The sequence below is a fragment of the Marinobacter sp. EVN1 genome (genome assembly GCF_000475375.1).
Classification (GTDB): Bacteria; Pseudomonadota; Gammaproteobacteria; order Pseudomonadales; family Oleiphilaceae; genus Marinobacter; species Marinobacter nauticus.
Map to the genome: position 1 here is coordinate 115344 of NZ_AXCB01000012.1, position 115343 is coordinate 230686.

Annotated in this window: 103 protein-coding genes, 5 tRNA genes and 1 riboswitch (2 of these 109 cut by a window edge); of the genes, 72 read left to right on the top strand and 36 right to left on the bottom strand. The window is 56.3% G+C overall.

Features of this window, described 5'->3' with window-relative positions:
- The 4 genes from tgt to secF form a co-directional block, all read left to right on the top strand.
- Positions 1-764: the 3' portion of a tRNA guanosine(34) transglycosylase Tgt gene (gene tgt, locus Q674_RS25615; RefSeq protein WP_031209823.1), read on the top strand. 358 nt of this gene lie to the left of the window's left edge; the window shows 764 of its 1122 coding nt (coding positions 359-1122); its start codon lies off the left edge, out of view; the stop codon is at positions 762-764.
- Between the two features lie 41 nt (positions 765-805).
- Complete coding sequence (gene yajC, locus Q674_RS25620; protein ID WP_011784624.1) at positions 806-1168, top strand: preprotein translocase subunit YajC; 363 nt, start codon at positions 806-808, stop codon at positions 1166-1168.
- 92 nt (positions 1169-1260) lie between these two features.
- A complete protein-coding gene (gene secD, locus Q674_RS25625; protein ID WP_023008199.1) occupies positions 1261-3135 on the top strand; it encodes a protein translocase subunit SecD in 1875 nt (624 codons plus the stop codon).
- The gene (gene secF, locus Q674_RS25630; protein WP_023008200.1) at positions 3128-4078 is read left to right on the top strand and encodes a protein translocase subunit SecF; all 951 of its coding nucleotides are present in this window, start codon (positions 3128-3130) and stop codon (positions 4076-4078) included. The genes secD and secF overlap by 8 nt, the downstream gene beginning before the upstream one ends.
- Before the next feature lie 75 nt (positions 4079-4153).
- On the opposite strand, the gene Q674_RS25635 is transcribed toward secF, so the two are convergent.
- The gene (locus tag Q674_RS25635; RefSeq protein WP_023008201.1) at positions 4154-4954 is read right to left on the bottom strand and encodes an inositol monophosphatase family protein; all 801 of its coding nucleotides are present in this window, start codon (positions 4952-4954) and stop codon (positions 4154-4156) included.
- A gap of 191 nt (positions 4955-5145) precedes the next feature.
- On the opposite strand from Q674_RS25635, the gene trmJ reads away from it, so the two are divergent.
- The 13 genes from trmJ (at position 5146) to der (ending at position 17897) form a co-directional block, all read left to right on the top strand.
- Complete coding sequence (trmJ, locus tag Q674_RS25640; RefSeq protein WP_023008202.1) at positions 5146-6003, top strand: tRNA (cytosine(32)/uridine(32)-2'-O)-methyltransferase TrmJ; 858 nt, start codon at positions 5146-5148, stop codon at positions 6001-6003.
- A 4-nt stretch (positions 6004-6007) separates the two neighbouring features.
- Entirely contained in the window at positions 6008-6787 is a 780-nt protein-coding gene (gene cysE / locus Q674_RS25645) for a serine O-acetyltransferase (protein WP_014421741.1), read from the top strand.
- A gap of 78 nt (positions 6788-6865) precedes the next feature.
- Complete coding sequence (gene iscR, locus Q674_RS25650) at positions 6866-7363, top strand: Fe-S cluster assembly transcriptional regulator IscR (protein WP_023008203.1); 498 nt, start codon at positions 6866-6868, stop codon at positions 7361-7363.
- Between the two features lie 20 nt (positions 7364-7383).
- Positions 7384-8532 (top strand): IscS subfamily cysteine desulfurase, encoded by a 1149-nt coding sequence (locus Q674_RS25655; RefSeq protein ID WP_023008204.1) that lies wholly within the window; start codon positions 7384-7386, stop codon positions 8530-8532.
- A gap of 69 nt (positions 8533-8601) precedes the next feature.
- On the top strand, positions 8602-9030 hold the full coding sequence (gene ndk / locus Q674_RS25660) for a nucleoside-diphosphate kinase (protein WP_011784632.1): 429 nt from the start codon (positions 8602-8604) through the stop codon (positions 9028-9030).
- Positions 9031-9094: 64 nt separating this feature from the next.
- Positions 9095-10204 carry a 23S rRNA (adenine(2503)-C(2))-methyltransferase RlmN gene (gene rlmN / locus Q674_RS25665; protein WP_023008205.1) on the top strand — a complete coding sequence of 370 codons (1110 nt, stop codon included), beginning with the start codon at positions 9095-9097 and terminating at the stop codon, positions 10202-10204.
- A 38-nt stretch (positions 10205-10242) separates the two neighbouring features.
- Positions 10243-11046: a type IV pilus biogenesis/stability protein PilW gene (gene pilW, locus Q674_RS25670; RefSeq protein WP_023008206.1), complete on the top strand. Its 804-nt coding sequence runs from the start codon at positions 10243-10245 to the stop codon at positions 11044-11046.
- Positions 11036-12058: a RodZ domain-containing protein gene (locus tag Q674_RS25675; protein WP_023008207.1), complete on the top strand. Its 1023-nt coding sequence runs from the start codon at positions 11036-11038 to the stop codon at positions 12056-12058. Before pilW ends, Q674_RS25675 begins: the two co-directional genes overlap by 11 nt.
- 37 nt (positions 12059-12095) lie before the next feature.
- Positions 12096-13214, top strand: coding sequence for a flavodoxin-dependent (E)-4-hydroxy-3-methylbut-2-enyl-diphosphate synthase (gene ispG / locus Q674_RS25680; protein WP_011784636.1), 1119 nt, complete (start codon positions 12096-12098; stop codon positions 13212-13214).
- Between the two features lie 33 nt (positions 13215-13247).
- Complete coding sequence (hisS, locus tag Q674_RS25685; protein WP_200865912.1) at positions 13248-14525, top strand: histidine--tRNA ligase; 1278 nt, start codon at positions 13248-13250, stop codon at positions 14523-14525.
- A 47-nt stretch (positions 14526-14572) separates the two neighbouring features.
- On the top strand, positions 14573-15226 hold the full coding sequence (locus tag Q674_RS25690) for a YfgM family protein (RefSeq protein WP_023008209.1): 654 nt from the start codon (positions 14573-14575) through the stop codon (positions 15224-15226).
- On the top strand, positions 15226-16395 hold the full coding sequence (bamB, locus tag Q674_RS25695) for an outer membrane protein assembly factor BamB (RefSeq protein WP_023008210.1): 1170 nt from the start codon (positions 15226-15228) through the stop codon (positions 16393-16395). The genes Q674_RS25690 and bamB overlap by 1 nt, the downstream gene beginning before the upstream one ends.
- Before the next feature lie 80 nt (positions 16396-16475).
- Positions 16476-17897, top strand: coding sequence for a ribosome biogenesis GTPase Der (der, locus tag Q674_RS25700; RefSeq protein ID WP_023008211.1), 1422 nt, complete (start codon positions 16476-16478; stop codon positions 17895-17897).
- A gap of 32 nt (positions 17898-17929) precedes the next feature.
- Here the strand turns inward: der and pta are convergent, their stop codons facing one another.
- The 3 genes from pta to Q674_RS25715 are packed head-to-tail and all read right to left on the bottom strand — an operon-like array spanning position 17930 to position 23779.
- Positions 17930-20083, bottom strand: a complete 2154-nt coding sequence (gene pta, locus Q674_RS25705; protein ID WP_023008212.1) for a phosphate acetyltransferase — start codon at positions 20081-20083, stop codon at positions 17930-17932.
- Positions 20084-20097: 14 nt separating this feature from the next.
- The gene (locus Q674_RS25710) at positions 20098-21303 is read right to left on the bottom strand and encodes an acetate/propionate family kinase (RefSeq protein ID WP_023008213.1); all 1206 of its coding nucleotides are present in this window, start codon (positions 21301-21303) and stop codon (positions 20098-20100) included.
- A gap of 16 nt (positions 21304-21319) precedes the next feature.
- A complete protein-coding gene (locus Q674_RS25715) occupies positions 21320-23779 on the bottom strand; it encodes an EAL domain-containing protein (protein ID WP_023008214.1) in 2460 nt (819 codons plus the stop codon).
- Positions 23780-24015: 236 nt separating this feature from the next.
- Between Q674_RS25715 and ccoM the strand changes: the two genes are divergently transcribed.
- Positions 24016-24165 (top strand): cytochrome c oxidase subunit CcoM, encoded by a 150-nt coding sequence (ccoM, locus tag Q674_RS41655; RefSeq protein ID WP_022992482.1) that lies wholly within the window; start codon positions 24016-24018, stop codon positions 24163-24165.
- Between the two features lie 20 nt (positions 24166-24185).
- Here the strand turns inward: ccoM and Q674_RS25720 are convergent.
- The 3 genes from Q674_RS25720 to Q674_RS25730 all read right to left on the bottom strand — a co-directional run bounded on the left by Q674_RS25720 (position 24186) and on the right by Q674_RS25730 (position 25671).
- A tRNA-Glu gene (locus Q674_RS25720) sits at positions 24186-24261 on the bottom strand.
- 86 nt (positions 24262-24347) lie between these two features.
- Positions 24348-25253 (bottom strand): TIGR01777 family oxidoreductase, encoded by a 906-nt coding sequence (locus tag Q674_RS25725; RefSeq protein WP_023008215.1) that lies wholly within the window; start codon positions 25251-25253, stop codon positions 24348-24350.
- 40 nt (positions 25254-25293) lie between these two features.
- Positions 25294-25671 (bottom strand): sirohydrochlorin chelatase, encoded by a 378-nt coding sequence (locus Q674_RS25730; protein ID WP_022992480.1) that lies wholly within the window; start codon positions 25669-25671, stop codon positions 25294-25296.
- A 101-nt stretch (positions 25672-25772) separates the two neighbouring features.
- On the opposite strand from Q674_RS25730, the gene Q674_RS25735 reads away from it, so the two are divergent.
- The 6 genes from Q674_RS25735 (at position 25773) to Q674_RS25760 (ending at position 30932) form a co-directional block, all read left to right on the top strand.
- A complete protein-coding gene (locus Q674_RS25735; RefSeq protein ID WP_022992479.1) occupies positions 25773-26375 on the top strand; it encodes a DUF924 family protein in 603 nt (200 codons plus the stop codon).
- Positions 26376-26473: 98 nt separating this feature from the next.
- Positions 26474-27220: a TetR/AcrR family transcriptional regulator gene (locus Q674_RS25740; RefSeq protein ID WP_031209830.1), complete on the top strand. Its 747-nt coding sequence runs from the start codon at positions 26474-26476 to the stop codon at positions 27218-27220.
- 97 nt (positions 27221-27317) lie between these two features.
- Positions 27318-27393 (top strand) — tRNA-Gly (locus Q674_RS25745).
- A 131-nt stretch (positions 27394-27524) separates the two neighbouring features.
- Positions 27525-28322 (top strand): MOSC domain-containing protein, encoded by a 798-nt coding sequence (locus tag Q674_RS25750; RefSeq protein ID WP_023008217.1) that lies wholly within the window; start codon positions 27525-27527, stop codon positions 28320-28322.
- A gap of 4 nt (positions 28323-28326) precedes the next feature.
- Entirely contained in the window at positions 28327-30264 is a 1938-nt protein-coding gene (locus Q674_RS25755; protein ID WP_031209832.1) for an ATP-binding cassette domain-containing protein, read from the top strand.
- Positions 30261-30932 carry a DUF6901 family protein gene (locus Q674_RS25760; protein WP_022992475.1) on the top strand — a complete coding sequence of 224 codons (672 nt, stop codon included), beginning with the start codon at positions 30261-30263 and terminating at the stop codon, positions 30930-30932. The genes Q674_RS25755 and Q674_RS25760 overlap by 4 nt, the downstream gene beginning before the upstream one ends.
- 25 nt (positions 30933-30957) lie before the next feature.
- On the opposite strand, the gene Q674_RS25765 is transcribed toward Q674_RS25760, so the two are convergent.
- Together Q674_RS25765 and Q674_RS25770 are read right to left on the bottom strand one after the other, a co-directional pair.
- Positions 30958-31389, bottom strand: coding sequence for a universal stress protein (locus tag Q674_RS25765; RefSeq protein WP_011784651.1), 432 nt, complete (start codon positions 31387-31389; stop codon positions 30958-30960).
- Between the two features lie 142 nt (positions 31390-31531).
- Positions 31532-32350: a hypothetical protein gene (locus tag Q674_RS25770; RefSeq protein ID WP_023008218.1), complete on the bottom strand. Its 819-nt coding sequence runs from the start codon at positions 32348-32350 to the stop codon at positions 31532-31534.
- Positions 32351-32665: 315 nt separating this feature from the next.
- Between Q674_RS25770 and fadB the strand changes: the two genes are divergently transcribed.
- From fadB to topA, 3 genes are all read left to right on the top strand, one after another.
- Entirely contained in the window at positions 32666-34813 is a 2148-nt protein-coding gene (gene fadB / locus Q674_RS25775) for a fatty acid oxidation complex subunit alpha FadB (RefSeq protein WP_014421724.1), read from the top strand.
- Between the two features lie 32 nt (positions 34814-34845).
- A complete protein-coding gene (fadA, locus tag Q674_RS25780; protein WP_011784654.1) occupies positions 34846-36021 on the top strand; it encodes an acetyl-CoA C-acyltransferase FadA in 1176 nt (391 codons plus the stop codon).
- A gap of 265 nt (positions 36022-36286) precedes the next feature.
- On the top strand, positions 36287-38926 hold the full coding sequence (gene topA, locus Q674_RS25785) for a type I DNA topoisomerase (protein WP_011784655.1): 2640 nt from the start codon (positions 36287-36289) through the stop codon (positions 38924-38926).
- Positions 38927-38993: 67 nt separating this feature from the next.
- Here topA and Q674_RS25790 read toward each other — a convergent pair whose 3' ends face one another.
- Positions 38994-39869, bottom strand: coding sequence for an NAD(P)-dependent oxidoreductase (locus Q674_RS25790; RefSeq protein WP_011784656.1), 876 nt, complete (start codon positions 39867-39869; stop codon positions 38994-38996).
- A 341-nt stretch (positions 39870-40210) separates the two neighbouring features.
- On the opposite strand from Q674_RS25790, the gene Q674_RS25795 reads away from it, so the two are divergent.
- Entirely contained in the window at positions 40211-41416 is a 1206-nt protein-coding gene (locus tag Q674_RS25795) for a M48 family metalloprotease (RefSeq protein ID WP_023008219.1), read from the top strand.
- 80 nt (positions 41417-41496) lie between these two features.
- Here Q674_RS25795 and gltA read toward each other — a convergent pair whose 3' ends face one another.
- Complete coding sequence (gene gltA / locus Q674_RS25800) at positions 41497-42771, bottom strand: citrate synthase (RefSeq protein ID WP_011784657.1); 1275 nt, start codon at positions 42769-42771, stop codon at positions 41497-41499.
- A gap of 47 nt (positions 42772-42818) precedes the next feature.
- Between gltA and Q674_RS41045 the strand changes: the two genes are divergently transcribed.
- The 14 genes from Q674_RS41045 to rluB all read left to right on the top strand — a co-directional run bounded on the left by Q674_RS41045 (position 42819) and on the right by rluB (position 58565).
- Entirely contained in the window at positions 42819-43043 is a 225-nt protein-coding gene (locus tag Q674_RS41045) for a hypothetical protein (protein WP_014421719.1), read from the top strand.
- Between the two features lie 204 nt (positions 43044-43247).
- Positions 43248-43625 (top strand): succinate dehydrogenase, cytochrome b556 subunit, encoded by a 378-nt coding sequence (gene sdhC / locus Q674_RS25805; protein WP_011784658.1) that lies wholly within the window; start codon positions 43248-43250, stop codon positions 43623-43625.
- A complete protein-coding gene (sdhD, locus tag Q674_RS25810) occupies positions 43622-43963 on the top strand; it encodes a succinate dehydrogenase, hydrophobic membrane anchor protein (protein ID WP_011784659.1) in 342 nt (113 codons plus the stop codon). The genes sdhC and sdhD overlap by 4 nt, the downstream gene beginning before the upstream one ends.
- Positions 43964-43966: 3 nt before the next feature.
- On the top strand, positions 43967-45739 hold the full coding sequence (gene sdhA / locus Q674_RS25815) for a succinate dehydrogenase flavoprotein subunit (RefSeq protein ID WP_011784660.1): 1773 nt from the start codon (positions 43967-43969) through the stop codon (positions 45737-45739).
- Positions 45740-45754: 15 nt separating this feature from the next.
- A complete protein-coding gene (locus tag Q674_RS25820) occupies positions 45755-46459 on the top strand; it encodes a succinate dehydrogenase iron-sulfur subunit (protein WP_011784661.1) in 705 nt (234 codons plus the stop codon).
- Positions 46460-46775: 316 nt separating this feature from the next.
- The gene (locus Q674_RS25825; RefSeq protein ID WP_011784662.1) at positions 46776-49613 is read left to right on the top strand and encodes a 2-oxoglutarate dehydrogenase E1 component; all 2838 of its coding nucleotides are present in this window, start codon (positions 46776-46778) and stop codon (positions 49611-49613) included.
- Positions 49614-49638: 25 nt separating this feature from the next.
- On the top strand, positions 49639-50862 hold the full coding sequence (gene odhB / locus Q674_RS25830; RefSeq protein ID WP_014421717.1) for a 2-oxoglutarate dehydrogenase complex dihydrolipoyllysine-residue succinyltransferase: 1224 nt from the start codon (positions 49639-49641) through the stop codon (positions 50860-50862).
- Positions 50863-50897: 35 nt separating this feature from the next.
- Entirely contained in the window at positions 50898-52340 is a 1443-nt protein-coding gene (gene lpdA, locus Q674_RS25835; RefSeq protein WP_011784664.1) for a dihydrolipoyl dehydrogenase, read from the top strand.
- 196 nt (positions 52341-52536) lie between these two features.
- Complete coding sequence (gene sucC / locus Q674_RS25840) at positions 52537-53703, top strand: ADP-forming succinate--CoA ligase subunit beta (RefSeq protein ID WP_023008220.1); 1167 nt, start codon at positions 52537-52539, stop codon at positions 53701-53703.
- Entirely contained in the window at positions 53703-54575 is an 873-nt protein-coding gene (gene sucD, locus Q674_RS25845) for a succinate--CoA ligase subunit alpha (RefSeq protein WP_023008221.1), read from the top strand. The genes sucC and sucD overlap by 1 nt, the downstream gene beginning before the upstream one ends.
- Positions 54576-54775: 200 nt before the next feature.
- Positions 54776-55990, top strand: coding sequence for a tryptophan--tRNA ligase (locus tag Q674_RS25850; protein ID WP_011784667.1), 1215 nt, complete (start codon positions 54776-54778; stop codon positions 55988-55990).
- Between the two features lie 37 nt (positions 55991-56027).
- The gene (locus tag Q674_RS25855; RefSeq protein WP_011784668.1) at positions 56028-56855 is read left to right on the top strand and encodes a segregation and condensation protein A; all 828 of its coding nucleotides are present in this window, start codon (positions 56028-56030) and stop codon (positions 56853-56855) included.
- A 16-nt stretch (positions 56856-56871) separates the two neighbouring features.
- Positions 56872-57537 carry an SMC-Scp complex subunit ScpB gene (gene scpB, locus Q674_RS25860; protein ID WP_014421715.1) on the top strand — a complete coding sequence of 222 codons (666 nt, stop codon included), beginning with the start codon at positions 56872-56874 and terminating at the stop codon, positions 57535-57537.
- A gap of 41 nt (positions 57538-57578) precedes the next feature.
- Complete coding sequence (gene rluB / locus Q674_RS25865) at positions 57579-58565, top strand: 23S rRNA pseudouridine(2605) synthase RluB (RefSeq protein WP_023008222.1); 987 nt, start codon at positions 57579-57581, stop codon at positions 58563-58565.
- A 9-nt stretch (positions 58566-58574) separates the two neighbouring features.
- Here the strand turns inward: rluB and Q674_RS25870 are convergent, their stop codons facing one another.
- A complete protein-coding gene (locus tag Q674_RS25870) occupies positions 58575-59501 on the bottom strand; it encodes a GGDEF domain-containing protein (RefSeq protein ID WP_023008223.1) in 927 nt (308 codons plus the stop codon).
- A gap of 272 nt (positions 59502-59773) precedes the next feature.
- Here Q674_RS25870 and Q674_RS25875 point away from each other — a divergent pair, with 272 nt between their 5' ends.
- The 5 genes from Q674_RS25875 (at position 59774) to Q674_RS25895 (ending at position 70035) form a co-directional block, all read left to right on the top strand.
- Positions 59774-60454 (top strand): GntR family transcriptional regulator, encoded by a 681-nt coding sequence (locus Q674_RS25875; protein WP_023008224.1) that lies wholly within the window; start codon positions 59774-59776, stop codon positions 60452-60454.
- Between the two features lies 1 nt (position 60455).
- On the top strand, positions 60456-63947 hold the full coding sequence (gene smc, locus Q674_RS25880) for a chromosome segregation protein SMC (protein WP_023008225.1): 3492 nt from the start codon (positions 60456-60458) through the stop codon (positions 63945-63947).
- A gap of 130 nt (positions 63948-64077) precedes the next feature.
- The gene (gene zipA / locus Q674_RS25885) at positions 64078-65088 is read left to right on the top strand and encodes a cell division protein ZipA (RefSeq protein WP_023008226.1); all 1011 of its coding nucleotides are present in this window, start codon (positions 64078-64080) and stop codon (positions 65086-65088) included.
- A 24-nt stretch (positions 65089-65112) separates the two neighbouring features.
- A complete protein-coding gene (ligA, locus tag Q674_RS25890) occupies positions 65113-67149 on the top strand; it encodes an NAD-dependent DNA ligase LigA (protein WP_023008227.1) in 2037 nt (678 codons plus the stop codon).
- Between the two features lie 147 nt (positions 67150-67296).
- Positions 67297-70035, top strand: a complete 2739-nt coding sequence (locus Q674_RS25895; RefSeq protein ID WP_023008228.1) for a hypothetical protein — start codon at positions 67297-67299, stop codon at positions 70033-70035.
- A gap of 27 nt (positions 70036-70062) precedes the next feature.
- Here Q674_RS25895 and Q674_RS25900 read toward each other — a convergent pair whose 3' ends face one another.
- The 3 genes from Q674_RS25900 to Q674_RS25910 all read right to left on the bottom strand — a co-directional run bounded on the left by Q674_RS25900 (position 70063) and on the right by Q674_RS25910 (position 73306).
- Positions 70063-70707: a CBS domain-containing protein gene (locus tag Q674_RS25900; protein ID WP_011784677.1), complete on the bottom strand. Its 645-nt coding sequence runs from the start codon at positions 70705-70707 to the stop codon at positions 70063-70065.
- 89 nt (positions 70708-70796) lie between these two features.
- On the bottom strand, positions 70797-72692 hold the full coding sequence (gene mnmC, locus Q674_RS25905) for a bifunctional tRNA (5-methylaminomethyl-2-thiouridine)(34)-methyltransferase MnmD/FAD-dependent 5-carboxymethylaminomethyl-2-thiouridine(34) oxidoreductase MnmC (protein WP_023008229.1): 1896 nt from the start codon (positions 72690-72692) through the stop codon (positions 70797-70799).
- A gap of 5 nt (positions 72693-72697) precedes the next feature.
- Complete coding sequence (locus tag Q674_RS25910; RefSeq protein WP_023008230.1) at positions 72698-73306, bottom strand: peptidylprolyl isomerase; 609 nt, start codon at positions 73304-73306, stop codon at positions 72698-72700.
- A 204-nt stretch (positions 73307-73510) separates the two neighbouring features.
- On the opposite strand from Q674_RS25910, the gene Q674_RS25915 reads away from it, so the two are divergent.
- The gene (locus tag Q674_RS25915; protein ID WP_014421704.1) at positions 73511-74254 is read left to right on the top strand and encodes a hypothetical protein; all 744 of its coding nucleotides are present in this window, start codon (positions 73511-73513) and stop codon (positions 74252-74254) included.
- A 71-nt stretch (positions 74255-74325) separates the two neighbouring features.
- On the opposite strand, the gene Q674_RS25920 is transcribed toward Q674_RS25915, so the two are convergent.
- The 3 genes from Q674_RS25920 to flgA all read right to left on the bottom strand — a co-directional run bounded on the left by Q674_RS25920 (position 74326) and on the right by flgA (position 75965).
- Positions 74326-74796 carry a flagella synthesis protein FlgN gene (locus Q674_RS25920; RefSeq protein WP_011784681.1) on the bottom strand — a complete coding sequence of 157 codons (471 nt, stop codon included), beginning with the start codon at positions 74794-74796 and terminating at the stop codon, positions 74326-74328.
- A 7-nt stretch (positions 74797-74803) separates the two neighbouring features.
- Positions 74804-75130 carry a flagellar biosynthesis anti-sigma factor FlgM gene (gene flgM, locus Q674_RS25925; protein ID WP_011784682.1) on the bottom strand — a complete coding sequence of 109 codons (327 nt, stop codon included), beginning with the start codon at positions 75128-75130 and terminating at the stop codon, positions 74804-74806.
- Between the two features lie 127 nt (positions 75131-75257).
- Positions 75258-75965 (bottom strand): flagellar basal body P-ring formation chaperone FlgA, encoded by a 708-nt coding sequence (flgA, locus tag Q674_RS25930; RefSeq protein ID WP_011784683.1) that lies wholly within the window; start codon positions 75963-75965, stop codon positions 75258-75260.
- A gap of 185 nt (positions 75966-76150) precedes the next feature.
- Between flgA and Q674_RS25935 the strand changes: the two genes are divergently transcribed.
- The 4 genes from Q674_RS25935 (at position 76151) to Q674_RS25950 (ending at position 79363) form a co-directional block, all read left to right on the top strand.
- Positions 76151-77080: a chemotaxis protein CheV gene (locus Q674_RS25935; protein WP_023008232.1), complete on the top strand. Its 930-nt coding sequence runs from the start codon at positions 76151-76153 to the stop codon at positions 77078-77080.
- A gap of 35 nt (positions 77081-77115) precedes the next feature.
- On the top strand, positions 77116-77943 hold the full coding sequence (locus Q674_RS25940; RefSeq protein WP_023008233.1) for a CheR family methyltransferase: 828 nt from the start codon (positions 77116-77118) through the stop codon (positions 77941-77943).
- A 34-nt stretch (positions 77944-77977) separates the two neighbouring features.
- Positions 77978-78877, top strand: coding sequence for a LysR family transcriptional regulator (locus Q674_RS25945; RefSeq protein ID WP_014421700.1), 900 nt, complete (start codon positions 77978-77980; stop codon positions 78875-78877).
- 120 nt (positions 78878-78997) lie between these two features.
- Positions 78998-79363 (top strand): hypothetical protein, encoded by a 366-nt coding sequence (locus Q674_RS25950; protein ID WP_014421698.1) that lies wholly within the window; start codon positions 78998-79000, stop codon positions 79361-79363.
- Between the two features lie 57 nt (positions 79364-79420).
- Here Q674_RS25950 and Q674_RS25955 read toward each other — a convergent pair whose 3' ends face one another.
- Positions 79421-80089, bottom strand: a complete 669-nt coding sequence (locus Q674_RS25955) for a cupin domain-containing protein (RefSeq protein WP_023008234.1) — start codon at positions 80087-80089, stop codon at positions 79421-79423.
- Positions 80090-80110: 21 nt separating this feature from the next.
- Positions 80111-80641, bottom strand: coding sequence for an isochorismatase family protein (locus Q674_RS25960; protein ID WP_023008235.1), 531 nt, complete (start codon positions 80639-80641; stop codon positions 80111-80113).
- Positions 80642-80843: 202 nt separating this feature from the next.
- Here Q674_RS25960 and Q674_RS25965 point away from each other — a divergent pair.
- Positions 80844-80934 (top strand) — tRNA-Ser (locus tag Q674_RS25965).
- A gap of 111 nt (positions 80935-81045) precedes the next feature.
- Here Q674_RS25965 and Q674_RS25970 read toward each other — a convergent pair.
- Together Q674_RS25970 and Q674_RS25975 are read right to left on the bottom strand one after the other, a co-directional pair.
- On the bottom strand, positions 81046-82185 hold the full coding sequence (locus Q674_RS25970) for a DcaP family trimeric outer membrane transporter (protein ID WP_031209836.1): 1140 nt from the start codon (positions 82183-82185) through the stop codon (positions 81046-81048).
- 167 nt (positions 82186-82352) lie between these two features.
- Positions 82353-83354 (bottom strand): LysR family transcriptional regulator, encoded by a 1002-nt coding sequence (locus Q674_RS25975; RefSeq protein WP_023008238.1) that lies wholly within the window; start codon positions 83352-83354, stop codon positions 82353-82355.
- A gap of 144 nt (positions 83355-83498) precedes the next feature.
- Here Q674_RS25975 and Q674_RS25980 point away from each other — a divergent pair, with 144 nt between their 5' ends.
- The 9 genes from Q674_RS25980 (at position 83499) to Q674_RS26020 (ending at position 94319) form a co-directional block, all read left to right on the top strand.
- Complete coding sequence (locus Q674_RS25980) at positions 83499-83936, top strand: PaaI family thioesterase (RefSeq protein ID WP_023008239.1); 438 nt, start codon at positions 83499-83501, stop codon at positions 83934-83936.
- A 27-nt stretch (positions 83937-83963) separates the two neighbouring features.
- Positions 83964-85100: a hypothetical protein gene (locus tag Q674_RS25985; RefSeq protein WP_023008240.1), complete on the top strand. Its 1137-nt coding sequence runs from the start codon at positions 83964-83966 to the stop codon at positions 85098-85100.
- 250 nt (positions 85101-85350) lie between these two features.
- On the top strand, positions 85351-86511 hold the full coding sequence (locus tag Q674_RS25990) for an acyl-CoA dehydrogenase family protein (protein WP_014421690.1): 1161 nt from the start codon (positions 85351-85353) through the stop codon (positions 86509-86511).
- 14 nt (positions 86512-86525) lie between these two features.
- On the top strand, positions 86526-87749 hold the full coding sequence (locus tag Q674_RS25995) for a CaiB/BaiF CoA transferase family protein (RefSeq protein WP_031209839.1): 1224 nt from the start codon (positions 86526-86528) through the stop codon (positions 87747-87749).
- 82 nt (positions 87750-87831) lie between these two features.
- Positions 87832-89931 carry a 3-hydroxyacyl-CoA dehydrogenase NAD-binding domain-containing protein gene (locus Q674_RS26000; protein WP_023008242.1) on the top strand — a complete coding sequence of 700 codons (2100 nt, stop codon included), beginning with the start codon at positions 87832-87834 and terminating at the stop codon, positions 89929-89931.
- A 187-nt stretch (positions 89932-90118) separates the two neighbouring features.
- Positions 90119-90874 (top strand): IclR family transcriptional regulator C-terminal domain-containing protein, encoded by a 756-nt coding sequence (locus tag Q674_RS26005; protein ID WP_023008243.1) that lies wholly within the window; start codon positions 90119-90121, stop codon positions 90872-90874.
- A 271-nt stretch (positions 90875-91145) separates the two neighbouring features.
- Positions 91146-92138, top strand: a complete 993-nt coding sequence (locus tag Q674_RS26010) for a Bug family tripartite tricarboxylate transporter substrate binding protein (protein WP_023008244.1) — start codon at positions 91146-91148, stop codon at positions 92136-92138.
- 79 nt (positions 92139-92217) lie between these two features.
- Positions 92218-92754 (top strand): tripartite tricarboxylate transporter TctB family protein, encoded by a 537-nt coding sequence (locus Q674_RS26015; RefSeq protein ID WP_023008245.1) that lies wholly within the window; start codon positions 92218-92220, stop codon positions 92752-92754.
- Between the two features lie 86 nt (positions 92755-92840).
- Positions 92841-94319, top strand: coding sequence for a tripartite tricarboxylate transporter permease (locus Q674_RS26020; protein WP_023008246.1), 1479 nt, complete (start codon positions 92841-92843; stop codon positions 94317-94319).
- A 71-nt stretch (positions 94320-94390) separates the two neighbouring features.
- On the opposite strand, the gene Q674_RS26025 is transcribed toward Q674_RS26020, so the two are convergent.
- The 4 genes from Q674_RS26025 to Q674_RS26040 form a co-directional block, all read right to left on the bottom strand.
- A complete protein-coding gene (locus Q674_RS26025; RefSeq protein WP_023008247.1) occupies positions 94391-95341 on the bottom strand; it encodes an AEC family transporter in 951 nt (316 codons plus the stop codon).
- Entirely contained in the window at positions 95338-95616 is a 279-nt protein-coding gene (locus tag Q674_RS26030; RefSeq protein ID WP_023008248.1) for an acylphosphatase, read from the bottom strand. The genes Q674_RS26025 and Q674_RS26030 overlap by 4 nt, the downstream gene beginning before the upstream one ends.
- Before the next feature lie 76 nt (positions 95617-95692).
- On the bottom strand, positions 95693-96706 hold the full coding sequence (locus tag Q674_RS26035) for a c-type cytochrome (RefSeq protein ID WP_023008249.1): 1014 nt from the start codon (positions 96704-96706) through the stop codon (positions 95693-95695).
- 12 nt (positions 96707-96718) lie between these two features.
- A complete protein-coding gene (locus tag Q674_RS26040; protein WP_031209843.1) occupies positions 96719-97366 on the bottom strand; it encodes a c-type cytochrome in 648 nt (215 codons plus the stop codon).
- A 225-nt stretch (positions 97367-97591) separates the two neighbouring features.
- Between Q674_RS26040 and Q674_RS26045 the strand changes: the two genes are divergently transcribed.
- On the top strand, positions 97592-97996 hold the full coding sequence (locus tag Q674_RS26045; RefSeq protein ID WP_011784694.1) for a DUF1330 domain-containing protein: 405 nt from the start codon (positions 97592-97594) through the stop codon (positions 97994-97996).
- A gap of 12 nt (positions 97997-98008) precedes the next feature.
- Here the strand turns inward: Q674_RS26045 and Q674_RS26050 are convergent, their stop codons facing one another.
- Positions 98009-98341: a branched-chain amino acid transporter permease gene (locus Q674_RS26050; protein WP_023008251.1), complete on the bottom strand. Its 333-nt coding sequence runs from the start codon at positions 98339-98341 to the stop codon at positions 98009-98011.
- Positions 98334-99038, bottom strand: coding sequence for an AzlC family ABC transporter permease (locus tag Q674_RS26055; RefSeq protein WP_023008252.1), 705 nt, complete (start codon positions 99036-99038; stop codon positions 98334-98336). Before Q674_RS26055 ends, Q674_RS26050 begins: the two co-directional genes overlap by 8 nt.
- 156 nt (positions 99039-99194) lie before the next feature.
- On the opposite strand from Q674_RS26055, the gene Q674_RS26060 reads away from it, so the two are divergent.
- The 5 genes from Q674_RS26060 (at position 99195) to pgsA (ending at position 104319) form a co-directional block, all read left to right on the top strand.
- Entirely contained in the window at positions 99195-100814 is a 1620-nt protein-coding gene (locus Q674_RS26060; RefSeq protein ID WP_023008253.1) for a methyl-accepting chemotaxis protein, read from the top strand.
- Between the two features lie 74 nt (positions 100815-100888).
- Positions 100889-101152, top strand: a complete 264-nt coding sequence (locus Q674_RS26065) for a hypothetical protein (RefSeq protein ID WP_014421676.1) — start codon at positions 100889-100891, stop codon at positions 101150-101152.
- Between the two features lie 102 nt (positions 101153-101254).
- On the top strand, positions 101255-101914 hold the full coding sequence (gene uvrY, locus Q674_RS26070; RefSeq protein ID WP_011784699.1) for a UvrY/SirA/GacA family response regulator transcription factor: 660 nt from the start codon (positions 101255-101257) through the stop codon (positions 101912-101914).
- Positions 101898-103757, top strand: coding sequence for an excinuclease ABC subunit UvrC (gene uvrC / locus Q674_RS26075; RefSeq protein ID WP_031209848.1), 1860 nt, complete (start codon positions 101898-101900; stop codon positions 103755-103757). Before uvrY ends, uvrC begins: the two co-directional genes overlap by 17 nt.
- Before the next feature lie 7 nt (positions 103758-103764).
- On the top strand, positions 103765-104319 hold the full coding sequence (gene pgsA, locus Q674_RS26080) for a CDP-diacylglycerol--glycerol-3-phosphate 3-phosphatidyltransferase (RefSeq protein WP_011784701.1): 555 nt from the start codon (positions 103765-103767) through the stop codon (positions 104317-104319).
- Here the strand turns inward: pgsA and Q674_RS26085 are convergent.
- The 7 genes from Q674_RS26085 to thiB are packed head-to-tail and all read right to left on the bottom strand — an operon-like array spanning position 104316 to position 111125.
- Positions 104316-104924: an ABC-type transport auxiliary lipoprotein family protein gene (locus Q674_RS26085; protein WP_023008255.1), complete on the bottom strand. Its 609-nt coding sequence runs from the start codon at positions 104922-104924 to the stop codon at positions 104316-104318. The genes pgsA and Q674_RS26085 overlap by 4 nt on opposite strands.
- A complete protein-coding gene (locus Q674_RS26090) occupies positions 104921-105859 on the bottom strand; it encodes an MlaD family protein (protein WP_023008256.1) in 939 nt (312 codons plus the stop codon). The genes Q674_RS26085 and Q674_RS26090 overlap by 4 nt, the downstream gene beginning before the upstream one ends.
- On the bottom strand, positions 105859-106653 hold the full coding sequence (locus Q674_RS26095; protein WP_023008257.1) for an ABC transporter ATP-binding protein: 795 nt from the start codon (positions 106651-106653) through the stop codon (positions 105859-105861). The genes Q674_RS26090 and Q674_RS26095 overlap by 1 nt, the downstream gene beginning before the upstream one ends.
- 3 nt (positions 106654-106656) lie before the next feature.
- A complete protein-coding gene (locus Q674_RS26100; RefSeq protein ID WP_023008258.1) occupies positions 106657-107805 on the bottom strand; it encodes an MlaE family ABC transporter permease in 1149 nt (382 codons plus the stop codon).
- 36 nt (positions 107806-107841) lie between these two features.
- On the bottom strand, positions 107842-108456 hold the full coding sequence (locus Q674_RS26105; RefSeq protein ID WP_023008259.1) for an ATP-binding cassette domain-containing protein: 615 nt from the start codon (positions 108454-108456) through the stop codon (positions 107842-107844).
- Entirely contained in the window at positions 108449-110116 is a 1668-nt protein-coding gene (gene thiP, locus Q674_RS26110; RefSeq protein ID WP_023008260.1) for a thiamine/thiamine pyrophosphate ABC transporter permease, read from the bottom strand. The genes Q674_RS26105 and thiP overlap by 8 nt, the downstream gene beginning before the upstream one ends.
- Before the next feature lie 4 nt (positions 110117-110120).
- The gene (gene thiB, locus Q674_RS26115) at positions 110121-111125 is read right to left on the bottom strand and encodes a thiamine ABC transporter substrate binding subunit (RefSeq protein WP_023008261.1); all 1005 of its coding nucleotides are present in this window, start codon (positions 111123-111125) and stop codon (positions 110121-110123) included.
- 48 nt (positions 111126-111173) lie between these two features.
- Positions 111174-111265: riboswitch (TPP riboswitch) on the bottom strand.
- Between the two features lie 160 nt (positions 111266-111425).
- Between thiB and Q674_RS26120 the strand changes: the two genes are divergently transcribed.
- From Q674_RS26120 to Q674_RS26130, 3 genes are all read left to right on the top strand, one after another.
- Positions 111426-112169, top strand: a complete 744-nt coding sequence (locus Q674_RS26120; RefSeq protein ID WP_023008263.1) for a murein L,D-transpeptidase catalytic domain family protein — start codon at positions 111426-111428, stop codon at positions 112167-112169.
- 128 nt (positions 112170-112297) lie between these two features.
- Positions 112298-112373, top strand: a tRNA-Gly gene (locus tag Q674_RS26125).
- 57 nt (positions 112374-112430) lie between these two features.
- Positions 112431-112504, top strand: a tRNA-Cys gene (locus Q674_RS26130).
- Between the two features lie 238 nt (positions 112505-112742).
- Here Q674_RS26130 and Q674_RS26135 read toward each other — a convergent pair.
- On the bottom strand, positions 112743-114470 hold the full coding sequence (locus Q674_RS26135) for a putative bifunctional diguanylate cyclase/phosphodiesterase (RefSeq protein ID WP_023008264.1): 1728 nt from the start codon (positions 114468-114470) through the stop codon (positions 112743-112745).
- Between the two features lie 150 nt (positions 114471-114620).
- On the opposite strand from Q674_RS26135, the gene Q674_RS26140 reads away from it, so the two are divergent.
- Positions 114621-115343, top strand: partial view of a putative RNA methyltransferase gene (locus tag Q674_RS26140; RefSeq protein ID WP_023008265.1) — the 5' portion only. The gene runs 129 nt beyond the window's last position; the window shows 723 of its 852 coding nt (coding positions 1-723); its start codon is at positions 114621-114623; its stop codon lies beyond the right edge, outside the window.

Sequence of the window (115343 nt, forward strand, 5' to 3'; positions counted from 1 at the left end):
TCGAGCTGTCACCGGAAATCGCGATTCAGGTTCAGCGTGATCTGGGCTCTGACATCGTGATGATTTTCGACGAATGCACGCCGTATCCGGCAACGGAAAAGCAGGCGAAAGAGTCCATGGAACTCTCGCTGCGCTGGGCCGAGCGCAGTAAGAGAGCCCACGAGGGCAATCCGGCGGCGCTGTTTGGCATCGTACAGGGCGGTATGTATGAGTCGCTCCGGGATCAGTCCCTGGAGGGCCTGGAAAAGATTGGTTTCGATGGCTATGCCATTGGCGGCCTGTCGGTGGGCGAGCCGAAAGAAGACATGATCCGGATCCTGGATCACCTGCCGCCGAAGATGCCGGACGACAAACCACGCTACCTGATGGGCGTTGGTCGCCCTGAGGATATCGTTGAAGCGGTGCGCCGAGGTGTCGATATGTTCGACTGTGTGATGCCAACCCGCAATGCACGCAATGGCTATCTGTTTACCTCCACCGGTATTGTCAAAATCCGCAATGCCAAGAACCGCCACGACACCGGCCCGCTGGACGAGCGTTGCGATTGCTATACCTGTAAGCATTTTTCCAGGAGCTACCTGCATCACCTTGATAAGTGCGGAGAAATGCTCGGGTCACAGCTCAATACCATTCATAACCTGAGGTTCTATCAGAACCTGATGAGTGGATTGCGTGGGGCCATTGAAGCAGGTACATTGTCGGACTTTGTAAGCGAATTCTATGCCTTACGGGGCGAAACCGTTCCGCCTCTGGGCGATTCCTGAACAAATTTTGCTTTAAATCAGTCAATAAACGGAGAACCTGAATGAAATCAGTCAAATTGCTCATCGCTGGTCTGCTGTCTCTGATGCCTGCTTTGGCCTCGGCTCAGGAAGCGGGTGCCCAGGGAATGAGCGTGATGGGTCAGATCATCTTCTTCGCCGGCTTCATCCTGATTTTCTATTTCCTGATCTGGCGTCCGCAGTCCAAGCGTGCAAAAGAGCATAAGGCCCTGATGTCCGGCCTGAACAAGGGTGATGAAGTGGTTACCTCTGGCGGCGTTGCTGGCAAGATTACCAAAGTGACCGACGACTTCATTGTTCTGGAAGTTGCAGATAACGTTGAAATGAAGGTTCAGAAAGTTGCCGTTGCTGCGGCTCTGCCGAAAGGCACTCTCAAGGACATCTGAGCTGGTTTCCAGGCGCATCCATGATGCGCCTGTTCATTTTCTGACTGGCTGAAACACCAAGACCGGCACGTCTGCCGGCTCGAAGGATTCTCATGCTGAACAAGTATCCTCTCTGGAAAAACCTGGTCATCGTGTTCGCACTGGTGATTGGTTTTATCTACGCCTTACCGAACTTTTTCCCTGACGATTACGCTATCCAGATCACCGGCGCCCGTGGCAGCACCGAAGTTGAGCAGCGAGTGCTTGATCGCGCCCTTGCCAAGCTTGAGCAGGAAGGCATCGAAGTCAAATCAAGCCTGTTGGAAGAGCGGGACGCGCTGATCCGCCTCACCAGCTCTGATGACCAGCTGCGGGCACGCCCCGCTGTTCAGGCGGCCCTTGGCAACGAATACCTGGTGGCCCTGAATATGGCGCCGTCAACGCCAGGCTGGCTGCGCAGCCTTGGAGCAGGCCCAATGAAACTGGGGCTGGATTTACGTGGTGGTGTTCACTTCCTCCTGGAGGTGGATATGGAAACGGCATTGAATCAGCGTCTGGAAGCGTTGTCTGGTCAGATCAAACGAGAGCTGAGGGAAGAGCGCATCCGCTACCGCGGTGGCGACATTGAGGATCAGACCCGCATTGTACTGAGCTTCCGTGACGAAGCTGCACGTAGCGAGGCGTTTGAGCTGGTTCGCGATCAGTACAACGAATTCCTGTTGGATGAGACAACAGAAGGTGAAGAGTTTCTGCTGACGCTGACGCTGTCCGAAGCGGAAGTTCGGAACATCCAGGAATACGCTCTTGAGCAGAACCTGACCACCATCCGCAACCGGGTGAATGAACTGGGCGTGGCCGAGCCACTGGTTCAGCGCCAGGGGGCAGACCGCATTATTGTAGAACTGCCAGGTGTGCAGGATACCGCTCAGGCCAAGCGTGTACTTGGCGCGACGGCTAACCTGGAATTCCGGATGGAAGCTCGGCAGGATGCGCCGTCCGCCGAGACCGAACAGTTTCCTTTCCGGGATAATCCACAGCGTACCGCTCGTCTTGAGCGGGATGTGATTGCCACTGGTAACAACGTTGCCAATGCCCAGCAGGCGTTCGATGAAAATGGCCAGCCGCAGGTCAATATCACCATGGACTCCGTTGGTGGTGACCTGATGAATCGGGCGACACGCAATAGCATTGGCCGCCGCATGGCGGTGTTGTTCATTGAATACCGCACCGAAACCGAGACCCGGGAAGTCAACGGAGAAATCGTTGAAACTGAAAACCGGGTCGTGGAAAAAGGCATTATCAGCCTGGCGACAGTGCAGTCAGCGCTGGGGAGCAGCTTCCGGATTACTGGTCTGGATTCCATCCCCGAAGCGGCTGAGCTCGCACTGCTGCTGAGGGCCGGTGCTCTGGCTGCGCCCATGTACTTTGTGCAGGAGCGCACCATTGGGCCAAGCTTGGGCCAGAAGAATATCGACGCCGGTATGATGTCGGTGATGCTCGGCTTCGGACTGGTCTTGCTGTACATGCTGGTGTTCTATCGCGGCTTCGGGTTGGTGGCCAATGTTGCGCTAACGCTGAACCTGATGTTGCTGGTTGCATGCATGTCAATCCTATCTGCCACGCTGACCTTGCCGGGTATCGCGGGTATCGTTCTGACGGTGGGTATGGCCGTTGATGCGAACGTTCTGATCTTTGAGCGTATCAAGGAAGAACTGAAGGCGGGGGTGCCGCCACAAAGTGCTATTAACGCCGGTTATGGTCGTGCCTTTGTGTCGATTTTCGATGCCAACATCACCACTCTCCTGGTTGCCGTCATCCTGTTTGCCATGGGTTCGGGGCCAGTGAAGGGCTTCGCGGTAACTCTTTGCATCGGTATTCTGACTTCCATGTTCTCGGGCCTGATGGTAAGCCGCGGTATCGTGAATCTGGTTTATGGCGGTCGCAGGGTCGAGAAATTGTCCATCGGGGGGAAGCTGCAAAATGCCTGATATGGAAAAGCAACCGTTTGATTTCATGGGGTTGCGGAAGATAGCTTCCGTGCTTTCTATTGTTTTGGTGGTGTCCTCCATTGCGTTGTTGGGGGTGCGGGGTCTTAATCTGGGTATGGACTTTACCGGGGGAACCTCGGTGGAGCTTGAATACGCGGAAGCTCCTAGCCTGGACGGTATCAGAAACACCCTTACCGAGGCGGGGTACGAGCAGTTTGCGGTTCAGAATTTCGGAGCCGATACTACGGTACTGATCCGGATGGCAGAGGCCGGGAATGACGAACTGGCGCTGGAAGTGGCCGGCGTGCTGGCGGCGGACGGAGCTGACCTTGAGTTGGTCAGCTCTGAATTTGTCGGTTCTCAGGTGGGCGAAGAGCTCAAAGAAGACAGTGGGCTGGGGCTGCTGATCGCCCTCGCGGTGGTACTGATCTACGTGGGTATGCGCTTCCAGTTCAAGTTTGGTATCGCCTCGGTGATTCCTCTGGCGCACGACGTCATCATTGTTCTGGGGGTGTTCGCGCTGTTTCAGTGGACCTTCGACCTGACGGTGCTGGCGGCGTTGCTGGCGGTTATCGGGTATTCCCTGAACGATACCATCGTTGTTGCTGACCGGATTCGGGAGAACTTCCGGAAAATGCGCGTAGGTGAGGCCTGGGACATTATCAACCAGTCGATCCACGAGACCATTACCCGAACCATTAATACTTCTGGTACCACGCTGGTTGTATTGCTGGCGCTGTATTTCCTGGGTGGCGAAGCGATCAATAACTTTGCGCTTGCCTTGATTATCGGTGTTGTTGTCGGTACCTATTCGTCCATCTACGTGTCCGCGAATATGTTGATGGTGATGGGCGTGACCCGCGAAGATCTGATGGTTCCCGCGAAAGAGGGTACCGGTGAGGAAGAAGAGGAGCAGCCGCCGGAGTGGTTGAACCGGATGTAAGCTCCGGGTCTTTTCCAGGCCACAAAAAAAACCGCCATCCGTGAGGAGTGGCGGTTTTTTGTGGCCCTGTCTTTCTTAACGCGGCAGTCGACCCCGGAAGGGGTGCAGCGTTTTGAGCAGTTCCCGGAACAGCTTTGGATTGGCGACGACCAGTTGTCTGGCGGCTCCAACCGCGGGGTTGCCGGAGAAATCACCGGTCAGGGCGCCGGACTCCATGGCCAGTGTTACGCCCAGATCAAAATCTGCTGCCTGTGGTCGGAAGATCACGGCCGCATCCAGCAGGCCGGCAGACACGCGCGCGATATCCAGTGTCACGCAGCCGGAGGTGCGGAACATGGCCGTGTCGCGAGCCAGGACGGCTGCCATCTCGCCCCAGATCATCGGGTCGTCGCCCTGGCGGGCCTGGTCGAGGAGGTTGGTGGCCAGTGCTGCCTTGGCGGGCACTTTTACTTCGGATGTGCGCACGCGGCGGCTGTTCAGAACAGCACCGTGGCCTCGGCTCGCAGAGTACTCTTCGCCGGTAATCGGGTTAACCAGCAGCAGGTTTTCGGTGCGATTGTTCTTTTTCTGGGCCAGGGCAAGAACAAATTCGGGAATGCCTCGCACAAAATTGTCGCGGCCGAGAACCGGGAATATGTGCCAGCTTTTTTCGTGGTTGCCGGCGTCGGACTCGCCCAGAGGTGCGATCACATGATCCTTGTAGGCCTTTTCCAATTGTTCAGTGAAGTTGTCGTAAATGGACTGCTCCACTCGCTCCAGTTGCCGGTGGCGTTCGGACTCATCCTTGCCGTTAGGCTCCTGGCGCTCGAAATGGGCTTTCAGGTAGTCAGATCCCTGGCGGGCAACGCGCAGGGCCATTTTAATTGCTGGTTGCATCTGAGTGTTCATTATCCGGGTGTGTGAAGGCCGGCCATGATAGCAAAAACTGCCCCGCCTTGTACGTTTTTTGGCTTAGCAAAAGCACGGATACCACGGGGTTGAGGCATTTCCGGAGAGCAGGTTGGCCGGTAATTCTGGTATCATGCCGCTCTTTTATCACTTTTGTTGAAGTAACAGGCCCGATGACCATGAACAAGCCCGCGCTGTCGGTAGAAAGCACTGATACATACCATGATCAGGTTCGCATCGTCCTGGTGGAAACTACCCACTCGGGCAATATCGGCGCTGTCGCCCGCGCCATGAAAAACATGGGGCTTGGAAATCTCTGGCTGGTGAACCCAAAGTCGTTTCCGGACGAAGCCTCCTATGCCCGGGCTTCATCGGCGTCGGATGTGCTGGATCGGGCTCAGGTAGTTTCCAGTCTTGATGAGGCGTTGTCAGACTGTGTCCTGGTGATGGGTACCAGCGCACGCGGGCGGAAGGTCCCTTGGCCCGTTATTTCCCCGCCCCAGGCTGCCGTCACCGCGGCGGAAAACAGTGCTCGTGGTCCAGTCGCCCTGGTGTTCGGGCGTGAGAGCAATGGGTTGTCCAATGAAGAGCTTCAGCGCTGCCATTATCACATCCATATTCCCTCGAACCCGGACTACAGCTCACTGAATCTGGCAATGGCGGTGCAGGTGGTTTGTTATGAATTGAGGATGCATTATCTTCGTGGGCTTGAAGAGGTGGAAAGCAGTCCCTACCTTGAGTCCATGGTCGAACCCGGGGACCGCGGATGGGATGTGCCGCCCGCGACGGTGAATGATGTTGAAGGATTTTTCGGTCATCTCGAGCAGGTATTGCAGGATGTGGATTTTCATCGCCGGGAGAACCCCAGGCAGTTGATGACACGGTTGCGCCGGTTGTTTCAGCGGGCAAAGCTGGACCAGATGGAAATCAATATTCTCCGGGGTATTCTGACATCGGTTCAGAAGGCCGCCGGTGCCCGCGAAGGGGTGGGCAGGAAAACGACAGCGGCTGGCGCCGTGGATGAGGGGCAGGAATAACACCATGTTTGAGCGTTTACGGGAAGATGTAAAAAGCGTATTTCACCGGGATCCGGCGGCCAGGAACACCTTTGAAGTGTTGACCAACTACCCGGGATTGCACGCGCTGTTGTTTCACCGCTTCTCCCACTGGCTGTGGAGCATGGGGCTGAAGTGGCTGGCGCGGACGATTTCGACGCTGGCGAGATGGTTTACCGGTATAGAGATTCATCCTGGCGCAACCATTGGTCGCCGCTTCTTTATCGACCATGGCATGGGTGTGGTGATTGGTGAAACCACGGTGATTGGAGACGACGTCACGCTTTACCAGGGCGTGACGCTTGGCGGCACCAGCTGGAACAAGGGCAAGCGGCATCCAACCATCGGTAATGGTGTGGTCGTGGGCGCTGGCGCGAAGATTCTTGGGCCATTTGAGGTGGGTGAGGGTGCGAAGATCGGCTCCAACTCTGTGGTGACCAAGGCGGTTCCGCCTGGCGCAACCGTGGTCGGTATACCGGGCCGGGTAATCGTCAAGCGCAAAGGTGAAGACGACGTGCGCCGCAAGGAGATGGAGGAGCGAATGGGCTTCGACGCCTACGGCGTAACCGAGGAAATGCCGGATCCGGTCGCGAGATCGGTCAGGGCATTGCTGGACCACATGCATGCGGTGGACGATCGGATTGAGAATATGTGCAAGGCGCTTCGCAAGGTGAACGCCGAGTATCAGAATGGCGAGTTGCCTCCCTTGCATGATGAGGATTTCGACTGCGTTCGCGATGAGTCTGATGAGCGGGAGCGTGGCTGAATACTTGACTGTTTTAGTTGGTCAATTCATACTCGCTCCAGTGAATCGAGATTCAATCCCATCATTGGGGCTGAGGTTATGAAACTGACCACGAAAGGCCGCTATGCCGTTACGGCAATGCTGGATCTTGCGCTGCATGCAGCGCAGGGGCCGGTGAGTCTGGCGGATATTTCAGCCCGACAGGAAATTTCCCTTTCTTACCTGGAGCAGCTTTTCTCGCGCCTGCGCAGGCAAAAATTGGTGGTAAGTGTACGTGGCCCCGGTGGCGGTTATCGCCTGAGCCGCTCCGCAGATGAGGTTTTCGTGGCTGAAGTGGTCGACGCTGTGAGTGAGTCCCTTGATACTACGCGTTGCGGTAACAAAGGTGACTGCCAGAACGGCGAGAAATGCCTCACCCACCATCTCTGGTCTGATCTCAGTGACCAGATTCATCAATTCCTGAGTGAAATCAGCCTCGGGGATCTGATGCGCAAACACGAAATCCGGCAAGTGGCTGATCGTCAGAATCGCAAGCAGTCTGATGAAAGTGCCGACGCTATCAATACCCAAAGACTGACTGACCAGGCCACGGCCTGATAACCCGACCTCTTTTGCCTATGAAAAAGCCCGTCTATCTGGACTATGCGGCAACGACGCCCGTTGATCCCGTCGTTGCTGAAGACATGATGAAGTACCTGACCCTGGATGGGGTGTTTGGCAATCCGGCTTCCCGCTCCCATGGTTATGGCTGGCAGGCCGAAGCCGCCGTTGAAAATGCTCGTCGACAGGTGGCGGATCTGATCCATGCAGACCCCCGGGAGATTGTCTGGACTTCCGGGGCTACCGAATCCGACAATCTTGCCATCAAGGGTGTGGCGGAGCTACGCGATAATCCCCATATCGTGACATCCCGCATTGAGCACAAGGCTGTCATTGATACCTGTAAGTGGCTGGAGCAGCAGGGCATTGAGGTTACCTGGCTGGAGCCGGGAGTTGATGGCAGGGTGTCCGTTGAGTCTGTCGAATCCGCGCTTCGGGATAATACGGCCCTGGTCAGCCTGATGATGGTCAACAATGAGCTTGGGTCGCTGACCGACATCCGCGCAATCGGCCGGTGCTTGAGAAAGCGTGGCGTGCTGTTCCATGTTGATGCCGCCCAGGCCGCCGGCAAGCTGCCAGTGGATGTTGCGGATCTTGAGGTGGATTTGCTCTCTCTTTCGGCTCACAAGGTTTATGGCCCGAAAGGCGTAGGGGCGCTGTATGTCCGGCGAGCGTCGGAGGTTCGCATTGCAGCACAGATGCATGGCGGCGGACATGAGCGCGGCATGCGATCGGGCACACTGGCCACGCATCAGATCGTGGGCATGGGGCGGGCCTTCGAGCTGGCACGTACCGGGCTTGATGCCGAAATAAGTAAACTGGAACAGATGCGCGCGGCGTTCCTGGACGGGCTTGAGGGGCTTGACGGAGTTCACTTTAATGGCAGTCGGGAACATCGTGTGCCAGGTATTGTCAATCTGTCGTTTGAGGGTGTTGAAGCCGAGTCGTTGATGCTCGGCCTTCGCAACCTTGCGGTGTCCTCGGGCTCCGCCTGCGCTTCAGCAACGGTCGAGCCTTCTTATGTATTGCGAGGAATAGGCGTCAGCGATGAGCTGGCTCACCGGGCGCTCAGGTTCTCCTTTGGCAGGTTCACCACCGAAGAGGAGGTTGCATTTGCCTGTTCCCAGATTGTTGAAGTTGTGGAGCGACTTCGCTCGGTGCGGTAGGCAGTTGCACCCTGACTGCGTATAATCCCACCTCTGAATTTTCAACCCTGAACTAACTGGAGAAATACCATGGCAAACGAGCGCACGCTCTCCATTATCAAGCCCGACGCAGTCGCCAAGAACGTGATCGGCGAAATCTACAGCCGTTTCGAGAAGGCGGACCTGAAAATCGTTGCTGCCAAGATGATGCACCTTACTCAGGAGCAGGCTGAGGGCTTTTACGCCGAGCACAAAGAGCGCCCGTTCTTTAATGATCTGGTTGCATTCATGACCTCTGGCCCGGTTGTGGTTCAGGTGCTGGAAGGCGAGGGCGCCATCCTGAAGAATCGTGAGCTGATGGGTGCTACCAACCCTAAAGAAGCCGAAGCTGGCACCATTCGTGCTGATTTTGCTTCCTCCATCGACGCTAACGCTGTCCATGGTTCTGACTCCGCTGCCTCCGCTGAGCGTGAAGTGGCTTATTTCTTCAACGACAACGAAATCTGCCCGCGCGGCTGAGGTTGTTGTTTCAGGGGTGCCCGGCAGGGTGCCCCTGAATTGGTTATCTGATCGAGGTTATGTGATGACGGGCGCCGCCGATAAAGTGAATCTTCTGGGAATGCCCAAGGCAAAACTGGAGGCGTTTTTTGAAACCCTGGGGGAAAAGCGTTTCCGAGCCCAGCAGGTTCTCCAGTGGATGCATCAGCGCGGTGTTGATGACTTCGATCAAATGACCAATATGAGCAAGTCGCTGCGCGAACAGCTCAAGGCAGTTGCCGAGATTCGTGGCCCTGAGGTCGTTTATGATGAGACTTCAAAAGACGGCACCCGTAAATGGGTCATGCGCATGGACAACGGTAACAGCGTTGAAACCGTCCTGATTCCGGACGGCGAGCGTGGAACTCTGTGCGTGTCCTCGCAAATCGGTTGCAGCCTCGACTGTACATTCTGCTCTACTGGCAAGCGTGGTTTTAACCGTAATCTGACTGCCGCGGAGATCATTGGTCAGGTATGGGTTGCACGACGGGCGTTCATGCCGTTCGATCCCAATGACCGACCTATCACCAACGTGGTGATGATGGGGATGGGCGAACCCCTGCTTAATTTTGAGAACGTGGTCGATGCCATGAATCTCATGATGGAAGATCTGGCCTATGGCATCTCAAAGCGTCGGGTAACGCTCAGTACATCCGGAGTGGTGCCCGCACTGGATCGTCTCGGCGAAGTTACCGATGTTTCACTGGCCATCTCACTCCATGCACCTAATGATGAATTGAGAAACCAGCTGGTTCCTCTGAACAAGAAATATCCGATTGCCGAACTGCTGGCAGCGACTCGGCGCTACCTTTCACGGCTGCCGGACAAGCGCAAAGCCACGATCGAGTACACGGTAATTGAAGGCGTGAATGATCAACCTGAACACGCCCGGGAGTTGGTTGTTTTGCTGAAAGGGCTACCGTGCAAGATCAACCTGATTCCTTTCAACCCGTTCCCGGAAAGTGACTTCCGCCGGCCAAGCATGAATGCAACCCGGAGATTCCAGACCGTACTCAACGAGGCCGGCTACGTCACGACGATCCGGACTACCCGCGGTGACGACATTGATGCTGCCTGCGGCCAGTTGGTAGGGCGGGTCGAAGACCGTACGCGGAGAAGCCAGCGTTATATCGCAGTACAACAGGTCAACCCCTGATAACCGGCGGGTAAGACAACAGGAGAAGGTGTTTGTTGATGGCAAAGGACGTTACCGTGAAACTCGTTTCCGCTGTGGTTCTGGTTATCGGGGTCATGTTATCGGGCTGTGTCACCACCACCGACAGCCGGTTCAGCCGTGAAGCCGACCGACAGAAAGCCCTCAACAATTACGTTCAGCTGGCGACCGCTTACATTGGACAGGGGAATCTGGATCGTGCTCGAAATCACCTGGAACGGGCATTGGAACTGGACAGCAAAAGCGCACCCGCATTGGCTGCCCGAGGGCTTGTACTGAGCGCCGAGGGCGAAGAAGAACTGGCGGAGAAGAGTTTCCGCGATGCCATTGCCTCAGATGGTGATTACACCCGGGGGCGAGTGTATTACGGCGCTTTCCTGTATAGCCTTGAGCGGTTTGAGGAGGCCCGCGATCAGTTCCGGACAGCCTCGCGAGATACCGAATACAAAGACCGGGGGGCGGTTTTTTATAATCTGGGGCTGACTGAAGAGCGCCTTGGTTCGCTGGAATCTGCTGAAGCCGCCTACCGGCGTGCGGTGGAGCTCACGCGGGGTGAGGCCCGTACCTTGTTGTCCCTCTCGCGGGTTCTGGTTGAACAGGATGACTATTCCCAGGCTTCCCGTTACTACAGCCGCCTTCAGACCATGATACAGCGCAATACCCGGTTGACGCATTCACCGGAGAGTCTGTATACCGGTATCCGGATTGCCCGGCATTTCCAGGATAGGGATCAGGAAGCCAGCCTGGCATTGTTGCTCAGAAACGAGTATCCGGAATCTGTCGAATATCAACAATATAAGGTACTGATTGCCAATGACCGGTGAGGAGCAGTCACAGCCAGCTTCCGAGGCCTCGGTTGGCCAGCAGCTCAGGCGTGCCCGGGAGAAGCTAGGGCTCAGCGTTTCAGACATTGCAGATCAGCAACACCTTCGCCCTTCGGTAATCCAGTCCATTGAGGAAGGGGATTACAGTAAGGTCGATACCGAGTTGTTTCTGAAAGGGTACGTTCGAACCTATGCCCGCCAGGTGAAGCTCGATGCTGACGCTCTGATAGCAGCGTTGGACTCCGAACTCGAGCCCCTGCGCCAGCAACGTGAGCAGGAGCAGCAGGCCAACCCGCTGGTGGATATTGAGCGCAAGAAAAAACGTAAGCGGCAGATTGCCAAACTGGTTGTGTTGCTGGCATTCCTCGGGGTAGTTGGCTTTCTGGCGTATAGCTATCTCGTAAAACCGGTGTCGGAGCCGGTTCAAAGTAATGCCGACGGAATCTCGGAGGCTCTGGAAGCACAGAGTGGCGAGGCCGTTAGCGATGCCAGTGCTAGACCGGAAGATGCGCCCTCCGTTATCGAAGAGGCTGAACAGCCGGCCGAACCGGAACAGATGGATTCCGGCACCGGTTCAGTCGGAAACGTTGAAACAGAGAACGGCGCCGTGACGGATACTGAAGCTCTGAGCGAACCGACCGCCAGTGGAGGCCTCGGCCAGGAAGAGTTGCTGTCAGAGCAGCCTTCGGTGGAACAGCCGCCCGTTGTTGCGCAATCCCCGGATCCCGCTCTGACCGAGTCTGAAGTGATGGAGGACCCGGTTGAAACCGTGAGGTTGGCCATGACGTTCAGCGACGACTGCTGGATTCAGGTCACAGATGGTGCGGGCAATCGACTGGCCAGTGCATTACGCCGAGAGGGCGATGCCCTGGACGTGAGCGGACAGCCACCGCTCAGAGTTGTGGTGGGCGCCATGAGCGCGGTGGAGTCCCTGGAGTTTCAGGGCGAACCGATGGATCTTGGTAATTTTCGCGTCGTAAATAACCGGTCAGAGTTTACGCTCGAGCCCTGAGCAGAATTTTCTTCCCAAAGATTTCTGGTTGAATCCCATGAAACAAGAGTCTCCGATCAAAAGACGTAAATCCCGTCAGATCATGGTAGGTAATGTTCCCGTTGGCGGCGATGCGCCCATTGCGGTGCAGAGCATGACCAATACCAATACCTGCGACGTAGACGCAACAGTCACACAGATCAAGGCTATCCAGGAGGCCGGAGCGGATATCGTGCGGGTGTCGGTTCCGTCCATGGAGGCGGCTGAGGCCTTTGGCAAGATTCGCCAGCAGGTCTCGTTACCGTTGGTGGCCGATATCCATTTTGACTACAAGATAGCGCTCCGAGTTGCAGAGCTTGGTGTGGACTGCCTGCGCATCAATCCCGGTAACATTGGCCGGGACGATCGGGTCAGTGCGGTAATCAGTGCTGCCCGGGACCGCAACATTCCGATCAGGATCGGCGTAAACGCGGGTTCACTGGAAAAAGCGCTTCAACGCAAATACGGCGAGCCCACGCCGGAAGCGCTGGTAGAGTCGGCCATGCGTCATATCGACATCCTGGACAAACACGATTTTCAGGACTTCAAGGTCAGCCTGAAAGCGTCTGAAGTGTTCATGACCGTCGCGGCCTACCGCCTTATCGCCTCCCAGATTGAGCAACCGCTGCACCTGGGTATCACTGAGGCCGGTGGATTCCGCTCTGGTACGGTCAAGTCCTCCATTGGCCTGGGCATGCTGTTGATGGATGGCATTGGGGACACCATTCGGGTTTCGCTTGCCGCCGACCCGGTTCAGGAAATCAAAGTCGGCTTCGACATTCTCAAAAGTCTTCGGTTACGCAGCCGCGGCATTAACTTTATAGCCTGCCCAAGTTGTTCCCGTCAGAACTTTGATGTTATCCAGACCATGAATGATCTGGAGGCCCGGCTTGAGGATGTGAACACCTCCATGGATGTGGCCATTATTGGCTGTATTGTTAATGGTCCCGGTGAGGCAAAGGTGGCGGATATCGGTCTGACCGGTGGCACACCGAAAAATCTGTTCTATATGGCCGGAAAGCCAAACCAGAAGCTGGACAACGCGACGCTGGTGGACGACCTTGAACGCCTGATTCGCGAGGAAGTGTCACGGCGCGAGGACCAGGACAGCGCAGTCATCGCCAAGTCCTCAGACTGATCAGAACCGATTTCAGAAACCTATCAGGATATTATTTTGGCAAAGATTCAGGCAATCCGGGGGATGAACGATATTCTCCCAGACCAGACACCGGTCTGGCAGTACGTTGAATCCACCGTTCGACGGGTTCTCGGGCAGTACGGCTATCAGGAAATCCGTATGCCAGTGGTCGAACATACCGAGTTGTTCAAACGATCGATCGGTGAAGTCACTGACATCGTCGAAAAAGAGATGTATACCTTTGAAGACCGCAACGGCGATAGCCTTACACTGCGGCCCGAAGGTACGGCCGGGTGCGTGCGTGCAGCGGAAGAGCATGGGCTGCTCTTTAATCAGACCCGGCGGCTTTGGTACACCGGTCCGATGTTCCGGCATGAGCGGCCACAGAAAGGCCGTTACCGCCAGTTTCATCAGATTGGTGTGGAATGCTTCGGTATGGCCGGCCCTGACATTGATGCTGAGCTGTTGATCCTGACGGCGCGCCTGTGGAGCGCCCTGGGGTTGTCCGACCATGCCAGACTCGAGATCAACTCCATCGGTACCAGCGACTCCCGGAAAGTCTACCGTCAGGCCCTGGTTGCCTATCTGGAGCAATATCAGGATAAGCTCGACGATGACAGCAAGCGCCGGTTAACCACGAATCCTTTGCGAATACTGGACAGCAAGGATCCGGCCACGCGGGAGATTTTGCAGGGCGCACCGAGCCTGGACGACTATCTGGATGATGAATCGCGCCAGCATTTTGAACAACTGAAAGCGATGCTGGATGCGGCGGGCGTTGCCTACACGGTAAACCCGGCCCTGGTGCGCGGACTGGACTATTACGGCAAAACCGTGTTCGAGTGGATTACCGACAGCCTGGGTGCCCAGGGCACGATCTGTGCCGGTGGCCGTTACGATGGTCTGGTGGAGCAACTTGGAGGCAAACCCACCGTAGCGGTGGGCTTCGCCATGGGGCTGGAGCGACTGATTCTGTTACTGGAAACCCTGGAACTGGTCCCCGAACATGTGAACAATCGAGCCGATGTTTACGTTACAGCCATGGGGGACCAGGCGGTAGCACCGGCGATGTCGTTGGCAGAAACGCTACGAAATGAATTGCCGGGCCGGATTGTGGTCTCACACTGTGGTGGCGGTAGCTTCAAGAGCCAGATGAAGAAAGCAGACCGCAGTGGCGCACGCTTTGCGGTGATTCTGGGCGAAAACGAAATCGCCCAGGGTACGGCGGGGCTTAAGCCGTTACGTGACGATCAGCCCCAACAAGAAATCGCTCAGGCAGACCTGGCAGGTGTTCTCGCCGGTTTGCTGTAAGCATAGTCTATATAAACAGGCAGTTTTAACGAATAACAGGAGTTTTCATGGCGGAGTTGCGCACCGAAGAAGAACAGGTCCAGGCGATCAAGGACTGGTGGAAAAATAACGGAAGCTCGCTGCTCATCGGTATTGGTGCGGCTCTTGCCATCGTCTTCGGATGGCAGGCCTGGCAGAACCATCAGGCGCAACAACGCGCCGAAGCCGCTAACCAGTTTGCCAATCTGCTGAACGCGTTCTCCTCTGCCGATGAAGAGTCTGCCGACACCGTGGGATTTGTGGCGGAGACACTGAGAGACGAACACGGCGACAGCGCCTACGCCATCTATGGCAACCTGGTTCTGGCACGGCAGCAAATGGTTGAGGGTGAGGATCCCGGGGCCGCTGTTGAAACACTGAGCTGGGCACTGGAAAAAGCGGCCGGTCACCCGGCTCTGGAGCTGGTGATTCGTAATCGTCTTGCCCGGGCCCAGTTTGCCGCTGGCGAACACGATGCCGCGCTTGCCACTCTGGACAACGCCACGGACGCCGATGCCTTCGCGGCCATCTTCTCCGAGTTGAAAGGCGATGTTCTGTTGGCCAAGGGCGATCGGGACGGTGCGCGTGAGGCGTATCTGGCGGCACGAGAGCAGAGCCAGCAGGGCCGTAGCGGCATTCTTGAACTGAAACTGTCAGACCTCGGTGTCGGGGAGGACGCTTGATGTTCGTTGGGCGCACGCTCAAGGTCGGGCTTGGCTCGGTGTTTTGTGGTCTGTTGGTCGGAATCGCCGGGTGCAGCAGTACGGACACCTTTGAGCAACCCGCTCCTGTGCCTGAAATTAGCGAAACTGTTGAACTGGACACCGTATGGAGCATGTCCGTTGGTGACGGCCATGACGATCAGTTGCTTCAGATCGCGCCTCTTTACGCCGGCGACCTGATTTACGCGGCTTCCGCTGACGGGGTTGTTGCGACGGTCAGGCCGGCGGACGGCGAGGTTATCTGGCAGAAAGACTACGATGAGCAGTTCTTTGCCGGCCCGGGCGCTGATGCCCGGCACCTCTATATGGTCACCCGGGATGCTGAGCTGGTGGCTCTGTCATCGGAGGACGGTACCGAGGCCTGGCGGGTACCTCTGCCCACCGAGGTTCTGGCCGCGCCTCAATCCAACGGTAACCTCGTGGTTGTGCAAACCACCGATGGCCGTGTGATTGCCCACGACGCAGCGACGGGTGAGCGCCGCTGGCAATATGAGGCTCAAGTGCCGGTACTGACCGTGCGCACCGCAGCCGCACCTTTGGTGGGTGGAGATATTGTGATCTCCTCGTTTGCCAACGGTCGCGTCATTGCACTTACCGCCGCGGACGGGCAGCCAGTGTGGCAGTATGAGGTCGGTCAGCCCCAGGGTCGTACCGAACTGGAACGCCTGGTGGATATAGGCGGTCAGCCGCTGGTTCTGGATTCTGCCATTATGGTCGTCGGTTATCAGGGTAAGCTGGCGCTGGTGGATATTCGTTCCGGGCAGGAAATCTGGAGCCGTCGGGCATCAAGCTTTTACTCGCCCGCGATTGGTAACGGCAATATCTTTCTGTCATCCGCCAACGGCGATATCGTAGCGCTCCGTGGCAGCGACCGGCGTGAGCTCTGGGTTCAGGATAGCCTGTCCTGGCGCCAGCTGACCCGTCCGGCTGTTTCAGGTGACTACCTCGTTGTGGGCGACTTTGAAGGCTATCTGCATGTACTGTCGACCGTCGATGGCAGTCTGCAGGGTCAACGTGAGTTCGATAGTGACGGTATCCGCGTACCGGTTCAGGTGATCGAAGATGGTAACCTGTTGGTTTATGGAAATGGCGGAAAGATGGCCGTCCTGAGAATTGAGCAGGACGACTGAGCACGCCCCGATACGTTTATGCCCGGCCCAGGCTTTAGCCTGCGATGCCGGGTTTCTGGTTTCTTGAATAGCAGATCAATATGACCCCAGTTATCGCCCTTGTAGGCCGCCCCAACGTTGGTAAGTCCACGTTGTTTAACCAGATGACCCGCTCAAGGGATGCCCTTGTGGCGGACTTTCCCGGGCTGACCCGGGACCGCAAATACGGTGAGGGCAACTACGAAGGCCAGAAGTTCATCGTTATCGATACCGGCGGCCTGACCGGCGATGAAGCCGGTATCGACGCCGAAATGGCTCGCCAGTCAATGCAGGCCGTAGAAGAAGCGGACATTGTGCTGTTTCTTGTGGACGGTCGGGCAGGGCTGACGGCAGGCGATGAAATGATCGCGGATTATCTGCGCAAATCGGGCAAACAGGCTCATCTGGTGGTTAACAAGACTGATGGCCAGGATCCGGACGTGGCGGCAGCGGACTTCTACAGCTTGGGGTTTGAGTCCACGTTTCTGATTGCGGCGGCCCATAACCGCGGCATTCTGTCTTTGTTGGAAGCGCTGCTGCCGGAACCGGAAAATCCGGAAGATCAGGATCGGGCAGATCGCTACCCGGGTATCCGGATTGGTGTGGTGGGGCGGCCGAATGTGGGCAAGTCTACTTTGGTTAATCGCATGCTCGGTGAAGACCGGGTGGTGGTGTATGACATGCCGGGCACTACCCGTGACAGCGTATACATTCCCTATGAGCGCCAGGGCCATGAGTACACGCTGATTGACACCGCCGGTGTTCGGCGCCGCAAGAATGTTCGTGAGGCGGTGGAGAAGTTCTCCATTATCAAGACGCTGCAGGCAATTGATGATGCCCATGTCGTGATTCTGGTGATCGATGCCCGGGAGGGGCTGGTGGACCAGGATCTGCACCTGATCGGGTTTGTACTGGATGCGGGCCGCTCGCTGGTGATCGCCATCAATAAATGGGACGGAATGGATCCGGAAGACCGTGACCGGGTGAAAGAACAGGTAGCCAGACGCCTGGATTTCCTGGATTACGCGGACAAGTATTATATCTCCGCGCTGCACGGCACGGGCGTGGGAACCATGTATGAGTCGGTACAGGCCTGCTACGAATCCGCGATGGCAAAGTGGCCAACCAACCGGTTGACCGAGATCCTCCAGGATGCCGTGGCGCAACACCAGCCGCCGATGGTTCATGGTCGTCGCATCAAGTTACGATACGCCCACCAGGGGGGCTCCAACCCGCCGGTTGTGGTGGTGCATGGTAATCAGGTGGATTCACTGCCTGGCGCTTACAAGCGTTACCTTGAAAATACCTTCAGAAAGGTGCTGAAAGTCGTGGGTGCGCCGATACGGTTTGAATTCAAGTCTGGCGAAAACCCGTTCGCAACCAAGGTCGACCGGATGACGCCCCGTCAAAAGGTCAAGAAAGACAACGATCTGAAGAAAGGACGCCGGATCAAGAAAACCCGGCAGAAAAGCGTTAAACGCTGATCTGCCGGAGCCGTTCCTGCCAGGAGCCCCGATCAGGCGGCTCCTGCATCCTCCACCTGTTTGGCCTGTACCGCCGTCAAGGCAATGGTGAAGACAATGTCTTCCACCAGGGCCCCGCGAGACAGATCGTTTACCGGTTTCCGCAAGCCCTGGAGCATGGGTCCCACGCTGACGACATTGGCACTGCGCTGCACAGCCTTGTAGGTGGTGTTTCCGGTGTTGAGATCCGGGAATACAAATACGGTAGCCTTGCCGGCCACCTTGCTGTCCGGAGCTTTGGATTTTGCCACGCTCTCAATGGCTGCTGCGTCGTATTGCAGCGGACCGTCAATGAGCAGATCCGGGCGCCGTTCCCGGGCAATGCGTGTGGCTTCCCGAACCTTGTCGACATCCTCGCCGCTGCCGGATTCGCCGGTGCTGTAGCTGATCATGGCAACCACGGGTTCAATACCAAAGGCTTCAGCAGACTCGGCGCTCTGGATGGCAATGTCGGCGAGCTCCTCGGCGTTCGGGTCCGGATTGATGGCGCAGTCGCCGTATACCAGCACCTGCTGTGGCAGCAACATGAAAAATACCGATGACACCACCTTGGCGTTGTCGTGGGTCTTGATCAGCTGCAGGGCAGGGCGCACGGTGTTGGCCGTGGTATGAATGGCGCCGGATACCAGCCCATCGGCTTCGTCCATGGCCACCATCATGGTACCCAGAACGACGTTGTCCTCCAGCATGGCTTCGGCCATATCCGGTGTCAGGCCTTTGTGCTTTCTCAGCTCCACCATAGGCGCCACGTAACGCTCGCGCACCGATTGCGGGTCGATGATTTCCAGGTCTTTTGGCAGTTCCACACCCTGGGAGGCGGCCACCGAGCGAATTTCGTGTGGTTCACCGATTAACGCGCAATGAGCCAGGTTACGTTGATGGCAGATAATGGCTGCCTGAATCGTTCTGGGTTCGCTGCCTTCTGGCAGGACGATCCGCTTGGCCGCAGCCCGGGCTCTTTCCGAAAGCTGATAGCGGAATGCCGGAGGCGAAAGCCGGCGTTGGCGCTGGACTTTCAGATGCTCCTGCAGCCACTGGGTATTGATTCGCCGGGCTACGGACTCCATCGCTTCCTCAATACGCTCCGGGTCATCAATGGGAATGGCGGAAGACAGATTGGCCAGCAGGTGGGCGCTCTCGTAGGTATTGGTTTCCGAGCTCAGCACTGGCAAACCGGTGTCCAGTGCCCGCCGACACAACTCTATAACCCGTTCGTCCGGCATCAGGCCGCCTGTCAGCATCAGCCCGGCAAGCGGGACACCATTGAGGGCGGCGACGGCCGTGGCCACTACGATATCCTCGCGATCACCAGGGGTGACCATCAGGGTGCCTGGCTTGAGGGTGTCGGTCATGTTGCGGATGGATCTGGCGCACACTGATACCCGCTGCACCCGCCGTGAGTGCATTTGCCCTTCGTGCAGTACCGGAACACCAAGCTCCCGGGCAACATCCGAAACCCGCGGTGCCAGCAGTTGGGGTTGCCAGGGAATCTGTGCCAGCAACTGAAAGCGGCCGTTGGCGAACACTTTGCAGGAGGCGTGATAGTCGGTTTCGATGGTTTCATTAGCAGGGGGATGGTCCAGTGCCATACCGGACTTCTGTGGTTCTCCCACCTTGTTAAGAATGACCGCAATCACGTCCGGATCCGACGGTGCCGCAAACAGGCGCGAGGAGAAATCCAGGTCATCATCGAGCTCGCTGGCAGTACAGCTCTTCGGTGTGCTCACCAGGATCACTTCGGAACCGAGATTGCGGGCGACTTCCACGTTCAGCCGCGCGATATAGGCTTCGGTTCTGTCCGGAACCAATCCTTCAATGATGACCACATCCGCTTCGTTGGCGACTTTCTGGTATTCACCGACGACGTTCTCCATCAGCAGGTCGGCTTTGCCGTGGTTCAACAGCTGCTGGGCTTTTTTCAGAGGAATCGGGTCGGGTGGTTCGAGGTGGCTGCGGGCACGCACAAAGGCCACCGAAGAATCCTTGCCGTCGTTATGAAGTGCTTCGCCTCTGTGTACGGACTGACTGAATGGCTTGTAAAAGCCGACGCTCACTCCTTCCCGTTCCAGGGCACGCAGAAGACCAAGGCATACGGATGTCAGGCCGGAGTCAAGAGAGGTTGGGGCTATGAAAAGACTTTTTGCCATGATTGTTCCAGGTTTCATTCTTCGGAGTGTTCGGTGTCGGCAGCGGCCAGGCGGGCGGCTTCTCGGGCAATCACCAGTTCTTCATTTGTGGGAATGACCAGCGCCGGATAACGCGAGTCCGGGGAACTGATGCGGCCATCACTCCAGCGCCCGTGATGCTCGTTGAGGTCCGGATCCAGCTCAATCCCAAGCAGGTGCAGATGTCGGGTTGTGTCCTGGCGAATGCGGGCACTGTTTTCACCGATGCCGCCAGTAAAGACCAGAGCGTCCAGTTTTGTCAGGGACGCGGTCATCGCTCCAATATACCGCGCCAGGCGGAAGCAGAATACGTCAATTGCCAACTGTGAGGGTTCGTGGCCATGGTCAGCCAGCTCACACAAGGTTCGCATGTCGTTGGTCTGGCCTGAGAGTCCCTGTAATCCGCTTTCTTTATTCAGCATCTCGTGGACGTCACCGGCACTCATACCCCGACTTGCCAGGTAGTCGAACAGCCCGGGATCGACATCCCCGCTGCGGGTGCCCATCACGAGTCCCTCAAGCGGAGTCAGACCCATGCTGGTATCGACGCTGAGCCCATTCTGGATCGCTGTAATGCTACAACCGTTACCCAGGTGGGCAGAGATAATTGAGGTGGTGGCCGGTGTCTTGTCCAGCAGACGAGCGGCCTCGTGTGCCATGAAATAATGACTGGTGCCGTGGAAGCCGTAACGACGCACTCCCCAGTCGCTGTAGCACCGTTCCGGTAGTGCGTATCGGTAAGCGCGCTCGGGCAGGGTCTGATGGTAAGCGGTATCGAACACCGCGACCTGTGGAACGTTCGGGAACAGCGCCTGCATGGCGCGAATGCCCGCGAGGTTTACCGGGTTATGCAGGGGGGCCAGCGCGGCGCATGCTTCAATGGCGGATACCGTTTGATCGTCAATTAACGAAGCTTCACGGAAGGTTTCGCCTCCATGCACCACTCGATGGCCAACAGCCATGGGTTCGCCCGTCATCAGAGCCCGGTCTTTAAATGCGTTGACCAGTGCCGCCAGCGCCTGGCTGTGGCTGGCACCGGAAGGTAAGTGAACCGGTGTTTCATCGCCATTGATGCGTGCAAAGGCATTGGATTGATTAAGTCTTTCCGCCAGGGCAGAGGTGATTTTCTGGTGGTCGTGATCAAACAGCGCGAGTTTCAGTGATGAACTGCCGCAGTTTACGACCAGGATTGAGTCGTCCATGGTTGTGCCGTATTGATTACTTTAGATTGGCCCGCTCATTGGTTTCGAGCCAGTGAATGAAGTCCTGCTCGGGCAGGGGGCGACTATAGAAGTAACCCTGGGAGTAGTCGCAATGCTCCGCTTTCAGGAAGTGAGTCTGGTCTTCTTCCTCAACCCCTTCGGCAACCACTTTCAGGCCTAGGCTGTGGGCCATGTTGATGATCGCGCGGACAAGGGAAGCATCTTCGTTTTCTTTCAGGACATCCTGAACAAATGACTTGTCGATTTTCAGGGTATCGAACGGATAGCTTTTCAGATAGCTGAGTGCCGAATAGCCAGTGCCGAAATCGTCGACCGACAAGCGGATTCCAACTTTGTCGAGTTGTTTGAGGATATCAGCGGTTTCGATGGAGTTGTCCAGAATCAGCCGTTCCGTGATTTCCAGTTCCAGTAGTTCCGGCCGTAAATTGCTGTCGTTCAGCGCGCGCATGATGGCGTCGGTAAACCCGGGGTCCCGGAACTGGCGTGGTGATACGTTGACGGCAATGCTGATCTCACGCCCGGTCATCGCCTGCCAGCAGTACGCGGCTTGACAGGCTTCCTTGATTACCCATTCGCCGATCGGAATGATCAGGCCGGTTTCCTCGGCCAGCGGAATAAAGCGATCTGGCATCACCATGCCCATGGCCGGATTGTTCCAGCGAAGCAGGGCTTCAGCCGCCACCAGGCCACCACTGGCGGTGTCGACAATGGGCTGGAAATAGAGCTCGAATTCACCCAGCTCCAGGGCCTTGCGCATGTGAGATTCCATTTGCAGACGCTCGTGAGAAACCTCGCTCATCTCCGGAGTAAAACGGGCATAGGCGCTCTTGCCTTTGTGTTTCGCCTCGTACATGGCCGCATCGGCGTGCTGGAGCAGGGTTCCGCTGTTATCCGAGTCGTCCGGGAAGGTGGCGATGCCAATACTGGTGGTGACAAACACTTCCTGGCCGCTGAGCATGAACGGCGGTGCGAAGGTTTTCAGAATACGTTCGGCAACCTGGGAAGAGGCGTCCGGCCCGTTCAGCCCCGGCAGCACCACAAGGAACTCATCACCACCCAGCCGCGCAACGGTACTGGTGCCGCGCAGGCAGCTGGAGATCCGGCGTGCGGCTTCAATCAGCAGGGTGTCACCGGCGTCGTGGCCGAGGGTATCGTTGATGTGCTTGAAGTTGTCCAGATCCAGGAACATCACCCCAACCTTGGACTCATCACGCCTTGCCTGGGCCAGCGCCAGTTTCAGGCGGTCCAGGGCAAGCATACGATTGGGTAGCCCGGTCAGGATGTCATAATTCGCTTGCCGCAACAGCTGTTGCTCGTAACGTTTGCGGATGCTGATGTCTTCCCCGAGTATCAGGTAACCGGTGGTTTCACCGTTATTGTCCTTGATAGGGGTGACCACAAGCTGTTCCCAGTAGCGCTCGCCATTTTTCCGTGTGCTGTTGACTTCGCCTTGCCAAACGCCCACGCGCTGTACCTGAAGCCTGATGGATTTCCAGAGCTGTCTGGCTTCGTGGGAATCCACACCAGGGTCAATGAGTGAGGAGGGATGCTTGCCGATGATTTCAGACGGGCTGTTCCCCGTCAGCTGGCTGAATTTCCGGTTCGCATATTCAATGCGCCATTGCCGGTCACAGATCAGAACCGAAGACGGGCTCTGGTCGATGGCTTTGGAGAATTTCCGGATTTCGGCTTCATCCCGTTCCCGCCTTGCGACGTCATCGGTGAGTCGCTCGCGCATCTGGTTGATGGCTTCAGTCACCATACCCAGCTCATCACGCTGGTAAGCAGGAGTATCCGGCCTGTCCAGCTCCAGAGGGCGTGAAAGATTTCGCAATGACAGATCCCGGGTGTAATCGGCCATGTCCGCCAGATGGCGAGTGACCAGATGGCGGAATATCCACAGAATCAGAATGGAAACAATGAATATGATCAGGAACTGAGTGGCAAGAATGAAGCCCACGCGGCGTCTTAGTTCATTATACACCCGGTGCAGACTGGCGGTGATGGTGAGCTCGCCCAGCCGGAATTCCGCATCGTCCCGGTAGATCAGCTCGAAACTGTGGGTGAGGGTATCTGTGTCTCGTGGGAGTTCGCCCATGACCAGTTCGGAGTCTGGTTCAATTCGGAGCCGGAGATGTTCGATATCGGGCAGGCTCAGAATGCCGTCCATCTGTGTTTGCAGGTGTTTTTGATCCAGCGCCCACAGACTCTGGGCAAGACTGGAGCGGTAACCGGACTCAATTACCTGCATCCGCTGTTCAATCTTGGACAGGTCCTCCCGGTAGTCTGAGTAGATCTGGATGCCGGATGCGAGCAGTGTAAAAGCAGAGCTGAACAGAAGGATCCATGCCACCAGCCGGAAAGATAAAGGAGAGGCTGCACGAAAACGTTTCAAACGCGTCGCAATGTCTGGCATGTCTTTGATTTTTCGACCATCCAAGGAAGTATCGGACATAGCAATTACAGAAGCGATCCCTGACTTTGTTACCTGTATTCCCTTGCCTACGACTATAGCAGCAGTTTACGGCAAATGCGCTGCAAACTCAGGATAAATCGAGAGAAATGGGGCAGGGCGTCTCACTTTGGCAATTATTGCAATGACGAAATGAGCTTGATGCAGATCAATACGGGGCAGGCGGTGCCGGCGTAACCTGAGCTTAATCAAGTTTTACAGGTACAGGAGGCATAGCCATGTATATGGACGCAGTTGTAATCGCCGGAATCGCCACAGTATTGCTGATGATTGGCTTCTTCGTTGGAGTTGGCATCTTCGTCATGAAGGATCAGAAGAGCCATGCTGCTAAAGGAGGAAAGCACCACCAGGGTGGTCATGGCAGCTGACGAACAGACAGCTTTGAAATTGGCGTCCCCTAGGGGGTTCGAACCCCTGTTGCCGCCGTGAAAGGGCGGAGTCCTAGGCCACTAGACGAAGGGGACGCAACGTTTTCAAAAGCTTGCCTCGTCGAGGTGGCGCGTATATTAAGTAAGGTGCCCTGGGCTGTCAACGCTTTTTATTAAAAAAGTTAAGTTCCCACACTTTCCCTCAACGCGGCTTCCAGTTCCGCAAACCGGAATTCAAAACCCTCACGTTTGAGCCGTTCCGGTATCGCCTTCTGACCGGTCAGTAACAGCCCGGCCATTTCCCCCAGCATCAGTTTCAGCGCAGGCGCTGGAGCCGGTATAACGGCTGGGCGGTGTAGAACCTGTGCAAGCGTTCTCGTAAATTCCGCATTGGTGACCGGGTTCGGGCTGACCATATTGTAGGGGCCGCTTGCCGTTGGCGTATCCAGCATCCAGAGCAGGCCGGAAACCACGTCGTCCCTGTGAACCCAGGGCATGTATTGCCGTCCGGAGCCCAGCTTTCCGCCAAGCCCGAGCTTGAAGGGCAGGATCATGCGTTGCAGAAAACCGCCGTTACGGCCGGCCACCACGCCGGTGCGGGACAGGCAAACGCGCACGCCATCAGTTTCAAGCTTCAGTGCCTCCTGTTCCCAGTCCCGGCACAGTTGGTGTGTAAACTCATCATGGGGTTCTGTGTCTTCGGTAACCAGGTGATCCCCCTGGTTACCATAGAAGCCAACAGCGGACCCGGACACAAGAACCTCCGGCATGTTATCCCAGGTTCTGACCACCTCGACCAGAGTGCGGGTAAGATCAATGCGGCTGGCACGAAGCTGTTGCTTGCGGACATGGCTCCATCGTTTGTCGGCAATACCTTCCCCGGCCAGGTTGATAACTGCATCGAAGCCTGGGTGAGCGCGCAATTTTGCAAGATCGTCAGTGACTTCTACCCGGCCGCAGATGGCTCGCACGGAATCCGGTTTCTGTCGGCTAAGGACCGTTAACGCATAACCCCGTTCAATTAGCTGTCTGCACAGTATGTGGCCGATAAACCCTGTGGCGCCGGTGACCAGTATACGTTTGTCCATGGGTTCCCTCCTGCGATCGGAATCCGTCGTTGGTTCTTTGTCAGTGTTCAGAGCGCTCCAGTTCCTCCTTAACCACATCACGGATGGCCAGTCCAAGCCTCGGATTTTTCCCGATTGGTTCAGCCAGGCGGATAGTAACGCCGTGTTCCGCCTCCAGCTTTTCGATCATGGCTGGCACATCTTTTCGCAAGTGGCGGCCCGCAGCGAGAAATAACGGGACGACCGTGAATTGCTCTACGCCTTGCCCTTTGGCCCGGTTCACAATGGTATCCAGTGAGGGTTCTGCCAGTTCCATATAGGCAATGGCTGCGTTCTCGATTGACTCTACGGTCGGCTCGGCCAGTTTCTCGAAGGTTTCGCACCAGCGTGCGTCGCTGCTGCCGTGGGCCAGTAGAATAATCTGGTGTGGTTGGGTCATAACATCTCCGATCTGGTCGTTTGTGTCGATACGACCGTAAACTTGACGACAGTGGGTCGTTTAAAGTGATCCTGACAATCAATGTATCAGGGAGTTGTCAGATGTTCGATTGGAAAGAGCTTCTGGATTTCTGGTTCGGTCAATTAGATGAAAACGGTATTCCTGATCGCGATCATCGCAACCGTTGGTTTCGCAGTGACCGTGCCTTCGATCAGGAAATCCGGCGCCGGTTTCTGTCTCTGGTGCTGTTTGCCTCGGAGCAAGGGTTAGATCACTGGCGTAAAGCCGCCGGAGGCTCGCTTGCTGAGATTCTTCTGCTGGACCAGTTCACCCGTAATATTTTTCGCGGAGGCGCCATGGCCTTTGACAATGACCGGCTGGCCAGGCAGTTGTGCCGTGGCGCAATGCAGCGAGGACAGGATCTGGATCTGCCCCCGGTGCAACGCGCCTTTCTTTATATGCCGCTGCAACACTCCGAGAAGCTGGCTGATCAGGATCTTTCAGTAGAGTGCTATCAGCAGTTGTCTGCCACCACAGATGGCGTTCTGGGAGACTTTCTTGGCAGCTTTCTGCAATCGGCTCGCGATCACCGGGATATTATTGCCCGGTTTGGCCGGTTTCCCCATCGCAACAAGGCCCTGAAGCGCGCCTCCTCGGCGGACGAACTGGCTTATCTTGAAGGTGGGCCACGCTTTGGCCAGTAGAGCTGGCCAGTTTGATGATCGGTTCAACGAATTGGCTGTCGATAACGGGTACACTCATTCACACGCAATAACAAGAAAATCAACGGAGTGAGAACAGGATGTCATCTTCCAACCCGGCGATGTGCGACGGCCCGGGCGCCAATAAACCTATGCACAATGATAACAGGGCCTCAGGGCGGGGTGGCAGAACTACTCGGGCCAAAAGTGAAATCCGGCGTCATGCCATTCTCAAGGCAACCATCCGGGTAGCGGCGAAGGACGGTATCAAAGGTATCAAGCATCGTTCCGTCGCCAGGGAAGCAGGCGTACCCCTGGCAGCAACCACCTATTATTTCCGGGACATCAACGAGTTGATCAGCGATGCCTTCATGCTGTACGCGAAGGAGGCCGGTGCGGAACTGAAAGCCTTCCATGACACCCTGAATCTGGTACTTGATGGTGTGCCTGAGGTGCAATTGCGCCGCGGCGCTGAGTTTCGTCCGGAGCTGTGTCAGCGCCTGACCGACTTTGCCCGGGCCTGGATGCAGGAGCAGTTTACGCGCCGGAGGGAGCAGGTACTGGCAGAGCAGGTGTTTTTGATGGAGGCCCTCAGAGATGACCGTCTGGCCAGGGTCGCTCGTCGTTATCGGCAGTCCTGGATTGATGGTCTCGAGCAGCTCCTGGTGCGACTGGATTCGCCGTGCCCTCGTCAGGACGGTACCCTGATCGTCAATGTAGTGCTGGGTATGAGCTACGATCTGCTGCTGGAAGTGCCCGGCACCGAGGCTGAGGTATTGAGTGCATCCGTGGCCAGAATTGTGCAGTTGGCCCTTGGGGTGGAACCGGAGGACCTGCGAGCACCATGATTATCAGCGGCTGTTAAATTTTTCACGAAAGTGTTGACGGCCCCCGAGTTATCAGTAGAATACGCAGCCGTTGTCAGGCAACGCCCGACAGCAATCAGCGGGAATAGCTCAGTTGGTAGAGCACAACCTTGCCAAGGTTGGGGTCGCGAGTTCGAATCTCGTTTCCCGCTCCAGAATTCGGAAACCCGGCCTCAGGCCGGGTTTCTTCGTTTATAGCCTCGCAAAACCACTCACTACCTCTGTCTCGTCAGTTATACTCGGCAGCCATTTCCTGAATAATCCGGCAACTGAGGAAGGCGAAGCCATGAAGGTGAAAACCCTCTGTATCTACCCGGTCAAATCTTTGGCTGGAATCGAAGTGTCCCGTTTCAGGTTGGATGATTTTGGCCCGCAAGGTGATCGCCGCTGGATGATTGTTGATGGGGATAACCGCTTCGTCACTCAGCGTCGGTTGCCTCAGCTCGCCAATGTTTCAACGGCTCTGCAAGATGGAGTGATCGTTATTGATGTGCCTGGCGAGGGGATTTTCCCTCTCGAGGTGGGCTCTGACGCGGTGGAAGTGACGGTCTGGCGTGATCAGGTGGTGGCCACTGCCGGAGCCGGCCGCGCTGGTGAGGCTTTGAGCCGCTATTGCGGAGAAACGCTCAGGCTGGTTTATATGCCTGATAGCTGTTTCCGGAGGGTGGATCCTGATCGTGTCAGTGCTGAACGCCGAGTGGGTTTTGCCGATGGCTTCCCGTTGCTAGTGGTTAACCAGTCGTCTCTGGATGAGCTCAATTCCCGTCTCGAATCCCCGGTTGATATGCGTCGCTTCAGGCCGAACATTGTGGTTGAGGGGGCGGGGTCCTGGGCGGAAGACACCTGGCGGAGCGTCAGCGTTGGTGAAAGCCGGCTGGATCTTGTCAAACCCTGCTCCCGTTGTGTGATGACCACGGTCAACCCGGATACTGGCGAGAAGGATTCTGCCACTCAGCCCCTCAAGACTCTGGCCAGCTATCGAAAGACCCGGGACGGCGTTATTTTTGGGCAAAATGCCGTGCACCAGAAGCCCGGCGAGATATCTGTGGGCGATGAGGTAACCGTTTTGAATCAGGAGAATTGATACAGTGCCACTGTTAACGCTAGACAGGATTTCGCTCGCCTATGGCATGCATCCATTGCTGGATGAGGCCAGCCTGACCATCGAGCCCGGTGAACGGGTGTGTCTGTTGGGGCGAAACGGTGAGGGGAAATCCACGCTGCTGAAGATCGTCAGCGGGGAAGTGACGCCGGACGGCGGTGTGGTGCGCATGGAAGATGGCTCAGTGCTGTCGGTGTTGCCTCAGAGTTTGCCATCGGACGACACTCGTACGGCCTATGATGTGGTGGCTTCCGCATTTCCGGAAACCGGTGACCTGTTGGCGGAATTCCACCGGCTGTCTCAAAGGGCGGACGAATCCAGTCTTGAGCGTTTGATGAAGGTTCAGGAACGGCTGGAATCTCTGGATGGCTGGCGGCTTGACCAGAAGGTAACCACGATTCTGGGGCAGTATGGAGTGGATCCGGATCGGGTACTGAATACGCTTTCCGGGGGGTGGCAGCGGCGAGTGCTTCTGGCCAGGGCGTTGGTGGCAGACCCGGATATTCTGTTGCTGGATGAGCCAACCAACCATCTGGATGTGCCCGCCATTGCCTGGCTGGAAGAGGCGTTATCGCAGTTCCGGGGGGCCATGTTGTTTGTCAGTCATGACCGTGCCTTTATCCGGCGAATGGCCACTCGCGTCGTGGAGCTGGACCGGGGGCAGCTGGTGAGTTTTGCGGCCAGTTATGACAGATATCTGGAGCTTAAGGAAAAAGCGCTGGAGGAAGAGGAGCGCCAGAACGCGCTTTTCGACAAGCGCCTGAAACAGGAAGAGGCCTGGATCCGCCAGGGTATCAAGGCTCGCCGCACCCGGAATATGGGGCGGGTGAGAGCGCTCAAAGCGATGCGGGAAGAGCACAGGCAACGCCGGGTGAGGGGTGGCACCGCCAGTTTTGCCGTAGAGCTGGCGGATATTTCGGGCAAGCTGGTTGCGGAAGCGAGCAATGCCGGATTCTCTTATGTCGATGGCGAGCCAGTGGTTCGCAATATGGATCTCACCATTCTCCGGGGCGACAAGATCGGACTGGTTGGTGAGAACGGCACGGGCAAGACGACCCTCGTGCGCCTGTTGTTAGGTGAGCTGACACCCACTGAGGGAAGTATTCGGCTGGGAACGAATCTTCAGGTCGCCTACTTTGACCAGCTTCGGGGAGAGCTGGATCTCCAGAGAAATGCGTTGGATAACCTGGCTGAGGGCCGGGAATTCATCGATATCAATGGTCAGAGCAAGCATGTTTTGGGTTATTTGCAGGAATTTCTGTTTACCCCGGAACGGGCACGCTCTCCTGTGCGTGTGTTCTCCGGTGGTGAGCGGGCGAGACTGTTGCTGGCCAAATTGTTCAGTAAGCCAGCCAATATTCTGGTACTGGACGAACCTACCAACGATCTTGACGTCGAAACCCTGGAATTGCTGGAAGAACAGCTTTCAGAGTTCAAGGGTACCGTGATTGTTATCAGTCACGATCGGGAATTTCTCGATAACGTGGTGACCGATACCATCTTCCTGGACGGTTCCGGGGCGGTGATGGAATACGTGGGTGGATACACCGATTGGCGTCGGCAAGGCGGTCGTTTTCCCTCTGAAACATCGGGAAGCCGACTGGACAAACAGGATAAGCGTGATAAACCCGACAGTTCCGCTAAAAAGCCAGGTCAGGATGGCGGTACTGTGGGGCAGTCGGCAAAATCAAAGCCCGTCAAACTGAGCTACAAGCTTAAACTTGAGCTGGAACAATTGCCCGGCAAAATCGAACAACTGGAGCAGCAGGTAGCTGAGCTTCAGGATAAAATTTCTGCACCGGATTTTTATTCAGGCCCACCGGAAGATGTATCGGCCACTCTGGAACAGCTGGCGGAAACGGAGTCTCGCCTGGAGTCGGTGATTGAACGGTGGATGGAGCTGGAAGAACAGGCGAACCAATGAACATAAATTACAATTTCAAATTTCAGGATGGCCGTGATATCGAGTTCAAGGTAACTGGGGAGTCCTCCTCGCCGCCGCAGGGTCAGTCACTGCCGGCCTGGGTTCGTCTCGAACACTGTCAGTGTTCGAACTGCCCGCTGAAGCCTGGCGAGACCCCGTATTGCCCGGCGGCAACCGAGATTCTGCCGGTCGTAGAGGCGTTTCAGGCGGAAGACGCGTATCAGAAAGTGGATGTAACCGTGACGGATGAGCGCCGCTCCTATTTCAAGCAGACGACGCTGGAAGAGGCGTTGCGTTCTCTGCTGGGGCTCAAGATGGCTACCAGTGGCTGCCCTGTGCTTTCGGAGCTCAAGCCGATGGCGCTCCACCACCTGCCGTTTGCCAACAGTGACGAATTTGTGATGCGCAGTGTGGGGTATTATCTGCTTCAACAGCTTTTCGCAAAGCGGAATCAGCAGGAAGCGGACTGGGAACTGAAAGGTCTGGTGGAGCGTAATCAGCGATTACAGCTGGTGAATCAGGCGCTCTGGCAGCGGATACATGCTGTTTGCAAGGGCGACAGTAATCTGAAGGCACTGCTCAACTTTTTCTCAATGGCCTCGAGTGTCAGCGTTTCTCTGGAAAGCCAGCTCAGGAAGCTTCAGGCCAGGATGAAGGGGGAGGGCTAGGGCCGTCCCCCTTCCATCACGAGTCTCAATGAATACGAATGGCCAGTACATCGCACTCCGTGCCGTGAAGAACGCCGTTGGCAGTTGAGCCAAGCAGTAACTGGAAGCCTTTACGGCCATGGCTTCCCACGATCACCAGGTCAACGTTGTGCTCCTTGGCCAGCCGGTGGATTTCCGATTCTGGCCGGCCGACGGTTACCACCTGGTTGGCCGCCGCAATACCATATTCATCCCCATACTTGCCCAGCTGTTCACGAGCGGCTTTGTCCAACTGATCCTGCAGTTCAGACAGATCCATAGGAATATCGCCACCATAGGCGTAGCCAACCGGCTCAACAACGTGAACCAGCAGCAACTCGGCTCCCTGGGCATCGCACATCGCCTTGGCTTTGTTCAGAACCTGTGGTGCCTCTTCAGTCAGATCAATGGCAACCAGCATTTTCTTATAGGTGGACATAACTTAGCGCTCCTTCGTACTTGGGGAATATGTTCAGAATAGTACCGAGAGTATACCGGGGAAAGTGTTTTGTCATGCTGACCGGTATCAACCGGGGGAGGGATTTGGCTGGGGTGAGCTGGCCGCTCACCCCGGAAGAGCGTCAGGCGCTGGCGCGTAGCAGGTCAATAGCGTTGGTCAGGCCTTCAATGATGCCTTTCGAGTAGCGATCAATCACAAAGCCCACGTTGTTCTCGTTGTAGTTGATGTACGAGCTGCGGATGAATTGCCATTTGGAAGCGACATCGTCCAGGGCAGTCTTGAGTTCGCCGTTTGTTGAGCCGGCCCTGAGTGAGGAAAGGAGTTGATCGAATGTCTTGGCCTGCTCGTCGAGCGGAACTTCGCTGGAAGCTCCCTGGAAGGTCTGGGCGACGGACGAGTGCGTTCTGGCGGCATAACGGGCCATCATCTGGGCCATGACCACAGCGGCTGAACGAGCCGACTCAATACGGGTATCCGCCTTAATTCCGCTGCTTTCCTGTGCTACCGAATAGAGCTCGGTAGCCAGGTTATTCATACTCTGGGCCTGGTTTGCCAGGTCGGCCATCAGGCGAAGATCCGGATAGCCCCGGTCGCGTACCTCATTGATGTTGCCGCGCATCAGATTCTTGAACTGGTCGAAGGCCTGGTTCAGTTCCTCAATCTGCTGTTCAGAAAGAACGCCGCTGGTGCTCGCCACTACGGAATTCATGGCGTCGTTGGAGTTATTGATTCCGACAACGATCCGGTTCAGTGTTTCGGTATCGCCGGTCGCACTGAAGCTGTAAAAGGCATCGAGAGCAAGGTAGTTATTGACCCGGAAATCGTGGAGGTCAGACAGAAACTCTGCCCCGGTTTCCTGGGCCTTTGCGCTCAAAGCCGTCAGGGCGAGTAGAATGAACGCGGCAATCAACGACTGGATCCGCAGGCGGGCGTCTTTCATCGGATGAGTCTCCGTAATGCAGTTTTATTATTGTGGACTAAAGTCGTAACCCGAAGTTAAAGTAAGTCTGCCGGCTAATCAAGTAGTTTCCGGCGCTTACAGAGTCAGCTTCCTTTTTTCTGCAGGTTTCATTCAGAAACAAATTGACAAACGCGTCTTTTTTTTTCATCGTGTGCCCTCACGATTCAAACGACTGTATGAATTTTTGGATCGGAAGATCGGGCAGTGACCGAAATCTCGCTGCACAAACAGCCGGCATGGTGGCCAACGCCCGCCGGTTGTCAGCAGTTCCAAACACAGACTGGAGATCAGTTGATGATTTACGAAGGTAAAGCCATCACGGTTAAAGAGATCGAAGGCGGGATCGCTCAGTTGGACTTCGACTTGCAAGGCGAGTCAGTCAACAAGTTCAACCGTCTCACCATCGAAGAACTGGGCGCCGCAGCTGAAGCACTCAAATCCCAGAAGAACCTGAAAGGCCTGGTAGTAACCAGCTCCAAGGACAGCTTCATTGTCGGTGCCGATATCACCGAGTTTACCGAGCTGTTTGCTGGTTCCGAGGAAGACCTCGTGGCCAACAACCTCAGGGCCAACGAAGTATTCAACGCCATTGAAGACCTGCCGTTCCCGACGGTTACCGCTATCAACGGTATCGCTCTGGGCGGTGGTTTCGAAATGTGTCTGGCGACCGACTATCGTGTCATGGCTCCCAAGGCCAAGGTAGGTCTGCCGGAAGTGAAGCTGGGTATCTTCCCGGGCTTTGGCGGTACGGTTCGCCTGTCCCGCCTGGTTGGTGTCGACAATGCGGTTGAGTGGATTGCTGGTGGTACTGAAAACCGCGCTGATGCCGCTCTGAAAACCGGTGCTGTTGACGCTGTTGTTGGCGCTGACAAGTTGGTTGAAGCTGCCGTTGCGATCATCAAGCAGTGCAATGAAGGCAAGCTGGACCACATGGCTCGCCGTGAAGAAAAGAAAGGCAAGATCAAGCTCAATGCCATGGAAAGCATGATGGCATTCGAGATTTCCAAGGCGTTCGTGGCCGGCAAGGCTGGCAAGAACTACCCGGCGCCGGTGGAAGCGATCAAGACCATGCAGAAGCATGCCGGCATGACCCGCGACAAGGCGATTGAGGTAGAGGCCAAAGGCTTTGCCAAGATGGCCAAGACCAACGTTGCCGCGTGTCTGGTTGGTCTGTTCCTGAATGACCAGGCCCTGAAGAAGAAAGCCAGTGCCTGGGAAAAAGAAGCTTCTGATGTGAATCTGGCCGCCGTACTGGGTGCCGGAATCATGGGTGGCGGTGTTGCGTTCCAGTCTGCACTGAAGGGCACACCGATCATTATGAAGGACATCAATCAGGACGGCATCAAGCTGGGTCTGAATGAAGCCAAGAAGCTGCTGTCCAAGCGTGTTGCCAAAGGCAAGATGGACGCCGGCCAGATGGGCGACGTGCTGAACGCGATCACTCCGACCCTCAACTACGGCGACTTCAAGAACGTTGACCTGGTGGTTGAAGCGGTTGTTGAGAATCCGAAGGTCAAAGATGCTGTTCTGCGTGAAACTGAAGATGCAGTTCGCGAAGACACCATTCTTACCTCTAACACCTCCACTATCTCCATCAACCTTCTGGCCAAAAACCTGAAGCGTCCGGAGAACTTCTGTGGCATGCACTTCTTCAACCCGGTGCACATGATGCCGCTGGTTGAGGTTATCCGTGGCGAGAAGACCAGTGACCGGGCTATCGCGACTACGGTTGCCTACGCCAAAGCGATGGGCAAGACCCCGATTGTCGTCAACGACTGCCCGGGCTTCCTGGTTAACCGTGTTCTGTTCCCGTACTTCGGTGGTTTTGCCGCGCTGGTACGTGACGGCGCCGATTTCCAGAAGATCGACAAGGTGATGGAAAAGTTCGGCTGGCCCATGGGCCCGGCTTATCTGCTGGACGTTGTCGGCATGGATACCGCCAAGCACGCCAACGAAGTGATGGCTGACGGTTTCCCAGAGCGCATGAAGGCCGACTTCAAGTCTGCCATTGACGTGATGTTCGAGAACAACCGTTACGGTCAGAAGAACGACAAAGGCTTCTACAAGTACGAAGAAGACAAGAAGGGCAAGCCGAAGAAGGTTGTTGACGAAGAAACCTACAAGCTGATCGAGCCTGTGGTTGACGGCAGCAAAGACTTCGACGAAGAAGAAATCATCGCCCGCATGATGATTCCTCTGTGCCTGGAAACCGTTCGCTGCCTGGAAGACAACATTGTTGAAGACCCGGCCGATGCAGACATGGGCCTGATCTACGGTATCGGCTTCCCTCCGTTCCGTGGTGGTGCATTGCGCTACATCGACGACATGGGCGTCGACAAGTTCGTCGAACTGGCAGACAAGTACGCAGATCTTGGCCCGCTGTACGCGCCGACCGAGAAGCTGCGTGAAATGGCCAAGACTGGCAAGAAGTTCTTTGGCTAACCCTAACGAGATTTCCGAACGGAGAAAGATCTATGAGCCTTAATCCGAGAGACGTTGTCGTCGTCGATTGCGTGCGGACTCCGATGGGTCGTGCCAAAAACGGCTGTTTCCGCAACGTACGTGCCGAGACTTTGTCGGCTGCGCTGATTGAAGCACTGTTTGAGCGCAACCCGAAGCTCGACCCGAAAGAAGTAGAAGATGTGATCTGGGGCTGTGTAAACCAGACCAAGGAGCAGGGCTTTAACGTGGCGCGGCAGATTTCCCTGCTGACCCGTATCCCCCACGAGTCTGCTGCCCAGACCGTAAACCGTCTGTGTGGTTCCGCCATGAGCGCTATCCACACCGCGGCGCAGGCTATCCAGACTGGTAACGGTGATGTGTTCCTGGTCGGTGGTGTTGAGCACATGGGCCACGTACCCATGACTGAGGGTTTCGACCACAACCCGGCTGCTTCCAAGTACTCCGCCAAGGCGTCCAACATGATGGGCCTGACCGCGGAAATGCTGGCCAAGATGCACGGTATCACCCGTGAGCAGCAGGACGAGTTCGGCGCCCGCTCCCATCGCCTCGCCCATGAAGCCACTCAGGAAGGTCGTTTCAAGAACGAAATCGTTCCGATTGAAGGTCACGACGAGAACGGCTTTGTGAAGCTGATCGAAGAAGACGAGACCATTCGTCCGGAAACCACAGCTGAGTCCCTTGGCCAGCTGCGCCCGGCGTTCGATCCGAAAAATGGTACGGTGACTGCCGGTACCTCTTCCCAGTTGACCGATGGTGCGTCTGCCATGGTGCTGATGTCCGCCGAGCGGGCAGAAGCTCTGGGTCTGACCCCGATTGCCAAGATCCGCAGCATGGCCGTGGCTGGTTGCGATCCCGCGATCATGGGTTACGGCCCGGTACCGGCCACCAAGAAGGCCCTGAAGCGTGCAGGCCTGAAAGTTGAAGATATCGACTTCTGGGAACTGAACGAGGCCTTTGCTGGCCAGTCCCTGCCGGTTCTGAAAGACCTGAAACTGCTGGGCGTCATGGAAGAGAAGGTGAACCTGAACGGCGGCGCGATTGCTCTTGGCCATCCGCTGGGCTGCTCCGGTGCCCGTATCTCCACCACACTGCTGAATATCATGCAGGCCAAAGGCGGTAAGCTTGGTGTATCCACCATGTGTATCGGTCTTGGTCAGGGCATTGCCACTGTGTGGGAGCGTATCTGATCAGGAGTATCTGATTAGTGAGCTCAGTCAGGAGGCCCGGCATATGCCGGGCCTTCCTGTTTCCGGACGCGCAAAATGCGACGGAACCCGGAAAAAAGGCTGATTGAAATCAAAGAATGGGTTGTCTTGCCAATCTTGACCCTGTAAAACAGTGAGCCTATACAGAATGGCAGCCTTTGTGTTTTCCAGTTGCCTGATTTTTATGCGAGTTTACGGTTCTGTTCAGATATTGACCGATTGATCGCCAAGGATACAGATCTCCGATATGGGTAAAAGTCTCGTTATTGTCGAGTCGCCAGCGAAAGCGAAGACCATCAACAAGTACCTGGGCTCGGATTTTATCGTGAAGTCCAGTGTTGGCCACATCCGTGACCTGCCCGTAAGTGGCAGCGGCAGCCAGTCAGACCCGAAAGAACGGGCGAAACAGGCGGCGGCCACGCGCAAGATGAGCCCGGACGAGAAGGCCGAGCACAAGAAGCGTAAGGCCCGGGAGCAACTGGTAGCCCGCATGGGTGTTGATCCCGACCATGACTGGAGCGCCCGTTACGAGATTCTGCCTGGCAAGGAAAAGGTGGTCAGCGAGCTCAAGCGTTTGGCCAAGTCTGCCGACCACATCTATCTGGCAACGGATTTGGATAGAGAAGGGGAGGCGATTGCCTGGCATCTTCAGGAGACCATTGGCGGCGAGCCGGACAAATACCGTCGTGTGGTGTTCAACGAGATTACCAAACGGGCGATTCAGGAAGCTTTCAAGGATCCGGGCAACCTCGATAACAACCGGGTTAACGCTCAGCAGGCCCGACGGTTCCTGGACCGCGTTGTGGGTTATATGGTCTCGCCGCTGTTGTGGGCAAAGATTGCCCGCGGTCTGTCAGCGGGCCGTGTGCAATCCGTCGCCGTACGACTGATTGTGGAACGGGAACGGGAGATCCGTAAATTTGTGCCGGAAGAGTTCTGGCAATTGCATGCAGACCTTGCTGCCGAGGGCGCCAAAGACCCGGTCCGGTTCGAAGTAACCCGTTATATCGACAAGCCCTACCGCCCTGTCAACGAAGCTCAGAGCAAGGAGCACGTTGAGCGGCTCAAGGCTGGCGGCTTCAAGGTGGCCAAGCGCGAAGACAAGCCGACCCGATCCCGTCCGTCTGCACCCTTTATTACCTCTACGCTGCAGCAGGCGGCCAGTAACCGCATGGGTTTCAGCGTCAAGAAAACCATGATGCTGGCCCAGCGATTGTACGAGGCCGGTTTTATTACCTACATGCGTACGGATTCCACCAATCTCAGCCAGGATGCCGTAGTCAGCTGTCGAGAGTTCGTCCAGAAGCAGTTCGGCGAACGTTATTTGCCTGAGAAGCCGCGGGTCTACGGCAGCAAGGAAGGCGCTCAGGAAGCTCACGAAGCCATTCGCCCGACGGATGTTGCTCGCAGGCCAACGGATATTACCGGCCTGGAAAAAGACGCAGAGAAGCTCTACGACCTGATCTGGCGCCAGTTTATTGCCTGTCAGATGGCAGATGCCGAATTCCTGAGTACGTCTATTGTGGTGGCAAACGGCGACTACGAGCTGCGCACCCGGGGTCGAATCGTCAAGTTTGACGGCTTCCTGAAGGCTGCGCCGCAGTCCACCAAGAAAGATGAAGACGTGGCATTGCCAGATATCAAGGTGGATCAGCCCCTGGATCTCAAGAAACTGGATCCAACCCAGCATTTTACCAAGCCGGCGCCCCGGTACACCGAAGCCAGCCTGGTCAAAGAGCTCGAAAAGCAGGGGATCGGCCGGCCGTCCACCTATGCCTCCATCATTTCTACTATTCAGGATCGGGGCTACGTAAAGCTTCAGAATCGCCGCTTCTACGCGGAGAAGATGGGGGAGATAGTGACCGAGCGACTGGCGGAATCCTTCCCGAATCTGATGGATTACGATTTTACCGCGCGCCTCGAAGATGAGCTGGACGAGATCGCCGAGGGTGAGGTTCAGTGGAAAAAAGTGCTGAACGACTTCTATGCCAAATTCCGTAATCAGCTGGAAAGCGCTGAAAAGACGGATGGCGGTATGCGCGCCAATACTCCCACGGAAACCGATATACCGTGTCCGAGCTGTGGCCGGAATATGCAGATCCGGGTGGCCAGTACCGGGGTATTCCTGGGCTGCTCCGGCTACTCGTTGCCACCCAAGGAACGCTGCAAGACCACCATTAACCTGGTGTCTGGCGACGAAGTGGTGAGTGCTGATGACGATGTGGAAGGGGAGGGTGAAACCCGGCTGCTCCGGAAAAAACGCCGCTGTCCGAAATGCGGCACCGCCATGGACAGCTACCTGATCGACGAGAAGCGCAAGCTGCACGTGTGTGGTAACAATCCGGACTGCTCAGGGTACGAGGTTGAAGAGGGTACGTTCCGTATCAAAGGTTACGATGGGCCGACGCTGGAATGTGACAAGTGTGGCTCCGAGATGCAGCTCAAGACCGGCCGATTCGGCAAGTACTTCGGTTGCACCAACAGTGAATGCAAGAACACCCGTAAGTTGCTGAAAAATGGTGAGCCGGCACCCCCTAAAATGGACCCGGTGCCAATGCCAGAGCTCAAGTGCGATAAGGTGGACGATACCTACGTACTGCGTGATGGGGCGTCCGGCCTGTTTTTGGCAGCCAGTAAATTCCCGAAAAATCGGGAAACGCGGCCGCCATTAGTGATGGAAATCAAGCCACACCGTAAGGAAATCGATCCGAAATACGATTACCTGATGGATGCCCCTGAAAAGGACCCTGAAGGCAATCCGACGGTGATACGTTACAGCCGAAAATCAAAAGAGCAGTACGTCATGTCGGAGAAAGACGGCAAGGCTACGGGGTGGTCAGCGTGGTTTGAAAATGGTCGCTGGGTCCCGCGCGACAAGAAAAAGTAAGATGGTCGGTGGCGCCCCATCGCCTTTGAGAAGGCGAGGGGGCGTTATTCTCGTATACGCTGGCGCGTTAACGGAACTTGCGTAGTCGCTGTATGAGAGACGATGTGTCCCAGCGTCGTCCGCCCATGGATTGCACATCCGCGTAGAACTGGTCTACCAGTGCGGTAACCGGCAGCGATGCATTCACTTTTCTCGCTTCCTCCAGGCAGATTCCCAGATCCTTTCGCATCCAGTCAACCGCGAACCCGTGATCGAACTCACCGTCAATCATGGTTCCCGAACGGTTTTCCATCTGCCAGGACTGGGCCGCACCTTTGGAAATCACATCTACCACTTTGCGTACATCCAGCTCTGCCTGTTCGGCAAAGTGCAGCGCCTCTGAAAGCCCCTGAACCAACCCGGCAATTGCAATCTGGTTAACCATCTTGGTTTTCTGCCCGCTGCCCGCCGGGCCCATCAGGTTGAGCGCACGAGCGTAGTGCGCCATGACCGGCCTGGCTTTTTCGAACGCCTGCTCGGCGCCGCCACACATGATGGTGAGTGCGCCATTCTGGGCGCCTTGCTGACCACCCGAAACCGGCGCATCGATAAAAGCCTGTTTGCGGGCGCCAGCGGACTCGGCCAGGCGTTCGGCAATCCCCGCAGATGCCGTCGTGTGGTCAATCAGGATGGCGCCCTCTGGAGCGTTTGCGATGATTCCCTCGTCGCCTTCAAATACTTCGATCAGATCTTTGTCAGCGCCAACACAGGTTATGACAAAATCTGCGTCTCTAACAGCGAGCGCGATCGAATCACAGGCGGCGCCTGAATGTTCTGACGCCCATTGTGTTGCCTTCTCGCCAGACCGGTTCCAGACACGGACAGAAAGTCCTGCGTTTGCCAAATGCCCCGCCATGGGATAACCCATTACGCCCAGGCCAATAAACGCTACCGTTGTTGTCATTGATTTACTCCAGTCGGTGAGTGTCAGTGTGCTTTGATTATGAAATCGAGCCGAAAGGATTGAAACCCTTTTCGACCGTTCGCGGGGTATCCATTGGTCTGGGCTCACAGAATGCTCAATGCAGGCATGACGCCAATCACAGACCGGTAAACTATCTGCCTATTTCAGGCGCATACGATAGCAGGCGCTTCCAGGCCTTCTTATACTTAGCAGGCTAGCCGCATGGATGCTTACAGGCCGTGAGAAACCAGTTTTTGGGTCTCCCGGTGCTTCTTATCCTTGTTGTTCAGCGAATGGGGGAGGCCGTGATGCCGCCTGTAGTTTATTCGTGAGGGAAGTAAATGAATCTGGTATACAAACATGAAAAACCGTTGCTGCTGGTGACGGCGGTGCTTGCTGTGGCCATCTGGCTGGCTCTGATACTGGGGACGCTCGGTATTGTATTGCTGTATCTGTTGGTGGGGTACGTGTTCTTTCTCTTTGCCCATTCGGCTTTCATCTCACACCTGAAGGGGTCTGGGGTGCGAATCAGTCGCGAGCAATATCCGGATCTCTATGACCGGCTTATTCGTTGTTGCGAAAAGGTTGGGGTAAAGGAGGTGCCGGAAGCCTACCTCCTGCGGACGGACTTTTTCAATGCACTTGCGACCAAGTTTCTTGGACGGCATTTTGTTGTGCTGTTCACTGATGTTGTTGATGCGTTGGAAGAGCGCCCGGACGCTATTGATTTCTACATCGGTCATGAGTTGGGTCATATTCACCGGCGCCATCTTTCCTGGGGGCCGGTGCTGGCACCCGCTGCCTGGCTGCCTGTAATCGGGCCGGCGTTGCGGCGTGCCGAAGAATACACGTGTGATCGCTACGGTGTAGCCTGCTGTCAGTCACCGGAGGACATCAAGGCAGCGCTGGCAGCAATCGCTGCTGGCGATACCCGCTGGCAAACCATCAACGTGGACGCATTTGTAGGGCAAGTGGCTGTGACCAACGGCTTCTGGATGTCCTTTAACGAAATAACGGGAGACTACCCCTGGCTCACCAAGCGGATGGCAGCGGCCATTGCCCTGTCGGAAGGGCGTGAAGTATCTCACCCGGGGCGGAGCAAGTTAGCCTGGTTTTTCGCTCTGTTCGTCCCGAGGCTCGGGGTTGGGGGAGGGGCTGCGTCCTTGCTCGTGATGGTTGCCATTGTCGGCATACTGGCCGCTGTTGCGATTCCTCAGTATCAGGAATACGTAGAGAGAAGTCGTTATCAGGATGCTTACCTGGAAGGCTTGGGGGTTACGGATTCTGTCGATTCCTATGTCAGTGAACACCAGGCCTGGCCGAGCTCGATGGCGGAGCTTGGTTATGGCGGTACCTTCGGGGGCTCTGGCGAAAACTATACTATCGATGTCTATGACGGTGGTGTGATCGGCATTGAGATGGGGGTTGATGAAACCGGAGAGTCGGAATACATCGTTCTGGAGCCGGAGGTCACCGATAGCGGGTTATTCTGGAGTTGCTATGGTCAGAACGCTGTTGAAAAACTACTGCCGGCGGACTGTCGTTAGCATGGTGAAAGACTGACCGGGAAATGAAAAAAAGCCGCTGAAGTCAGCGGCTTTTTTCTGGTTGAAGGCAAGTGGTGTGCTTACTTCTTCGGGTAGTCCCGCTTCGGCGAGCCGGTGTACAGCTGGCGCGGGCGGCCGATACGGTTGGCACCGCTGACCATTTCGTTCCAGTGGGAGAACCAGCCGATGGTACGGGACATGGCGAAGATAACGGTAAACATGGAGGTCGGAATACCGATGGCCTTCAGGATGATGCCGGAGTAGAAGTCGACGTTCGGATACAGCTGGCGCTGAACGAAGTACTCGTCTTCCAGGGCGATCTTTTCCAGGCGCTGGGCAATTTTCAGCAGCGGATCGTTTTCCAGGCCGAGTTCGCTCAATACTTCGTGGGCAGTCTGAGCCATGACTTTGGCGCGTGGATCGAAGTTCTTGTAAACCCGGTGGCCGAAGCCCATCAGGCGGAACGGATCGTCCTTGTCTTTTGCCTTGGCAATGAACTTCTCGATGTTGGACTCGTCGCCGATCTCGGCCAGCATGTCCAGTACCGCTTCGTTCGCGCCGCCGTGAGCCGGGCCCCAGAGTGCGGCAATGCCGGACGCAATACAGGCGTATGGGTTGGCGCCGGTAGAGCCTGCAAGGCGAACGGTGGAGGTGGACGCGTTCTGTTCGTGGTCAGCGTGCAGAATGAAGATCTTGTCCATGGCGTTGGCCAGAACAGGATTTGGCTTGTACTCTTCGCACGGAGTGCCAAACATCATGTGCAGGAAGTTCTCTGCGTAGGACAGGTCGTTCCGTGGATACATGAACGGCTGTCCCATGGAATACTTGTAGCACCATGCCGCAATGGTCGGCATTTTCGCGATCAGGCGATGGCCGGTAATTTCACGTTGCTTGGGATCGGAAACGTCCATCTGGTCGTGATAGAACGCAGACAGCGCGCCCACAACGCCACACATGATGGCCATTGGATGCGCGTCACGGCGAAAGCCGTTGAAGAAGTTGCGCATCTGGTCGTGCAGCATGGTGTGGTTTTTGATGGTGTCGTGGAACCGCTTGTTTTCTTCTTCGCTGGGCAGTTCGCCGTTCAGCAGCAGGTAGCAGACTTCCAGGAAGTCGGAGTGCTCGGCCAGCTGGTCAATGGGGTAGCCGCGGTGCAGCAACACACCGTTGGCGCCATCGATGTATGTGATGGCCGATTCGCAGGCTGCGGTGGATACAAATCCGGGGTCGTAAGTGAAAACGCCTTCCTGTACCAGGCCGCGTACGTCAATAACGTCAGGGCCGACGGTGCCGGAATAAACCGGTAGCTCAATGGACTTATCTCCCACCGAGAGCGTGGCTTTCCTGTCGGTCATGGTGCTCTCCTGTCTGATTAGCTATAACAGCTTTTCTGCATGTGTAGATGCGCCAGAAAGCGCGTATTATCGCAAAACTGGCGGCAAAATATAGGGCGTCAGCTTTTTTTGTCAATGCACTGGCTGAGAAAACGGCAAATTTCTTCCCGTTTGTAAATGAGGGATATCCGGAATATCGGGCCCCTGGGGCGGAAATTGGTTTTGTCAATAAGCCTTATAGATGGGTAGAGGCTGCAAGCTGCAAGGCCTGGAGGGCGATTGCAAGTTTGTAATTACCGGGGTGTCTCCTTATAATCCGTAGCCCGGAATCGGGGATGCACCGGCTTATGGGCTTGAGTATAGCAAGCTACCGGGTAGTCATCCGCCCTCCTGAACCAATCGGTTATCGGTATCGTACCGATTCTCCGGTCCCAACATACCAACCATCCGCCACCGTTTTGCGGTCCCGCGGAACCAAGAGAGAGTGTGAGAGCGCTGTGAATAGCAAACGACCAGTAAATCTCGATCTCGGCAAGTTTCATTTCCCGCTGCCAGCCATTACTTCGATCCTGCATCGCATCAGCGGCATCATCATCTTCGTAGGTGTTGCCTTCCTGATGTACGGCCTGGATCTCTCCCTTTCCGGAGAAGATGGCTTTAACCGGGTGAATGAGCTGCTGGACAGCTTCCTGGCGAAGCTGATCATCTGGGGCATCCTGTCTGCTCTGCTGTACCACCTGGTTGCAGGTATCAAACACCTGTTGATGGACGCTGGTATTGGCGAAGAGCTTGAAAGCGGGCGCCTCGCCGCGAAAGCCACGATTGCGGTTTCCGTTGTTCTCATCGTTCTGGCAGGAGTCTGGGTATGGGCATGAACAGTGTAACGAATATTGGTCGTAACGGTATTCAGGACTGGATCATCCAGCGCGTAACAGCCTACGTATTAGCTCTGTACACCCTGTTCCTGCTTGGCTTCTTTGTGACCACCGATGTTGACTACCAGGCGTGGTCTGCATTGTTTGCTCAGGGATGGTTCAAGATCTTCAGTCTGCTTGCGCTGCTGTCCATTGCCGGGCACGCGTGGGTTGGCTTGTGGACAGTTTCTACCGACTACATCAAATCCGCGATGCCGCGTTTTCTGCTTCAGGCAGCCTGTGTGCTCGTAATGTTTGTATATGTCGTGTGGGGCATTCAGATTCTTTGGGGGCTTTAATCGATGGCTAACATCAAGACCATGTCGTTCGACGCGATTGTTATCGGTGGTGGCGGTGCCGGTATGCGAGCCGCCCTCCAGCTGACCGAATCCGGTCTCGATACCGCGTGTATCACGAAAGTATTTCCGACCCGTTCGCACACGGTATCCGCCCAGGGCGGTATTACCTGTGCGATCGCAAGCGCTGATCCCAACGACGATTGGCGCTGGCACATGTACGACACTGTGAAAGGTTCTGACTACATCGGTGACCAGGACGCGATTGAGTATATGTGCTCCGTCGGTCCGCAGGCAGTGTTCGAGCTCGAGCACATGGGCCTCCCGTTCTCCCGTACCGAGCAGGGTCGTATCTATCAGCGACCGTTCGGTGGTCAGTCCAAGGACTACGGTAAAGGCGGTCAGGCTGCCCGTACCTGTGCCGCAGCCGACCGTACCGGTCATGCTCTGCTGCACACGCTATACCAGGCTAACCTCAAAGGCGGCACTTCGTTCCTGAACGAGTGGTACGCCGTGGACCTGGTCAAGAACAGTAAAGACGAAGTGGTCGGTGTTGTCGGTATCGAAATTGAGACCGGTGAAGTCTGCTACATCAAGGCCAAGGCGACCGTTCTGGCAACCGGTGGCGCCGGTCGTATCTATGCGTCAACCACCAATGCCCTGATCAACACCGGTGACGGTATCGGTATGGCCCTGCGTGCCGGCTTCCCGGTTCAGGACATGGAGATGTGGCAGTTCCACCCGACCGGTATCCACGGTGCCGGTGTGCTGGTAACTGAGGGTTGCCGGGGTGAGGGTGGTTACCTGATTAACTCCGAAGGTGAGCGTTTCATGGAGCGTTATGCTCCGAACGCCAAAGACCTCGCTGGTCGCGACGTTGTTGCCCGCTCCATGGTTCTGGAAATTCTGGAAGGCCGCGGCTGTGGTCCCGACAAGGATCACGTACTGCTGAAGCTGGATCACCTGGGCGAAGAAACGCTGAACCTGCGTCTGCCGGGTATCTGTGAGCTGTCCCGTACCTTTGCTCACGTTGATCCGGTCAAAGAGCCCGTGCCTGTGGTTCCGACCTGTCACTACATGATGGGCGGCATTCCGACCAACGTTGGTGGTCAGGCGTTGACTCAGGATGAAAACGGCAATGACAAGCCGATTCCGGGCCTGTTTGCCTGCGGTGAAGCCGCTTGTGTGTCTGTACACGGTGCCAACCGTCTGGGTGGCAACTCTCTGCTGGATCTGGTGGTCTTTGGTCGTGCGGCTGGTCTGCACATTGAGGAGCAGCTGCGTGGTGGTTTCGAGGTCGACGGCGCAAGCGACGAAGACATCAAGCGTGCCATGGCTCGTCTGGAGCGTCTGGACAGTGCAAGTGAGGGTGAGGATGTGGCTCAGGTTCGTAAAGACCTGCAGAACTGCATGCAGCTCTACTTCGGCGTGTTCCGTGACGGCGAAAGTATGGAGAAGGGTCTGAAGCTGCTGGAAGAAATCGGTGAGCGGGTTCGTAAGACCAAGCTGACTGATACCAGCAAGGCATTCAACACCGCCCGTATCGAAGCACTGGAGCTGGACAACCTGTACGAAGTTGCCTATGCGACCGCCAAGTCTGCGATTGAGCGTAAAGAAAGTCGCGGTGCCCATGCCCGTAACGATTTCACCGAGCGTGACGACGAGAACTGGCTGAAGCACTCCATGTACTTCCCGCTGGACAAGCGCGTTGGCAAGCGTGACGTGAACTTTGCACCGAAAACGGTTCCGACCTTCGAGCCGAAGATCCGGACCTACTAAGGGGGTATCCTGAAAATGTTGGTAAGTCTGTACCGTTATAACCCGGAAACTGACAACGCCCCTTACATGCAGGACGTTGAGATTGAGTTGCCGGAAGGCAAAGATCTGATGGTTCTGGATGTTTTGGCGCTGGCCAAGGAAAAGGACCCGACTGTCGCATTTCGCCGTTCCTGTCGTGAGGGCGTTTGCGGCTCAGATGGTATGAACATGAATGGCAAGAACGGCCTGGCTTGCATCACACCGGTTTCCGATGTGGTCAAGAACAACAAGCTGGTTTTGCGCCCGCTGCCTGGTCTTCCGGTCATTCGTGATCTGGTGGTTGATATGGGCCTGTTCTACAAGCAGTACGAAAAAGTGATGCCGTACCTTGTGAATGACAACCCCGCGCCAGCCATCGAGCGTCTGCAGTCTCCGGAAGATCGTGAGAAGCTGGACGGCCTGTACGAGTGTATTCTCTGTGCCTGCTGCTCTACCGCTTGCCCGTCTTTCTGGTGGAATCCGGACAAGTTCATCGGTCCGTCTGGTCTGTTGCAAGCTTATCGCTTTCTGGCCGACAGCCGTGATACCGCCCAGGCAGAGCGTTTGGCGAACCTGGACGATCCATTCAGCGTGTTCCGCTGCCGTGGCATCATGAACTGTGTCAGTGTGTGTCCGAAGGGCCTGAACCCCACAAAGGCAATTGGCCATATCCGGAACCTGTTGCTGCAAAGAGCCACCTGACCGGCAAAATTCGCAGCACCAGCTATACTGGTGTTCTGACACCAGTTAGTACCCCTGAAGGCCTCGCTATATGCGGGGCCTTCAACCAAAGGCTTATAGTCAAAAGTCTTACCGGGGTGCAAACTTATGCACGCTGTTTCGGTGCGCTTATCCAGTCACCGGACAGTATTGCTGAGTATAAAAATCACTGGGGACGGAAAACATCCTTGCCGGGTGTGGTGGCCAAAGTCATGCCGTAATAACCCGTATTGACTGAGAATTACCCCTGGCCGACCATACTGGCTCCCCCGCACCAGCCCAAGGTGAGCTATTCAAAATGCACGAAAGCATCATGGAGCAGTTATGGCAGACTTCCCACCTGCAGGGTGGCAATCTTGCCTATGTTGAACAGCTTTTTGAAACCTACCTGACAGACCCCAATGCAGTTCCAGAAGAGTGGCGGAGTTACTTCGACAAACTCCCGAGCGTCGATGGCTATCAGGGCCGCGACATCGTTCACTCCACCATCCGCGAGCAGTTTGAGCACATCTCCCGCAATCAGCGTTTTCTGGCGACCAATGGCGTGCCTGCCAGTGCTACGTCCGACGCTGATAAAAAACAGATCCGTGTTCTGCAGCTGATCAACGCTTTCCGTTTCCGCGGTCACCAGGAAGCAAAGCTTGATCCTCTGGGTGTCTGGCAACGTCCTCAGGTAGAAGATCTGGACCCGCGATTCCACGAATTGGGCGAATCCGATCTTGATCTGGAGTTCCAGACCGGCTCTCTGAACTTTGGTTCCGAGAGCATGAAACTCGGCGATATTGTCCAAGGCCTGCGCCAGACCTACTGCGAGAGCATCGGCGCTGAATACATGCATGTGGTAGACACGCGCATCAAGCGTTGGTTCCAGCAACGTATGGAGCCGGTTCGTTCCCGTCCGGAATACGAGACCGAAACCCGCAAGCATATTCTTGAGCGCCTGACGGCTGCCGAAGGGCTGGAAAAATACCTGGGTTCCCGTTATCCGGGCGTCAAGCGTTTTGGTCTCGAGGGCGGTGAAAGTCTGATCCCCTGCCTGGACGAGCTGATTCAGCGTGCGGGCTCCTATGGCGCCAAAGAGATCGTGCTGGGCATGGCCCACCGCGGTCGACTGAACGTGCTGGTCAACACCCTGGGCAAAAATCCGAAAGAACTGTTTGATGAATTCGAGGGCAAGAAGCTCGCGGATTCCGGCTCCGGCGACGTGAAATACCACCAGGGCTTCTCCTCAAACGTGATGACGCCAGGTGGCGAGGTTCACCTGGCCATGGCCTTCAACCCGTCTCACCTGGAAATCGTATCCCCGGTAGTGGAAGGCTCGGTACGCGCCCGTCAGGACCGTCGTGGCGATACCGATGGCAGTACCGTGGTACCCATTGTGATGCACGGCGACGCTGCGTTTGCCGGGCAGGGCGTAGTGATGGAAACCTTCCAGATGTCCCAGACCCGGGGCTTTGGTGTTGGCGGTACCATCCACATCGTGATCAACAACCAGGTTGGCTTCACCACTAGCAAACAGGAAGATGCTCGTTCCACCGAGTATTGCACCGACGTTGCCAAGATGGTTCAGGCGCCGATTCTGCATGTGAACGCCGACGATCCTGAAGCGGTGATGTTTGCCACCCAGATGGCGATGGACTACCGCAACGAATTCAAGCGCGATGTAGTGATTGATCTGGTTTGCTACCGTCGTCGTGGCCACAACGAGGCGGATGAGCCGGCAGCGACCCAGCCGCTGATGTACGACAAGATCCGCAAGCTGAAGACCACTCGTGCGATCTACGCGGATCAGCTGGTTGAAGCCGGTGTGATCACCGAAGATGAAGCCAAGCAGATGGAGACTGATTACCGGGACGCCCTGGACAAGGGTGATCACGTGGTCAAGTCCCTGGTTAAAGAGCCTAACAAAGAGCTTTACGTGGACTGGGCTCCGTATCTGGGCCATGAGTGGACAGCGAAGTGCAAGACCAGCGTTGCGCTGAAAACCGTCCAGAAACTGGGCAAGAAGCTGACTGAAGTGCCGGAAGGGTTCAGCATACAGCGCCAGGTTTCCAAGATTGTTAATGATCGCGAGAAGATGACGGCTGGCGCGCTGTCCCTGAACTGGGGCTACGGCGAAATGATGGCCTATGCCACTTTGCTGAACGAAGGCCACCCGATCCGCCTGACTGGTCAGGACGTGGGCCGGGGCACCTTCTCGCACCGTCATGCTGTTCTGCATAACCAGAAAGATGGGTCTACTCATATTTCCCTGCAGAATCTGAAAGACGATCAGCCGAAGTTCGACATCTATGACTCACTGCTGTCTGAAGAAGCGGTGATGGCGTTCGAATACGGTTATTCCACCACGACGCCGAACGCGCTGATTGTCTGGGAAGCCCAGTTTGGTGACTTCGCCAACGGTGCCCAGGTGGTGATTGATCAGTTCCTGACCAGTGGTGAGCATAAGTGGGGTCGACTGTGTGGCCTGACACTGCTGCTGCCACACGGTTATGAAGGGCAGGGGCCGGAACACAGTTCCGCCCGTCTGGAGCGTTTCCTGCAGCTGTGTGCCGAACACAATATTCAGGTCTGTGTGCCGACTACACCGTCTCAGGTATTCCACATGTTGCGTCGGCAGGTGAAGCGTCCGTTGCGCAAGCCGTTGGTTGCCATTACGCCCAAGAGCCTGCTGCGCCATAAGGAAGCCATTTCGGGTCTGGACGACCTGACATCCGGTACATTCCAGACAATTCTGCCGGAGAAAGAGCCGTCCGATCCGAAAAAAGTGACTCGCCTGATCCTCTGCAGTGGCAAGGTCTACTATGATCTTCTGGAGAAGAAGAAGGCGGATGAGCGGGACGATGTCGCGATTGTTCGTATCGAACAATTGTACCCGTTCCCGAGCGATGACCTGGACGAACTGCTGAGCCAGTACAGCAAGCTCAAGCATGTGGTCTGGTGTCAGGAAGAGCCGATGAACCAGGGAGCCTGGTATTGCAGTCAGCATCACATGCGGAACGCACTGCAGCGCCTGAATCCCAAGCTATATCTCCAGTATGCCGGTCGTGAGGCTTCTGCTGCTCCTGCCTGTGGACACATGTCTGTTCACATTGAAGAGCAGAAGAAACTGGTTAACGACGCGTTTGAAATCTGACGAGCTACCGAACTAAGGATCCGTAATGTCAACAGAGATTAAAGCCCCCGTTTTCCCTGAGTCGGTTGCCGAAGGCACCGTCGCGACCTGGCACAAGCAGCCGGGTGAGGCCTGTTCCCGTGACGAGCTGATTGTCGATATCGAAACCGACAAGGTTGTGCTCGAAGTGGTTGCGCCGGCGGATGGTGTGATCGAAGAAGTTCTCAAGAACGAAGGCGACACCGTGGAAAGCGGTGAGGTGATCGGCAAGTTCAAAGAAGGCGCGGCAGGTGAATCCAAGCCAGCCGAGAGCAAGTCCGAAGCGAAAGCCGAAGCACCGAAAGCCGAAGAGAAATCCGAAGCTGCTTCCGGTGATGCCATTCTAAGCCCGGCTGCCCGCAAGCTGGCCGAAGAAAACAACGTTGACCCGAGCGCGGTAAAGGGCACCGGTAAAGACGGCCGTGTTACCAAGGAAGACGTTCAGAACTACGTGGACAGCAACAAATCTTCCGGTGGAGCGGCTGCCTCCAAGCCGGCAGCGATGCCTGAGGTGAACGTTGCCCAGGGCGAGCGCGCCGAGAAGCGGGTTCCGATGACCCGCCTGCGTGCCAGCATCGCCAAGCGTCTGGTTGATGCCCAGCAGACAGCAGCCATGCTGACCACCTTTAACGAGGTGAACATGGCGCCGATCATGGAACTGCGCAAGCAGTACCAGGACAGCTTCGTGAAGCGCCACGGCATCAAGCTGGGCTTCATGTCGTTTTTCACCAAAGCGGCTACCGAAGCTTTGAAGCGCTTCCCGGCAGTAAACGCCTCCATTGATGGCAACGACATGGTGTACCACGGTTACCAGGACGTAGGTGTGGCGGTATCCACCGACCGTGGCCTGGTGGTACCGGTTCTGCGTGACACCGACGCTATGGGTCTGGCCGACATCGAGAAGAAGATCGTCGAGTACGGTACCAAGGCGAAGGAAGGCAAACTGGCCATTGAAGATATGACCGGTGGCACCTTCACCATCACCAACGGTGGTATTTTCGGGTCTCTGATTTCCACGCCGATCCTGAATCCGCCCCAGACTGCCATTCTGGGTATGCACAAGATCCAGGAGCGCCCGATGGCGGTAAATGGCAAGGTTGAGATTCTGCCGATGATGTACCTGGCGCTGTCATACGATCACCGTATGATCGATGGCAAGGAAGCGGTGCAGTTCCTGGTGGCCATCAAGGAAATGCTGGAAGACCCGGCACGTATCCTGCTGGATGTGTAATCTGACACTCAACGAATTCGATAACAGGAAAGATTATGTCCGATAAGTTCGACGTTATTGTCATTGGTGCAGGCCCCGGTGGTTACGTTGCTGCCATTAAAGCCGCTCAGTTGGGTCTTAAGACCGCCTGTGTTGAGTCCTGGACTGGTAAAGACGGCAAGAGCCAGGTGCTCGGTGGCACCTGTCTGAACGTAGGCTGTATCCCGTCCAAGGCCCTGCTGGAAGTGACTCACAAGTTTGAGGAAGCCAGCCACGATTACGATTCCATGGGCATCCTGGCCAAGGACGTGAAAATCGACGTTGCCAAGATGATGGAGCGCAAGGCTGGTATCGTTAAGCAGCTGACCGGTGGCATTGCTGGCCTGTTCAAGGCCAATGGCGTCACCTCGATCCACGGCCACGGCAAGCTGTTGGCCGGTCGTAAGGTGGAAGTCACCGACAAGGATGGCAAAACCAAGACCTATGAAGCCGACAACGTGATCATCGCCACCGGTTCCCGGCCGATCGAGATTCCGCCGGCGCCGTTCGACGGTGAGTACATCGTCGATTCCGAGGGTGCGCTGGAGTTTACCGAAGTTCCCAAGCGTCTTGGTGTGATCGGTGCCGGTGTTATTGGTCTGGAGCTGGGTAGCGTCTGGGCCCGCCTGGGTTCAGAAGTAACCGTGATCGAAGCGCAGGACAGTTTCCTGCCGGCGGTTGACCAGCAGTGTGCCAAGGATGCGTTGAAGCAGTTCCAGAAGCAGGGCCTGAACATCGTGATGGGCGCCCGCATGACTGGCGCGGAAGTCAAGCGCAAGCTGGTTAACGTCAGCTACGAAGACTCCAAGGGTAAGCAAGACGCCAAGTTTGACAAGCTGATCGTGGCTGTTGGCCGTCGTCCGTACACCGATGGTGCACTGGCTGAAGACTCCGGCGTGACCATGGATGAGCGGGGCTTTATTTTCGTAGACGACAACTGCAAGACCGAAGCACCGGGTGTCTGGGCCATCGGTGATGTGGTTCGTGGTCCAATGCTGGCCCACAAAGCGTCTGAAGAGGGCGTGATGGTTGCTGAGCGTATTGCCGGGCATAAGCCTCAGGTCAATTACGACTGCATCCCGAATGTCATCTACACCTTCCCTGAGGTTGCCTGGGTCGGCAAGACCGAAGAGCAACTGAAAGCTGAAGGCGAAGAATATAACGTGGGAACCTTCCCGTTTGCGGCGAACGGTCGTGCCATGGCTGCCAATGCCGCTTCCGGTATGGTCAAGATCATCGCAGATGCGAAGACCGACCGTATTCTTGGCTTCCACGTGGTGGGTCCGCAGGCGTCTGAAATCGTTGCCCAGGGCGTGATCGCCATGGAATTCGGTTCAAGCGCAGAAGATCTGGCCCTGACCTGTTTCGCGCACCCGACTCTGTCCGAGTCTGTGCACGAAGCGGCCCTGGCCGTTGCTGGCGGTGCGATTCACGTCGCCAACCGTCGCAAGAAGAAGTAACGCATTGCCGGAATACGGGGCGCCAACTGGGGCGCCCCGCTGCCATCATAACGGCGGCTTTTCGCATGCGTGACCGGCAGGCCGAGGCGATCCCTGGCCTGCCAGAACGAATTCGTTCCAGCTGCACCAATGGCGGTGCACTGACGGGTTCATTTCCGTACGTGGTTATCCTCCATCAATAGACGGGACATTAACTATGAATTTGCACGAATATCAGGGCAAGCAGCTGTTCGCTGAGTACGGCCTGCCCGTATCCAAAGGCATTGCCTGCGATACTCCCAAGGAAGCCGTAGCAGCGGCAGACGAAATCGGCGGTGACGGCTGGGTAGTGAAAGCCCAGGTTCACGCCGGTGGTCGCGGCAAGGCCGGCGGTGTAAAGCTGGTCAAGAGCAAAGAAGAGATCCGTGAATTCGCCGAAAAGTGGCTGGGTAAGAACCTGGTTACCTACCAGACCGACGAAAACGGCCAGCCAGTCAGCAAGATTCTGGTTGAATCCCTCACCGACATCGATCAGGAACTTTACCTGGGCGCTGTGGTAGACCGTGGTTCCCGTCGTATCGTTTTCATGGCCTCCACTGAAGGTGGCGTGGAAATCGAGAAGGTTGCCGAAGAAACTCCGGAAAAGATCCTGAAAGCCGAAATTGATCCGCTGGTCGGCGCGCAGCCGTACCAGGGTCGTGAACTGGCATTCAAGCTTGGCCTGGAAGGCAAGCAGATCGGTCAGTTCACCAAGATTTTCCTGGGCCTGGCCAAACTGTTTGAAGAGTGCGACCTGGCTCTGGTTGAGATCAACCCGCTGGTGATCACCCCGGCTGGTGACCTGCACTGCCTCGACGCCAAAGTAGGTGTAGACGGCAACGCACTGTACCGTCAGAAGAAAATCCACGAGATGCACGATCCCTCCCAGGAAGACTCCCGGGAAGCGGAAGCGGCCAAGTGGGAGCTCAACTATGTTGCGCTGGAAGGCAACATCGGCTGCATGGTTAACGGTGCTGGCCTGGCCATGGGCACCATGGACATCATCAAGCTGTCCGGTGGCCAGCCTGCCAACTTCCTGGACGTAGGCGGCGGCGCAACCAAAGAGCGCGTTACCGAAGCGTTCAAGATCATCCTGTCTGACGACGCAGTACAAGCCGTTCTGGTTAACATCTTCGGTGGTATCGTGCGCTGCGACATGATCGCTGAAGGCATCATCGGTGCTGTTAAGGAAGTGGGTGTTAAAGTACCGGTTGTGGTTCGTCTGGAAGGCAACAACGCTGACCTGGGCGCCAAGGTTCTGGCCGAAAGCGGTCTGAACATCATCGCCGCCACCAGCCTGGCGGATGCCGCAGAGCAAGTCGTTAAAGCCGCAGGGGGTAAATAATGAGCATCCTGATCAACAAAGACACCAAGGTTATCTGCCAGGGCTTTACCGGCGCACAGGGTACTTTCCACTCTGAGCAAGCCATTGCCTACGGCACCAAGATGGTTGGCGGTGTAAGCCCGGGTAAGGGCGGTACCGAGCACCTGGGCCTGCCGGTGTTCAACACCGTCCGTGACGCCGTAGAGCAGACCGGTGCCGAGGCTACCGTGATCTATGTACCGGCGCCGTTCTGTAAAGACGCCATCATTGAAGCGGCTGATGCCGGCATCAAGCTGATCGTATGTATCACTGAAGGCATCCCGACCATCGACATGCTGTACGCCAAAGAATACGTTGACCGCAAAGGCGTTCGCATGATTGGCCCGAACTGCCCGGGTGTCATCACTCCGGACGAGTGCAAGATCGGCATCATGCCAGGCCATATCCACAAGAAGGGTAAGGTTGGCATCGTATCCCGCTCCGGCACCCTGACTTACGAAGCCGTCAAGCAGACTACGGACTACGGTTTCGGCCAGTCTACCTGTATCGGTATCGGTGGTGACCCGATTCCTGGCTCCAACTTCATCGACATTCTGGCCCTGCTGCAGGAAGATCCGGAAACCGAAGCTATCGTGATGATCGGTGAAATCGGTGGTACTGCCGAAGAAGAAGCGGCTGCGTTCATCAAAGAGAACGTCACCAAGCCCGTGGTTTCCTACATTGCCGGTGTTACTGCACCTCCAGGCAAGCGTATGGGCCACGCGGGCGCCATCATCTCTGGTGGTAAGGGTACTGCAGACGAGAAGTTTGCCGCCCTGGAAGACGCCGGTGTTAAAACCGTGCGCAGCCTGGCCGAAATCGGCAAGGCCCTGAAGGAAGTGACCGGCTGGTAATCAGTCCCGTTTCAAGCCTTTAACAAAACCCCCGGATTCGCGAGAATTCCGGGGGTTTTGCGTTATGGCGCCGGTGTTTTATATCGCTTTGCTTAACGCAGCGAGGTGTAAAGACTATAATGCCCGGTCAGCCTGATTTCCTGAGCCACCTCCGGTGGTGAAACCAGGCGCCTAATAAACAGAAATAAGGAGTTCGTGCTTTGAGTTCTGTAGATTCCCAGCAAAGGGTTTTGTCCGGTATGCGACCGACCGGCAAGCTTCACCTCGGCCACTATCACGGTGTGCTGAAAAACTGGGTGAAACTCCAGCACGAGTATGAGTGCTTCTTCTTCGTGGCAGACTGGCACGCCCTGACCACGCAATACGATGATCCCTCAGGCATTGAGCAAAGCGTATGGGATATGGTCATCGACTGGCTGGCGGCCGGAGTTAATCCGGGCTCGTCCACCATGTTTATCCAGTCCCAGGTACCGGAACACGCCGAGCTGCACCTGTTGTTGTCTATGATCACGCCCCTGGGCTGGCTGGAACGCATTCCTACCTACAAGGATCAGCAGGAAAAGCTGCGGGAAAAGGATCTGGCCACCTACGGCTTCCTCGGTTACCCGCTGCTCCAGACTGCGGATATCCTGATGTATCGTGCCGGCAAGGTGCCGGTTGGTGCTGATCAGGTATCCCACGTTGAGATTACCCGTGAAATCGCCCGTCGGTTTAACCACATCTATGGTCGCGAGCCCGGTTTCGAGGAGCAGGCCGAGGCCGCTATCGTCAAGATGGGCAAAAAGAACGCGAAACTCTATCGCAACCTGAAAAAACGGTATCAGGAAGAAGGCGATTTTGAGGCGCTTGAGACCGCACGGGCCCTACTGAAAGAACAGCAGAACATTTCGCTGGGTGACCGCGAGCGGCTATACGGTTTCATTGAAGGCGGCGGCAAGGTGATACTGCCGGAGCCGCAGCCGTTGCTGACGCCGGAATCCAAGATGCCGGGGCTGGACGGACAGAAGATGTCCAAGTCCTACAACAATTACATTGGCTTGCGTGAAGATCCGGACAGTGTTGCTCAAAAGATCCGGACCATGCAAACCGACCCGCAGCGGGTGCGACGGACAGACCCGGGCGAGCCGGAGAAGTGCCCGGTCTGGGGTATGCACAAAGTCTACTCGGACGAGCAGACCTGCCAGTGGGTACAGGAAGGCTGCCGCAGCGCCGGTATTGGCTGCCTGGACTGCAAAAAGCCGCTGATCGATGCCATCATCGAGGAACAGAAGCCGTTGCATGAGCGTGCCCGGGAATACGAGAGCAATCCGGATCTGGTGCATTCCATTCTGCAGGAAGGGCGAGAGCATGCGCGCGATGCCGCCCGTGATACCCTGGAAGAAGTCCGTGCAGCGATGGGGCTCAGCTACCGCTGATTCCTGACTGCCAATAACGTCAAAGGCTGGCAAAGGCATGACCGAAGACACCAGGGAGCCGGAAGAGGCGCAGGCAACGACACCGGAACAGGTGCCGCTGGCGCTCGTATCCGGCAAACCCCTGGTGGATATCCCCAAGGATCTATATATCCCGCCGGATGCCCTCGCGGTTTTTCTGGAGGCCTTTGAGGGGCCGCTGGATTTGCTGCTCTACCTCATTCGCCGCCAGAACATGAATATCCTCGATATTGATGTCAGTGAAATCACACGCCAGTACATGGATTACATTGGTGCGGTGGAAGCGATGCGGTTCGAGCTGGCAGCCGAGTACCTGGTGATGGCTGCAACCCTGGCGGAGATTAAATCCCGTATGTTGCTACCCCGCCAAGAGAGTGACGATGAAGACGATATTGACCCCCGGGCAGAGCTGATTCGCCGGCTGCAGCAGTACGAACGCTTCAAGAAGGCTGCGGAGGATATCGATGAGATCCCGCGCATGGAACGGGATACCTATCCGGCTTCCGCTGCTTTACCGAAGCTTCCGTCATCGCAACCCCATCCGGACGTTGATATGAAGGAGCTGTTACTGGCGTTGCAGGGTGTTTTGCAGAGGGCGGATCTGTTTACCAGCCACCATGTCGAGAAAGAGCGGTTATCGACAAGGGAGCGGATGTCCCACATTCTCTCTGTGCTGCAGGGCGACCGGTTCGTAACATTCGAGAGCCTGTTTACCCTTGAAGAGGGCCGGCTTGGCGTGGTGGTGACCTTTCTTGCCACACTGGAACTGGTGAAAGAACAGCTGATTGAAATCGTTCAGGCGGAAGTGCTCGGCCCCATTCATGTCAGGGCGCGGGCGGCAAGCTGAAGGATCGAGTGACACTATGAACGAAGAACATCTGGCCCGTATTCAGGCTATTGCGGAGGCGGCACTGTTGGCGGCCGGCAAGCCGTTGTCTCTGGAGCAGCTGCGCGAGCTGTTTGGCGAAGATGAGCGCCCGGCCCGGCAGGTGATGGAGCATGCGCTGATGATGCTGGAGCAATCCTGCGAAGGCCGCGGCTTCGAGCTTCGCAAGGTTGCCAGCGGGTACCGATTGCAGGTCAGGGAAGAGTTTGCGCCATGGGTTGGTCGGCTGTATGAGGAAAAGCCCCAGCGTTATTCCCGGGCCCTTCTGGAAACTCTGGCCCTGATTGCCTATCGTCAGCCCATCACCCGTGGCGAGATCGAGGATATTCGTGGTGTTACGGTAAGCAGCAATATCATTCGAACACTGCTTGAGCGAGAATGGGTGCGCGTGGTCGGTCATCGGGATGTCCCTGGGCGGCCTGCCATGTATGCCACCACACGCCAGTTCCTCGATTATTTCAACCTGACCGGGCTGGATGAACTGCCTCCGCTTTCTGAGGTACGTGACCTTGAGGAAATCGGTCGGGAAATAGAGCAGAACATGCAGGGAGAGATCAAATTCGACTCTCCTGATGGTTCCGGTGCCAGTCCGGACTCCGACGCGGAGTCCCAGGCGCCTGAACCGGATCAGACACTTCACTGAAACCCAGGTTTCAGCCCCGTATATCAAGGATATTTACCCTTATGGCGGCAAAAGGCCCCGAAAACAAAACAGCCCGTAGCGATCAGTCTCTAAGTGCAGGTCCGGAGCGGGTGCAGAAACTGCTTGCTCGCGCCGGCGTTGGCTCCCGGCGGGAAGTGGAAGGCTGGATAGATGCCGGTCGACTGCTGGTCAATGGTGTTCCGGTTCAGCCTGGCCAGAAGGCTTCCACTTCTGATCGTTTTGAGCTTGATGGCAAGCTGCTGGACGTGAGTTCAGCTGCTGAAGTTGTGCGTCGGGTGCTGATTTACAACAAGCCGGAAGGTGAGGTGACCAGCCGGAAAGACCCGGAAGGGCGGCCCACGGTGTTTGACCGCCTGCCGCGGCTCAAGGACCAGCGCTGGATCTCCATTGGGCGCCTGGATATCAACACCACCGGTCTGGTGTTGTTTACCACCGACGGTGAGTTGGCGAATCGCTTGATGCATCCTTCCAGTCAGATTGACCGGGAATACGCGGTTCGGGTATTCGGTGAAGTGGATGACGCCATGATTGAGCGCCTGAAGGAAGGTGTGCTGCTTGAAGACGGCATGGCCAAGTTTACCGATATCAGCCCGGCGGGTGGCAAAGGTATGAACCAGTGGTTCCACGTAACCTTGCTGGAAGGTCGCAACCGGGAGGTGCGCCGTCTTTGGGAATCTCAGGGCGTTCGGGTGAGCCGTCTCAAGCGGGTACGGTATGGACCGATCTTCCTGCCCAGCCGGTTGACCATGGGCCGTTGGGAAGAGCTGGATCAGAAGGGTGTTGATGCGCTGAGCCGTGCCGTCGGGCTCGGCAGCGTTGCTGTACCTCAGAAAACTCCGGGAGAGCAGGCTGCCCATGATCGCAAGCGCCGCAAGAGTCCTGGTAAATCGCTTCAACGGACGCGTAAAGGTGGAAGCTGGCAAGTCGCCGATGGTGCGCCGCCAAAAGCCCGGTCAGATTCCCGCGGGAAGCCATCTGCAGGCAAGGGCAGAAAGCCAGCACGCTGAGACCTCTCTTCAGGAAATACTTGCGAATACCCGCGTGCAGTTTCTGCCGGCCGCCTTGGCCCGGTAGAGTGCTTCGTCGGCCCGGGCAAGCCATTGCTCGGGCTGTTCATCCGTCAGATGCATCGCCACACCGCAACTGGCGGTGACCGTCAAAGGTGTTTCACCGCCGTCCACTCGAATGCTTTCAATGGCACCCCGAATTCGATCTGCTACATCACGGGCTTCCTGCTCATTGGTATGAGGCAGGAGAATGGCAAACTCCTCACCACCAAAGCGATAGACCGTGTCGGAATTACGCAGCGCCTGCTCAAGCTTTTCCGCGGTGCGAGCGAGAATGTGGTCGCCAACCACATGGCCGTGGTTGTCGTTAATCAGTTTGAAGTGATCCAGATCGCACAGGATCAGGCTCCAGGGGGCGCCGTGTCTGTCCGCCATGGCGCTGGCGCGCTGGAGCGCTTCGTCCAGTGCCCGTTTGTTGCCAATGCCTGTCAGGGAATCCGTCAGTGCGGTCTGTTCGATGGCAATGAACTGGCAGGCATTTCGAATATGGCAGATCGCACCGGACAGCATCATCTCGATACCCGTCAGTTCCTCTTCGCTGAATCGCTGGCGACGGTGTAACGTCAGAGTGCCATACCGCTGACCTTCCAGAGAGAGACGGTACTCGCAGCGATGGGGCCCACCCATGCCAGTGGAAAAAATGAAGTCCTGGCGGGCGATGCGGTGCCTGTAATTGAGTGAGTCGAAAGGCACCATGTCTGTCATCTCCTCCGCCAGAATCGACAGTTGCGCCTCGAGGGAGAGAGTGGTGCTCAGGCGTCTGGCCAGCCGGGCCATGACATCGGAGGTGTTGTTCCAGTCCTGGAATGACTGCTTCAAAGCGGCAAGCCGCGCGGGGCGGGAAGTGTTTGGCCGGATCGATGTCAGGTTTTTCACAGTAGGACGCTCTGCTGGTGACAAAGTGATTTGCTGTACCAATAAGCAGAAAAAATGCCATAAGATAAAAAGCCAATAAAAACAACAGAAAAGTGCCTCCTATTAAAGTCGATTCCATAAACTGGCAGATAATATTTGCCTGGTTGTCAAAATTCCGGCAGCGGGTTGCCGGTTCTGAAGACGTGCAATCGAAATGTCGGACAAAGGGGTGGGGCTGCCAAAAGCCTGTGATAAACTCCTGCGCTTGAATGTACCAAGCGAGCTGTCGATTTATGAGATTTCAGGCACCGGAAAGCCTATCCGAACAAATTGCCCAGCATCTGGGGCAGCGCATTGTTGTTCGCGATCTCAAGCCGGGAGAGCGAATTCAGGAGCTCAAGGTCGCCGGCGATCTGAATGTCAGCCGCGGCTCCGTGCGTGAGGCTCTGCTGATTCTGGAGCGGCGTCATCTGGTTGAGATCTATCCCCGGCGCGGGGCGGTGGTGTCGGAGCTGACGATAGACTCGGTGAATGCCCTTTACGATATTTACATCGATCTGCTGTGCATGTTGGCTCGCAAGGTGCTGGAGCGTTGGCCAGGTGAACAGCTCGGCGGCATGATGGGGCAGGTTAATGAAATGCAGGCGGTTATTGATGCCCTGAACTCGAATGCGCCCGATGCCGCAGAGCGGGTCATTGAAGCGGGGTTCGGGGTCATGCAGTATGCCTACCGTCTGGTTGACAATCCCTTTCTTGAGGAAACCCTCGAAAACTTCCGTCCCGCCATCAGCCGGACCTACTATGTGGCGCTGGAACATTTCCGGAGTGAGATCGCAGAAACCGGTACCTTCTTCCGTCGTCTGGCCGATGCTGCCGTTGAGGGTGATTCCGAGCGTCTGCAGCGGGTTATTCAGGACTTTGGCGAGCATCAGCGCCACCAGGTTCTGAGCATTCTCACGGAGGAGACCGCCTGATATGCGGCTGAAGTCCATCAAGCTCGCGGGATTCAAATCCTTTGTTGATCCCACTACGGTGCCTTTCCCCTCCAACATGACCGCGGTGGTGGGCCCTAACGGCTGTGGCAAGTCCAATATTATCGATGCTGTTCGCTGGGTAATGGGTGAAAGTTCCGCGAAGTACCTTCGTGGCGAATCGATGACCGACGTTATCTTCAACGGTTCCAGTGCCCGCAAGCCGGTGGGACAGGCGTCTATTGAACTTGTTTTTGACAACAGTGACGGATCGGCGCCCGGCGAGTTTGTGAAGTTCAACGAGATTTCGGTAAAACGCCGGGTTTCCCGGGAAGGGCAATCCGAGTATTTCCTGAATGGCTCCAAATGCCGTCGTCGTGACATTACCGATCTGTTCCTTGGCACTGGTCTCGGGCCGCGCAGTTACGCCATTATCGAGCAGGGCATGATTTCCCGGCTGATTGAGGCGAAACCCGAGGAATTGCGGGTGTACATCGAGGAAGCTGCGGGCATTTCCAAGTACAAGGAACGGAGGCGGGAAACGGAGAACCGTATTCGCCGTACCCAGGAGAACCTGGAGCGGCTGACAGACCTTCGCGAAGAGCTTGGACGTCAACTGCAGCACCTGGAGCGTCAGGCGGCCGCCGCGGAAAAATACAAAGCCTACAAACAGGAAGAGCGCGAAAAGAAAGCCGAGCTAACGGTGTTGCGCTGGAAAGCCCTGGATGACGATCTTCAGACCTGGCGCGGAAAAATCCGCGATACCGAGCTGGAACTTGAGAAGTTCCTGACCGAAAGGGTGAACCTGGAAACTTCCCTGGAATCGCTCCGGCAAGACCACCATGAACGAACCGAGCACTTTAACAGGGCTCAGGCCCGGTACTATGAGGCCGGGGCCGACATTGCCCGTATTGAGCAAAGTCTGGAGCACCAGCGCGAGCGCAGCCGACAGACTGCCGCAGAGCTGGATCAGGCCCTGGCCAACGAGCGCGAATTAGGCCGCGAACTGGAACAGGATGAAGAAAAGCTGGCCACGCTCCGGGAAGAGCTCGACATGATCGAGCCTGAGCAGGAGGCATTGGCGATACGTTCAGAGGAATCGGCCGAGAAGCTCCAGCAGGCAGAAGAGGCCATGAGTGACTGGCAGCACCGCTGGGACGAATTCAGTACCCGTTCATCGGATGCCCGCCGGCAGGCCGAACTGGCGCAATCCCGAATTCGCTCTCTTGAAGACGCCATCGAACAGCTGAAAACCCGACAACAGAAATTGCGCGATGAGCAGGCGCTGCTGGACGGACAATTGGATCGCTCGGAGCTCGAGCAGCTTCTGGAAGAACAGGAAACCCTGGAACTGAAAAGGGAAGAAACCGCGGAGCGTATTCAGCAACTGCAGGATCAGGTGTATTCGAGCCGACAGGCTTTGCGCGACGCCGAACAGAGTTCATCTGAATATCGCCAGACGGTACAAAGCCTCAAAGCCACGATGGAGTCCCAGCAGGCACTGCTGGACGAACAAATGGGTGCAGGCGACGATGCCCTGCAATCGTGGCTGGCCGATCACGGGCTGACCGACGCGCCGCGACTTGCTGCGAAATTGTCGATTGAGGACGGCTGGGAGTTTGCCGTCGAGCAGGTCATTGGCCGCTTCACTCAGGGCCTGACATTGCCGGAATTCGATCAACTGGCTACGGCGCTGGAATCGGCCCCCAAAGGTTTTGCGGTGGTCAGTGACCGTGCCGTTGCCTCCGAAACCCGTGGCCTGGCGGCCAAGGTCAGTGGTGTCGGGGCGATCAGCCAGCTGCTTTCTTCGGTTCAGGCTGCGGATACCCTTTCTGAAGCCATGGCCAACCGATCTGGTCTGGCGCCTGGCGAGAGCATCATCACCCGGGACGGTGTCTGGCTCTCTCGTGACTGGTTGCTGATGCCTGACTCCGATGCTGCTCAGGTTGGTGTGATTGAGCGTCAGAAAAAGGTAACGGAATTGCAGGCAAAGCTGGCGGAAGCAGAAGCCAGGCTGGAGCAGGCAACCGAGCAACTTGAGCATCTCCAGGAGAAGGCGGAGCGTGCCGAAACCGAACGGGACGAGGCTCAAGCCCGCCACAGCGACGTTGAGCGGGAGCTTGGGGCTCTGGCCTCACGTGCCAGTGGTCTGAAAGCCAGGGCAGAGCAGATTGAAGCCCGGCTGTCCCGGATCAGGGAAGACATTGCGGATGTGGGCCTGGCGTTGGAAGAGCAGAACGCCAACCTTCAGGAAGCCCGTGAGGAGTGGGATATTGCACTCGCATCCAGCGAGGACAGCGATGAAGAGAAAGAGCAGTTGCTGGAGCAACGGGATTCTCTGCGGGAAAACCTGGACCGCATGCGCCAGGAAGCCCGGCACGATCGTGATCACGCTCATCAGTTGCAACTTCAGTTGCAGACGCTCCAGAGCCAGCGCGACGGACTGCAGCAAACCATCGACCGGATGCAGATGCAGAAAGAGCGTCTGGAAGAGCGGCTGGATGTACTCAGGGAATCCCGCGAAAGTGCCGAGGAGCCTATTGAGGATCTCCAGTTGCAACTTGAAGGGTTGCTGGAACGACGACTGGCCGAAGAAGAAAAGCTCAGTGCCGCCCGGGATGCCCTGGAAGAGATTGATCGACAGGTTCGTGATCGCGAACAGGGGCGGAGCCGAACCGAGCATCAGGTTCAGGAAATCCGGGCTCGGCTGGAAAAACTGAAGATGGAATCCCAGGCCCTGGAAATTCGCTCCGGCAACCATGTTGAGCAGCTCAAGGAACTCGACGTTAAACTCCAGGAAGTTCTCGAACAGCTGCCAGAGGATGCTGAAGAAAAGGTCTGGGCCGAAGAGCTGGAGAAAATCGGTAACCGTATCCAGCGCCTGGGAGCAATTAACCTCGCGGCCATTGAAGAGTATCAGGTACAAAGCGAGCGAAAGACCTACCTGGACGAGCAGCACAACGACCTGATGGAAGCGCTGGAAACCCTGGACAATGCTATCCGGAAAATTGACCGGGAAACCCGGCAGCGCTTCAAAGAGACGTTTGATCAGGTGAATGGCGGCCTGCAGGCCCTTTTCCCGAAAGTATTCGGTGGTGGCAATGCCTATCTCGAGTTGACCGGGGAAGACTTGCTGGAGACTGGCGTGGCCATCATGGCGAGGCCGCCGGGCAAGAAGAACAGCACCATCCACCTGTTGTCGGGGGGTGAGAAGGCGCTGACAGCCATCGCGCTTGTGTTCTCGATTTTCCAGCTCAATCCCGCTCCGTTCTGTATGCTGGACGAAGTGGACGCGCCGCTGGACGACGCCAACGTGGGTCGCTACGCGAATATGGTTAAGGAGATGTCGAAACAGGTTCAGTTCATCTACATTACCCATAACAAGATCGCCATGGAGATGGCGGATCAGTTAATGGGGGTCACCATGCACGAACCCGGCTGCTCGCGGCTGGTATCTGTTGATGTGGATGAGGCCGCCGCGCTGGCTGAGGCCTGATAGGCGCAGTGGTTGGTGAAATGCTCGCCAACCATGACAATAACGCCATCTGGGCCCGGTGTGCGTTGTATTCATTACGGGCTTTTCTTAGAGTAGCAACGTTCCAAACTGCAAACAGGACAGCAGCATTATGTCACTTAGGGAATGGTTAATTGCCATAGGTACCCTGGTTATTATTGGAATTGTGATTGACGGTGTGCGCCGTATGCGGCGTGCCCGGAAGGAATCCATGGCCATTTCGTCCGGTATGGGGGCTGACGAACTCAAGGATTCCCCGCTGGATGATGACTTCAACCCGGAATTGCCAAACGGTGGTGCTCGCACGGTTTCCCGCTCGACATTGGAAGACCGGGGCTATCTGAAGCGCGATATGTCCGCCCCCGTAAGTGCCGATGAAGAAGACGATGTTACCCCGGAATCCGGCTGGAGCGCCCGAGATGGGGATGAAGATGATGGCATCCTGAGTCCGCCGAGGGTTATGAAACCGGGAATAGAAGAACCCGAGTCCCTTGAGCCCGAGGTGACCAGCACTCCGGAACCAGAAGCGGATAAACCGAAAACCAGGCCCGCCCGGCCTGAAAAGGCCAAAGCCGAACCCAGAGCGGAAGAGCCGCCGGTGGCTACCACCGAAGTTGAGGAAGATACCGCCCGGCGAACGCCTGGGAAACCGCGCAAGAATCAGCCCCTCGCTGGAGCCAATCGCCCCGAGGCCAGGGAAGTGCTGGTGATCAATGTATTGGCTCGCAGCGGTGAGCAGTTCCAGGGCAGCAAGCTCAAGAGCCTGTTTGAGGCCTGCGGCCTGGAGCATGGCGATATGGACATCTACCACCGCCATGAATCTGAGGACACCACCACGCCTGTGCAATTCAGCGTGGCCAACGCCGTGGAGCCGGGCACCTTTCGCCCTCAGGACATGGCCGGGCTCAGCACCCCCGGTATCAGTTTCTTCATGAGCCTGCCAGGGCCCACCAATGCGTTGCAGGCCTTCGAGTTCATGCTTGAAACCGCCCAGTGTGTGGTGCGAAACCTCGGTGGTGAACTGAAAGACGAGCGTCGAAGCGTGATGACACCGCAAACCATTGAGCACTGTCGCCAGCGCATTCGTGAGTTTGAACGCAAACAGCGCTCCCAGCGAGCCTAGCAGCCCGTCCGGACCCCAGACCCGATGACTAACGTTCCCGAAGCTATCCGGAAGCGCGTGGATTCTCTGCGCGCTACCCTCGAAGACCACAATTACTACTACTACGTTCTGGACGACCCCAGGATTCCCGATGCTGAGTACGATCGGTTGTTTCGGGAACTGCAGGATCTGGAAGCCGAACACCCGGAACTGGCCTCAGAGGATTCCCCCACCCGTCGGGTAGGCAGCAGCGCTGAGACCAGTTTCGAAGAAGTTACGCACCGCCTGCCAATGCTGTCGCTGGATAATGCCTTCAGCGAGGACGAACTGCGGGATTTTGATCGTCGGGTTCGTGACCGGCTGGGTGAGGACGGCACCATTGAGTATGTCTGTGAGCCCAAACTTGATGGTCTCGCCGTCAGTCTGCACTACGAAAATGGCACCTTAACCCGCGCCGCTACCCGGGGCGATGGCTATACCGGCGAGGATATCACCGCCAATATTCGCACGATTCCGTCGGTACCCCTCAAACTGCGCGGCTCGGGATACCCGGATCTTGTTGAGGTTCGGGGCGAGGTCTACATGCCCCGTGCCGGTTTCGAGAAACTCAACGAGCGGCTGGCAGAGCAGGGCGAGAAGACCTTTGTGAACCCCCGCAACGCTGCCGCCGGAAGTCTGCGCCAGAAGAAATCGACCGTAACCGCCAAGCGTCCGTTGGAGCTGTGTGCTTATAGTATGGCGGTGACCGATGAAACTGTACTGCCGGAAACCCATTGGGACAGCCTGCAGCTTGTCCGGGGCTGGGGCTTCCGGATCAATCCGGAAATGCGCAAGGCCGAGGGCGTGGAAGCCTGTCTGGATGCCTACAACGAATTGATGGCCAAGCGCGACAGCCTGCCCTACGAAATCGACGGCATCGTGTTCAAGGTAAACCGTCTGGATTTCCAGCAGGAGCTGGGGTTCGTTTCCCGCGCCCCGCGCTGGGCGATCGCCCACAAGTTTCCAGCCCAGGAAGAGCTGACGGTTATTGAAGATGTGGAATTCCAGGTGGGCCGAACCGGAGCGGTAACACCGGTAGCCCGCCTGAAACCGGTGTTTGTCGGCGGCGTCACGGTATCAAATGCGACCCTGCACAACATGGACGAGATCCGGCGCCTGGATGTTCATATCGGGGACACGGTGTTCATTCGCCGGGCCGGGGATGTAATCCCGCAAGTGGTGAAGGTGGTGCCGGAAAAGCGCCCGGCCAAGGCGTCGATGGTTAAAATGCCAGAGCATTGCCCGGTCTGTGGCTCAGATATAGTCCAGATTGAAGGGGAAGCCGTTGCCCGGTGTTCCGGCGGTCTGTACTGCCCGGCTCAGCGCAAGGAAGCAATCCGGCATTATGCCTCCCGGAAGGCCATGGATATTGAGGGCCTTGGGGACCGGCTGATCGAGGTGTTGGTAGACGAGGGCATGGTCAGCACCGTGGCGGATCTTTATCGCCTGACGAAATTCCAGATTGCCAGCCTGGAGCGTATGGGCGACAAATCTGCGGCAAATCTGATTGCCGCCATCGATCGCTCCCGGGAACCGGTGCTTTGGCGGTTCCTTTATGCACTTGGCATTCGTGAAGTGGGTGAGGCCACCGCCAAGGGGCTGGCAGCCCATTTCGGCACGTTGGAAGCGATTTCCCAAGCGGATGAGGAGACTCTGCAGACGGTACCTGACGTCGGGCCGATTGTGGCCGGTCATATCCGGAGCTTCTTTGATCAGCCCCACAATCAGGAAACACTGGCGGCTCTGAAAGAGGCAGGTGTCACCTGGCAGGAAGAGCAGGTGCTTTCGGCGGATGAACAGCCCCTCAATGGTCAGACCTGGGTATTGACCGGTACTCTCTCCGGCATGACACGGGATCAGGCCAAGGAAAAGCTTGAGCAGCTCGGTGCCAAAGTTGCTGGTAGTGTCTCCAAAAAAACCGCCTGCGTTGTCGCAGGCGAGGCCGCCGGCTCCAAACTGACCAAGGCTGAGCAGTTGGGGGTGCCGGTGTTGGACGAGGAAGGGCTGGCCAACCTGCTACGGGAGCATGGTCTGGAGGTCTGAGGGCAGCTGGCCAAAGAATCTGAGAACTCGCGCAGGTCGCTCCGGATTCAAATTGGCTACCATGGCGTTAATCTGTAACGGTGTGTAAACCGGGTGCCAGGCACCCGGGCACGGCCATAACAATAACGTCATGAAACGGATTTTTGCATGCGCGCCGATTTGTTCTTCCACTCAACCGCCTCGGGCCGCCTCCTTGGTGTTGCCCTGATTGCCCTGGCAGCAGCCGGCTGCAAGACCGAAAAAGATCCTGACCAGCCCACTTTGTTGGGGGCGCCACCGACCACCGCCTATCTGGGGGTGGAGTATTACTACAACTGGGGTGCCTATGGCGGTGAAAGCATACTCGATTACTCGCTGACCAATGCGCCATCCTGGCTTGCGCTGGAAGACACCAGCAATAAGGCGCGTCAGGGTATTATCATGCGCGGTGTGCCTGGGTTATCCGGGGGCAACCGGGGTGAAGCTGATCTTGGCCAGACCGAGAATATCGAGATAGTCACCACGGACGGCCGCATGGCGGGTTTTCAGCCGTTTGATATTGAAGTCAAGCGGAACGTAATTACCCTCGACGGAGCCAACCTGAAAGAAGGTGAAAGTCAGGCGTCTGAAGATGAGTCGGAAGAGCGGTGTGCGGTGCCTGAGCTGGATGCCGGTTCCTATTCTTACGAGCTCCAGAAGTTCACGGATGAGGGCGCGCCGGATGGAACTGAGTCAGTCACCTACCCAACCAAGCGCGCGTATGTAAAAGTAAATCTGGATCAACCCTCGGTTACCGAAGTCAAAATCGCCTTTGAGCTACGTTCTGATTTCGACCCAACTGCCTGTGACAATGACGAAACTGATCCCGCCCATCAGGACTGCAAATATAGCCGCGCCAACACCGGTGCGATTATTATCGGCGAAGACCTCGTTGCGCTCAGCGACGAACTGAATCACCCCGTTGATAAAGAGGGTAACCCCCTCGAGTACGTCGAATATGATACGACTGGCAATACGGTAACCAGCGGTGTTGTGACACTGAAGCCCGGTCTCACCGAGTGCTACATTCCCTTTGAAGTGGTTGACGACCTGATTCCCGAGCCAACAGAAGTGGCGACCATGGTTCTGACCGAAGTACGCCAGGGCATTGCCTCGCTGGGCAATGGTAGTGTTGAGGTCAAAGCCAACCTTTCAATTGAGGATAACGAGCCGCTACTCAGCATAGAAACCGTCAATGGCGGTAGTCGCGATACGATCAATACCGAGACGACTCGTGAGTATCGCGCCATTCTCACGGGTGACCGTAAAACCCTGTTCAGAGCCAAGCTGACAAGAATTGGTGAGCTGACCGGTGTTGTCGAGGACGAGACTTTCGAGATTGTTGAGAAGAATGCTCAGGGTACCTACGACCCAATTGAGGAGCTGGTATTCCCGCTGGAGCAGGATGAAATCACCTTTGGTGTGCGTGCGCTTGTTTACAACAATCTTCAGGATGAATTGGACGACAACGCTGCGCCTATTGGCGTCGATGTAAATTACCAGGCTGGCCGGGCCGGATATGCGAGGGGCGAGTCTGAAACACTGCTGAGGCTGAACCTGAACCGTCTGATTGAACCGCTGGTCTGGAGTGATGGCTTTATGGCAACGGATGTGGCGCTGGGCCATGAGGGTCGCGTATTCGTTGCGGGTTACCTACCAGGAAACAACCAGGTTCAGGTCCGCATTTATGATCAGGCAGGTATGGAGCTGCAGATTGTTGACGTGACAGACCCGGCGATAACACTGCAACCTTCAGACGTATTCCTGGACGTAGGTGTAAGAACGGTCACTGAAAACAATAACCGTGTGAATCGTTATGAAATTGCCGTTGCTTTCAGCTCTGACCAAACAGCGCCGGGAGCTCCGGTTGGCGGGTCTGATGCGGTAACGGCCCTGTTTCATTATGACGGTGCTTCGGGGAACTATCTTCCCAGCTGGACCGGAAACAATATCTTCAGGATTGGAACGCCGGCGGACGATTCAGTGCGATGGGTGGGTATTAACGGCACCACTGGCTATGTGTTGGTGGGCGGTGAAACCCGCGGTGCATGGAATAACGGTGCCTACCAGGGCGGCACCGACAGTTTCCTGGCCCGCATTGATACGGCGGAGAACGCAGGAGCTCTGGAGCCGACCCTGGCCTGGACGCGGCAGGTTGGCTCATCAGGTGATGAGACGGTAGTCGGTGGTAGCTCACAAGGCTCCCTGGCTCTGTTGTTCGGGGCGTCGCCAATGACGCTGGATGGCCTGGGAAATGTTGGCCCGTATTTCTTCAATGGCAACACCGGAGAGTCACCGACCGTGTATCAGGTGGGTGAAGACAGTTCTGAATCGCTCGGGGACGGTCTGTATGGTGGTGCCGGGGTGGTGCTGGTCGGCGACGCACCCTATAGCTACCGATTCCGTGAAGCTCAGCCAGAGGATGCCGGTACCGAAAATGCGGAGGATGAGATTATTCGCTCGCGGTTGGATAATCGGGCCGGCTTTGTTTTGGGATTCAATACGTCAGGCGAACCTCTGAGCGCGTACACCGTTGATGATGCGGGCGATCTATCCAACGAATTCCTGACCAGTGGTGTCCGGTTTGAGGGTGATATTGTGGTGTCGGGCAATACCAACGGGAGCTTTGTTGAAGGCCAGGCGGCGCCGGTGACTGGCACAGAGAGTATCCTGGCGAGAGTGGATACATCCGAATCTGGCGTAGCCTTCCGCAACTGGCGTAGGCAACTGGCATTCGAAGGTCTGGACATTCTCGATCTGGAGAATTACCGCGACGATGAAGTGGTGGCGTTGGTAAACCGAAATGGCGAAAGGATGCTGCTTGTTTTCAGCCCGGAAGGTGAGTTACTGACACCGATAACGCCGTAATCCTCCGGGTTGCAGGTCCGGGGTGGGTCAGACTGCCCCTTCCTGTCGGCCCCCATTGGCATAGAGCTTCAGGTAGTCGGTGCTGGTGACCACGCCGGCGGGTTGTCCGGCAGCATTGATGACCAGGGCCGCATTCAGCCGGTGAGCGAGCATCAGGCGTGCCAGTTGATGGGCATCGGTTTCGGGAGATGCAGTCAGAAAAGCCGGAAGTTCAATGTGAATCAGGCTTTGGTTCAAAGCTTCCGAACTGTTCTCGTGAATCCACGAAAGAAGCCATCGCAGGTCGATCAGGCCTGCGACATTGTTATCCGAGAGCACGACCAGATGGTGAACGCCGTGTTCTTCCATGGTCTCCAGTGCCTCTGCGACGGTGGCAGAAGCAGGAACCGAAAACTGCGCTGGCGAGCTGATGTCGGCGACGGGCAGGTAAACCCTTTCCTCCCGACGTTCGCCCGCAGCAGCGGCACCATACTCCTGAAGTGCCCGGAAGCTGCTACCACCACCGCCGCTGTGCACGGCCTGCTGGAACTCGGCGTCGGTAGCCTCGCTGTGTTCGGCAGAAATGGACGCAGACTCCGACAGCTCGGTGACATCGCCCACCCGGCGACTTCGGAACGCTTCGGGTAACCGGGTCCCGATCGGGCGTCCGGGTTCACTGACGAAAATGGACATGGTTCCACCTCTCCGGGGATTTCCCCTTTACTGCCACCTTATGAAGGTTTATCGGCCGCCGGACCGTTCGCTATAGCTCAAGTTTATTACTATACGGTTAGTTGGTTCCGGTAAAGGCGTCCCGTTTCCACACCACGGGCGAGCCGGGTATTCAGGCAGGCCGGTTGCTGGCAGATCCGGTCGGCCAGATATTCCGCCAGCAGGGGAGCCCACACCAGGCCTTTGCTGCCTAAACCGGTGAGCAGATACACGCCGGTCCGGGATATCTCATTGTTGTCGGGGCACGGACCTGCCACCGGCTGATAGTCGTGTGTGGCGCAGCGGAATGCGACGCGTCCCTCCAGGTGTTCTGCCTGTATGTGCTCTGAGATGTTTATGGAGGGCAGCAGTTCCCGAAGCTGGTCCAGGTTTTCCTGATGTCCCTCGGGCGTTGGTTCGGGGTTATCGTCGCGAAGATCAAATGTGGCACCGGTTATGGCACTGCCGTCATAAGCGGGGTTCAGGTATTTGGTGCCACAAATGACTACGTCTGGAAACCGGCAGCCGTCTGCGGGTATACGAGTGACCTGTCCGCGAATGGGCTTGAGGCGCAGCGACTGACCCTCAGGTACAGGCGCGAGGGCAGTGCTTTCATGGCCGGCAGCAACCACAACCTTTGCGGCTCTGAGAGATCTCCCGTCACTGGCCTGAATGACCCAGTGGTTGTCTGTCCACCTCAGCGTATCGGCCTTGAATCCGAAAATCGTGCGGATGAGCGGGTGCTCAATCAGCGTTTTGCACGCACGGGCCGGTTGTAACCACCCGGAACCCGGAAACCATAGCCCTTCGCACTGGACCGGTATGCCGGCAATACGACTAGCTTCTGTGGGTGATACGGCAGCCAGCAGGTTTTCGGGGTAGCTGCTGCGTTCCAGAAACCGCTTTTGGCGATCCTGCTCCTGGTCTGTGGCTGCGAGCTGCAGCAACCCGCATGGGTACCAGAACTCGCCCTGCCAGCGTTGGTAGAAGCGCTGACTGAAGCAAAGCGCGGTGGCTGCGAGCTCTGTCTGGTCGTTGTACTCGACACCGAGTTTTACATACAGGGCACCCTGGTCATTACCGGAAGCTCCTGCACCGGGGCCACTGGCCTGGTCGGCAAGCACCACCGGAACGCCCCGTTCCGCCAGGTTGCGAGCCAGAGCGGCACCGGCGATCCCGGCGCCAATGATGACGATGGGGTCAGTTCCGACAGTGGGGGCAGTGACCTCTTTCGACGTTGGCAGTCTGCCGGTCAGCATTTCCCGCTTGCGCCCGAAGCCGGGAACTTTCGCCATCTCAAAGCCTTCATCTGCCAGCGCACGACGAACCCTGCCGACCGAGGTGAAGGTGGCCAGGGTGGTGCCGGGCTGGCTGTGAGCCCGGATCTGATGAATGGCTTTTTCAAGCCACATGTCCGGGTTCAGCGACGGCGCAAATCCATCAAGGAACCAGGCGTCGGCCACGAATTCCAGTTCGTTCCAGGCGTCCAGTACATCGCCAAAACAGAGGGTAAGCCTGATCGCGCCGCCTCCAAGTACAAGGCGGTGAGTGCCTTTGATCAGTGGTGGGTAGTTGTCAATCAGCTCCCGTGCAAGGGGCTGCAGCCCCGGCCAGCTCTCCAGGGCCTTTTCCAGATCGGCCAGAGACAGGGGGTAACGTTCCACCGAGATGAAGTGAAGAATTGCGTGGCCTTTATCGTCAGGTCGTTGAGCCAGCCACTCGGCCCAGGTCGCCAGGAAGTTGAGCCCGGTTCCGAAACCTGTCTCGGCGATCACAAAGTGGCTGTTCCTGTCGAGTTTCGCGAAGCGCCCGGGTAGTCCATTTCTTTCGATGAACACGTAACGGGTTTCGGCCAGACCGTCATCTCTGCTGAAGTAAACGTCGCCAAAGCGCGCTGATTCAGGCACTCCGTCTCGCCATATCAGCTCCGCCGGTTCCATTGCCGGCGGACGAAGGTCGTTGATCATGGGGCTCAGTTGTCTTTTGTGATTTCTTCGGCGGACTCGATGATGACCGGGCTCACGGGAACATCGGCCATTCCGCGCTGGTAGCCGGTCTGGACCCCTGCGATACGATCAATCACACCCATGCCATCGGTCACCTTGCCGAAAACCGCATAGCCCGGGCCCCGAACTCCGGCGTTCAGGAAATCATTATTGGCCACATTGATGAAAAACTGGCTGGTGGCAGAATCCGGTGCATTGGTTCGGGCCATGGCGATGGTGCCGCGAAGGTTGGGCAGGGTGCTGGTGGCTTCATTCACAATCGGGGTTCTGGTTTTTTTGCGTCCAAGATTCTCATCGAATCCTCCGCCCTGGACCATGAAGCCGGGAATCACTCGGTGAAAGATGGTGCCATCGTAAAAACCGCTGTTTACGTAAGCCAGAAAGTTTTCCACGGTTTTGGGCGCAACATCGGGCCGAAGCTGAAGCACAAAAGGGCCCTCCGTCGTTACAAAACGGACCTCAGGAAGTGCCGGTTCCTCGTTCTGGGCCATGGCTGGTGAGGTGGTCAGCAGAGTGGCAACGAAGGCAAACAGGACAGACATCACAATCGGGACGAGTTTTACGGGATTTGTCATTTCAAGGCAGCTCTCTGTTACAGGTGGTGACCAGAATACTGAGATAATCCGGTTATTACGTAGTTTGTGCAGATCTTAACAGATCATTACGCCATTAAGGGCAAATCAGAACAGCACGCTCAGAGGTTGTGGGCTACGCTTCACTTGACTGTTGAATACCGGGCCGGGTTGTACGGTGATCACTGATACTGCAGGAGGAATCTGGTGAGAATCCGTCAGGGTTTTGAAGAGAAATCCCGGCTTGGCCGGTTGCTGATCAATCGTGGCTACCTGTCTGAAGGTCAGCTGGAAGAAGGGCTTCGTGCGCAGAGGGAAACCGGGCAGCGCCTTGGTGAGGTGTTAATTGCTGCCGGCTGGATCTCAGAGAGGGAACTCCACCGCGTACTCAAGCATCAGTCGCGTTACCGCAATGCAGCAGCGCTGGTTACCATGGTCACCTTGCCATTTCAGCCCCTGGTGTCACTGGCGTCCAGCAACACCAATGCAGCGCAGATAGGCGCCGGAGCGGGCGAACTCTACGAGCGGAGCGGACTCACCCCCCTCTCGGAAGAGGAAATGTCAGGGGTGTCTGCACAAAGCGGTATTGGCCTGATGGAGCGCCTGGAGGCCGTGTCTTCCATGCCCGCCAGCGCCCGGGACGATCTCTCAGGAGAATCTCCCGATGTCGACGTGGTGGAAGGGATCAGGCTGGCGGCAAATGTATTCGTGCCGGTGCTCAGTTTTCTGGATTCAGACCTTACAATTACGGGTGTGCATTACCGGGACTCAGAGCCTCGCTACTCGCTACAGGAAGACGGAGGCCTGAGGCTGGCATTTCCCGAGCGTATCGAGGAAATCCGGATGGATAATATTCGCGTGATGGGCGGCCAGACTCCACCCATGGGCAATGTCAGCATTCGCGATATCCGCTTTCACCCGGATTCCCAGATGACCATCTATACGCGTTGAAGACCTTGCCCTGAAACGAAAAATGCCCGGAAGATCTCCGGGCATTTCGTTGTCTGTGAGCGATGGGTGTATCAGGCGCTGGCCAGAATATTGGTGCTTGAGACGTTGGTCTGCTGGCCTTTGGCACCATAGAGCTTCTGCTGGGCGGAAGCACCTCGGAAGATGTCGGTAAGGCGTGACAGGCGCTTTTGCAGGTGGCCAAGAATTCGGCCGTTGTTCTGGTTCACGGCCTGGCATTCGCGCAGACGGGTGTCGGCGTCTTTCCAGAGTTGGTGCAGCTCATCCATGCCAGCGGCGCGAATGAAGCGTGATGGCTCTCCTGCATTGGGCTTGTAGCCCATATTCACCAGCAGGTGAATTTTCTTTTTGGCGCGGTCGCGTATGCCTTCAAGAATCTGGTTTTTCCGGCTGGTCATTTCCTGGAGGGGCTGGATATCCGCAGAGGAGAGCACGGATTTTTCCTGGTGGAGTACTTCCGCCAGCAACTCAAGCTGGCGGATATCTTCCTGAAGAATCGCTTTCAACTGTTCATGTGCAGTCATGCTTTACTCACCCGAAAATGCTTTTATCCATCTCAAGCATTTTCTGGGCCAGTTTCTGGGCATCTACCTTGTAAGTGCCGTTCTCAAGAGCAGAACGAATCTGTTCGATGCGATCATCGTCCATTTCGGGGTAGTCCCCCAGCTTCTGCTCAAGTTGCTTCAGGTTTTTCGCCTGATTGCTCAGGTTCACGTTCTCGCCACGGGCAGCGGGGCTCTGGGCCTTGGCTTGCTCGCCTGTGGGTGCCTGTGACGTTTGATTGCCTGAGGCTTTGTCGGCCGTGGTGCGCGTGGTGTTGACCTGGCCGGGGCCAATTCCATTTAAGTCAACTGACATATCAATACCTGCTTGCCTGGGGCCACAAGAAAGTGGCGTATTCGGGTTTATATCTGCTTAACGGCAAATCCGCGCCATACTTTAGTTACAAAACGGAAAACATTTGCCGCTCTTGCTGTTTGCCGCCTTACATCGGAATTTCGACCCGCCCGGGGCCAACGGCACGAGCTTTGACTGTCCGGGACGAGCGGAGATTTTCCACCAGTACCTGTTCTCCAACGCCCGCGCTCGCCAGTGCCTTACCGCGAGATGATACCGAGAATGAGCCTGAGCGCGCGGTGATAATAACATGGTCACCCCGCTCAATCGCGTTGGGAGCTTCAAGGAGATCCGGGGTCATTACCGTGCCGGCGTTCACCGGGCGGCGCATCATCATGCCTGAAACGGACTCTTTGCGGGTGAGTACGCCGCGACGACTGGCATTGATCTGCACCGAATTTACGGTGACCAGATCTGGTGTCAGGCGCTCTCCGCGCGCCAGGGGACGGGCTGCTATCAGGGCAGGGCCGTGAACCTCGACGCTGGTGGTAACGTACATTCTCCAGGGGCGCTCACCACTGCAGGAAACCAGGACCGACGGGCTGGTGGTCTGTAGCGGATCGCCCGCAAACTCGGCGTTCAGCCCCTGGTTGCAGGCAGCAAGGGCGATGCGGCTGTCGATAGCGCCAACTTCGTAGCGGCTCGTGTAGCCCTCGGCAGCAAGGGTTCTGGACCACTCTGCCAAGAACGTCTGGGCAGCGTCACGGATGGCTTCAGCACTGGTTCTCTCCGAAGACAGAGTGATTGGGCTCAGTGATAGACACAATGCAGCCAAAAAGATGATTCGCATACGCACCGGTTTGTCCTATGCTGTCTGTATCTGTGGATTTTGTCGAAACACGTTAAGGATTCGGGTTGTCGGGCCGTTAACCCTTAACAGGTTTGCAGGCGTCAAAGATTTGTCTTGGACAGGCCTGAAAACACCTTGCAAAGGTCAAAGCAATATTGATGCCGGTATAGGCACGCCAGGAGTAAAGCATCATGGCAGGGGTATTAGACAGCGTTAACCAGCGCACCCAGCTAGTCGGTCAGAACCGGCTTGAGCTATTGCTGTTCCGTTTACGGGGGCGGCAGTTGTACGGCATCAACGTATTCAAGATTAAGGAAGTTCTTCAGTGCCCGAAACTGTCGTCGATTCCCAATAGCCGGAGCGTCGTCAGAGGCGTCTCCCACATTCGTGGTGAGACCATTCCCATTATTGATTTGAGTATGTCGATCGGTCTGCCGGGTATTCCGCAAGAGCAGTTGTCTACCAGTTTCGTGATCATCACCGAGTACAACCGTAAAACCCAGGGCTTTCTGGTAACGGGCGTAGACCGGATTATGAATATGAACTGGGAAGATATCTTGCCTCCGCCGAAGGGCGCAGGGAAGGATGTTTACCTGACTGCGGTGACGAAGATTGATGATAAGCTGGTAGAAATCATAGATGTAGAAAAGATTCTTGCAGAAGTTTCTCCGCTCAGGGAAGATGTTACGGAGGAGTTGGTTGCCAGGAGTGCCGAACGTGTGCCGGGCCACCTGCCTGTGCTGGTGGTGGATGACTCTTCGGTGGCTCGTCGGCAGATCGAGCGTTGCCTGACCGCTATAGGAATGGAAGTGGTTACCAAAAACGATGGCAAGCAAGCACTGCAGTATCTCAAAGAGATAACTCAGGATGGATCGCGCGCAAATGATCACCTGTCTCTGATTATCTCTGATGTTGAGATGCCGGAAATGGACGGCTACACCCTCGTTACCAGAATCAAAGAAGATGCGGCTCTGAAAGAAATGTATGTAATGCTGCACACCTCGCTGAGCGGTGTCTTCAACCGGGCGATGGTGCAGAAAGTGGGCGCAGACGATTTCATGGCGAAATTCAGCCCGGATGAGCTGGCCGAGCGAGTAATGGAAATTATTGATCAGCACTGATGCTCGGCTGATGGTTTCACCCACGAAGAGATCCAATGAAAGCGGACATAACGCCCCAGGAATACGAAGCCTTTAAAAAGTTCCTGCAGGATGCGTGCGGCATCCTGCTGGGTGATAACAAACAGTATCTTGTAAAGAGCAGGCTTCGGCGCATTCTCGAAGAAAACAGCCTGAATTCCCTTGGAGAGCTTCTGGAACGATTAAAGAGGCCTGGAAGGGCAGGCTTGCGCGAGGTGGTCATCGACGCGATGACGACCAACGAGACACTTTGGTTCAGGGACAACCATCCGTTCCGGATTCTGCAGGAAAAGCTCTTGCCAGAGTTTGCCGAGCGCAGTTCACTCCAGCCGTTAAGAATCTGGTCTTCCGCCTGTTCTACTGGCCAGGAGCCATACTCCGTAGCCATGGTAATTGACGAATTCCGCCGTACCCGGCCGGGTAAGCTGCGGGATGTAAAAATCACGGCAACGGACATTTCCAAAAGCGTGCTGGAGGTTGCCCGGAGAGGCGAGTATGAAATGATCGCCATCGGCCGCGGGCTGTCGCCGGAGCGTCAAAAGCACTTTTTTACCCCCTCGGCCAACGGTGGTTGGCAGATTCGACCGCAAATCAAGTCCATGGTGGAATTCAAGGAATTGAACCTGCTGGATCGATACATGCTTGGCAAGTTCGACATCATCATGTGCCGGAATGTGCTGATCTATTTCTCAGCGGAACTGAAAAAGGACATTCTTACCCGGCTGCATGGTGCTCTGAACCCCGGAGGCTATCTGATTCTTGGTGCTTCTGAGTCTTTGAACGGGCTTCCCAATCTCTACGAAATGGTCCAGTGTCACCCTGGCATCATCTATCGCAAAAAATAGCCGGGAACTGTTCAATGCGGAGTAGGGGACCGATGTGGAGAATCTGAACCTCCGACATCTCTATTATTTCTGGGTTATTAGCCGCGAAGGCTCTATTGCCCGAGCCAGCGAGGTGCTCGACCTGGCACCCCAGACCCTCAGTGGCCAGCTTGCGACCTTTGAAGGCGCGGTGGGTGGCCGGTTATTCAGCCGCGAGCGCCGGCAACTGGTGCTCACAGAACTCGGCCATATGGTTCGCAGTTATGCCGATGAGATCTTCGAGCTAACCGGTCAGTTGTCTGAAACCCTGAGGGCGGGACCTGAACACAGGCCGCTTTCCTTGTCTGCGGGCATATCGGCGTCTATCCACAAACTGATCGCCTATTACCTCCTTCACCCGGCGATGAAGCTGAACCGGCCCGTGCAACTGGAATGCCGGACCGGCCGGACGGAAGATCTTCTTCTCAGCCTCAAGCGGAAGGAGCTCGACGTTGTACTGACCGATAGAATGCCCCAGGCAGAATCTCCTGAACGTTTCGCGGTTCATCCGCTATCCCGGTCTACCATCAGTCTCTTTGCTGCACCCGAACTGGCGGAGCAGCTCAAAACCGGCTTTCCTCACTCGCTCAATCACCAGCCGTTACTGGCGAACGCTACCGATGCGCCGTATTTCGAGAAACTGATGCACTGGTTCAATCTCAATAATGTCCGAATGAACCTGGTTGCCCGAGTCGATGACAGCGCCCTTATCAAGGTGTTTGGTCGGGAGGGACTTGGTGTGTTCGCGGCGCCTACGATGATTCAGGATGAAGTGTGCCGTCAGTATCAGGTGGCTCTGATTGCTTCGCTCGATGAGGTGACGGATCAGCTGTTTGCGGTCTCCCGAAGCCGAAAGCTGGCCCATGAGGGGGTGAGGGCAATCTGCGAGGCTCGCCAGGGGATCTTTGAGCGCTAGGCTTCAAGCTGTTAAAGCATCGAAAAATACGATGGTTTATGCTTAATAAAACTTATTTTATCGAAGCCTGCACTGCTCCATTATGGAATCGTATTCCGCAGTATCCAGAGGAGCGCAGCTATGAAAACGATTCACAAGTTCAGACTTGAGCCTGGTAAAGAGCCTACCACCCTGACCTTGAGAGAGGGTTATGAAGTGGTGCGCTGCGAGTATCTGGTGCCGCATAAAGCGGTCTTCCTTTGGGTACAGCAGCCTTTGAATGTAACCACGCCTACTGTGGAACGGCAGTTCCGGGTGGCAATGTCGGGTGAGCCGGTTCCCGATCGGTTCCAGTACATTGATACCGCGCTTGACCCGTTCGGCCCTGAGGCCTATCACGTCTTCGCGGTGCCGGCAGGTGAATTACACCTCACTGGTAATGGCCACGAGCGGGCCGGCGATGAAATGCTGGGTGGCGCTGGGTGGCAAGGGCGTTACGCGTCCTGAATATGATCGCTAGCAAGCAGCGTTGCACGCGCTCTTGGGCCCCATCTGGGGCCCTTTTTACGTTTCAGGGGAGTGGTTTACCGGTAAGTGGCCGGTTTTTACCCAGATGACCGTCTCCTGTTCAACAAACGGATGATGTTCGCTCATATGCGGGCTGCGAATCCAGCTTCCTGCGGGATACCGGCCGTGTTCATCACAGAATTCGCCCGACAGCACAAAGATCTCTTCTCCACCAAAGTGACGATGCGGCTGAAAGGTTTCGTTTGGCGGCCACTTCACCAGGGCAACGTGTTCATGCTCGAATTCGTGCAAAGGCATAACCTGTAAGCCGCCAATGCCGGGTAGCCAGTGGCCGGCATTGGTATCGATTCTGACCGTCGCGGTATCTCTCGGGTCGAACTGATGGAGTTTGACCAGCAGGGTGCAGCCCTCTTCACTGAACGGTGCGTGACTGCTGCCTGGAGGGTTCCGGATGTAGGTGCCGGCCGGATAGTGGCCGGTCTCGTCGGAAAAAACGCCTTCAAGCACCAGAATCTCTTCGCCCAGAGGGTGTTCGTGGGTAGAGAAGGAGGAACCGGGCTTATAGCGCACAACGCTGGTGGCGTGGCCCCGCTCCGCTTCCTCTCGGGCCAGTGGTTTGCGCTCAACGCCAGCGGCGGGGCTGGGCACCCAGTGCTGTTCGTGGGTGCGAATAACAACGCGCTGGGAAAAGTCCATGTTGAGCATAATGTATCTACCTTCTGTCATTCACTTTATCAGGGCCTGAATGTCCCGGAAGTGTGGATGCTTGCAGTGAACCATCCACTCGAAGGCCACCATTTCCGTGGTAACAATGCGGGCGCCGCTCTGGTGCAGTCGATCCAGGGCAACGTCCCGGTCAAGTTCGCTACGGGACCCGGTGGCATCTGCCACCACCCACACCTTATAGCCTGCATCCAGGAGGCTCAGGGCGGTCTGCAGCATACATACGTGGGTTTCGCAGCCCCCGATGACAATGTGTTGCCGGCCTTCGGGCAATTCGTCGATGAGTCCGTCCGGGCAGGCGTCGAAATGGGTTTTCTCCAGAGTTTTGTTGCACAGCTCCTTAACGCCTTCCAGATTCGGCCCAAGTTTTTCAGGTATCTGCTCAGTTGCAATTGCAGGTACGCCAAGCAGTCCCGCAATAGTTGCCAGTATAATGCAACGCTCAGCAACCGCGTCGCCCTCGCTGATGGCGGGCATCAGCCGTTCCTGAACGTCAATGAGTAACAGGGTGGATTGGTCGGCTTTCATCAGCATGGTCATTCTCCTGAACGTGTTGAGCGGGTTTCCTGAAAGGACACGCCATGGACCCCGGGTTTGTTATGCCCGAGGCCGTCGTAAGGTTCTTCTGAAAAAATTTTTGATGAATTCAAAACATGGAGTTGCCAAACGCCGTCAAAACCATTAAAGTTTGCGCCCTCAAATGAGCGACGACATCGCTGATTTGAAACAGTTTATTGGAGAGGTGGCCGAGTGGCTGAAGGCGCACGCCTGGAAAGTGTGTATACGTTAATAGCGTATCGAGGGTTCGAATCCCTCCCTCTCCGCCAATACAAAACCCCAGCAGAAATGCTGGGGTTTTTTGTTGCCTGAATGGCAAGACGATAGCCCTGGCGAGTCGGGGCTATCGTGTCTTATCGGATTGATTAAGTGACGGCTGCTCAGAAATTATACTGGGCCGCGAACATCAGACGATTGGCGTCACCTTCGTCGCCGTTTACCTTCTTGACTTCATAGCGTCCGTACTCCGCACCCAGTGTTACGCTTTTCAATGGACTCCACTTATAGGTGATGAAAGCGTTGGTGTTGCGCTCGTGCTTATCTGCCACATTCAGCCCGTCTTCCTTGGCGTCATCCCAATCCATTGACGTCAGGCCATAGACCACGCTTAGCGCCCCTGGTCCGACTTTGAACGTTGCGCCCAGGTTCGCCCCGTATCCTGCAATGGTCTCAACGGAGTCCCCGTTCAGGTAGGCATCCTCACCGTAGTAGTTGGTGCCAGAGCGCCACAGGTAGCCGTTGGCCCCGTCAGTGTAGTTAAGGTTGCCCTGAATACTCAGATCGTCGGTCAACTGATATCTGGCCGCACCGAAGACCGCGAAGCCGAGCGTCGAATCGTCTGTATCTCCATCATCATAGCCAACTTCCTGGATGAGGGCGGCAGTGGAATACTTCAGTGATCCGGCACCGGATTCGTAACGCGCGGTCAGTGTTGGCAGGCCGTTTTTAGAGGCTTCGTCCAGAATTTTGGACTTCGGGTCTTCTAAAGCAACGGAAAAACCGCCGGTGGTATAGCGAACCTGTGCGGTACGGTTATAGAGTCCGGCATTGCCTGCGACCCCGTCCATCTCCAGGACTGATGTGTTGCCCACAAAGCTGTTGTAGTTAGACCAGGTGCGCCCGAGAGTCCAGTTTTTGTACTGACCGTAGGCGTGACGCAGACGCAGCTGACCGCCGCTGGCGCCACCGCGGAAATCGCCTTCAAGGTTAATCTTCAGGCCACTGGTGAGCTTCGTGGTGATGCCCAGGCGGGACTGAACGGCGTCAGCGCCAAAATAGCCACTGGCTTCGCTATCTTCGGCAGCACCGGTGTTGACCTGGCTGAAGTCACCAGAACGGGTTCCGGTGTTTTTGCTGATGTCTTCATTAATGTCATACGACGCATTCAGGCGCGCATAACCGTAGATGTCGACGGTGGCGTCTTCAGTCTTGAATTCAATCGAAGAGGCGGGGTTGGCCATGCCCATCATGAGTGCCCCGGACAGTACTGTGATCGAGACGGAGAGCTTGTTCTTTGTCATCGCTTATGCCTTTTCTGTGTTGTTTTTGCTGTTTTTCAGGGGGCTGGGTCAGGAAAGGGCATCCCGGTGGCCCAGTCTCACCTGGGCCGGCAAGCTATCAATGACAAACCGTTCGCACAATTATCTAATTTGAATAAATAATATATCCAGATTGTATGGCCTTGAGTCTATTCCTCAGCAACCCCGAAGTGGCTTGGTGCGTTCAGCCCATCGAGGCTGTTCTCGTCAAACAGCGCGCGGCCTTTCCATATTCCCTGTTTCACCTGCAGCGTCACCTGTTTCATGACCGTTTCGGCGAGCTTTAGCGTGGCAAGTGTCGGAGGCAGATCTCTGGGAGTGACGATTGACAGTGAGCGGAAGAGTGTCGGGTTGGTAATTGGAATTGCGATAACCTCGTCGCGCTCGAGCATTTCGTGGACGGAGGCATAGGACAGAACAGTGTACCCGAGGCCACGCCTTACAAGGTCTGTCATCAGCGGCCAGGCGTTGACCTCCATCGCCAAGCGCAGCTTTTGCTGAAGCTTCATCGCCTCGCGCTCCATGAGTTCCCGAAGGCCGTGCTTTTCCTCCGGCATGATGAGAGGCAGATCCAGCACTTCGCTCAGCGACACACTGTCGCGACCGGACAGGGGGCTTGCGGGGTTGGCAATCAGGTAGAACCGTTCCTCCATAAGCGGTGTGTAGTGGAGGTGTTTCTGCTTGCTGTAGCTGTACGTGATTGCAAGGTCGACCCGGTGCTGGGCAACAAGTTGCTGCAACGTGCCACTCATTGCTGATTTTACAGCCAGCGAAACCTGCGGATAAGACTGGCGGAATTCCTCAATGATGCCTCCGGAGAAGCTATAAGCTGCCGTTGGAAGAATGCCGAGAACCACCTGGCCAGTCACCTCGCCGGCAATGGCCGAGACTGAGGCCTGGGTTCGCTCGAGATCCTGAAGTATGGCTTGAGCTTTCTGATACAGAAGTTCCCCGGCAGGCGTCAGGACAACGCCGCGACCGTGTCGGACAAAAACCTGGACGTTCAGTGCTTCTTCCATCAGACGTATCTGGCGGCTCAGGGCAGGCTGAGCAATGAAGAGCTTTTCAGACGCCCGGCTGAAACTGCCGGTATTGGCAATGGTGAGAAACGTGTTCAGCTGTCGAAAATCGATCTTTATCTGAAGCGCCATGGCTTGCCCTTGAAGGTTGTAATGAGTGGCTTCTGAAAGTATAACCGAATTAGATAGGTCATATAAAAAGCATATAATAGTGGTATTCATTGGCCGATGTTAAGGTGCTGCCCATAGAATGAGTTCCGGCGAGGCCCTGGCATCATGAGCGACGTGAATCGACAAACAGAGAACGAAGGACTGAGTGGTTTCAGAGACGTCCTTGGCTTTTCTCTTGTGGAGTGGCGTCAGGGCAACGCGGTCATCGAAGCACCCGTCTCCAGTCAGCATATGAATCGGAATGGTTACGTGCACGGAGGCGTTGTCAGCGCACTTCTTGACTGTGCCGCGGGGTTGGCCGGGACATATTGCGAAATCGACGGCCATATTCGTCGTTGCAGTACGATTTCCCTGAATACGCAGTTCATGGCGCCCATCCAGAGTGGCGTTATGGTCGCCTCCGCCCGCCAGCTAAGTCGCGGTAGAAAAATTTTCTTTGTTGAAGCGTCGGTAACCTGCGATGGCGTTCTGGTTGCAACCGCCCAGGGATCCTTTCGTTACATCCTCGGAGGCGAACACTCACAGGGTGTTCCGGCACAATGAAATCGGGGCAACCAAAGGACAGGAACTGTGGTTGAGGTTCCGTTGTTCGCTGCACTGCGCTCTGTACTTGGGTATACCGCTCTGGCGTCAGCGGCGGCGGTATTCCTTCCCGGGCATAGCCAATTAACTGCGGGTCTCGCGATCCTGGTCATAGCGCTGGGGTGGCAAACCTTACGCCCGATTGCGCGGGTGATTGCGTCGTTGGTTGTCTGTGTTCTGCTTTTGGCCGGACTCTACAATGGCGAGGTTCTGAGCAGTGCCTTCGACGGGATGGCCGCCATTACCGGGCTGGTCCTCTCGGTTATGTTTTTGTCCTCCGTGCTTGGTAAATCCCGGGATCTTGAGGTGATATCACGAAGCCTTTTCCGGGGGCAGTCGCTGGTCCGCTATCTGGGGCTGAGTATCGGGACAAGCACGCTTTCTGTTCCCTTGAACTTTGGTTCTATCGGCCTGGTAGCGCCAATGATTGGTAGCCGGATTCGCAACGGGGGAGAGTCGATGGCAACCCGGAACGCCGCCCGGGCCGTTATTCGAGGGTTCGGAGCCTCGCCCATGGGCTCGCCATTGTCCGTGGCCGTGGTCATGACTGTTACGCTTCTTCCCGGCCTCGAGAGCTGGGATCTATTGGCGTGGAGTGTGCCTTTTGCATTGCTTTACCTCACCGTCGGCGCCTGTTTTCGGGAGAAAGAAATCTCGGATGAACCTGAGTCTTTTTCGCCACAAGACAGGCCGGAACCGCAGGCAAAGGTTGTCGGATCCTGGCTCCGGTTTTTGGGGCTCGCCCTTCTGATTTCGGGTTCTTCTTTCGTGTTGAACGCCTGGTTTGGATACCGGTATTCGCAGGCGGTCACGGTCAGTTGTCTTGCTGTTGCGGTCGTGATTCTGATCACCCAACGAGTACTGCAGCCGGGCGACGCACTGCCTTCGATGGCCAATGTTTCAAATGAGCTGGCCATCATGGGAGGCGCGTCGTTCCTTGGGGGGGGCATTGGTGGCAACCGCCATGAACTCTCTGGGGAACGACGTCTTCCTGCCCGGCGCGGCCTACCCCCTGATTGCGCTATGTGTTCCCTGGCTTTTTTATCTCGGCGGCACCGTAGGGGTAAATCCAATCGTGTCGGCCACGGTCGTTGGCGGAATTCTGGGGCCAATCTGGCCTTTTGATGCGATTGTCGGACTTGGCTTGGCGATGGTGACCGGTTGGGGCATCACCATCGCGGGTACACCTTATTCCGCCAATGCGCTTCTGTTGGAGCGGTTCACCGCCTACGGTGCTCGTCGCGCCGCGTACGGATGGAACCTGCGGTACTCGTTACTATTTCTCGGGCTAAGCGGCTGTCTATGCGCAGCTCTCGTTTTCAGTGCGCTTCGATAGCGCGGTTTTCATACGTTGTTAGGAACATGGGAGGCCGGAATGGCACTAGATCAAGAAACCCTGAATCAGTTTGTCGACAGTGTGCGTCGCTACGTCCGGGATCGGTTGGTTCCACTGGAGATGCAGGTCGCGGAAGAAGACCGGATTCCCGATGATGTCATTGACGAGCTGAAGGAGTTGGGACTCTTTGGCCTCTCCATTCCGGAGGAGTTCGGCGGGCTGGGACTGAACATGGCGGAAGAGGCGGCCATTATTCAGGAGATGGGCTATACCTCGCCGGTCTTTCGTTCCATGTTTGGTACCAACGTGGGTATTGGTTCTCAAGGCATCATTATTGATGGAACGGCGGAGCAAAAAGCCCGCTACCTGCCGAAGCTTGCGACGGGTGAATTGATCGGTTCCTTCGCCCTGACTGAAGCAGACGCTGGTTCCGACGCAGGGTCCGTGATGACTTCGGCGCGGCGGGAAGGCGACGACTACATCATCAATGGCGCCAAACGCTACATTACCAACGCACCCCGTGCGGGTGTGTTCACTGTGATGGCGCGGACGGGCCGTAAAGAGGACGGCGGGCGAGGTGTCTCAGCGTTCCTGGTGGACGCGGATCTTCCGGGCATCAGCCTGGGCAAACCCGATAAGAAAATGGGGCAGAAGGGAGCCCATACCTGCGATGTGATGTTTGACAACGTGCGGGTGCCAGCCTCGGCCCTGATCGGCGGTGTCGAAGGGCAGGGGTTCAAGACCGCCATGAAGGTACTTGATCGTGGGCGTCTGCACATCAGTGCACTAAGTGTTGGTACCGCCAAACGCCTGATTGATGAGAGTCTCGCCTATTCATCACAGCGCAAGCAATTTGGTACCGAAATCGCGAACTTCCAGCTTGTCCAGGCCATGCTTGCGGATAGCCAGACCGAATATTACGCGGGCAAATGCATGGTTGAAGAAACCGCACGTTCCTATGACGCGGGGCAACCTGTGTCTATGAACGCTGCAAGCTGCAAGCTGTTTTGTACGGAAATGGTTGGCCGCGTTGCGGACCGCGCCGTACAGATTCACGGTGGTGCGGGTTACATCAGCGAGTATTGCGTTGAGCGTTTCTATCGCGATGTCCGGTTGTTCCGCCTGTATGAGGGAACCTCCCAGATACAGCAGTTGGTGATTGCCAAGCAGATGCTTCGCAACGCGACGGGTTCACTATGAGTCGCGAGTTAGCTATGTCCGGTCCTTTAGCAGGTATTCGCGTTCTCGATCTGTCACGCGTGATGGCGGGTCCCTGGTGTACTCAGATCCTTGCGGATCTTGGCGCGGAGGTCATCAAGATTGAGCGCCCGGGGTTGGGCGACGATACCCGGCACTGGGGCCCTCCCTGGTTGAAAGACAAAGAGGGTAATCCAACCAGACAGTCGGCTTACTATTTGTCGGCTAATCGCGGCAAGCATTCGGTAACCGTTGATCTGGGACAGCCCGAAGGTCAGAAGCTGATCCGGGAGCTGGCGGCTGAATGCGATGTGTTGGTTGAAAACTTCAAGACTGGCGGGCTTGCCAGAAAGGGGCTGGGCTACGAATCCCTTTGTGAGACGAATCCGGGCCTTATCTATTGCTCTGTCACCGGCTTTGGTCATACCGGACCTATGGCAAGTTACGCAGGGTACGACTACCTGATTCAGGCACAATCCGGGCTCATGAGCATTACCGGTGCGGCCGATGGCCAACCCGGGGCCGGACCTCAGCGCGTGGGCATGGCTGTAGCCGACCTGACTACGGGGATGAATGCGGTCATCGCCATCCTGTCTGCCTTGCACCATCGAACGAAAACCGGTGAGGGCCAGCACATTGATATGGCATTGCTGGATGTGCAGGTCAGTTGGCTTGCGAATCAGGCATTGAACTATTTCTGCAGTGGGGATGTTCCCGGGCGCACGGGCGAATACCACCCTAATCTGGCCCCTTATCAACCGTTTCCGACGAAAGATGGTCAGGTCATTATTGCCGTTGGGAATGATGGTCAGTTCCAGCGCTTGTGTCAGGCCATGGGGTGCCCTGAGCTGGCGGAGGATGAACGTTTCTCAAGCAATCCTCAGCGGGTGCTTCACCGGCCGGAGCTGGTTGGCAAGTTGTGTGAAATCACCCGTACACGAACGAGCCGGGAGTGGATGGATTCGCTGGTAAACGTCCACGTGCCTTGTGGGCCAATCCAGAACATTGCTGAAGTCTTCGAGGACCCACAGGTCCTGGCCAGGGAGATGAAGCTTGAGCTGGAGCATCCGGTTGTGGGCAAGGTGCCAGGCATTGCCAACCCGATAAAGTTCTCCAAAACGCCCCAGAACTATCGTAAAGCGCCTCCGCTGCTCGGCGAGGACACAGATGCGGTGCTTGCCCGGGTATTGGGAAAAAACGCCGAAGATATTCAGAAACTCCGATCCAGCGGCATTCTTTGATGCCAGTGGTCCGGTTTTCTCCAGAGCCGGCTCCTGCGCTTTGATTCGGGTGCCGGCTCTTTTTCCGAGGAGACACAATTTCATGTTGGTGAAATACGAACGTATCGATGAACTGGGTGTTATTACTATCAGTAACCCCCCGGTTAATGCACTGTCCCACGGCGTCCGCAGCGGTATTCTCGAGGCGGTCAATCAGGCTCAGGCTGATGATTCCAGGGCAATCCTCATTCTTTGTGAGGGGCGTACCTTTGTGGCGGGCGCGGACATCAGTGAATTTGGCAAGCCCATTCAGGAGCCGTCGTTGCCTAAGGTGAATGCGGCGATTGAGGCGTCAAACAAGCCGGTGATTGCCGCGATCCACGGTACAGCGCTCGGTGGTGGGTTTGAGCTTACGCTGAGTTGCCACTACCGCTGTGCATTGCCCTCAGCGTTTGTCGGTTTACCGGAGGTTACCCTTGGATTGTTACCCGGGGCGGGCGGTACGCAGCGTGTTCCACGCTTGATAGGTATAAAGGCAGCACTTGACCTGATGACCAGTGGCGAAAAAGTGCCAGCCGAACAGGCGCGGGAGCTGGGGCTGATTGACCGGGTTCTTGAGGGCGACTTGAGAGAAGGCGCGCTGAACTATGCCCGCGATTGCCTGGCTGGCGGCCTGGGCGTCCGCAGAATTCGTGATATGCAGATACCCGTGGATAGCGGAGACCAACAGACCCTGGACGCTTACCGAAACCAACTGGCTAAAAGGAAGCGAGGACAGGAAGCGCCTCAACGTATTGTCGACTGCGTCGAAATTGCTCTTAACCGGCCGTTTGATGAGGGGCTTGCCTTTGAGCGTTCGCAGTTTGTGGAATGCACCCAGTCCGACCAGTCAGCGGCGCTAAGGCATTTGTTTTTTGCAGAGCGTCAGGCACTGAAGGTACCTGATCTGGACCCGGAGGCCCACGCCCGTGACATATCCCGAGTAGGTATCATTGGTGCGGGCACAATGGGGGGTGGCATTGCCATGGCCTTCGCCAATGCTGGTATTCCGGTGATGCTCCTGGAACTCAATCAGGAAGGGCTTGATCGGGGGCTGACTCTGATTTCCGAGAACTATGGGCGCTCGGTCAGTCGAGGAAAACTGTCAACCAGCGAAGCGGCATCCCGGAAGGCGCTCATCACCGGAAGCACAAATTATGAGGACCTTGCCAAGGTCGACCTGGTGATAGAGGCCGTTTTCGAAAGCATGGATGTGAAGAAGCAGGTGTTCCAGCGACTGGATGAGGTCTGTCGCCCTGGGACCATTCTGGCGACCAATACTTCCTACCTCGACGTCAATGAGATTGCGTCTGCGACTTCGCGGCCTGGAGATGTGGTGGGTCTTCATTTCTTCAGTCCGGCAAACATAATGAAACTGCTGGAGGTGGTCAGGGCAGAACAAACCGCGGATGATGTTATTGCGACCGCGATGGCTCTGGGTAAACGACTCCGCAAGGTGCCAGTGTTGTCACGTGTGTGTTACGGATTCATTGGCAACCGGATGCTGAGGCAATACGCCAAAGAGGCTCAGTTGTGCATGATTGAGGGGGCTACGCCGGAACAGATTGACGGAGCCCTGACGGATTTCGGGATGGCAATGGGGCCGCTCGCAGTCGGCGATCTGGCGGGGCTGGATATCGGCTACAAGGCGCGGCAGGCTCTGACCAGCGAGCAAAAAGGTGATCCTCGTACCTACTGTATTGCTGATGCGCTGGTCGAATCCGGTCGCCTGGGACAGAAGACCGGCGCGGGATACTATCGCTACGATCCGGACACACGGGCAAGGTATTCGGATCCGCAAGTATCGGAAGTAATCAAGCGCGAGGCTTCACGATATGGTGTGTCGCAACGCCTGTTTACCAAAGAGGAAATCCAGGATCGACATATTCTGTCTCTGGTTAATGAGGGCTTTCGAATCCTTGAGGAAGGCATTGCTCAGCGTCCGGGGGACATCGATCTGGTCTATGTTCATGGCTACGGCTTCCCATCATATCGCGGTGGCCCGATGTTCTATGCCAGCCAAAGAGGATTGGGCTCGGTCTTTGATCGCCTTGAGGCATTGGCCGCAAGCTCGGGAGAGCTCTATTGGAAGCCTGCGCCTCTTTTAAAACGTCTGGTGGAGCAAGGTCAGACCCTGGAGGAATGGATGGCCAGCAGAACCTGAGACATGTAGACGACAGACACGAAAGCGGGATGATGATGTTGTCCCGCTGTTCCTGCTAGAGCCGCTTGCATAGCCCTATTGGGGCTGGCATCATCCCGCACCTGATTGTGACCGATTATCGAACGATCGGTTGGTGCTTGTACTATTCAAAGGGATGGATTCGGTGGGTCGCGATAGCGAGGGTAGTGTGTCTGTAGACAAAGAGTTCCTGACGACCTTTGCACGCGGTCTGGAGGTTATTCGTTCTTTCGACACGGACACCCCGTCAATGTCGCTGTCTGCCGTGGCAGAAAAGAACAATCTGTCCCGGGCCGCCGCTCGCCGATTTTTGCTCACGTTACAGAAACTTGGTTATGTCACCCAGGACGACAAGAAGTTCAGGCTGACAGCCAAGGTTCTGGAGTTGGGCTATTCCTTTCTTGCTTCGCTGGATTTTTCGGAAACGATCACGCCTTTCATGGAAGAGGTCTCCTACCAGTTGGGTGAGTCCTGTTCTGCACTGGTACTTGATGGCGTAGATATTGTTTACGTTGCGCGGATTCCACGCCGGGGACTCATTCCCATTAATTTGCAGATTGGTGCGCGCCTGCCAGCCTATGCGACCTCTGGAGGCCGGGTACTGCTTGCCTCGCTGCCGGCCCAGGAACTTGACCAGGTGATTCGGGATACCCGTTTCGAAAAACTGACAGCCTATACGAAAGGCCCTGATGAGCTTCGCGCCGAACTCGAGAAGATTCGGATGAACGGCTACGCGGTTGTTGATCAGGAACTGGAACTCGGCATGCGAGCATTAGCTGTTCCGGTTTTTGATCGAAGGGGCAGGGCACGGTTTGCGCTTAACTCCAGCAGCCACGTCAGCACGGTCTCAATTGACCGAATCATCGACGAGTATGTGCCAATCATGCAAAGCGCCTCTCGAAAAATCACTGAAGTTCTGCCCTGATAGAGTGGCTTTTGGGCCATTCTGACACACCTCTGCTACCGCTCCTGTTTCTGGTTATCACCGCGAGGGTCTGATCTGGCCCTCGTCATATCCTCGCCTGAGCTGTTGCTTCTTCAGGTTTCCCGAACCCGCCGTCGGTGGTTATTACTGACTTGCACATAAAAAATTCTTGCACGCCTGAGATGAATATGTGAGATTACTCCCGCGAACATTATTCGAACATAAGTTCGATATGCGAACAACGAAATGACCAACGAGGATAATCACAAAAATGATCGAATTATTTGGGCTTCGTCTGAAACGTAGTGTGCTCGGCGCAGTAACTGCTGTATCTCTGGCTTGTGGTGGTCTGGCTCAGGCCGAAGAGTGGCCTGACGATAACATTCGGTTGGTCGTACCTTACTCTGCTGGTGGTACGACGGACCTGCTTTCGAGAAAAGTGGCTGACCTGCTTCAGCGTGAGTTGAGCACGGTGGTGGTCGAGAACCGTCCTGGTGCTGGCTCGACGGTTGCTACCGGCCAGTTGGCTCGTGGTGGGCGTGGTTCCGACCATATGCTTCTAATGGCATCCCCGGGGCATACCATCGGCGCGTCTCTGTATCCTAATCTGCGATACGATCCAGTTGCTGACTTTGCGTTCATTCGCAACGTAATCAATATTCCGAATGTAATGGTTGTCCCTGCGAGCAGTCCGTACAACACCGTTGCTGAATTTGTTGAAGCCGCGCGGGAACAGCAGCTTTCTTTCAGCTCTCCGGGGATTGGAAGCTCTATTCACATGTCTGGTGAGCTGTTCAAGAACCTGACGAAGACGCAACTGGTTCATGTGCCTTTCCGAGGTTCCGGTGAAGCGCTGCCAGCCCTGCTGGCGGGTGATGTTGACGTCGCGTTTGAGAATATGCCGACCGTTTATCCGCATATTCAGTCTGGAAAACTCAAAGCCCTGGCAGTTACCACACCACAGGAGTCTGAGTTTCTACCGGGAGTCCCTTCCATGCAGCAGGCCGGTGCCGGGTATGGTCTTGAGGATTACGAAACGTCTGCCTGGTTCGGTCTGATTGCTCACAAATCCTTCCCCGAGTCCGGCCTTGAGAAGTTGGAATCGGCACTGGAAAAGATTATGTCTGGCGATGACTTCCAGAACTTCCTGCCTCAGTTTGGAGCGGTAGCGGGTGAAGAAGTCGGAGAAGACTTCCGCGCGATGGTAAAGAGCGAGCTTGCCAAATGGTCCGAAGTCGCTGAACAGGCGAACCTGAAACGTTAAAAAGAATTGCCGTATCGGGCGGGACAGTGCCATTTGGTCGTCCCGCCTTTTTCTTTGAGGCTGAACTGCAGAGGTCATCATGGAACTGTCAGACGATCAATCTACCCACACTGCTAACGACGAATACGGTCGGTTGAATCCCAACTCGTTACTGGGTGGGCTGTTTTTCGTGGTGTCGCTGGTTTTTCTGTTTTATGTAATTCCCAATTACATCAATTTGCCGCCCTATATGCAGCATCCATTGCTGTCCCCCCGGTTTCTGCCGCAATTGGCGGGCTGGCTGGTTCTCATTCTGGCGTTTGTCCTGATGGTAAACGGCTTGTTGTACCCGCCAAAGCGTGAGGAGGCCGATGAACTGCGGCAGGGTGTGCCCGTTCTTCGTCAGGTTTTGATGCTGGCGGCCGGCGCTATTTACGCGGTTTTCTTCGAACAATTCGGTGCCATCGGAAGCGGAATATTCGCAAGTGTTCTGCTGTTCATGGCCAGCGGTCTGAAAAGCGCCTGGATCTATGTATTAGCAGTGCTGTTTCCTGTTGTTGTCTCGCTTCTCTTTATTCACGTCCTGAATGTGCCCCTGCCCGTGGGAACGCTCTGGGAAGCTCTCTTTCAATTTTAAGGGCTGTTCGCCGGGTGATTTGACCATCCGGTGTCAGCATAAAGCTATTTGTCTGAGGTCAGACAGAACGTTTTAGGTTACTAGCAATGGAAAACATTTCAGAAGTTCTGACGCTCTTTCTGAGTGTTGATAATTTTCTGGCCATAGCGGCCGGTGTGCTGATTGGCGTTGTGGTAGGCGCGATCCCGGGTTTAACAGCGACCATGGCGGTTGCGTTAGCCCTGCCTTTCACTTTTTCGATGGAGCCGGTTACCGCGATCCTTTTGTTGGTTGGGATATACAAAGGGGGCATGTATGGGGGCTCCATTACCGCCATTCTTATAAGAACTCCGGGATCTCCAGCAGCCGCTTGTACATTGCTTGACGGCTACCCCATGGCGCAACAGGGGCAGGCTAAGAAAGCCCTGAAAACCGCTTTGTATTCTTCGGTTGTTGCCGACCTTATCTCCAATGTTGCGCTGATCTTCTTCGCGGCTTACCTGGCGAAAATCGCACTGAATTTCGGGCCGCCTGAATACTTCTGGTTGATCTGCTTCTCTCTGACCATCATTGTCTCGGTGTCGGGCAACTCTGCGATTAAGGGGCTGATTGCTGCCGGGTTGGGCATCATCATTTCCACAATCGGACTGGACGCGGTTTATGGTACTCAGCGTCTGACCTTCGACAATTATAACTTGATGGATCGAGTCTCCTTTATACCGCTTCTCATTGGTTTGTTTGCCATTCCCGAAGTCATCGATTTCTATACCTCCAGGGTCGCGCCCCATATCCGTACAGCGGTATCTGGCGCCTCTCTGACGTGGAAGGAGTTCAAAGGCTCCCTGAAAACCGTTATTCGCGGCAGTGTTATTGGGGTCATCATTGGCGCGATCCCGGGTACCGGGGCAACATCTGCAGCCTTTATCTCCTACAGTGAGGCGAAGCGAACCTCTCCCCGAAAGGATAACTTTGGCAAAGGCGAGGTTGAAGGCGTGGCCGCGGCTGAAGCCGGAAATAATGGGGTCGCCGGAGCAACGCTGATTCCGCTGCTATCGCTGGGCATTCCGGGTGATGTGATAACCGCGATTATACTGGGTGCATTCATGATTCACGGCCTGACACCGGGCCCCGTGCTGTTTCAGGAAAACCTGCCCCTGGTCTACGCGCTGTTCTGCGGTATTCTCGTCAGTTCGTTTGTACTGGTTTTTGTCGGCAACGCCGCTATCCGGTATTTCTCGATAATCGCGGATATTCCCAAAACCATCCTGTTACCTATTGTTCTGATGTTCTGTATTTACGGCGCTTACGCCGTGAATAACAGCACCTTTGATATTGGGCTGATGCTGGCGTTCGGTGTTCTTGGTTTTCTGTTTAATCGAACGGGGGTTGCTGCTGCGCCTTTCCTGATCGGATTTATACTCGGGCCAATGTTCGAGGATAACCTGAGGCGCACGCTTCTGATCAGTAAAGGCGACCCGACCATCTTCTTCAGGGGGCCTATCGCCTGGGTATTTATTTTGCTCACCGTCGCCTCGGTAGCCTTTGCCTGCCGGCGTTACTGGATTGGCCGGAGAGAACAGGCGTGACCACCCGATAGCCCAGACTGAAGGCCGCACAGCAAGGGAACGTTGTGCGGTTTCAGAGAGGCCCTGATGGTTTAGCCGATTGCTGTCAGCTGTATAGCGAATACTCCGAGAGTAACGGTCACACTCGCAAGCAGTGTCGTCAGCGCGATAATGTTCGCTGCCATGCGATCGTTGCCGCCAAGCGCCTTCACCATCACGAAGCTGGCCGCTGCTGTTGGGCTGGCAAAAAACAGGAACATGAGCCCGAGTTCGCGCCCTTCAAAGCCTGCCAGCCAGGCTGCGAGAGTACACAGTGCCGGCAAAGTCACCATCTTCCAGATGGATGATCCCACGGCCGGGCCGCTGTCACTGCGGATGGATTTCAGTGAGACCGTTGCGCCGATACAGAGCAGGGCGAGGGGCAGCGTTAGCGAAGCAAAGTAGTCGCCGCTGGTCATTACCCATCCGGGAAGCCTGATTTCAAGGGCTGCAAAAGGAATGGCCAGCACTACGCCGATGATCAGAGGGTTTCGGGCAATGTCCCGAAGGGTGTTGGTCAGGCTCATGGTTTTACCGGGCTGATACGCCAGCAACACGATCACCGATAACGAGTTGTAGACCACGATCACCAAAGCCAGGAGCAGCCCCCCGGCCGAGAGCCCGTAGTCCCCGTAGAGGTTGGCTGCCAACGCCAGTCCAACGATGCCACAATTGCCCCGAAACGCTCCCTGGACATAAACCCCGCGATCCTCTTGCCGGACCCGCTTTGTTGCCCAGAACCAGACAAGGGCAAAACTGGCCAGGGTCGCCAGGAAGTAAAAGATCAGCATGCTGATGCTGAGGGTGGTATCCAGGTCGGCTCTGATAATGCTCAGGAAAACCAGGGTGGGGAGTGTGGCCTTGAAAACCAGAGCAGAGGCGGTGGCGATGAAGCCCTGGTCAATCCAGCCAATGCGCCGAAGACCGATGCCGATAAAAACCATGGCGAATACCGGCAGCGTAGTCTCCAGCGTGTACAGAAAGGTATCAAGAAGACTGCTCAATGTGTGGTCCTGAAGTCAGCGAATTCCTGAGTGGCGGGCAGTTCCTGGGTTGCAACCTCATCGACCACAGCGCGTTCCGGGCCTTCGTGACACCATTCATGCAGTGCCTTGAGCTGGAGTGGCTCGCCCTCTGCCATGATTTCGACCCTGCCGTCCGGTAAATTTCGTACCCAGCCTGTGAGGCCCAGTTCCCGGGCTTTCTGTTCGGTGGATGCCCGGTAGTAAACGCCCTGTACTTTGCCGCTTACCAGCAAGTGCCAGCGATTGATGGTCATCGTGTTCCTCCTTGCGTTGATTGCAAGCAAAAAGGCCTCCGCAAGGGAGGCCTGTGACACCGAATTATAACGTCTGTCAGTCGAATGTTCTCGACCGCACGGTGTCTGGTTTAAGGAAAGGCTTGTCTCCGGTGTTGTCGTGGTCACCCAGTAACTTGCCATCGGATTCCCGAACCTGACCATACATGGAATGTTTGTGGAAGGTAGGCCCGAATTTTTCAGCGGTTTCCTTCACATCGCCCGTGTAGCGCGGATCTTGTGGTCGCTCCTGGCTGTCCATGTAGAAGGCGATATCCCAGGCTTCCTGATCGCTCAGGGAGTTGGGCTGCCCCAATGGCATGTTGTTCTTGATAAAGCCAGCTGCGGTATGCAGGCGCACAATACCAGCCCCCCAGTTGTTGGACATATCTCCCCAGGGGGCCGGGAATACTGTGTGGCCGTCGATACGCAGGCCTGTCCCATCTTCAGCGTGGCACACCGCGCAGTTTTCCTGATATAGCTTTTCACCGTTGGTGTAGCTCAGTTCAGCCGGCCGCTCGGGCGCCGGGAAACCCCGGCCATAGATGGGCTGTTTGGGGTACATCTCCATACCTGTCGCCAACCACTGATGGTAGGCAGACAGTGCCAGCATATCGTCACTGCCGTACTCCAGCGGCTTGCCGTTCATGGAATAGGTGAAGCAGCCTGCAATCCGTTCCTCCAGGTTGTTTACATGGCCGTTCTTGCCGCGATAGCCGGGCAGGGTGACGGCAGCCGGCCAGATAGGCGCGCTGAAAGGCATCCGGCCTTCGCCCAGATGGCAGCTGGAACAGTTCATATTGTTGAACACGTTCTTTCCACGCAGTTGCTGGGTGTTGGTGAACAGGTCATAGCCCCTGCGGATAACCTTTTTCAGTTCCGGATGGATGTCGGCTTCTTCCAGGTCTGCCATGGACGGCGGAATGTGTACCAGTTGGTTTTCGTTCGGGGCAGGAAAGCCCATGGCGGTGAGCTGATCGATGTAGGCCTGGGTTCTGTCGTCATTGGCCGCAGCGGTTACCGGAAGTATTACGCAGCCGGAGAGGGCGATGGTTAGCAGTGTGCGCATCATGATCTATGTCCCTCAGTTGCTGGGGGTGTTCTGGTTGGCAAGCCAGACGGCGACCGCGTGAATGTCGGTATCGCTCATACGGCGTGCAATGGAGCCCATAAGATCCTGGGGATCGTTCTTGCGGGTACCTTCCTTCCAGGCTTTCAGTTGTGCCTCGATGTAACCCGCGTGCTGGCCTGCAATGCCGGGAAATACGTCGCCAGCACCCTGGTTCCCGGGGCCGTGGCAGCTTTTGCAGGAAACAACGTATTGGGACCAGTCGCCACGCTGAGCCAATTGTTCGCCCCTGGTCAGAAGTGCTTCATCGGCTTTTTGGCCGCCTTCACCAGCGGTGGGTTCAAGCTGGCTGTAGTAGGCCGCAACGTCGGCAATCTTTTGATCGTCCAGCATGTTGACGAAAGGCATCATGGTGGGGCTGGTCCGGGAGCCATCTTTGATGTCATGCAACTGTTTGGCCAAATAGGTGGCATTCAGCCCGGCCAGCCTGGGCCAGGATTCTCCACCTTCGATGTGTTTGCCGCTGCCATCGGCCTGGTGGCACGCTACGCAGAGGTTGGCGACCTCCTTGCCGTTTTGTGGGTCGCCAGATACCGCAGCAGATGCAATACCTGCCGTGGTGGCCAGCCCGATTGCGGCCAGTATCACTGGGAGTTTGCTCACGGTCGATTGTCTCTCTCTTGTTCTGAATAAGTACGCTTTAGCACTGATGGTTATGTGCTTATAGCGGTAGTGTGGCCTCAATTCTTGCTTGACGAAGGTCAATAATGCAAGGGAACCCCTCCGAAAGGCGAAGATGGAGATGCACATTTCGGGATTTTCGTTTACTGTCCTATTCAAAGAATGGCATCAAAGAGCCATCCTGCAAACGAATGAACAGGGACAACTATGGCGACCGTCAATCCATCTCAGGAAGAGTTACAGAAGATTCTTGATGAAATCCCCAAAGATCAGCCTGTTGTGATGCTGAATCTGCTTCGGTTCAGGGACAAGGCTGCATACAAGGATGACAGCGAAGACTGTTCCGGAAGGGATGCTTACAAGCGTTATATGACAGAGGCTGCCCGCAGTGTCTCGGAAGTTGGTGCCGAGGTGATCTGGTCTGGCCGTTCCGTCGGTTCGCTGATTGCGCCGCCGGATGAATCCTGGGATCAGGTGCTGCTGGTCCGCTACCCCTCCATTAACGCGTTTCTGGCGATGATTGAAAGCCCGGAATACAAGGGCGTGGTGAAGCACCGCACGGCCGCGCTGGAAGATTCCCGGCTGGTGGCCAATGTTGAGGGCACCCCCTGATTTTCGGGTGCCTTACAGAATGCCTGATTGCTGAATGGCCATGTAGGCTGCAGTGCCGGCCGCGATAGAAAGCAGCGCGTTTCTGCGCCACAGGTGAACGGCAACCACCAGTAATGCGGGTATCAGCGCATCTGCGCCAGGTGCCTGTGCATGCCAGTCCGCAGACCTCTGCAAAAATACTGTGGCCAGTAATGCCATCACGGCTGCGGGCAGGAAGCGCCCGATGTGTTTGACCAGAGGGTGTTCCGTGTGCTTTTCAAAGAACAGGAAAGGCACCACCCGGGTCGCAAATGTGGCCAGGGCGGAGATGGCAATAAACGCCGCCAGGTAGCTACTTTCACCCACGATTTGCGTCTCCTGCCATGGTGTCTGTTCGATACTTCCGGTAGTGCAGAAGAAGCACTGCAGTAACCAGTACAATGCCTGCTATCAGTTGATGGGTTGCCGGCACCAGCATCATGGCAAACGCAGCTGCCGCCGCCCCCGCCCACACCGGAAACGAATCTCCCAATGCTTTCAATTGTTCGATGGTGAGCACAATAAACAGCGCCACGAGTGCAAACTCAATGCCGGTACTGTTGAAGGCGACAGTCTTGCCGAGTACCGCACCCAAGGTGCATCCGACAATCCAGTAGCCCTGGTTCATGGCCGTGATCCGGAAGTCCACATGCTGTTCCTGTTCGCGATTGGCCGAACGGGGGCGGCTGGTGAGCAGGGAATAGGTTTCATCGGTCAAACCGAAAATCAGATACGCCTTACGCCAGCCGGCGCCACGGAATTGCCCCAGCAGCGACAACCCATAGAAGAGATGTCGAGCGTTCAGTACGAACATGGCAACGGCCACCTCAACCAGTCCGGCGTTGGCAGCCAGCAGGCTGACCGCCAGAATCTGGCCGGCACCGGCGTAGATAACCAGGCCCATCAGGGGGGCAATCCACCAAGGATAATCCAGTTGCGTGGTAAACAGCACACCAAAGGCCATACCAAGGGGGATGTAGCCAAATAAAATCGGCAGAGTGAGTTTGAAAGCGTGGTGATTCATTAGCATCCGAACGGAAATAAAAGAGCGATGATAGTGATTTAGCAGTTATTTTTGAAGATCGCCAAACGTAGTATCGAAAAAATGACGCAAGCAAATACATAAAAGTGTCATAAAACGGGCATACCCTCCGACCGGGTACACCTGATCGGAGTTTTTATGCTGACCACTGTTCGCGCCAGAATCCTGGCGTTTGCGTTGCTGTCGGTGGCTGCTGTTGCCGGCCTCACGTTCATTGCCTGGATGATCATAGCGAAAGCCGAGCATACCTCGCAGGCACTGGTTGGAGAGAGTCTCGAGCAATCCTGGATGCTGGTTGATCTGGAGCAGGACCATCGACTGTTGCAGGATCTGGCTTACAAGATCAAGGCACAGCTTTTACTGTGGGACGAAATCGATCCTTTGTTCACCGAGTTGGAGCGCTCAATTCCCCGGCACTGGCAGAGGGTTCAGGAGAATCCCGGGTTAGGCACCTGGTCACGGGACAATCGCGAGCAATATGACCGGGTCGTGGCGCTGATGGCGGACATGAAACAGGGAATAGGCCAGCGCAGCTACTATGAAGTGGGAAAAATCGTCGATTTTCAACTGTTCCAAGCGTTGGAGCCCATGCTGACGGCGATAACTGAGCGCCAGAGAGCCAGTCGCGATGGCGTTACTGCGAGCGCATCGGAACTGTTGCATTATCTGGCAGACCAGCAGAGGTTCCTGCTTGGTGGCGCCCTGGTCTTTCTTGCGTTGGTCGTGGCGATGACGCTCTGGCTACGGACTTCGGTGATCCTTCGCTTGCAGGCCATGGCCCGGGATGTGTCGGCCATGGAGCAGAACGCTGATCTAACCAAGATCCTCGCGGTAAAAGGTCGTGACGAGGTTGCCGGCGTGGCCGGAGCTATTGAACAACTGGTCCGGCGCTTTGAGGTGTTTGTTGAGGATGTTCGGTCAGCGGCTTCAGGCCTTGATGCACGCTCTGCCAGCCTGGATAACGGAGCGGAAGCACTGCAGCAAACCTCCGAAAGCACTCGTCGCCAGATTTCCGATGTGGCTCAGTCTATGACTTCCATCGCGGATCAGGCGTCACAGATCGAACAGGCCACCGAGCACTCTGCAGCAACGGTGATGCATGCAGTCAATGCCAACAGCGAAGTCCGTGAGGGGCTGGCTAACAGTGAGAAAGGCGCTGACCACACGGTTGAGGTGATTGGACGGGTTTCTGAGTCGATCACCGCGTTGATAGACGCAACCGGAAAAATCGAGCAAGTCACCGGCGTGATCGCCGATATTGCCGAGCAGACCAACCTTCTGGCCCTGAATGCGGCGATTGAAGCAGCCAGGGCGGGCGAACACGGCCGGGGATTTGCCGTGGTGGCAGACGAGGTACGCACGCTTTCGCGTCGGACCTCGGAATCCACCGCCAATATTCGCCAGTGGGTGCAGGACCTTGTCGTGGGTGCAAACAACGCAGACTCACTGTTGGAAGATATGGCGGGCGCTGGCGAAATGAATCGCGCTAATCTGCATGCCCTGAGAGCGCACCTGGAAGGTCTGGCGGCTCAGTTTCATGAGCTGCAGCGTCAGAGTGAGAGTGTGCAGGGTGCGGTTGCCTTGCAGCGGGGTGAAATCGCGAGAGTGGGGCGTCGTGCGGAGGCTCTCGGTGAGAGTGCTGAGACCCTGACTCTGAATGTGGAGGATACCCGCCTTGTCAGTGAAGCGCTTAGGCAGGAATCGGTGGGCATGAAGCAGCTCATTGCCCGTTTCCGCACCCGCTCTCCAGAAACGTGATGATGTGTCTTCATCTGCGGGGGTTCTTGTCTGGCTCATAAAACCGTAACATACAGCGACTGACTGGAGGTTCTATGAGTAACGATGCAGTGCAGCCTTCCGATCCGGACCCGCGAGAAGAAAAATTTGTAGTAGACACGGGTTTGCTTACGGCTGATCAGCTCGAGGGCCTGGCCGAGGAATACTGCACCCGTTATCACGGGTTGAATGACACCGAAAGTCCTCTGGCAGAGCGGGAGCGCGTACTTGAAGCTGTGCGTAGGGGAGAACTGGTGGTCTGGTTCGATCCGGTTGAAAACACCGCCGGCCTGGGCTCCCCTTCCGGCAATAGTCTGTGATCAAGGTGCCCATTTTGGCAGTTTTTTTCATGCCGCCTACCGGCTGACGCTGCTAACCGTTACAATCGGCCTGTTTCCTCATACCTGACGGCGAGGTGAGTTTTGATCAGGGTATTGGTTGTTGATGACCACGAGCTCGTACGCTCGGGTATCACTCGCATGCTGGCTGACAATCCCGATATAGACGTCATTGGCCAGGCTTCGTCTGGCGAAGAGGCGATTGACTGTGTGCGTGAAAACCGTCCGGATATTGTCCTGATGGATATTCGCATGCCCGGTATTGGCGGCCTGGAGGCGACCCGGCGCATTCTTCGTATTGATGATTCCATTCGCGTTATCGTGGTTACCGCCTGTGCTGACGACCCCTATCCGGCCCGTGTGATGCAGAGCGGCGCCACCGCGTATGTCACCAAAGGCGCTGACATTCAGGAAATGGTGCGGGCCATTCGTAAAGCCCATTCCGGCCAGCGCTACATCAGCCCCGAAATTGCCCAGAAAATGGCACTGAAACAGCTCGGGGGTGAGCGGGATGAAGACGGCGAGCTGTCGTTGTTCGAGCGCCTGTCTGAGCGCGAAATGCAGATTGCCATGATGGTGGTGGATTGCCAGAAGGTTCAGGATATCTCCGACAAGCTGTGCCTGAGCCCGAAAACCGTAAACAGTTACCGTTACCGGATTTTCGAAAAGCTGGAGATTTCCAGTGATGTGGAACTGGCACTGATGGCAGTAAGGCTTGGATTGCTGGATGCCGACAAGGTCTGATCCCGAGCAATCTCCCGGGAAGTTCGACAGCCAGAATTTCCTGAAACAACTGACAGAACGCCCCGGTGTCTACCGTATGTATGACGATACCGGTGGCATCCTCTACGTGGGTAAAGCCCGCAACCTTCGCAAGCGCGTCAGCAGTTATTTCCGTAAATCAGGCCTGGCCCCTAAAACCGAAGCCCTGGTGGGCAAGATTGCGGCCATTGAAGTCACTATTACCGGCAGTGAAACAGAAGCGTTGCTGTTGGAACAGAATCTGATCAAATCGCTGCGGCCGCCCTACAATATTCTGTTGAGGGACGATAAGTCCTATCCCTATATCTATCTCTCCTCGCATTCGGATTATCCCTCGCTGACCTTTCGGCGGGGCCGCACCAAAAAGGGTGGTGGCATCTGGTTCGGGCCCTTTCCAAGCTCGGGAGCGGTCAAGGAAAGTCTTAATATTCTACAAAAGGTTTTCCGCATAAGATCCTGTAGTGAAAGCTATTTTAGAAACAGAACCCGGCCATGCCTGCAGTACCAGATCAACCGCTGCACGGCGCCTTGCGTCGGCTTTATCAGCCCTGAGGAATACCAGGAGGATATCCGGCACGCCAGCATGTTTCTGGAGGGCAAGAACCCGGCGATTATTCAGGATCTGATGCAGTCCATGGAGAGTGCGTCACGGGAGCTGGAATTCGAGAAAGCTGCGGCGTACAGAGACCAGATCAACAACCTTCGCCATGTTCAGGAGCAGCAATCCGTAGACGGAGAGGGCGGTGATGCAGATGTGATCGCTATTGCCCAGGATGCCGGGGTGGTCTGCATCGTGGTCATCATTGTTCGTGGCGGGCGGGTGCTGGGTACCAAGGATTACTTCCCGCGCTATTCCCTGGAACAGACCGAAGGCGAATTGCTGGCCTCGTTTCTGGGCCAGTACTATTTCGGTGGCGACACCCGCCGGGAGATTCCTCGCGACATCCTCGTGCCGGTGGCGGTAGAAGGGCAGGAATTGTTGTCCCTGGCCCTGTCAGAGGCTGCTCGTCGGGAAACCCGAATCCGTGGCAATGTACGCGGCGAGCGCCGGCGTTGGCTGGAACTGGCGATGACCAATGCCCGGCAAACCCTGCTGACACATCTCGCCAGCAAAGAAACTGTGTATCGTCGGTTGCTGGCCCTGCGCGACCTGTTGGAGCTGACGGAAACGCCTTCCCGCATGGAATGCTTCGATATCAGCCACAGTCATGGGGAAAATACCGTCGCATCCTGTGTGGTTTTCGACGAGAATGGGCCACTGAAAAGTGATTACCGGCTATATAACATTCAGGACATAACCGCCGGCGATGACTATGCCGCCATGCGACAGGTGCTCACTCGCCGTTATCGGCGGATGGTGAATGGCGAAGGCAAGCGGCCGGATCTGGTGTTTATCGACGGCGGTAAGGGCCAGTTGAACATTGCCCGCGAAGTGTTTGAAGAGCTTGGAATTTCAGACATCCCCCTGATTGGTGTCGCCAAGGGTGTGACCCGGCGAGCAGGGATGGAGCAGCTGATCGATGCTTTAACAGGGGCCGTCTTCAGGGTACCCGCGGATTCTCCGGCGCTGCACCTGATTCAGCATATCCGGGACGAATCCCACCGCTTTGCCATTTCCGGACACCGGGCCGGGCGAGATAAAAAGCGGCGCCAGTCGACACTGGAAGGCATCGAAGGGGTTGGTCCCAAGCGGCGGCGCGAACTGATTCGCTATTTCGGTGGTATCCAGGAACTCAGAAAAGCCAGTGTTGATGAAATGGCGAAAGTGCAGGGCATCAGCAAAACACTGGCAGAGACCATTTACGCAGCATTGCATGACCAATAGGAACACCATGAATTTACCGAACATACTGACCATGTCCCGTATCGTGATGATTCCGGTATTTGTGGTGATCTTTTACCTGCCCATGCAGTGGAGCTACCTGGTCAGCGCCATCATATTTGCACTGGCAGGCCTGACGGACTGGCTGGATGGCTACCTGGCCCGCAAGCTGAACCAGAGTACGCCGTTCGGAGCCTTCCTCGATCCGGTGGCCGACAAACTCATGGTGGCAGTAGCGCTGGCGGTCCTGATCGAAGAGTATTCGGCGGTACTGCTGACTATTCCCGCCACCGTGATTATCGGCCGTGAAATCGTTATCTCCGCGCTGCGTGAATGGATGGCCGAAATGGGCAGTCGCGCCAGTGTCGCCGTTTCCTATATCGGCAAGATCAAGACAACAGCTCAGATGGCGGCCATTGTCGGGTTGCTGGCGTTTCCGCCGGGTAATTTCTGGGCTTATGTGGCCATCGGTCTGCTATACATCGCAGCAGTGCTGACCCTGTGGTCCATGATTCTCTACCTTCGTGCCGCCTGGGCTGACTTGTTTCCGAAAGAGGCAGGTTAATTGGCCGGAGGTTCCTGGGCCATACACTGGTGTGCCCAGGTGACTGTGGTCACGGATGAATGTGCACTGGCATTACTGAAGGCCTCCATCAACTCCCCCAGCGCGGTGCTTTGTGCGTTCGCACTGGCTTCATAACTCCTCACACACAAGCTCCGTCTGGTGCGATTATCCATGAGTTGCTGATGCAGCCTGATCACCACCCGTGTGCCAGTTTCATCATTCTCAGCATGAAATCCGGTCAGCTCGGAGACCAGGGTTAACTGCGACGTTGCCGGGCTGGTGTCGGTCATCACATTTGCGAACGCGCCGCTTGCCCGGAGAGTCTCCAGCAGATGATCGCGAACGACCACGGGAATGCTCTCTCGCCATCGGGCGCCTGCCAGGGCCCGGTATTCGTAAGCTGACGGTTTGATCAGAATACGAGTGCTGTCCAGTGGGTCAGATGCCAGTGGCGTATCCACCCGAAGGCTGGCGGGCAGCGCCTGATCAAATGCTGGCAAGTCGTTCGCTGGTGCCAGCTCCATCAAACGTGGGGATTCGGGTACCGGGAATACCGTGCAGCCGGCCAGAATCAGGCTCAAGGCAAGAGCGAATACTACTTTCATTGTTCGTACTCCTTGATGCCGGCGCCGCCCCACAAGGTTCCGGTGGGGTCCTGTTCCAGCCTGCGCGTAAACGAGTTCAGATTGCGCAAGGTGCTGCGCAGTTCCCGCAGTGCCGGGGTAATTTCTCCCAGACCCTGAAGGCCGGCGTCCAGCGCCAGTTCATTATCGCTGGTCAGGGTGTCCAGCCGGTCCAGAGTAGGCTGAAGGGTAGTCAGCGCCCTGGACATGGCCAGGAGAACCGGTTCTACCCGCTCATCCAGTACCTCTCGGGACCTGTCTGCTGCGGCAGACACCTTGATAGCAGCTTCTTCGGCGCGTATTCCGGCCGCGTCGAACCGGGCCATCAGCGCTTCCAGCTCGTCCCGGCTGGCCAACAGGGATTCACTGGCCTGGCGGGTGTTTTCAAGAATTTCGGTAATGTTGCTCAGGTTGTTCTCGGACATCAGCTGGTTGGCACTCTCCAGCAACTGTTCGGCTTTACCGAGCATGGCTTCGCCGTTGGTCAGCAGGTTACTGAAGGCGGAAGGCTCGGCGGCAATCAGCGGTGGGTTGTCTTTGTGGCCTTCGAGAATGGGGCTGTCTGTTGTGCCTCCGGTAAACTGTATGCTCATGCTACCAGTAATGTTCGCCAGCACCAGGCCTGCGCGGGTATTCTCCCGTACCGGAATGTCCTGGTTCACCCGCACCAGTACCCGCACATGGGCAGGGTTGTCCGGCGCCAGGGTAAGATCAAGCACGTCGCCCACCGGAACGCCGGTGTAGAGTACCGGGTTACCCTTGGCCAGCCCGCCAACGGGGTGGTCAAACCCGATTCGGTAATAAGCCCAGTTGGTGTCGGTAGACGATTTGCCCAGCCACAAGGCAAACAGCAAGGCAGCGCTGACTGCCGCGAGGGTAAAGAATCCGATGATAACGTGATGGGCCTTTGGCTCCATTAACCGGGCTCCTGTTCGGTTAGCCTGTGGTGGGCGGTAATCGCCGCGCGGCCACGGGGGCCATGGAAGTAATCCTGGATCCAGCGGTCGTCGGTTTGTGCCACCTTTTCCAGGGTATCGGCAACCAGTACCTTGCGTTGAGACAGAACCGCGACACGGTCGCAGGTGGTGTACAGGGTATCCAGATCGTGGGTAACAAGAAACACCGTCAGGCCCAGTGCGTTGCGAAGGGTCACAATCAGTTCGTCAAAGGCGGCCGCGCCAATCGGGTCCAGACCGGCGGTTGGCTCGTCCAGAAACAGGATTTCCGGGTCCAGCGCCAGTGCCCTGGCCAGTGCCGCCCGCTTGACCATACCGCCGGAGAGTTCGGCCGGGTACTTCGTGGCGGCCTCTGGTGGCAGGCCGGTCAAGGCCAGTTTCATACGGGCAAGTTCTTCCGCCTCGGCCCGCGACAGCCGGGCATGTTCAATCAGCGGCAGCGCGATGTTCTGCTCAAGGTTCAGCGAGGTGAACAAGGCGCCGCCCTGAAACAGAACCCCGAAACGCTGCTCATTGCGGGAGCGCTCCGTGGCGGATAGTTCCGTAAGATCTTCACCGAACACGGTGATATGTCCGCCGGATGGCGGGTTCAGGCCAACAATGCTGCGCAACAGAACGGATTTGCCGGTGCCGGAGCCGCCGACCACCCCAAGAATCTCCCTGGGGTACAGATCAAGATCGAGTTTCTCATGAACGATGTGGCTGCCGAACCGGTTGTCGAGTGCGCGTACCTGTATGACCGGATGATCTGCCATGCCTTACCAACCCATTTCCATGAAAAACAGCGCTGCCACGGAATCCAGCAGTATCACCATAAAGATAGACTGCACCACGCTGGAGGTGGTGTGTTCCCCGACAGACTGTGCGCTGCCTGCGACTTTGAAGCCTTCCAGGCAACCGATGACGGCAATCAGAAACGCGAACACCGGCGCCTTGCCAAGGCCGACCAGGAAGTGCTTCAGGGCAATGTCCCGTTCGACAATGGCTATGAACTGACTGGGTGGAATGTCCAGTGCCAGAGCGCAGACCATGGCCCCGCCGACCATGCCCGAAATCATGCCAATAAAAGTGAGAATGGGGAGGCTGAACATCATCGCCAATACCCGGGGAACCACCAACAGTTCCACCGGATTGAGCCCCAGGGTGCGAATGGCGTCGAGTTCTTCATTGACCTTCATGGCGCCAATCTGTGCGGTGAATGCACTGGCGGTTCGGCCGGCCAGCAGGATGGCTGCCAGAAGTACCCCGAACTCCCGCAGGAACGAGAACGCCACCAGATCCACGGTGTAAATAGTCGCACCAAAGTCCTCAAGAACCGTCGCGCCGAGAAACGCTACCACGGCCCCAACCAGAAAGGTGAGCAAGGCAACAATGGGCAGGGCATTCAGGCCGGTGTCATGCAGTGCCGCTACAAAGGGGGTCATACGCCAGCGATTAGGCCGGGGCAGAATGTAGAACAGGGTGCCCAGCGTCTGGCCAATGAACCCGGCCAACAACCAGATAAGCTGCCCCAGGGAGGTTATCTTTTTCCCTGTTTCTGCCAGGAACGCCACGACCGGGTTAACGGTTGCGACCTCCGCCGACGGCTGGTTCATGGCTTCAGCAACCGCCTGTATCAGGGCACGCTGTTCATCCGGCAATTCGGCTCGTTCCAGAGCGCTGATCAGAGCGTCGCTGCCCAGTAATTTCACCATCAACGAGGCGCCGGCGGTGTCCAGTCGGCCCAGGCCGGAAAAATCCGGGTTACAGCCGGCTGCGCGAGGTTTCAGGGCAGTTGTTTGCCGATTCAGGGCCGAATAGTGGGGTAGTATCCAGTCGCCGGAGAACGTCAGCGTATGACCACCGAGTTCGGCGTTACCGGGAGTGTGGGCGCCAAGTGGCTGAGAGAGGCCTGGTTCATTTGCCACGGAGTCACGGAGTCCCTGTTTGAGTTCTCTGAAAGCTTAAAGATTCCAGTGGCTATCTGCCAGTATTCTGCGTTCTTCTTCATCGTGACTGGCCAGTAGCATGGTGATGCCCCGGGCTTTCTCTTCCAGCAGCATGGCGTACAGGATCTTCCGGGTCTCGGTGTCCAGGCCCGTCATGGGTTCATCCAGCAGCAGCAATGGTTGGCGCCGCAGGATGGCACGCAGCAGGGCAACGCGCTGGCGCTGGCCACCGGAAAGCTCGCCAGGCATTCTGGGGCCAAAACCCGCCAATCCGGTGCGTTCCAGTCCGGCTTCAATGGCTTGGCGTTGGCTTTCATCCAACTTGAGGCCGGGGTGAATGCCAAGGCCAATATTGGTAAAGACATCCAGATGTTCGAACAGGTTGTGTTCCTGGAAAACGCTGGTGACCGGGCGTTGCCAGGGCTTTAGCGCATGAATTGGCTTGCCCATCCAGAGAATACGGCCTTCGTCTGGAGGGAGAAAACCTGCAATCAGACTGAGCAGTGTTGATTTGCCGGAACCGCTGGGGCCCTGGATGGCCAGACATTCGCCGGCAGGCACGGCAAAATTAAAGCGCCAGAGATGGCCATCAGGGCCATACTCGAAGGCCAGATCTTTGATCTCAAGCATGTTCAGGTTCCGGCAGTGGTTGGCTTGCAGCGGAAGTTGTTCTGGACTTAATGCCGGGAACACGGGAGAGCGACACAAAAATCAGTACCAGTAGCCCCAACAGCCAGAGTCCGGTACCTGCGGCTTCCGCTAATCGGTAACTACCCAGTTGCTGGTAAAGCAAAACCGGGAGGGTAGGTTTGCCCGGGCTGCCGAACAGGGCGATAACCCCAAAGTCACCCAGAGATAACGCAACACCATACGCCAGGGCTAGAGCAACTGGGCGGCGCAGATGCGGCCAATACAGCCATCGCCATCGATACCAGCCCAGGATGCCCAGTTGGTCTGCCTGTTGGAGTGATCCGGCATCCAGGCTTGCGAGAGGTCCGCGCAGTATCTGTAGTACAAACGGCACGGCCATCAGCCCGTTGATCAGCGCCACCAGGAACCAGCCCTGCATGGTATTTCCCAATTGCGGCCTTAACAGAATAAAAAGCCCGGTTCCCAGTACCAGAGGTGGGACGATCAAGGGGAGATAGCCGGTGACAGCCGGCACTATGGCCAGCCAGCGCCGACGAGCCCGGTTGGCGGCTGCCAGAGTTAGCAATGCAACGAGCACCGAGCCGAGCCCGGCTGGAATCGCAATTAACAGGCTGCGGGCGGTGGCTGGCAAGAGCTGCTGGTAAGAAGAAGGAGCATCCGCCATTGGCCATAACGCCGGCAAACCGCGCAGGATGATGGCCAGCAGTGGCGAGACCAGAAAGGCCGTGAAAATCAGCAACAGCAGACCCGCTGAAAACCCTTGCCAGGGCCGTGCAAACAGGGGGGCCGGGCGTGATAACCGGCGGTTTGGCAGTACAGCGGTGTCCAGACGCTTCCGGAAAACCAGCCACCAGAGGCTGCCGCAAATAGCTAACTGAAGAATGGCAAACAGTGCGGCACGGGCGAAATCGAATTCGAAGCGCAGGGCCTGGTAGATGGCGACTTCCAGGGTGGTTGTTCCTGGCCCTCCGCCCAGCGTCATGATGATGGCAAAACTGGTGAAGCAGAGCGTGAACACCAGTGCCGCCACGCCGGGCAGTACCGGTTTGATGGCGGGCCAGTGCACCGCACGCCATAGCCACCAGCCTCCGAGCCCAAGTTGAGAGGCGGTTCGCATTCGCGGCGCGGGTATGGAATCCAGCGCCTGCAACAGGATTCGGGCCGCCAATGGCGCATTGAAGAACGCGTGGGCGAGCAGAATGCCGCTCAGCCCATAAAGATTCCACCCATTTCCAGGAAGCCAGATATTAAGTAGGCCGGTGAACCAGCCCTGCCGACCAAACACCGCGATGATGCCGGAGACTGCCACGATGGTGGGTAATACCAGACTCAACTCCATCAGCCGGAGAATCAATTTGCGACCGGGAAAGCCTGTGTAGCGGGCGAGGGCAGTCGCCACCGGGAGCGCCAGCGCCAGGCTTAACAGGACAGATAAAAAGGCCTGCCAAAGGGTAAAGCGGACCACATTCTGGAAATAGGAGCTTTCCAGCGTACTCCCCATGTCCAGCTCGCCGGCCTCCTGAAGGATGCTCCCAAGGCCGAGTGCCACCAGCAGCAACAGCCCGGTGCCGAGTAAAAGGCCGGGCCAGAGTTGCCAGCCAGGATGGCTGAAGGGGGCGGCTCTCGCGTGTGTTGGCATCACTTCAGTCGGTCAGTGCATCAAGCCAGTCGTTCACCAACTGTCGGCGAATGGTGGCAACTTTCGCGGGGTCTATATACAGGGCTTCGGATGGTGTAATCAGCTTGTCGAAAACGTCTGGCAATTCATCGCCAAGATCAACCGCCGGATACATCACATTCTTCAGTGGAATATGACGCTGGAAGTCCGCGGTCAGCATGAAGTCCAGAAACTCTCTGGCAAGTGTCTTGTTATCGGAGCTTTCCACCAGGGCGGCGACTTCTACCTGCAGGTAATGCCCTTCATTGAAACGGGCCGCCTGATAACGGTCAGTTTTGTCGATAGCCATGTGATAGGCAGGCGAGGTGCTGTAAGAGAGGATCATGGGCGCTTCGCCATTCATGAATAGCGAGAAATAACCGTCACTCCAGCTCTGAGTGGTGGCGAGAATCTTGTTGCTGAGCTGCTGCCACTTTGCTGGCGCCTCATCACCATAGACGGTATGCATCCAGAGCAACAGGCCGAGCCCCGGTGTGCTGGTGCGCGGATCCTGAATAATGATCTTGAGATCGTCTGGCGCTTTCACCAGTTCCTCGAGGCTTGAGGGCGGTTCTTGCAGCTGCTCGGTATCGTAGACAAAGGCAAAATATCCCCAGTCATAGGGCACGAAAGTGTCGTCGTCCCAGTTAACGGGCAGTGCCAGGCGTTCCAGTGATTGGCCGTGGCGGCCAAGAAGACCGGTTTGACGTGCGGTCTCCATGGTGCCGGTATCCAGCCCCAGAACCACATCTGCCGGGGTGGAGCTTCCTTCCAGCCGGAGCCTTTGCAGAATATCGCCGCCACTGTCCAGCACGGTGTAATTCAGGGAACAGCCGCATTGGGCTTCAAACGCCTCTTTAACAGCGGGCCCCGGGCCCCACTCGGCGGCAAAGGATGGATGGGTATACACATTCAGAACGGCCGGTTCTTCGGCAGCGGCCATCGCAGGCAGCGACACGGCGAGAAGCGCAGGAATCAAGCGTGAAAACATACAGCGGCACCTTGTTCAGTAGCGGGGGTGCCATGCCGCGAACACCACCAAAGGTGGTGACTCAATCCCTACGCCGGTATTAACCGGGTCAGGTTCCGCGGGTATGGTCTCAGCCCTTCCAGGCACCCCGTTGAGTTAGGCCAATGTTACCACGCCCGAGCCACACCCCGGAATTCGTATGTTTGATTACCGCTTGTTTATTTTTTGTACGGCGATGACGGGTGTCTCATTTTTTATTGGTAGAATGGGGCATTTTTTGTTCTACGGATTTAAACAGCTTCGAGTTGAGAGGTAAGCTTGATGCCCAAGCATCACAAACTACGAAAGATTTCCGCCCTGTTTGCGGGCGCGCTTTTTTCCCTTGGGTTATCGGCGGCAGGCCACGCCCAATCCGGTAATGATGATATGTTTGGCCGCCTGGCCTCCGCAGCACCCAAGTTGAGCCCACAGGTTCTCGAAGCCGCATTGAAAGCAACTCGTTGTGCCATCAGCAATGGCACGGCCATGCCAGAGAGGCTGGCGGTGATCGACTTCTCTTTGCCGTCTTCCAAAGAAAGGCTGTGGTTGTTTGATCTCAATGAAGGCGAGTTGATTCTTCGTGATCTGGTGGCCCACGGTAAAAACTCCGGTAATGCCGAGGCAACCGCTTTCTCCAATATCGAGGGCAGTTACCAATCCAGCATCGGCTTGTTCAAAGCTGCTGAATCCTATCGGGGTTCCCACGGCTATTCGTTGCGCCTTGACGGACTGGAGCCGGGCTTCAATGACCTGGCTCGCCAGCGGGCAATTGTCATCCATGGTGCCGACTACGTTCAGGACAGCTGGGTCACAAAATACGGCAGAATCGGCCGCAGTCATGGCTGCCCGGCGGTAGACAACCAGATCATCAAAACCGTGGTGGACGAACTCAAGGGCGGGCAACTGGTATTCAAGTACTATCCCGATCAGGAATGGCTCCAGGCATCCAGTTATCTGAACTGCGATTCCGCCGGGCAGCTGGCGGGTGCACGTAACGTAACAGCGCAGGCCGGGGATCGATCCTGAATCGTTGCTGGCTAAACTTTGTTCAGATTGTCAGTAAAAACAGAAAGTTGAAAAAAAGGTGTTGACGGCGAAGGCGGAATCCGTAGAATACGCAGCCGTTGATGAGGCAATGCTTCCGAAACATTAGAGCGGGAATAGCTCAGTTGGTAGAGCACAACCTTGCCAAGGTTGGGGTCGCGAGTTCGAATCTCGTTTCCCGCTCCAATTTCTCCAAGTCTCTCAATGCCTCCTGAGAGCAAAAGCCAGAATCCAGGCTTCCCCGGCGCGGTGGCAGAGTGGTTATGCAGCGGACTGCAACTCCGTGTACGCCGGTTCGATTCCGACCCGCGCCTCCATTTTTACTCCCTTATATCAAAGTCTTGTGATCTTGGGCAGTAGTCCTCGGCTGATACTGAAGGCTCATGTCTTCGGGCATATTCATGAGGGCTATGGTGAGTACCTGCAGGGCGAAACCCGTCTCATTAATGCCAGTACCTGCAACGAGCGTTGTATGCCTGAGAGTACTCCGGTGGTGTTAGACCTATCCCTTCAAAAGGGCTGACCTCAAGGACGCCAGGCTATGTTTGTTGCTCATTAACTGCGTGAAGCCAGGGGCTTCATAAATGCCTCTGCCGCTTTCGCCGGCATTGGTTTGGCGTAAAGAAAGCCCTGGGCGAAATCGCATCCGAGATCCCGTATCAGCTTTGCCTGTTGCTCGGTCTCTACACCTTCTACAAGAATGCTCAAGCCGAGACTCTGGCCGACCGTAACCATGGCTTTCATGATGGCCATGTCGCTTTCGTTTTCCATGGCATAGTGAAGAAAGCTTCGATCGATCTTGATGCTGCATACCGGGAGCTTCCGAAGATAAACCAGGGAAGAGTATCCGGTGCCGAAGTCGTCAATGGATATATGGAGCCCGGCAGCCTTGAGGCGCTCCAGTTGCCTGGTTTGGTCTTCTTCGCTCCCAAACACCTCGTTTTCCGTGAGTTCTACCCCGAGTTGCTCAGGTTTCAAACCATAGTGTTTGATGGTTTCCAGGATCTGGTCAGCCAGGTGTGGATTGGTCAGTTGGCGACCGGACAGATTGACGTCAATGCGCACGCCCGCGAACTCAGTTCGCTGCCAGGCATTGAGCTGCTTGCATGCGGCATCGATGACCCAGTCACCGATACGGTTTATAAGCCCCGATTTTTCGGCAACAGGGATGAACGTCGCCGGCGAGACAAGGCTTGATGCCTTGTCGAAACACCGCAACAGCGCCTCGCAGGAGGTGGTCCCGCCAGTTCTCAGATCTATCTGTGGCTGGTAGTAAAGTTCCAATCCGCCATTCGTCAGGGCTTGTCGGAGCAGGGCCGTAATCTGTTGGTATTTGACGAGCCGGTCGTTGATATCAGAGGTGTAGAAGCAGACCGTATTCTTTCCGATCTCCTTGGCGCGGTACATGGCCGCGTCTGCGTTGCCCATGAGTTCCGCGGCGGTGCCGCCATTGTGTGGGTACAGGCTGACGCCAAAACTCGCCGATACCTGATAGCAATCACCGTGAAGCTGCACCTTGCTTTCGAGTGCCTTGACCAGCCGTTGAAGTAATTCATGGATGCCCTCTGGGCCATGAAAATCGAACAGCAACAGAACGAATTCGTCGCCTCCGAAACGGCAGAGCAGATCGCTGTGTCGTAATTCCTGCTTTAAGGTGTCAGCAACCGATTTGAGGAGGGTGTCGCCCTGATAGTGGCCGAGCGTATCGTTAATCAGTTTGAAGTTGTCCAGATCCATGAAGATCACCGCAACTTCCCGATTGCAACGATCTGCCTCGGCCAGCCGGCTTTCAAGTTCAGACTCCATCAGGCGTCGGTTGGGTAACCCGGTAAGATCATCAAAGCTGGCGCGGCGAACCAGTTCTGCCTTGGCTTGCGTTTGTTCTTCCAGGCTGATGTCGATACAGAACATTTCGCACTCGCCGGTATCCTGCTTGATCATGACATGACTCGAGTAAACGGGAACCTGGTGGCCATCCTTGTGTTTCAGTGCCAGTTCTTCTGCGGGAATGCTGATGTTGTGATCGAGCCAGTTGGTGTGGGCCTCAATAACGGCTTCGCGCATGGCTTCCGGAATAATCAGGTCCTCCAGCCGTTTTCCCTGAGCCTCATTTCTGGAGTACCCGTATAGTCTTGTGCTGGCTTCATTCCAGTAGATGACCCTCCGATTCCGGTCGTAGCCCTGAACGGCAACCATCGGCAGGCTCTCAATCAACTCATGGAACTTTTGTTCACTTTGCTCCGATTGTGACGATGACGACGATCTGTCCTTCTTCTTATCCATGACGGACGAGACTCCTCCCGGTTGGGTGAGAACGCATCTATGCGCTTTCCAGTCGTTCACAACAAGAATAGGAAGCCATTCCTCCGTTTGCGAGCCTGATGGGATATTCCTTGTTAGAATACGCCGGCATTTCCAACGTTTGGACGCTCAGTGAACACCACTCCCTTTGAATCCCTCGCCTGTCCGCTCGACGGCAATCCGCTGCAGCGGGAAGACAAAGTCTGGCGCTGTCCACAGGGCCATAGCTTCGATATTGCCCGCCAGGGCTACGTAAATTTGCTGCCAGTTCAGAAAAAGCGCTCGAAAGAACCCGGTGACAGCAAAGCCATGGTGGCCGCGCGCCAGCGCTTTCTGGAGGTGGGATACTATCGCCCGATTGCGGATGCCGTGTCGGCGGCAATCCTGAACGACGCTGCCACGGGCAGCGAACTCAGTTGCCTGGATGCCGGCTGTGGTGAGGGCTATTATTTGCGCCAACTAGCGTCCCAGGAGGGCGAAATCTCACTATCGTTGCTCGGACTGGACATTTCCAAGTGGGCGGTGCTGGCGGCGGCGCGCATGGAAAAACGCGCAGGTTGGGTGGTTGGCAGCAATGCCAATCTGCCGGTGTTACCAGCTTCAGTCGACCATGTGCTTTGCCTTTTCGGGTTTCCGGTGTATCCGGAGTTTGCGCGGGTTTTAAGGCCAGGTGGGCGACTGGTACAGGTAGACGCCGGGCAGGATCATCTGAGGGAATTGCGGGAGATTGTCTATCCGGAAGTTCGCGCAGACTCCCGTAAAGTGGCTCCGGTACCGGAGGGATTTCGGCGAATCGGCACTCAGGACTTACGCTTTACAGTGCATCTCGAAGGCGCCGAGCCCATTGCCGATTTA

Excerpts from the sequence above, each read along its gene's own strand:
- gltA (WP_011784657.1), bottom strand. The coding sequence starts at position 42,771 with ATGACCGACAGGAAAGCCACGCTCTCGGTGGGAGATAAGTCCATTGAG.
- Q674_RS26055 (WP_023008252.1), bottom strand. The coding sequence starts at position 99,038 with ATGAATCACCACGCTTTCAAACTCACTCTGCCGATTTTATTTGGCTAC.
- Q674_RS26105 (WP_023008259.1), bottom strand. The coding sequence starts at position 108,456 with ATGCTTGAGATCAAAGATCTGGCCTTCGAGTATGGCCCTGATGGCCAT.
- sucD (WP_023008221.1), top strand. The coding sequence starts at position 53,703 with ATGAGCATCCTGATCAACAAAGACACCAAGGTTATCTGCCAGGGCTTT.
- Q674_RS25690 (WP_023008209.1), top strand. The coding sequence starts at position 14,573 with ATGGCGGAGTTGCGCACCGAAGAAGAACAGGTCCAGGCGATCAAGGAC.
- secF (WP_023008200.1), top strand. The coding sequence starts at position 3,128 with ATGCCTGATATGGAAAAGCAACCGTTTGATTTCATGGGGTTGCGGAAG.
- sdhD (WP_011784659.1), top strand. The coding sequence starts at position 43,622 with ATGAACAGTGTAACGAATATTGGTCGTAACGGTATTCAGGACTGGATC.
- odhB (WP_014421717.1), top strand. The coding sequence starts at position 49,639 with ATGTCAACAGAGATTAAAGCCCCCGTTTTCCCTGAGTCGGTTGCCGAA.
- Q674_RS25960 (WP_023008235.1), bottom strand. The coding sequence starts at position 80,641 with ATGCTGATGAAAGCCGACCAATCCACCCTGTTACTCATTGACGTTCAG.
- fadB (WP_014421724.1), top strand. The coding sequence starts at position 32,666 with ATGATTTACGAAGGTAAAGCCATCACGGTTAAAGAGATCGAAGGCGGG.
- pta (WP_023008212.1), bottom strand. The coding sequence starts at position 20,083 with ATGGCAAAAAGTCTTTTCATAGCCCCAACCTCTCTTGACTCCGGCCTG.
- ccoM (WP_022992482.1), top strand. The coding sequence starts at position 24,016 with ATGTATATGGACGCAGTTGTAATCGCCGGAATCGCCACAGTATTGCTG.
- ispG (WP_011784636.1), top strand. The coding sequence starts at position 12,096 with ATGAAACAAGAGTCTCCGATCAAAAGACGTAAATCCCGTCAGATCATG.
- Q674_RS25635 (WP_023008201.1), bottom strand. The coding sequence starts at position 4,954 with ATGCAACCAGCAATTAAAATGGCCCTGCGCGTTGCCCGCCAGGGATCT.
- Q674_RS25790 (WP_011784656.1), bottom strand. The coding sequence starts at position 39,869 with ATGACAACAACGGTAGCGTTTATTGGCCTGGGCGTAATGGGTTATCCC.
- Q674_RS25935 (WP_023008232.1), top strand. The coding sequence starts at position 76,151 with ATGGCAGGGGTATTAGACAGCGTTAACCAGCGCACCCAGCTAGTCGGT.
- Q674_RS26000 (WP_023008242.1), top strand. The coding sequence starts at position 87,832 with ATGTTGGTGAAATACGAACGTATCGATGAACTGGGTGTTATTACTATC.
- ndk (WP_011784632.1), top strand. The coding sequence starts at position 8,602 with ATGGCAAACGAGCGCACGCTCTCCATTATCAAGCCCGACGCAGTCGCC.
- sucC (WP_023008220.1), top strand. The coding sequence starts at position 52,537 with ATGAATTTGCACGAATATCAGGGCAAGCAGCTGTTCGCTGAGTACGGC.
- Q674_RS25725 (WP_023008215.1), bottom strand. The coding sequence starts at position 25,253 with ATGGACAAACGTATACTGGTCACCGGCGCCACAGGGTTTATCGGCCAC.
- Q674_RS25655 (WP_023008204.1), top strand. The coding sequence starts at position 7,384 with ATGAAAAAGCCCGTCTATCTGGACTATGCGGCAACGACGCCCGTTGAT.
- zipA (WP_023008226.1), top strand. The coding sequence starts at position 64,078 with ATGTCACTTAGGGAATGGTTAATTGCCATAGGTACCCTGGTTATTATT.
- ligA (WP_023008227.1), top strand. The coding sequence starts at position 65,113 with ATGACTAACGTTCCCGAAGCTATCCGGAAGCGCGTGGATTCTCTGCGC.
- topA (WP_011784655.1), top strand. The coding sequence starts at position 36,287 with ATGGGTAAAAGTCTCGTTATTGTCGAGTCGCCAGCGAAAGCGAAGACC.
- Q674_RS25895 (WP_023008228.1), top strand. The coding sequence starts at position 67,297 with ATGCGCGCCGATTTGTTCTTCCACTCAACCGCCTCGGGCCGCCTCCTT.
- Q674_RS26035 (WP_023008249.1), bottom strand. The coding sequence starts at position 96,706 with ATGATGCGCACACTGCTAACCATCGCCCTCTCCGGCTGCGTAATACTT.
- trmJ (WP_023008202.1), top strand. The coding sequence starts at position 5,146 with ATGAACAAGCCCGCGCTGTCGGTAGAAAGCACTGATACATACCATGAT.
- flgM (WP_011784682.1), bottom strand. The coding sequence starts at position 75,130 with ATGTCAGTTGACTTAAATGGAATTGGCCCCGGCCAGGTCAACACCACG.
- Q674_RS25855 (WP_011784668.1), top strand. The coding sequence starts at position 56,028 with ATGACCGAAGACACCAGGGAGCCGGAAGAGGCGCAGGCAACGACACCG.
- Q674_RS25740 (WP_031209830.1), top strand. The coding sequence starts at position 26,474 with ATGTCATCTTCCAACCCGGCGATGTGCGACGGCCCGGGCGCCAATAAA.
- Q674_RS25910 (WP_023008230.1), bottom strand. The coding sequence starts at position 73,306 with ATGACAAATCCCGTAAAACTCGTCCCGATTGTGATGTCTGTCCTGTTT.
- smc (WP_023008225.1), top strand. The coding sequence starts at position 60,456 with ATGCGGCTGAAGTCCATCAAGCTCGCGGGATTCAAATCCTTTGTTGAT.
- Q674_RS25765 (WP_011784651.1), bottom strand. The coding sequence starts at position 31,389 with ATGTCCACCTATAAGAAAATGCTGGTTGCCATTGATCTGACTGAAGAG.
- Q674_RS26060 (WP_023008253.1), top strand. The coding sequence starts at position 99,195 with ATGCTGACCACTGTTCGCGCCAGAATCCTGGCGTTTGCGTTGCTGTCG.
- Q674_RS25820 (WP_011784661.1), top strand. The coding sequence starts at position 45,755 with ATGTTGGTAAGTCTGTACCGTTATAACCCGGAAACTGACAACGCCCCT.
- Q674_RS25950 (WP_014421698.1), top strand. The coding sequence starts at position 78,998 with ATGAAAACGATTCACAAGTTCAGACTTGAGCCTGGTAAAGAGCCTACC.
- Q674_RS25675 (WP_023008207.1), top strand. The coding sequence starts at position 11,036 with ATGACCGGTGAGGAGCAGTCACAGCCAGCTTCCGAGGCCTCGGTTGGC.
- Q674_RS26135 (WP_023008264.1), bottom strand. The coding sequence starts at position 114,470 with ATGGATAAGAAGAAGGACAGATCGTCGTCATCGTCACAATCGGAGCAA.
- Q674_RS26095 (WP_023008257.1), bottom strand. The coding sequence starts at position 106,653 with ATGGCAGATCATCCGGTCATACAGGTACGCGCACTCGACAACCGGTTC.
- Q674_RS26010 (WP_023008244.1), top strand. The coding sequence starts at position 91,146 with ATGATCGAATTATTTGGGCTTCGTCTGAAACGTAGTGTGCTCGGCGCA.
- cysE (WP_014421741.1), top strand. The coding sequence starts at position 6,008 with ATGTTTGAGCGTTTACGGGAAGATGTAAAAAGCGTATTTCACCGGGAT.
- mnmC (WP_023008229.1), bottom strand. The coding sequence starts at position 72,692 with ATGATCAACGACCTTCGTCCGCCGGCAATGGAACCGGCGGAGCTGATA.
- Q674_RS26065 (WP_014421676.1), top strand. The coding sequence starts at position 100,889 with ATGAGTAACGATGCAGTGCAGCCTTCCGATCCGGACCCGCGAGAAGAA.
- rlmN (WP_023008205.1), top strand. The coding sequence starts at position 9,095 with ATGACGGGCGCCGCCGATAAAGTGAATCTTCTGGGAATGCCCAAGGCA.
- pgsA (WP_011784701.1), top strand. The coding sequence starts at position 103,765 with ATGAATTTACCGAACATACTGACCATGTCCCGTATCGTGATGATTCCG.
- thiP (WP_023008260.1), bottom strand. The coding sequence starts at position 110,116 with ATGCCAACACACGCGAGAGCCGCCCCCTTCAGCCATCCTGGCTGGCAA.
- Q674_RS25735 (WP_022992479.1), top strand. The coding sequence starts at position 25,773 with ATGTTCGATTGGAAAGAGCTTCTGGATTTCTGGTTCGGTCAATTAGAT.
- Q674_RS25900 (WP_011784677.1), bottom strand. The coding sequence starts at position 70,707 with ATGTCCATTTTCGTCAGTGAACCCGGACGCCCGATCGGGACCCGGTTA.
- bamB (WP_023008210.1), top strand. The coding sequence starts at position 15,226 with ATGTTCGTTGGGCGCACGCTCAAGGTCGGGCTTGGCTCGGTGTTTTGT.
- lpdA (WP_011784664.1), top strand. The coding sequence starts at position 50,898 with ATGTCCGATAAGTTCGACGTTATTGTCATTGGTGCAGGCCCCGGTGGT.
- yajC (WP_011784624.1), top strand. The coding sequence starts at position 806 with ATGAAATCAGTCAAATTGCTCATCGCTGGTCTGCTGTCTCTGATGCCT.
- Q674_RS25975 (WP_023008238.1), bottom strand. The coding sequence starts at position 83,354 with ATGGCGCTTCAGATAAAGATCGATTTTCGACAGCTGAACACGTTTCTC.
- Q674_RS26030 (WP_023008248.1), bottom strand. The coding sequence starts at position 95,616 with ATGACCATCAATCGCTGGCACTTGCTGGTAAGCGGCAAAGTACAGGGC.
- secD (WP_023008199.1), top strand. The coding sequence starts at position 1,261 with ATGCTGAACAAGTATCCTCTCTGGAAAAACCTGGTCATCGTGTTCGCA.
- Q674_RS26090 (WP_023008256.1), bottom strand. The coding sequence starts at position 105,859 with ATGGAGCCAAAGGCCCATCACGTTATCATCGGATTCTTTACCCTCGCG.
- fadA (WP_011784654.1), top strand. The coding sequence starts at position 34,846 with ATGAGCCTTAATCCGAGAGACGTTGTCGTCGTCGATTGCGTGCGGACT.
- Q674_RS41045 (WP_014421719.1), top strand. The coding sequence starts at position 42,819 with ATGCGCCAGAAAGCGCGTATTATCGCAAAACTGGCGGCAAAATATAGG.
- Q674_RS25730 (WP_022992480.1), bottom strand. The coding sequence starts at position 25,671 with ATGACCCAACCACACCAGATTATTCTACTGGCCCACGGCAGCAGCGAC.
- Q674_RS26120 (WP_023008263.1), top strand. The coding sequence starts at position 111,426 with ATGCCCAAGCATCACAAACTACGAAAGATTTCCGCCCTGTTTGCGGGC.
- pilW (WP_023008206.1), top strand. The coding sequence starts at position 10,243 with ATGGCAAAGGACGTTACCGTGAAACTCGTTTCCGCTGTGGTTCTGGTT.
- iscR (WP_023008203.1), top strand. The coding sequence starts at position 6,866 with ATGAAACTGACCACGAAAGGCCGCTATGCCGTTACGGCAATGCTGGAT.
- Q674_RS25955 (WP_023008234.1), bottom strand. The coding sequence starts at position 80,089 with ATGCTCAACATGGACTTTTCCCAGCGCGTTGTTATTCGCACCCACGAA.
- Q674_RS25760 (WP_022992475.1), top strand. The coding sequence starts at position 30,261 with ATGAACATAAATTACAATTTCAAATTTCAGGATGGCCGTGATATCGAG.
- Q674_RS25715 (WP_023008214.1), bottom strand. The coding sequence starts at position 23,779 with ATGTCCGATACTTCCTTGGATGGTCGAAAAATCAAAGACATGCCAGAC.
- uvrC (WP_031209848.1), top strand. The coding sequence starts at position 101,898 with ATGCCGACAAGGTCTGATCCCGAGCAATCTCCCGGGAAGTTCGACAGC.
- Q674_RS25995 (WP_031209839.1), top strand. The coding sequence starts at position 86,526 with ATGTCCGGTCCTTTAGCAGGTATTCGCGTTCTCGATCTGTCACGCGTG.
- Q674_RS25970 (WP_031209836.1), bottom strand. The coding sequence starts at position 82,185 with ATGACAAAGAACAAGCTCTCCGTCTCGATCACAGTACTGTCCGGGGCA.
- der (WP_023008211.1), top strand. The coding sequence starts at position 16,476 with ATGACCCCAGTTATCGCCCTTGTAGGCCGCCCCAACGTTGGTAAGTCC.
- Q674_RS25990 (WP_014421690.1), top strand. The coding sequence starts at position 85,351 with ATGGCACTAGATCAAGAAACCCTGAATCAGTTTGTCGACAGTGTGCGT.
- Q674_RS25710 (WP_023008213.1), bottom strand. The coding sequence starts at position 21,303 with ATGGACGACTCAATCCTGGTCGTAAACTGCGGCAGTTCATCACTGAAA.
- Q674_RS26015 (WP_023008245.1), top strand. The coding sequence starts at position 92,218 with ATGGAACTGTCAGACGATCAATCTACCCACACTGCTAACGACGAATAC.
- Q674_RS25920 (WP_011784681.1), bottom strand. The coding sequence starts at position 74,796 with ATGACTGCACATGAACAGTTGAAAGCGATTCTTCAGGAAGATATCCGC.
- Q674_RS26020 (WP_023008246.1), top strand. The coding sequence starts at position 92,841 with ATGGAAAACATTTCAGAAGTTCTGACGCTCTTTCTGAGTGTTGATAAT.
- Q674_RS25795 (WP_023008219.1), top strand. The coding sequence starts at position 40,211 with ATGAATCTGGTATACAAACATGAAAAACCGTTGCTGCTGGTGACGGCG.
- scpB (WP_014421715.1), top strand. The coding sequence starts at position 56,872 with ATGAACGAAGAACATCTGGCCCGTATTCAGGCTATTGCGGAGGCGGCA.
- sdhA (WP_011784660.1), top strand. The coding sequence starts at position 43,967 with ATGGCTAACATCAAGACCATGTCGTTCGACGCGATTGTTATCGGTGGT.
- Q674_RS26045 (WP_011784694.1), top strand. The coding sequence starts at position 97,592 with ATGGCGACCGTCAATCCATCTCAGGAAGAGTTACAGAAGATTCTTGAT.
- Q674_RS25825 (WP_011784662.1), top strand. The coding sequence starts at position 46,776 with ATGCACGAAAGCATCATGGAGCAGTTATGGCAGACTTCCCACCTGCAG.
- Q674_RS25750 (WP_023008217.1), top strand. The coding sequence starts at position 27,525 with ATGAAGGTGAAAACCCTCTGTATCTACCCGGTCAAATCTTTGGCTGGA.
- Q674_RS25770 (WP_023008218.1), bottom strand. The coding sequence starts at position 32,350 with ATGAAAGACGCCCGCCTGCGGATCCAGTCGTTGATTGCCGCGTTCATT.
- Q674_RS25940 (WP_023008233.1), top strand. The coding sequence starts at position 77,116 with ATGAAAGCGGACATAACGCCCCAGGAATACGAAGCCTTTAAAAAGTTC.
- rluB (WP_023008222.1), top strand. The coding sequence starts at position 57,579 with ATGGCGGCAAAAGGCCCCGAAAACAAAACAGCCCGTAGCGATCAGTCT.
- Q674_RS26085 (WP_023008255.1), bottom strand. The coding sequence starts at position 104,924 with ATGAAAGTAGTATTCGCTCTTGCCTTGAGCCTGATTCTGGCCGGCTGC.
- Q674_RS25980 (WP_023008239.1), top strand. The coding sequence starts at position 83,499 with ATGAGCGACGTGAATCGACAAACAGAGAACGAAGGACTGAGTGGTTTC.
- thiB (WP_023008261.1), bottom strand. The coding sequence starts at position 111,125 with ATGTTTTCACGCTTGATTCCTGCGCTTCTCGCCGTGTCGCTGCCTGCG.
- Q674_RS25875 (WP_023008224.1), top strand. The coding sequence starts at position 59,774 with ATGAGATTTCAGGCACCGGAAAGCCTATCCGAACAAATTGCCCAGCAT.